The 107,039-nt window shown below is 45.3% G+C and carries 89 protein-coding genes, 2 tRNA genes, 1 other RNA gene and 3 pseudogenes; 28 read left to right on the forward strand and 67 right to left on the reverse strand.

From position 1 onward, the window contains the following. A partial coding sequence (locus DA100_RS12735) for an integrase core domain-containing protein (protein WP_138972487.1) occupies nucleotides 1-160 on the forward strand: 160 nt, incomplete at its 5' end. Between the two features lie 51 nt (nucleotides 161-211). On the opposite strand, the gene DA100_RS20995 is transcribed toward DA100_RS12735, so the two are convergent. From DA100_RS20995 to DA100_RS12765, 7 genes are all read right to left on the reverse strand, one after another. Then, nucleotides 212-349, reverse strand: a complete 138-nt coding sequence (locus DA100_RS20995; RefSeq protein ID WP_171052181.1) for a hypothetical protein — start codon at nucleotides 347-349, stop codon at nucleotides 212-214. Nucleotides 350-467: 118 nt separating this feature from the next. After that, nucleotides 468-1,184, reverse strand: coding sequence for a hypothetical protein (locus DA100_RS12740; protein WP_138972488.1), 717 nt, complete (start codon nucleotides 1,182-1,184; stop codon nucleotides 468-470). Further along, the gene (locus DA100_RS12745) at nucleotides 1,181-1,360 is read right to left on the reverse strand and encodes a hypothetical protein (RefSeq protein ID WP_138972489.1); all 180 of its coding nucleotides are present in this window, start codon (nucleotides 1,358-1,360) and stop codon (nucleotides 1,181-1,183) included. The genes DA100_RS12740 and DA100_RS12745 overlap by 4 nt, the downstream gene beginning before the upstream one ends. 30 nt (nucleotides 1,361-1,390) lie before the next feature. Further along, nucleotides 1,391-2,131 carry a hypothetical protein gene (locus DA100_RS12750; protein ID WP_138972490.1) on the reverse strand — a complete coding sequence of 247 codons (741 nt, stop codon included), beginning with the start codon at nucleotides 2,129-2,131 and terminating at the stop codon, nucleotides 1,391-1,393. Continuing rightward, entirely contained in the window at nucleotides 2,128-5,382 is a 3,255-nt protein-coding gene (locus tag DA100_RS12755; RefSeq protein WP_138972491.1) for a T6SS effector BTH_I2691 family protein, read from the reverse strand. The genes DA100_RS12750 and DA100_RS12755 overlap by 4 nt, the downstream gene beginning before the upstream one ends. A gap of 2 nt (nucleotides 5,383-5,384) precedes the next feature. Then, nucleotides 5,385-6,227, reverse strand: a complete 843-nt coding sequence (locus DA100_RS12760) for a DUF4123 domain-containing protein (protein WP_138972492.1) — start codon at nucleotides 6,225-6,227, stop codon at nucleotides 5,385-5,387. Nucleotides 6,228-6,570: 343 nt separating this feature from the next. Beyond that, nucleotides 6,571-7,395: a DUF2971 domain-containing protein gene (locus DA100_RS12765; RefSeq protein WP_102258145.1), complete on the reverse strand. Its 825-nt coding sequence runs from the start codon at nucleotides 7,393-7,395 to the stop codon at nucleotides 6,571-6,573. A 166-nt stretch (nucleotides 7,396-7,561) separates the two neighbouring features. Between DA100_RS12765 and DA100_RS12770 the strand changes: the two genes are divergently transcribed. Then, nucleotides 7,562-8,635 carry a hypothetical protein gene (locus DA100_RS12770; protein ID WP_138972493.1) on the forward strand — a complete coding sequence of 358 codons (1,074 nt, stop codon included), beginning with the start codon at nucleotides 7,562-7,564 and terminating at the stop codon, nucleotides 8,633-8,635. A gap of 323 nt (nucleotides 8,636-8,958) precedes the next feature. Here DA100_RS12770 and DA100_RS12775 read toward each other — a convergent pair. Beyond that, nucleotides 8,959-9,567: pseudogene (locus tag DA100_RS12775) on the reverse strand (RimK family alpha-L-glutamate ligase); the annotation flags it as partial. Nucleotides 9,568-9,627: 60 nt separating this feature from the next. On the opposite strand from DA100_RS12775, the gene DA100_RS12780 reads away from it, so the two are divergent. Then, entirely contained in the window at nucleotides 9,628-9,807 is a 180-nt protein-coding gene (locus DA100_RS12780) for a hypothetical protein (protein WP_138972495.1), read from the forward strand. Continuing rightward, nucleotides 9,785-10,176, forward strand: a pseudogene (locus tag DA100_RS12785) (peptidase C39 family protein); the annotation flags it as partial. The gene DA100_RS12780 and the pseudogene DA100_RS12785, both read left to right, overlap by 23 nt. 58 nt (nucleotides 10,177-10,234) lie before the next feature. Here DA100_RS12785 and DA100_RS12790 read toward each other — a convergent pair. Further along, entirely contained in the window at nucleotides 10,235-11,665 is a 1,431-nt protein-coding gene (locus tag DA100_RS12790; RefSeq protein WP_138972496.1) for a sodium:alanine symporter family protein, read from the reverse strand. Between the two features lie 697 nt (nucleotides 11,666-12,362). On the opposite strand from DA100_RS12790, the gene DA100_RS12795 reads away from it, so the two are divergent. Beyond that, nucleotides 12,363-12,545 (forward strand): DUF3545 family protein, encoded by a 183-nt coding sequence (locus DA100_RS12795; RefSeq protein ID WP_138972497.1) that lies wholly within the window; start codon nucleotides 12,363-12,365, stop codon nucleotides 12,543-12,545. A gap of 38 nt (nucleotides 12,546-12,583) precedes the next feature. Here the strand turns inward: DA100_RS12795 and DA100_RS12800 are convergent, their stop codons facing one another. The 3 genes from DA100_RS12800 to nfo form a co-directional block, all read right to left on the reverse strand. Further along, entirely contained in the window at nucleotides 12,584-13,135 is a 552-nt protein-coding gene (locus tag DA100_RS12800) for a hemerythrin domain-containing protein (RefSeq protein WP_138972498.1), read from the reverse strand. Between the two features lie 104 nt (nucleotides 13,136-13,239). Next, nucleotides 13,240-13,923 carry a uracil-DNA glycosylase gene (gene ung / locus DA100_RS12805; protein ID WP_138972499.1) on the reverse strand — a complete coding sequence of 228 codons (684 nt, stop codon included), beginning with the start codon at nucleotides 13,921-13,923 and terminating at the stop codon, nucleotides 13,240-13,242. 237 nt (nucleotides 13,924-14,160) lie between these two features. Then, complete coding sequence (gene nfo / locus DA100_RS12810; RefSeq protein WP_138972500.1) at nucleotides 14,161-15,051, reverse strand: deoxyribonuclease IV; 891 nt, start codon at nucleotides 15,049-15,051, stop codon at nucleotides 14,161-14,163. Nucleotides 15,052-15,373: 322 nt separating this feature from the next. Between nfo and grcA the strand changes: the two genes are divergently transcribed. Together grcA and DA100_RS12820 are read left to right on the forward strand one after the other, a co-directional pair. Next, entirely contained in the window at nucleotides 15,374-15,751 is a 378-nt protein-coding gene (grcA, locus tag DA100_RS12815) for an autonomous glycyl radical cofactor GrcA (protein WP_138972501.1), read from the forward strand. Between the two features lie 116 nt (nucleotides 15,752-15,867). Beyond that, nucleotides 15,868-16,728 carry a LysR family transcriptional regulator gene (locus tag DA100_RS12820; RefSeq protein ID WP_138972502.1) on the forward strand — a complete coding sequence of 287 codons (861 nt, stop codon included), beginning with the start codon at nucleotides 15,868-15,870 and terminating at the stop codon, nucleotides 16,726-16,728. Here the strand turns inward: DA100_RS12820 and DA100_RS12825 are convergent. The 6 genes from DA100_RS12825 to secA all read right to left on the reverse strand — a co-directional run bounded on the left by DA100_RS12825 (nucleotide 16,664) and on the right by secA (nucleotide 26,769). Further along, nucleotides 16,664-17,443 (reverse strand): TSUP family transporter, encoded by a 780-nt coding sequence (locus tag DA100_RS12825; protein WP_138972503.1) that lies wholly within the window; start codon nucleotides 17,441-17,443, stop codon nucleotides 16,664-16,666. The two genes, DA100_RS12820 and DA100_RS12825, sit on opposite strands and share 65 nt — an antisense overlap. Before the next feature lie 180 nt (nucleotides 17,444-17,623). Beyond that, on the reverse strand, nucleotides 17,624-20,857 hold the full coding sequence (carB, locus tag DA100_RS12830) for a carbamoyl-phosphate synthase large subunit (protein ID WP_138972504.1): 3,234 nt from the start codon (nucleotides 20,855-20,857) through the stop codon (nucleotides 17,624-17,626). A gap of 16 nt (nucleotides 20,858-20,873) precedes the next feature. Continuing rightward, on the reverse strand, nucleotides 20,874-22,013 hold the full coding sequence (gene carA / locus DA100_RS12835) for a glutamine-hydrolyzing carbamoyl-phosphate synthase small subunit (protein WP_138972505.1): 1,140 nt from the start codon (nucleotides 22,011-22,013) through the stop codon (nucleotides 20,874-20,876). Between the two features lie 525 nt (nucleotides 22,014-22,538). After that, nucleotides 22,539-23,348: a 4-hydroxy-tetrahydrodipicolinate reductase gene (gene dapB / locus DA100_RS12840; protein WP_138972506.1), complete on the reverse strand. Its 810-nt coding sequence runs from the start codon at nucleotides 23,346-23,348 to the stop codon at nucleotides 22,539-22,541. Between the two features lie 96 nt (nucleotides 23,349-23,444). Then, nucleotides 23,445-23,843: an 8-oxo-dGTP diphosphatase MutT gene (gene mutT, locus DA100_RS12845; protein ID WP_138972507.1), complete on the reverse strand. Its 399-nt coding sequence runs from the start codon at nucleotides 23,841-23,843 to the stop codon at nucleotides 23,445-23,447. Between the two features lie 199 nt (nucleotides 23,844-24,042). After that, nucleotides 24,043-26,769, reverse strand: a complete 2,727-nt coding sequence (gene secA, locus DA100_RS12850; RefSeq protein WP_138972508.1) for a preprotein translocase subunit SecA — start codon at nucleotides 26,767-26,769, stop codon at nucleotides 24,043-24,045. A 319-nt stretch (nucleotides 26,770-27,088) separates the two neighbouring features. Here secA and DA100_RS12855 point away from each other — a divergent pair, with 319 nt between their 5' ends. After that, complete coding sequence (locus tag DA100_RS12855; protein ID WP_138972509.1) at nucleotides 27,089-27,541, forward strand: DciA family protein; 453 nt, start codon at nucleotides 27,089-27,091, stop codon at nucleotides 27,539-27,541. 57 nt (nucleotides 27,542-27,598) lie between these two features. Here DA100_RS12855 and lpxC read toward each other — a convergent pair whose 3' ends face one another. The 16 genes from lpxC to rsmI form a co-directional block, all read right to left on the reverse strand. Then, nucleotides 27,599-28,516, reverse strand: a complete 918-nt coding sequence (gene lpxC / locus DA100_RS12860; protein ID WP_138972510.1) for a UDP-3-O-acyl-N-acetylglucosamine deacetylase — start codon at nucleotides 28,514-28,516, stop codon at nucleotides 27,599-27,601. A gap of 97 nt (nucleotides 28,517-28,613) precedes the next feature. Then, on the reverse strand, nucleotides 28,614-29,849 hold the full coding sequence (gene ftsZ / locus DA100_RS12865) for a cell division protein FtsZ (protein ID WP_138972511.1): 1,236 nt from the start codon (nucleotides 29,847-29,849) through the stop codon (nucleotides 28,614-28,616). 30 nt (nucleotides 29,850-29,879) lie between these two features. Then, nucleotides 29,880-31,142, reverse strand: a complete 1,263-nt coding sequence (gene ftsA / locus DA100_RS12870) for a cell division protein FtsA (RefSeq protein WP_138972512.1) — start codon at nucleotides 31,140-31,142, stop codon at nucleotides 29,880-29,882. Continuing rightward, nucleotides 31,135-31,917, reverse strand: a complete 783-nt coding sequence (locus tag DA100_RS12875; RefSeq protein WP_138972513.1) for a cell division protein FtsQ/DivIB — start codon at nucleotides 31,915-31,917, stop codon at nucleotides 31,135-31,137. Before DA100_RS12875 ends, ftsA begins: the two co-directional genes overlap by 8 nt. A 183-nt stretch (nucleotides 31,918-32,100) precedes the next feature. Next, on the reverse strand, nucleotides 32,101-33,561 hold the full coding sequence (gene murC, locus DA100_RS12880) for a UDP-N-acetylmuramate--L-alanine ligase (RefSeq protein WP_138972514.1): 1,461 nt from the start codon (nucleotides 33,559-33,561) through the stop codon (nucleotides 32,101-32,103). Between the two features lie 12 nt (nucleotides 33,562-33,573). After that, complete coding sequence (murG, locus tag DA100_RS12885; RefSeq protein WP_138972515.1) at nucleotides 33,574-34,635, reverse strand: undecaprenyldiphospho-muramoylpentapeptide beta-N-acetylglucosaminyltransferase; 1,062 nt, start codon at nucleotides 34,633-34,635, stop codon at nucleotides 33,574-33,576. Beyond that, nucleotides 34,622-35,821 carry a cell division protein FtsW gene (gene ftsW, locus DA100_RS12890; RefSeq protein WP_138972516.1) on the reverse strand — a complete coding sequence of 400 codons (1,200 nt, stop codon included), beginning with the start codon at nucleotides 35,819-35,821 and terminating at the stop codon, nucleotides 34,622-34,624. The genes murG and ftsW overlap by 14 nt, the downstream gene beginning before the upstream one ends. Before the next feature lie 15 nt (nucleotides 35,822-35,836). Further along, a complete protein-coding gene (gene murD / locus DA100_RS12895; RefSeq protein ID WP_138972517.1) occupies nucleotides 35,837-37,162 on the reverse strand; it encodes a UDP-N-acetylmuramoyl-L-alanine--D-glutamate ligase in 1,326 nt (441 codons plus the stop codon). 13 nt (nucleotides 37,163-37,175) lie between these two features. Next, a complete protein-coding gene (gene mraY, locus DA100_RS12900; RefSeq protein WP_138972518.1) occupies nucleotides 37,176-38,258 on the reverse strand; it encodes a phospho-N-acetylmuramoyl-pentapeptide-transferase in 1,083 nt (360 codons plus the stop codon). Further along, entirely contained in the window at nucleotides 38,255-39,613 is a 1,359-nt protein-coding gene (gene murF, locus DA100_RS12905) for a UDP-N-acetylmuramoyl-tripeptide--D-alanyl-D-alanine ligase (RefSeq protein WP_138972519.1), read from the reverse strand. Before murF ends, mraY begins: the two co-directional genes overlap by 4 nt. Continuing rightward, nucleotides 39,610-41,094 (reverse strand): UDP-N-acetylmuramoyl-L-alanyl-D-glutamate--2,6-diaminopimelate ligase, encoded by a 1,485-nt coding sequence (gene murE / locus DA100_RS12910; protein WP_138972520.1) that lies wholly within the window; start codon nucleotides 41,092-41,094, stop codon nucleotides 39,610-39,612. Before murE ends, murF begins: the two co-directional genes overlap by 4 nt. An 11-nt stretch (nucleotides 41,095-41,105) precedes the next feature. Then, nucleotides 41,106-42,830: a penicillin-binding transpeptidase domain-containing protein gene (locus DA100_RS12915; RefSeq protein WP_138972521.1), complete on the reverse strand. Its 1,725-nt coding sequence runs from the start codon at nucleotides 42,828-42,830 to the stop codon at nucleotides 41,106-41,108. Beyond that, nucleotides 42,827-43,144, reverse strand: coding sequence for a cell division protein FtsL (gene ftsL / locus DA100_RS12920; RefSeq protein WP_138972522.1), 318 nt, complete (start codon nucleotides 43,142-43,144; stop codon nucleotides 42,827-42,829). The genes DA100_RS12915 and ftsL overlap by 4 nt, the downstream gene beginning before the upstream one ends. Nucleotides 43,145-43,150: 6 nt before the next feature. Next, nucleotides 43,151-44,101, reverse strand: coding sequence for a 16S rRNA (cytosine(1402)-N(4))-methyltransferase RsmH (gene rsmH / locus DA100_RS12925; RefSeq protein WP_138972523.1), 951 nt, complete (start codon nucleotides 44,099-44,101; stop codon nucleotides 43,151-43,153). A 186-nt stretch (nucleotides 44,102-44,287) separates the two neighbouring features. Continuing rightward, nucleotides 44,288-44,740, reverse strand: an RNA gene (gene rnpB / locus DA100_RS12930) — RNase P RNA component class A. 197 nt (nucleotides 44,741-44,937) lie between these two features. After that, nucleotides 44,938-45,801 carry a 16S rRNA (cytidine(1402)-2'-O)-methyltransferase gene (gene rsmI, locus DA100_RS12935; RefSeq protein ID WP_138972524.1) on the reverse strand — a complete coding sequence of 288 codons (864 nt, stop codon included), beginning with the start codon at nucleotides 45,799-45,801 and terminating at the stop codon, nucleotides 44,938-44,940. A 63-nt stretch (nucleotides 45,802-45,864) separates the two neighbouring features. Between rsmI and DA100_RS12940 the strand changes: the two genes are divergently transcribed. The 4 genes from DA100_RS12940 to DA100_RS12955 are packed head-to-tail and all read left to right on the forward strand — an operon-like array spanning nucleotide 45,865 to nucleotide 49,189. Continuing rightward, nucleotides 45,865-47,676 (forward strand): penicillin-binding protein activator, encoded by a 1,812-nt coding sequence (locus tag DA100_RS12940; protein WP_138972525.1) that lies wholly within the window; start codon nucleotides 45,865-45,867, stop codon nucleotides 47,674-47,676. Then, complete coding sequence (locus tag DA100_RS12945) at nucleotides 47,663-48,031, forward strand: YraN family protein (RefSeq protein WP_171052219.1); 369 nt, start codon at nucleotides 47,663-47,665, stop codon at nucleotides 48,029-48,031. The genes DA100_RS12940 and DA100_RS12945 overlap by 14 nt, the downstream gene beginning before the upstream one ends. Before the next feature lie 3 nt (nucleotides 48,032-48,034). Further along, entirely contained in the window at nucleotides 48,035-48,625 is a 591-nt protein-coding gene (locus DA100_RS12950; RefSeq protein ID WP_138972527.1) for a phosphoheptose isomerase, read from the forward strand. A 3-nt stretch (nucleotides 48,626-48,628) separates the two neighbouring features. Continuing rightward, nucleotides 48,629-49,189, forward strand: coding sequence for a BON domain-containing protein (locus DA100_RS12955; protein ID WP_138972570.1), 561 nt, complete (start codon nucleotides 48,629-48,631; stop codon nucleotides 49,187-49,189). Between the two features lie 54 nt (nucleotides 49,190-49,243). On the opposite strand, the gene sspB is transcribed toward DA100_RS12955, so the two are convergent. From sspB to zapE, 8 genes are all read right to left on the reverse strand, one after another. Further along, a complete protein-coding gene (gene sspB / locus DA100_RS12960) occupies nucleotides 49,244-49,729 on the reverse strand; it encodes a ClpXP protease specificity-enhancing factor (RefSeq protein ID WP_138972528.1) in 486 nt (161 codons plus the stop codon). Between the two features lie 11 nt (nucleotides 49,730-49,740). Further along, nucleotides 49,741-50,376 (reverse strand): stringent starvation protein SspA, encoded by a 636-nt coding sequence (gene sspA, locus DA100_RS12965; protein WP_138972529.1) that lies wholly within the window; start codon nucleotides 50,374-50,376, stop codon nucleotides 49,741-49,743. Nucleotides 50,377-50,472: 96 nt separating this feature from the next. Further along, entirely contained in the window at nucleotides 50,473-51,210 is a 738-nt protein-coding gene (locus DA100_RS12970) for a cytochrome c1 (RefSeq protein WP_138972530.1), read from the reverse strand. After that, on the reverse strand, nucleotides 51,207-52,472 hold the full coding sequence (locus tag DA100_RS12975; protein WP_006877361.1) for a cytochrome bc complex cytochrome b subunit: 1,266 nt from the start codon (nucleotides 52,470-52,472) through the stop codon (nucleotides 51,207-51,209). The genes DA100_RS12970 and DA100_RS12975 overlap by 4 nt, the downstream gene beginning before the upstream one ends. Then, on the reverse strand, nucleotides 52,472-53,065 hold the full coding sequence (petA, locus tag DA100_RS12980; protein WP_138972531.1) for a ubiquinol-cytochrome c reductase iron-sulfur subunit: 594 nt from the start codon (nucleotides 53,063-53,065) through the stop codon (nucleotides 52,472-52,474). Before petA ends, DA100_RS12975 begins: the two co-directional genes overlap by 1 nt. A gap of 329 nt (nucleotides 53,066-53,394) precedes the next feature. Next, the gene (gene rpsI / locus DA100_RS12985) at nucleotides 53,395-53,787 is read right to left on the reverse strand and encodes a 30S ribosomal protein S9 (protein ID WP_005436094.1); all 393 of its coding nucleotides are present in this window, start codon (nucleotides 53,785-53,787) and stop codon (nucleotides 53,395-53,397) included. A 15-nt stretch (nucleotides 53,788-53,802) separates the two neighbouring features. After that, a complete protein-coding gene (gene rplM, locus DA100_RS12990) occupies nucleotides 53,803-54,231 on the reverse strand; it encodes a 50S ribosomal protein L13 (protein ID WP_138972532.1) in 429 nt (142 codons plus the stop codon). 249 nt (nucleotides 54,232-54,480) lie between these two features. Then, a complete protein-coding gene (zapE, locus tag DA100_RS13000) occupies nucleotides 54,481-55,587 on the reverse strand; it encodes a cell division protein ZapE (RefSeq protein WP_138972533.1) in 1,107 nt (368 codons plus the stop codon). Between the two features lie 152 nt (nucleotides 55,588-55,739). On the opposite strand from zapE, the gene zapG reads away from it, so the two are divergent. The 3 genes from zapG to degS all read left to right on the forward strand — a co-directional run bounded on the left by zapG (nucleotide 55,740) and on the right by degS (nucleotide 58,892). Then, the gene (gene zapG, locus DA100_RS13005) at nucleotides 55,740-56,201 is read left to right on the forward strand and encodes a Z-ring associated protein ZapG (protein ID WP_138972534.1); all 462 of its coding nucleotides are present in this window, start codon (nucleotides 55,740-55,742) and stop codon (nucleotides 56,199-56,201) included. 128 nt (nucleotides 56,202-56,329) lie between these two features. Further along, nucleotides 56,330-57,697: a DegQ family serine endoprotease gene (locus DA100_RS13010; RefSeq protein ID WP_138972535.1), complete on the forward strand. Its 1,368-nt coding sequence runs from the start codon at nucleotides 56,330-56,332 to the stop codon at nucleotides 57,695-57,697. A 130-nt stretch (nucleotides 57,698-57,827) separates the two neighbouring features. Next, a complete protein-coding gene (gene degS / locus DA100_RS13015) occupies nucleotides 57,828-58,892 on the forward strand; it encodes an outer membrane-stress sensor serine endopeptidase DegS (RefSeq protein ID WP_138972536.1) in 1,065 nt (354 codons plus the stop codon). A gap of 58 nt (nucleotides 58,893-58,950) precedes the next feature. On the opposite strand, the gene parC is transcribed toward degS, so the two are convergent. From parC to nudF, 6 genes are all read right to left on the reverse strand, one after another. Next, the gene (gene parC, locus DA100_RS13020; protein ID WP_138972537.1) at nucleotides 58,951-61,233 is read right to left on the reverse strand and encodes a DNA topoisomerase IV subunit A; all 2,283 of its coding nucleotides are present in this window, start codon (nucleotides 61,231-61,233) and stop codon (nucleotides 58,951-58,953) included. Nucleotides 61,234-61,236: 3 nt separating this feature from the next. Continuing rightward, nucleotides 61,237-63,117, reverse strand: coding sequence for a DNA topoisomerase IV subunit B (gene parE, locus DA100_RS13025; protein ID WP_138972538.1), 1,881 nt, complete (start codon nucleotides 63,115-63,117; stop codon nucleotides 61,237-61,239). A gap of 272 nt (nucleotides 63,118-63,389) precedes the next feature. Beyond that, complete coding sequence (yqiA, locus tag DA100_RS13030) at nucleotides 63,390-63,971, reverse strand: esterase YqiA (RefSeq protein ID WP_138972539.1); 582 nt, start codon at nucleotides 63,969-63,971, stop codon at nucleotides 63,390-63,392. A gap of 9 nt (nucleotides 63,972-63,980) precedes the next feature. Further along, the gene (gene cpdA, locus DA100_RS13035; protein WP_138972540.1) at nucleotides 63,981-64,802 is read right to left on the reverse strand and encodes a 3',5'-cyclic-AMP phosphodiesterase; all 822 of its coding nucleotides are present in this window, start codon (nucleotides 64,800-64,802) and stop codon (nucleotides 63,981-63,983) included. A 9-nt stretch (nucleotides 64,803-64,811) separates the two neighbouring features. Next, on the reverse strand, nucleotides 64,812-65,252 hold the full coding sequence (locus tag DA100_RS13040) for a DUF1249 family protein (RefSeq protein ID WP_138972541.1): 441 nt from the start codon (nucleotides 65,250-65,252) through the stop codon (nucleotides 64,812-64,814). Continuing rightward, nucleotides 65,240-65,869 (reverse strand): ADP-ribose diphosphatase, encoded by a 630-nt coding sequence (gene nudF / locus DA100_RS13045; protein WP_138972542.1) that lies wholly within the window; start codon nucleotides 65,867-65,869, stop codon nucleotides 65,240-65,242. The genes DA100_RS13040 and nudF overlap by 13 nt, the downstream gene beginning before the upstream one ends. 233 nt (nucleotides 65,870-66,102) lie before the next feature. Here nudF and tolC point away from each other — a divergent pair, with 233 nt between their 5' ends. After that, on the forward strand, nucleotides 66,103-67,431 hold the full coding sequence (gene tolC, locus DA100_RS13050) for an outer membrane channel protein TolC (RefSeq protein ID WP_138972543.1): 1,329 nt from the start codon (nucleotides 66,103-66,105) through the stop codon (nucleotides 67,429-67,431). Nucleotides 67,432-67,499: 68 nt separating this feature from the next. Here tolC and DA100_RS13055 read toward each other — a convergent pair whose 3' ends face one another. From DA100_RS13055 to DA100_RS13070, 4 genes and pseudogenes are all read right to left on the reverse strand, one after another. Then, nucleotides 67,500-67,946 (reverse strand): hypothetical protein, encoded by a 447-nt coding sequence (locus DA100_RS13055; protein ID WP_138972544.1) that lies wholly within the window; start codon nucleotides 67,944-67,946, stop codon nucleotides 67,500-67,502. 5 nt (nucleotides 67,947-67,951) lie between these two features. After that, nucleotides 67,952-70,309: an aerobic respiration two-component sensor histidine kinase ArcB gene (gene arcB, locus DA100_RS13060; RefSeq protein WP_138972545.1), complete on the reverse strand. Its 2,358-nt coding sequence runs from the start codon at nucleotides 70,307-70,309 to the stop codon at nucleotides 67,952-67,954. 82 nt (nucleotides 70,310-70,391) lie between these two features. Then, a pseudogene (locus tag DA100_RS13065) lies at nucleotides 70,392-70,622 on the reverse strand (diguanylate cyclase); the annotation flags it as partial. A gap of 169 nt (nucleotides 70,623-70,791) precedes the next feature. After that, entirely contained in the window at nucleotides 70,792-71,739 is a 948-nt protein-coding gene (locus DA100_RS13070; RefSeq protein WP_138972546.1) for a TIGR01212 family radical SAM protein, read from the reverse strand. 531 nt (nucleotides 71,740-72,270) lie between these two features. Between DA100_RS13070 and gltB (DA100_RS13075) the strand changes: the two genes are divergently transcribed. From gltB (DA100_RS13075) to DA100_RS13095, 5 genes are all read left to right on the forward strand, one after another. Continuing rightward, nucleotides 72,271-76,818: a glutamate synthase large subunit gene (gltB, locus tag DA100_RS13075; RefSeq protein WP_138972547.1), complete on the forward strand. Its 4,548-nt coding sequence runs from the start codon at nucleotides 72,271-72,273 to the stop codon at nucleotides 76,816-76,818. Then, nucleotides 76,818-78,287 carry a glutamate synthase subunit beta gene (locus tag DA100_RS13080; protein ID WP_138972548.1) on the forward strand — a complete coding sequence of 490 codons (1,470 nt, stop codon included), beginning with the start codon at nucleotides 76,818-76,820 and terminating at the stop codon, nucleotides 78,285-78,287. The genes gltB (DA100_RS13075) and DA100_RS13080 overlap by 1 nt, the downstream gene beginning before the upstream one ends. A 428-nt stretch (nucleotides 78,288-78,715) precedes the next feature. Next, on the forward strand, nucleotides 78,716-83,179 hold the full coding sequence (gene gltB / locus DA100_RS13085) for a glutamate synthase large subunit (RefSeq protein WP_138972549.1): 4,464 nt from the start codon (nucleotides 78,716-78,718) through the stop codon (nucleotides 83,177-83,179). Between the two features lie 20 nt (nucleotides 83,180-83,199). After that, complete coding sequence (locus tag DA100_RS13090; protein WP_138972550.1) at nucleotides 83,200-84,612, forward strand: FAD-dependent oxidoreductase; 1,413 nt, start codon at nucleotides 83,200-83,202, stop codon at nucleotides 84,610-84,612. 95 nt (nucleotides 84,613-84,707) lie between these two features. Further along, a complete protein-coding gene (locus DA100_RS13095; RefSeq protein WP_138972551.1) occupies nucleotides 84,708-85,136 on the forward strand; it encodes a DUF1499 domain-containing protein in 429 nt (142 codons plus the stop codon). Between the two features lie 61 nt (nucleotides 85,137-85,197). Here the strand turns inward: DA100_RS13095 and truB are convergent, their stop codons facing one another. The 10 genes from truB to DA100_RS13145 form a co-directional block, all read right to left on the reverse strand. Further along, nucleotides 85,198-86,148 carry a tRNA pseudouridine(55) synthase TruB gene (gene truB / locus DA100_RS13100; RefSeq protein ID WP_138972552.1) on the reverse strand — a complete coding sequence of 317 codons (951 nt, stop codon included), beginning with the start codon at nucleotides 86,146-86,148 and terminating at the stop codon, nucleotides 85,198-85,200. Further along, on the reverse strand, nucleotides 86,148-86,558 hold the full coding sequence (rbfA, locus tag DA100_RS13105; RefSeq protein WP_138972553.1) for a 30S ribosome-binding factor RbfA: 411 nt from the start codon (nucleotides 86,556-86,558) through the stop codon (nucleotides 86,148-86,150). The genes truB and rbfA overlap by 1 nt, the downstream gene beginning before the upstream one ends. Nucleotides 86,559-86,671: 113 nt before the next feature. After that, nucleotides 86,672-89,329, reverse strand: coding sequence for a translation initiation factor IF-2 (infB, locus tag DA100_RS13110; protein ID WP_138972554.1), 2,658 nt, complete (start codon nucleotides 89,327-89,329; stop codon nucleotides 86,672-86,674). Between the two features lie 22 nt (nucleotides 89,330-89,351). Continuing rightward, nucleotides 89,352-90,839: a transcription termination factor NusA gene (gene nusA, locus DA100_RS13115; RefSeq protein WP_138972555.1), complete on the reverse strand. Its 1,488-nt coding sequence runs from the start codon at nucleotides 90,837-90,839 to the stop codon at nucleotides 89,352-89,354. Nucleotides 90,840-90,863: 24 nt separating this feature from the next. Next, complete coding sequence (rimP, locus tag DA100_RS13120; protein WP_138972556.1) at nucleotides 90,864-91,319, reverse strand: ribosome maturation factor RimP; 456 nt, start codon at nucleotides 91,317-91,319, stop codon at nucleotides 90,864-90,866. A gap of 206 nt (nucleotides 91,320-91,525) precedes the next feature. After that, a tRNA-Met gene (locus DA100_RS13125) sits at nucleotides 91,526-91,602 on the reverse strand. Between the two features lie 56 nt (nucleotides 91,603-91,658). Continuing rightward, nucleotides 91,659-91,742: transfer RNA gene (locus tag DA100_RS13130), tRNA-Leu, on the reverse strand. Nucleotides 91,743-91,773: 31 nt separating this feature from the next. Then, a complete protein-coding gene (gene secG, locus DA100_RS13135; protein WP_138972557.1) occupies nucleotides 91,774-92,106 on the reverse strand; it encodes a preprotein translocase subunit SecG in 333 nt (110 codons plus the stop codon). Nucleotides 92,107-92,333: 227 nt separating this feature from the next. Next, a complete protein-coding gene (locus DA100_RS13140; RefSeq protein WP_138972558.1) occupies nucleotides 92,334-92,837 on the reverse strand; it encodes an N-acetyltransferase in 504 nt (167 codons plus the stop codon). After that, nucleotides 92,821-93,348: an SCP2 domain-containing protein gene (locus DA100_RS13145; RefSeq protein WP_138972559.1), complete on the reverse strand. Its 528-nt coding sequence runs from the start codon at nucleotides 93,346-93,348 to the stop codon at nucleotides 92,821-92,823. The genes DA100_RS13140 and DA100_RS13145 overlap by 17 nt, the downstream gene beginning before the upstream one ends. A 198-nt stretch (nucleotides 93,349-93,546) precedes the next feature. On the opposite strand from DA100_RS13145, the gene DA100_RS13150 reads away from it, so the two are divergent. From DA100_RS13150 to DA100_RS13160, 3 genes are all read left to right on the forward strand, one after another. Further along, nucleotides 93,547-95,586, forward strand: a complete 2,040-nt coding sequence (locus tag DA100_RS13150; protein WP_138972560.1) for a bifunctional diguanylate cyclase/phosphodiesterase — start codon at nucleotides 93,547-93,549, stop codon at nucleotides 95,584-95,586. A gap of 114 nt (nucleotides 95,587-95,700) precedes the next feature. Beyond that, entirely contained in the window at nucleotides 95,701-96,714 is a 1,014-nt protein-coding gene (locus tag DA100_RS13155; protein ID WP_138972561.1) for a peptidase U32 family protein, read from the forward strand. A 20-nt stretch (nucleotides 96,715-96,734) separates the two neighbouring features. Beyond that, nucleotides 96,735-97,613, forward strand: a complete 879-nt coding sequence (locus DA100_RS13160) for a U32 family peptidase (RefSeq protein ID WP_171052218.1) — start codon at nucleotides 96,735-96,737, stop codon at nucleotides 97,611-97,613. A 45-nt stretch (nucleotides 97,614-97,658) separates the two neighbouring features. Here DA100_RS13160 and DA100_RS13165 read toward each other — a convergent pair whose 3' ends face one another. From DA100_RS13165 to rpsO, 5 genes are all read right to left on the reverse strand, one after another. Next, entirely contained in the window at nucleotides 97,659-98,996 is a 1,338-nt protein-coding gene (locus tag DA100_RS13165) for an MATE family efflux transporter (RefSeq protein WP_138972563.1), read from the reverse strand. Nucleotides 98,997-99,054: 58 nt separating this feature from the next. Further along, the gene (locus DA100_RS13170) at nucleotides 99,055-99,465 is read right to left on the reverse strand and encodes a MarR family transcriptional regulator (RefSeq protein ID WP_138972571.1); all 411 of its coding nucleotides are present in this window, start codon (nucleotides 99,463-99,465) and stop codon (nucleotides 99,055-99,057) included. A gap of 103 nt (nucleotides 99,466-99,568) precedes the next feature. Beyond that, the gene (gene nlpI, locus DA100_RS13175; RefSeq protein WP_138972564.1) at nucleotides 99,569-100,492 is read right to left on the reverse strand and encodes a lipoprotein NlpI; all 924 of its coding nucleotides are present in this window, start codon (nucleotides 100,490-100,492) and stop codon (nucleotides 99,569-99,571) included. A gap of 120 nt (nucleotides 100,493-100,612) precedes the next feature. Next, nucleotides 100,613-102,745, reverse strand: a complete 2,133-nt coding sequence (gene pnp, locus DA100_RS13180) for a polyribonucleotide nucleotidyltransferase (RefSeq protein WP_138972565.1) — start codon at nucleotides 102,743-102,745, stop codon at nucleotides 100,613-100,615. A gap of 288 nt (nucleotides 102,746-103,033) precedes the next feature. Then, nucleotides 103,034-103,303, reverse strand: coding sequence for a 30S ribosomal protein S15 (gene rpsO / locus DA100_RS13185; RefSeq protein ID WP_005472830.1), 270 nt, complete (start codon nucleotides 103,301-103,303; stop codon nucleotides 103,034-103,036). 348 nt (nucleotides 103,304-103,651) lie between these two features. On the opposite strand from rpsO, the gene mtnN reads away from it, so the two are divergent. The 4 genes from mtnN to DA100_RS13205 all read left to right on the forward strand — a co-directional run bounded on the left by mtnN (nucleotide 103,652) and on the right by DA100_RS13205 (nucleotide 106,831). Then, complete coding sequence (gene mtnN / locus DA100_RS13190; protein ID WP_138972566.1) at nucleotides 103,652-104,347, forward strand: 5'-methylthioadenosine/S-adenosylhomocysteine nucleosidase; 696 nt, start codon at nucleotides 103,652-103,654, stop codon at nucleotides 104,345-104,347. A gap of 14 nt (nucleotides 104,348-104,361) precedes the next feature. Then, the gene (locus tag DA100_RS13195; RefSeq protein ID WP_138972567.1) at nucleotides 104,362-105,315 is read left to right on the forward strand and encodes a cobalamin biosynthesis family protein; all 954 of its coding nucleotides are present in this window, start codon (nucleotides 104,362-104,364) and stop codon (nucleotides 105,313-105,315) included. Further along, nucleotides 105,316-106,137: a vitamin B12 ABC transporter substrate-binding protein BtuF gene (gene btuF / locus DA100_RS13200; RefSeq protein ID WP_138972568.1), complete on the forward strand. Its 822-nt coding sequence runs from the start codon at nucleotides 105,316-105,318 to the stop codon at nucleotides 106,135-106,137. A gap of 73 nt (nucleotides 106,138-106,210) precedes the next feature. After that, nucleotides 106,211-106,831, forward strand: a complete 621-nt coding sequence (locus DA100_RS13205) for a TRIC cation channel family protein (RefSeq protein ID WP_138972569.1) — start codon at nucleotides 106,211-106,213, stop codon at nucleotides 106,829-106,831. Nucleotides 106,832-107,039: the final 208 nt, after the last annotated feature.

Here is a 107,039-nt window from a genome sequence, read left to right on the forward strand (position 1 = left end):
GTATGTGTTCAGAACCTTGAATGAAGTGCGTGAGCTAACAGAAAACTGGATACGAGAATACAACGAAGAACGTCCCCATGATGCCCTCAACGATATGACACCATGGGAATATTTAATGAAGAATGAACAAACCGAAACCTCTAATTATGGGCGCAACTAATTAGGGGAGGTTTACATTGTTCCTTAAGGGACTCGATGTCTTGTTTACTATTCATTCGTCGATTCTCACTTCAATAAGACGAGTGCCAAATTCTTTTGGCGCAGGCTCTATGGTTAAATCACCTTGTTTTTTACCTGACGCTATATAGCCCAGTTGTTGATGCTTTGAGGCTTGCCAGTTAAACGGCATGCTAACTAACACTGTGATGGTATCATCCGTGGTGCCGCCGGTAGTCTGGCAATCGATATGAGAAAAGTAAAACTGATTTAACCTACAAACCTGTTAATAGAGTTCAACTTGCATTCTTCTAGTCTTGAGTAAAAATAGGGTGTTTAAACATATCGTTCAATTTTGCTAGTTCCACATACTCGATATCTTTTTGACTCTCTAGGATTAGGGTGATGATTTTTTGTTTTTCTTCTATAGACGAACAGTAAAAATCTCTACGGCAGCAATACTCGGTGGCGGTATGACTGTCAATTCTAAACATAGTATCTTTCACTACGTTAAATAGAATTGGACTATCAGAGAAGAAGATTTCGTGTTTTAGTACCGTTGGCTGAAAATTGGTCATCCCAAATGACATCAGTGCAAATGCCCCTGCACCCACTAAGGCTAACGGGCCAAGTAGCAAAACCGCAATAACACACACCACAATTCCCACCCAAGCAAAACCGCGCACGATTTTATACGCCACCTCTGGGATCATATCTTGCTCCGTGTAATGAATACCCCGTGAGGTTAAGTGATAACAACGGTGCTTATCCGGGGAAAAAAGGTATCTTGAGACCAATACCATCATAGTCATAAATGCCAAAAGTCCCCAAAAAGCAATTGAGTCCATAGTTAGCTTATCGAAAACAAACCAAAAAAAACCAAATAATAAACAACCCACAAACATCGGTATCAACCAATTCACTAGATTCTCGTGTTTTAAACCAGCACCTTTACACTCCCAAGAATACGTTACCTCAGCGTTATAAAGTTGCTCTTTAAGGGACTCGATATCTTGTTTACTATTCATTTGTCGATTCTCACTTCAATAAGACGAGTGCCAAATTCTTTTGGCGCAGGCTCTACGGTTAAATCACCTTGTTTTTTACCTGACGCTACATAGCCCAGTTGTTGACGTTTTGAGGCTTGCCAGCTAAACGGCATGCTAACCAGTACCGTGATGGTATCATCCGTGGTGCCGCCCAAATTTAATCACTCTGTGAGAAAGCGAGAAAGTTACTCTGTAGCACTCTCTTCATCTTGCTGATAAATCGGGTGCTTATACTTATCATTCAGCTTTTTTATTTCGACTATTTCAATTTCAGGGAAAGCCGACTGTAGATGAGAAAGTAACGCTGTTTTTTGATCAAGCGTCGAAATAAAAACAGTCCCTATATAGTCTAATGTTTCTCGATTAGGGCTTCCAAATGACACCACTGAGTCATGAGTTAGATTAAACACGACACTGCGATCATCTATAAGCACATAAGACTTATCAACGGTTGGTTTAAAATTGGTCATCCCAAATGACATCAGTGCAAAGGCCCCCGCACCCACTAAGGCTAACGGGCCAAGTAACAAAACCGCAATAACACACACCGCAATCCCCACCCAAGCAAAACCGCGCACGATTTTATACGCCACCTCTGGGATCATATCTTGCTCTGTGTAATGAATACCCCGTGAGGTTAAGTGATAACAGCGGAGCTTATCGGGTAAATACAAATATCTTGAGGCCAGCATCATCATTGTTGTGAGGGCAAAAAGCCCCCAAAAAGCGAGTGAGTCCACTGTTAGCCCATCGAGAACAAACCAAAAAAAGCCGAACAATGAATAACAGGTTAATATCGACGTTCCCCAATTTATTAAATGGCCGTGTTTGCCAATTATCGATGACCCTTTGTGTTCCCAAGAATACGCTACCTCAGCGTTGTAAAGTTGTTCCTTAAGGGACTCGATATCTTGTTTACTATTCATTTGTCGATTCTCACTTCAATAAGACGAGTGCCAAATTCTTTTGGCGCAGGCTCTACGGTTAAATCACCTTGTTTTTTACCTGACGCTATATAGCCCAGTTGTTGATGTTTTGAGGCTTGCCAGTTAAACGGCATGCTAACCAGTACCGTGATGGTATCATCCGTACTACCACCCAAATCTAATCGATAGGTGACGGGGCTACCTTCTTCTTTTTTTTGGCTCCATGTGCCGTTCTGCTCATTAAGCATAACAGCTGGCTTCGCCTCAGTAGGGCCATAGCTATAAACTTGTTTGGGCTTACGCGTTATTTGTAAGCCAATTCGTTGGCCTATGGTAAATGCAGGCAAGGTCAACTCCAATTGCCATTGGTTGGTGCCAGTGTCCATCCATTGGGAAGGTTTTCGGTTAGGGACTGAGTTAAGCTGAACCTGAGGCTTATGAATAATGTGTTCTAAGTGAGTTAACTCCTCGATAGGCTTCCATTGCTTCGTTTGTTTGCCCCATATGGAGTGAAGCAGCCATTTCTCAAGTTCAGAGCGTTTAAAGACATTAATGATGACAACACCAATCAGATAAACAATACCAGCAACCGTCAACGTGATCAGCATCCAAGGGGCGATAATAGCTCCAATACTGGTAGTGCCGAATCGACTCAGTATATTGGCTCTAAATTGGAGTAGAAAGACTAAAGATTGAGCAAAGGTGGATACCCCTTTTAACCCATAGCCCAACCGTTCCATTGGAGAGTTACTAGAATCCCAAGCTTTTTCACCACTTTCCCATGTTTCGAACCCTGTGGCAATCAAGCCAAACAAAGAGACCGCCGCCGTCGTTTTCGCAAAGGTTTTGAGCATTGCCAATTTTGAAGCATTGCTATTTTTTATTGCTTCATTTAAGGTTTCACCAAGTAGCTTAGAATCCTTAGCAAGAATTTCCCATTTCGCATCTCGCCACACAGCGGCAACAGCAGAGACCGCATAACCTGTCGCATAGGTCGCTTCTCTAATTGCAGGGTTAGTCCACAAGCTACTACTTGGGTGTTGCGCAGCTTTATGGCGGATGTCTTGCAGAACAACCGACACGTTCCAAAGGTTTAGGATGGCGACGACGCCCCCCATTTTACCCAATTTGTCCCATGATGCTTGAGTGAGCTGCTTACCTTGTTGCCAACTGCGTTCTACTGCATCGTTAAGCATTTGCTTGGCGGTGTTATTGACCGCTTCATGCTTAAGCATCACCATCATTGGCAACTCACTACTCAACAACTTCTGCATTTTCTTCTGAGCGCTTTGCATGTTCTTTAACTGGTTGTTTGCTGGCGTTACCTCACCCGATTCCAGCAGGCTAACACGACGAACAATTTCTGATTCTGTACGGAGTTTTTGTTGCCATGCCGCAATTTGTGCTGGATAGTCAGGATTATGAACCACGATAGCTTCTGGGTTCACGATGGCCTCTAAGATAACTAGCCGCAAGTTGCTGACTAAACCTTCCGGTGTTGCGGTGGTATTCATCTGGCTAGGGAACAGCAAGTTCGAAGTGGCTCGCCAACTCTCTTGGGCCACCCCTGAGACGGCTTTTTGAAGTGCAATAAAACTAAGCTGAACTGGCTCTGCTAATGCCTTAAACCACGCTTTATCATGCATGCGCACATCACCAGTGAACGCGCCCCAGTTAGCAATCGCACTAGAAAAGGCAACCATATCGCTAGCATTCTCGATGGAGAGTAGGCCTGGCTTAAGTTCATCAACGTAAGCGTTCAGCGCTTGCCAGTTTTCTAACTTAAAACCGAGAGAAGCTAGAGCGAAAAGCGTTTTGGGCGAATCCAGTGAAAGCGCCTGTTTCAACTGCTCATTCGCTTGTTCGGTATTTACCGCTTGTTTTACCACCGCTAAGTACTGGCTGGTTAAGCTAAGGAGATAAGTAAGGTGAGTCTCGTCTTGATTATCGAGACCAAAAACCAGTGGGTCAGTCCCCAATTGCTCAAATACGGTCATAAAATCTTGATAAAGCACATCGATACGCTCATCTAGACCTTTAATCTGAGTGTAATACTGAGTAAGGAAAGCATCGAGTTCACTCCAGTTGACTTCGTCACTAAACACCGTATTGCGCTGCCAACTTTCTCGTTGCGCGGCAGTCGGAGTGAAGCGATACGTCTGTTTTAGCTCAGCAAGCTTCTCAATCGCTTGTTCTTGAAGTGGAGTAAACGGGGCGTTGCCGACATTCGGGTTAGCTTCAAGGGCGGTACGCTCTTTATCTGCCAGAGATTGAGTGGCGACATATTCAGTAAGTTGACGTTCAAACTCCATCACCTTGATTGGGTCATCTCTAACCTGCACCGGTAACTCATCATGTTCTACTCTTATCCGCCCCAGTGTTCGAGTCAGTTCGGCCATTTGTAGCTTGTGAAGATTGTCTTCATCTTGGTGGGCTGTGCTGCGCGCCGCAACCTGTTTGGAAAGAGGTAAGAACAAGTCGCTCACATCCGCTAGAGGGTCATCGAGGGCAATAAACATCCCGCAATCTTGGGCGGGCAAGTCAGCTCGATAATCTAAGTCCCAACACCCAGCCTTGTCTGCCACATGTTTGAAGTCATCAACTCCGCCTTCAATGGGTGTTAATGGTGTACAGGTCGTATCAAACACACCTGTCGGTGCTCCATCGGTGCCAACATCCGCCACATACTTGCCAAGCTGAGACGAAAGGCCCGCATGGGGGTGACTCTGTGTTGAATGGAACTGTTGCAAATTTACCTTACGCATCCATGTCGAACGATGGGATAGGTTAGAACGCATATGCTCACACAGTCGCCATGTCCAGCGTTGATGGGCAAATGTCATATAGAGTGTATTTTTCGCCGGGTAGACCAAGCAGCTTTTCGTTTCGCCTTTGCTGCCACGCTCATTCGCAGGTTTATCCGCTTCATCGTTTGACCAGTCAATTTTGGTAAACTTATACCCTTTCACCTGATACTCATCAAAAGTCTTATCCGTCTCGTCATAGACATACAACCAACCATCACGTAATTGCCTCAACGTATATTGACGCTGCTTTGGGGCAAATCGACCTTGCCACTGGGTATCGGTGGTAGGCAGTGGGTGAAGTGGTTGGCCTTGTTCATTCATATCATCCAAGGCGTAACGGACAGGGATGATACCTACATCATTACGCCGAAAAGGGCATAAGCCAACCCCACTTTTTGCATTGCGGGTGGACGCGCATTTAGCGGCTTTATTGGGGGTGCTCATGGTTAGTTCTCCCTTGATTGGTTGGCAATTTGCTCAGCTAAACTCGCCGCTTGTACAATACGTTGTGATGAGGTGTGTGATGACGGTTGTTCAATAAGTTGAGTGAGATTTGGGTAGGTATTCTTTAGCAACGCCTGTTCGCCTACATAACCGAGAATATTGAAGTAATAGAGTAAGTCTTGCTCTGTCTCAAAACCTTTGGCGTAAGCGGTATCCATTTGGCTACAAACCCAGTTTCTTAAGTCGTGAATCTGCTGACAACGCTCAGGAAACCAACGCTGCATGTGAGCAATCAATGTATTGGGCAGTGAATTTTGCCATGGGATGAGCGAGAGTCTTCGCCACTGCTCGTCAGTAATTTTTAGAGGTTGATGATGTATTTCAGGGGGGATAACAAAAGGATTTTCCAGCCTTTGCCACTGCCCTGCTTGGTGAATCCAAGCTTTGTTCATCGGTTGCCATAACATGGCACATTGAGTATCCAATAAAACATAGGCTGCATGGCTGTCAGCAAAACGAAAAAATCCGGGATTACCACTTGGCATTTCAACCATAATTAGTCGCCGTAAAGCTTTCGCTGCATCACTTAATGATAAATCTGAAGAGAAAAAGTATCCCCATTGAAACTGGTTGAGGTCAAAAAACCAGTGTTGAACCTCTGGGGTCGCTTTCACTAGCCTCGGAGAAACACTCAATAGCTGATTATAAGGGGGATACAAAAAAATCGGTTCTTGTTCCATTACCCCAGGTAGCTGATAAAGCTGCCTTTCTAGGTCAGGAATGCAAGCACCTTCCACCAAAAGAAATAGTTGCTCTGATTTTGACAATTCAAATGATGGATTCATTGCGTATTACTCTGGCTGACGTAGATAATATCTTCTGTATTAAACCGAGAATAACGACCGCTCAATAAGCAAGCAATGGCACAATGAAAAATTACTCATTTTCTGACTTAAAAAGAAAAACTAGGCAAAAAATGTCGAAGTAAGATCACTTTTTCTCTATCTATGCGAGCGAGAGAAGATTTGAGCCGTTCTTGAACCATTTCCAATGCCACTTTTTCAGGAGGTCGAGAAATTGCTTTTCTTAATTGGCAATGAATCGTATTTGGACACAAATTAGTTAGTGCAATAGCACTAAAGTTATCCGAATAGATAAGAAAAAGTATCTTGAAACCTTACAAGCTCGCTAACTGTACTGTTCCAAACGCTGAGCCTCAAGTTTCCAAGACCTAACATCTGTACGACAGCCGTTTACCTCAATGCCTAGGTTAGCCCAACCTTGCAACGTGGCTTGGAACTCTTCATGTGAGAAGTTTTTAAAGTGCGAAACTTGTTTATAAGCGTGGCGACCAATATAAACTTTAACGAACGATTCTTGCGGAACACTTAAACAAGGAATTGTACGCCCTTCACCCTCGATTAAAATTTGATTCCAATTTCCTGAATGGTTTGAAAACTCAGCGGGTCTTCGCTTACTTACAAAATTTCCGTTTGAGTCAGTGATGTCTTTTACAACCCTAACCTCCTCTTCGTAACCCCATTCTAAGGATTTATGCAAAAACGCACGAGACAACAAATTATACGAATGAGGCTCAAAATGGGATAAAGCTAAATTTTCAGCCAAAATGTCCATATTCACAGGATGGAACGGCTTTGTTGCTGAGTATATTACATCCCCAAAACTCACTGGAATTGAGGATGTATCAGGATCGGTTAAACCCGCTTTTTCACAGTCAATACCAATCACAACTCCCGTATGCGATTGACCATAATGCGCCCACATTAAAGAGTTTAACGGCTGTCTTGTTAACGACAAGACACCAAATTTAGCTGACAAACGTTCTTTAATTGCATTCACAACCAAATTGTCTGTCATACCATGATTATCCAATGCGCAAATTGATGTACCCTCAAAGGGATCATTTAGGTCTAAAACACGGCTGAAACCTAAGGTTGACGACTCAATCATGGAGATTGCAGCCTGAAAGCCTACATATTTGTATAAGATCATTTACTACCTCTGAACTTCAATACAGTTAACGCTTATTAGCCGACTCACAGCTGTTTTCTTCCCTCTATGATGCAATCATTTTTATACCAGTTCAATTAACAATCCAATAAGTAATTGATAATGCGGTATAATACGCTACTTCTCTGCTTAGACGGATACAATACAAATGAAGAATGTTGTGTGGCTAATTACTCTAATCGTTGCTGTTATCTTTGGCTCGTCATTAGCTGCGGTTACAAATTACGGAGACTTAGCAACATGGGTTGCAGCTGCTGGCACTGTTGGAACATTAGTCTTCTTAGCGACGCAGCATATGCAACAAATGAATCACAATCTTGAGCGTTTTGACTTTGAGCGTCAGCAATGGCTAACTCAAGCAGAAAATAGTCACTTTGATAATTTTGATAAGCATCTTCAGGAGATAGTAGAAGCTGAAAATTTTGAGATTACTTTTCAGTTCAAAAGAAAGCTACATAAGTCGCTATTTACAGACTGTATTTCAAAAGAATTTAAGCCCACTATTGAGCCGCATAACCTACAAACTGGGTTCCCATTATTCGAAGTTGAGCACCATATACATGACTATCAAAAAACAATTATTGAGCACTCTGAAGTAAGCCCTGATATTTTAAACATTGATTATGGTATTAGTTCCGCTTTCAAATCACTGCACGTTACATGCTTTAGGCTGTATGGGGTAGGAGATATATCAAACACTACCGACCCTAGTTTCAAACCCGTAACTCTCAACATACTGCAACCAGTATCCTCTTTGTTCTTAATCGGTCGTGTCTCGTCTCGATTACATGAGTATTGCAAGTTGGAAAAGGTTCCAATTCAAAATCGAACAACTTTCTTCAGCGAAAAGGGGTTCATTGACGCTTTGTTTGACTACTGCTACTCAGATGAAAAGCCGAGCTATATCCATCTAAATACTGGTCCTTTGGATGTACTAACAGTCCTTTATAAGACAAACCAAGTCATAAAGTCTATTGACGTTAAAAACTGCACTTTAAATGAACTGACTGATAAATGTAGCTACTATCAATTTTTCAATGCTGGGAAATGCTACGTAGGCGACCCTAACAACCAATCGGATGTTAAGAAATATTTACAGCACATAAGTCATTTGTTCAATCAATTAGTCGTGTCTCAAGGACTATCATTAGACCATCTTGAAATCATAAATGGGCATCGTGATTACCTGTCTAATCATTTTTCTATACATGAGATAGATTAGCAGCATGTATGGGGGCAGGTCTTGATTGTTACCATACATTACTTTTTACATATCCAAGCTAGTGAACTTTCTGGAACAACAATTCGTACTGAAGCTCATTTTGGGGCAAAACTGTTTCAACCAGCACTGGCTGAAACGAAGATGGACACTTCCAATTTAGTACTTTACTAATTTAGTTGATAACGGATAACTCCAAATAAAGTTCCTAGCCGAGCTTACCTCTTTTGCAAGCTCGATTTCGGACGGTCTATCTAACTCTTACTAAGACATCGACCATTTGTAACAAAGTGGCATATTTCATTCGCTTGGACATTTCTTCAGCATCAGAGACCACGCATTTGAATTCGTCGTAAAAATTCGGTGACAATTCTGTCGTAAAGTAAATCCCCCAAAAAGGCATCTTCAACATGATGATCAATACTTGGGTTATCATTGACTTCAATGACATATGCCTTGTCACCGATCTCTTTTACGTCCACCCCATAGATTCCACAGCCAATTAAGTTGGCAGCTTTAGTACCAGCATCAATTACATGCTTAGGGACATGTTTAATATCGAGTGTTTCAAATCCACCAGAGGTAACCCGACCTGAATCATGATGTTGATAAATCTGCCAATGGCCACGGCTCATTAAATACTTGCACGCATAAATGGGTTGGCGATTCATGATACCGATTCGCCAATCGAAATCCGTTGGTAGATATTCTTGCGCCAAAATCAACGCACTTTTCTCAAAAACCTTATCACACTGCTTCGTTAGTTCTTCTACATTTTTCACTTTCACTACGTCGATGGAGAAGGCGCCATCCGGCACTTTTAACACCATCGGGAAACCGATTTTATTCACCGCTTCTTCCAACTGCTCACTGGCACCAACACGCAAAACCATACTGTTTGGTAGCGGTACTTTATTTAAGGTCAGTAATTCCGTTTGCTTGAGGTTTAGCATGAATTGTTGGGTGAGATCATCAAAGCAAATAACGAGGCTGAAATGGAATACAGTAACGCTCAACTCGATGATTTAGATTCTCTTCTTTCCTTGGAAAATCAGGTATTCACCAGTGACAATATAAACCGTAGACAAATGAAGCGGTTTATTCAATCTCATCACTGTCTGTTATTTATCGCCAAAGAAAACGAACAACTCGCTGGATATGCACTCTGTTCGTGACCCACTGAAAAAATCCGTGATCGAACTGGTCCATGGCGACTTTATGGATCAAATCGAACAGACCGATATTAAAGTTGAACAAGCCCCCCCACACACATTCCGCAAATAGAAAACTGGATTCAACAGGGTGCCGCTGTGTTATTGCTCATTAGCACCTACCGATTTAATGGTTGCAAAGAACCTCATTGGATTGTACTCAGCGGGATGAGTGAACAGTTTTTTTACTTTCACGACCCTTTGATTGAAGAAACGCAAGATGCGGTATCAGCTGCCTATATTCCAATAGGTAAAAGTGCTTTAGACCAAATTGTAGGCTTTGGAAAACAAAAACATACGGCTTGTGTAGTTATATTCCCCAAAGAAGTCTAAACGAAGTCTCGCTCCCTTTAATCATGACAAGTCAAGCTACCTTGGTGAACGCTTACAATTAGTCTTTGTTGCTCTGATCCCAGATACCATCTTTAAGTTGAGACTTTAGCTCAGGGAAGTCGTTTGAATCAAACGTAGGAACTTTGCCTTCACCAAGTTGACGATTGTAATCTTTAGCAAGTTTGATCACGATGCCAGACAACAGAAGAATAGCAATCAAGTTGACTATCGCCATCAAGCCCATTGAAACATCAGCAAGCGACCACACAACAGGTAGAGAGGCGACTGCACCAAACATCACCATGCCAAGCACGATAATACGGAAAATGCCAAGACCTGCTTTATGGTTGTGCTCTAAGAAAATCAAGTTAGTTTCAGCGTAAGAGTAGTTAGCAATAATAGAGGTAAAGGCGAAGAAGAAAATCGCTACCGCAACAAAGATACTACCCCAGTCACCGACCTGAGAACTCAACGCCGTTTGAGTTAGCTCGATACCGGTAATTTCACCGTGAGGAACATACTCACCAGACATCAGGATAATGGCAACCGTAGCTGAACAGATAACGATCGTGTCCATAAATACGCCCAACATCTGTACATAACCTTGAGAGGCTGGGTGTGGCGGATATGGTGTCGCGGATGCTGCAGCGTTAGGTGCTGAACCCATACCAGCTTCATTTGAAAATAGACCGCGTTTAACACCGTTAATCATCGCCTGAGCAATAGCATAGCCTAAACCACCTGCAGCCGCTTCCTGTAAGCCAAACGCGCTCTTAAAGATCAACGTCAGAACAGCTGGAAGCTTTTCGATGTTAATCACCATGACAAACATAGCAAGAAGTAGGTAAGCCAACGCCATAACTGGAACAATCAGTTCTGCGACACGAGCGATACGCTTGATACCACCAAAAATAACAATCGAAGATAGCAGGACAACCACAATACCAACGTAAGTATCATCCCAACCGAATGCATTATGCATTGCATTGGCAATAGAGTTGGCTTGTACCGCGTTGAAAACCAAACCAAATGCAATGATCAAGAATACCGAGAAGAGAACCCCCATCCAGCGCATACCTAGGCCTTTTTCCATGTAGTATGCTGGGCCACCGCGGTAGTTACCGTCATCATCTTTGGTTTTGTATAGCTGAGCTAGGGTACTTTCTGCAAACGAAGTTGCCATACCCAGCATTGCGATTAGCCACATCCAGAAGATAGCGCCAGGGCCACCAGCGGTTAGAGCAACGGCAACCCCCGCCATGTTACCCGTGCCAACACGCGCCGCTAAACTCGTACAAAGTGCCTGGAAAGATGAGATACCTGCTTTATCAGCTTTACGGCTGTTTTTCAGTACCGAGAACATGTGACCGAAGTGGCGAAACTGGATGAAGCCCAAGCGGACTGTAAAATAAATTCCCACACCGACCAGAAGATAAACAAGAATTGAACCCCAAAGCAGGTCATTCATTAAATTAATTAAGTCTGTCATAACATCCTCATATTGAGATTTCGCTGATCTCCGCTTCCCAGCCATCCATCTAACTGCCCCACTAAGTGTCAATATTGCTTAGCGTTGATATAGTTGTTCTATGCAGTTTAGACCTGTAAAACTCGCTTCATGCTTCCATTTTACGTATCAGCGTATTTTTTGACGGGCGGATAATGCAGCGAAGAAGAACAAAAATCAATATACAAACAAGTGCATTTATTTGTTATTTTTCACCATATAGTTACCAACAATTAACGCATAACAATGCAATTACCCCACAAAAGCAAAACAATTACTCCAAAAAATTACAACAACCAGCATATTCCGAAACATATTATTTTGATGAGCATGTCATCATTAAGATTCCTTGCCACGCAAGGCATTGAGTTAATGTAATAAGGTATAAATCACCAAGACCTCTTCTGCTCATAGACACATAGCCAATTGACTCTCACCAAGATGAAGCGTTGTACAGCGAGTTAACAACCTAGCGATGGCAAATTAGCGCCAATTTGCCACCCAACCGAACAAAAAACAACCAATCACACCCTGTCAATTTGTGACTCGCTAGCACAATATCAGCAAAAACTTCATTGAAACGTAACAAATGAGAAACGAATCAAGGTTACGGTTGATTTAGATATGGTATTAAAAAATGACCCCATTTAGAGGGACAAAAATCATAACGAGGTAGCTTATGGAAGGCTTAAACTTTGAAGAAATTTTTGAACAGGATTTTCCAAAAGGACGAGCAGGCCGCTCGAAACCGGTAAAACGTAAATGGCGAGAAATCGAAGCGATCAAAGATCGCCAGCGATTACAAAAAGAGTTGATGGATATGGATATCGGCTTTGATGATTTAGAGAAAGTTGAATTGTAAAAAAAGAGGCGATTTCGCCTCTTTTTTACCTTTTTATATTAAATGCATTCGTGTTCGGTTTGATGAACACGTTCGGCCAACTCTTTGTACTGCTCAGCAATCGTAGTGCCAAAGACAGGATCATCTTCACACACACTCCATTGCTGTTCTACAGCCTGCCAATCCTGTACCGTAAACTTATCGATCAGATAAGGGAATATCGACTTCTCTTCTATTTCTAGATGCGCTTTCTGTGAATCAAGAAAACCCTCGAGTTGCTCGATAAACATATCTTGTGGAATCACGGCGTCCTGCAACACCATATCGACAACACCAAGAAAATCATGGGTCTTCTTGGACAAGGTCTCGTGCTCTAACTCCAAATTATCAATTTGGTGGTGATGACCATAATGCTCTGTGTAGTAGTGATACAGAATGTCTTCTTTAGGGTGGTGAACTTTTTCTGAATGGTTAGCGAGGTAATCAACTAACTCTCTTAATACACGATAATTCACCGGGCGCTCACTTTTCAACTGCGTTAACTTATGACGTAGCAGAGCAAGTAAACGAACCATATAGCCATGCTCTCGACGTATCCTTTCAATCATCATAGCGACTCTCCTTAACACCTATATTTAATAAGTGTATAAGAGGACCGCTCTTCCCGCTTTGATCATGACCAAAATTTAGACAAACATCGAACAATAGGAGACGTTCAGTCCACTTGTAACGGCAAGCGCCATTCAATCGGCGTCAATCCTTGCTGAATCAATATCTGGTTTGCTTGTGAAAAATGGCGACAGCCAAAAAAGCCTCGATGAGCAGAAAGCGGAGAGGGATGCGGACCTGCCAAGACAAAATGCTTATTGCGATCAATAAATCGACCTTTTTTCTGCGCATGCGCTCCCCAGAGAAGGAATACAACACCACTCTGATGTTGATTAACGGCTTCTATCACTCTGTCTGTGAACGTTTCCCATCCTGACTTAGCGTGAGAGTGTGCCTTTCCTTGCTCTACCGTTAATACAGTATTCAATAATAAGACACCTTGCTCAGCCCAGCTTTGCAAATAGCCATGGGCTGGCACTTCAAACCCTTCGATATCTTGTGCGAGTTCTTTATACATATTGACAAGTGAAGGCGGTGTTTTTACACCAGGAAGAACAGAAAAACATAATCCGTGAGCTTGATTGGGGCCATGGTAAGGATCTTGACCCAAAATCACCACTTTCACATCGCCAAATTCAGTCGATTTAAACGCGTTGAACACATCTTTTGCTGGAGGATAAACCACTTTGCCCAATGCCCTTTCACTTTCTACAAACGCTAAAGTCTGTTTAAAGTAATCTTGCTGTTTTTCAGCTCCGATAACATCGTGCCATGTGAGTTGAGACTTCATCCTCTATTCCTTCTACCTAAAACTTGCGCTTCAATTGTCGCAAAATAAGTAGAAGGAACAAAGATAAGATTACTGCTTCTGTGGTGTACGGTAGTGACCTTGTCCCGTAATGTGACGATTTGGCATAGGGTAACGAACAGGACGCGCAGCAGTATAAAAAGAAGAATAAGGCATAATGACCTCTCCATTGCATTGAACACAGAACAAGCCATGAAAAATTAATGCCAACATTTTCTTTTATTCAGTTTCACTTAATGCCTGATGATGAAACTCTCTTAATTTGGCGATTTCTTGCGACCAAATATCGGGGTCAATGGTCTCTAGAATCAGAGGTATGCCATCAAATCTTGCATCTTTGGCAATATATTCAAAACAGTGCCAGCCTATCTCCCCAACTCCTAAAGAGTGATGGCGGTCTACTTTGCCGCCTAACGCTATTTTTGAGTCATTAATGTGCATTGCCTTTAAATAGCGCATACCAACGATAGAATCGAACTCAGCAAACGTTGCGTCACAAGCAGCAAAACTGCTCAAATCGTAACCAGCCGCAAATGTATGACAGGTATCAATACAGACCCCCACACGTGATTTATCCTCCACCTGCTCAATAATCTCTGCGAGATGTTCAAATCGCCATCCCAAGTTGGTTCCTTGACCCGCTGTATTTTCGATAACGGCAACGACGTCTGGAACCGCTTGGTGAGCAAGATTAATAGACTCGGCAATACGAGATAAACACTCTTCTTCTGAAATTTTCTTTAAGTGACTCCCTGGGTGGAAGTTGAGCAGTGTTAGACCAAGCTGATGACAGCGCTCCATTTCATCAATAAACGCAGCCCGAGACTTAGCGAGTTTGTCCTCTTCAGGCGCGCCCAAATTAATCAGGTATGAATCATGTGGCAATATCTGCTGCGCAGAAAAACCCAACATTTTGCAGTTTGCTTTAAAGGCCGAGATGGTTTTCTGATCCAATGGCTTGGCCACCCACTGCCTCTGATTTTTCGTAAACAGAGCAAAGGCATTGGCCCCGATTTCACGAGCTCTGAGTGGAGCTTGATCAACACCACCCGCCGCAGAGACATGGGCACCAATAAATTTCTTTCCGTCGCTATTTTTTATCATTGTCATTTAATCACTTTACACTTTCAGAATGGCTACCAATTAACAGGTATTTAGTGCACTAGGTTCAATTCCTTAGCTAATTTTGTAGTAAATTTACAACAAAATGGTCACTTAAATATTTTTTATACATTCAAATTTATTGTGAACACATTGTTTTTAAAGATTTTATTGATTTAGAACAATAAAATAACCTTCATTTATTTAATGTTTTTAGTTGTTATTTGACATAAATCAATACTATCATAGTGGATATTGAATATATAATACGTAGCTCAACAAAATTCGAAAGTTAACACCAATTAACCACTAAGTGGACTAGGAGATAGTAATGATCCAAGGTATTCAAATCACTAAAGCAGCAAACGACGATCTACTTAACTCAATCTGGCTACTAGACAGCGAGAAAAACGAAGCACGCTGTGTTGCAGCAAACGCAGGCTTTGAAGCAGATCAAGTTGTTGCGATCAACGAACTTGGCGAGTACGAAAGCCGCGAAGTTGCTATCGAAACAGCACCACGCATCGAAGGTGGTCAACACCTAAACGTTAACGTTCTTAAGCGTGAAACTCTTGAAGATGCTGTTGCTCACCCAGAAAAGTACCCACAATTGACTATCCGCGTTTCTGGCTACGCAGTTCGTTTTAACTCACTAACAGTTGAACAGCAACGTGACGTAATCGCACGTACTTTCACTGAGTCTCTATAATCTCAGTTTATGAACTCGAAAAGGCGCTCATTGAGCGCCTTTTTTATGTTTGCTCTATCTTAGCCACACGAGTGTAAGATACATTAACCCTATTCTTCCGCGACAGAATTGACAAGATGCTATTAGAAGGTATCGAAACCTTACTCGTTTTAAGCAAAGCGAAAACCATGAGCCGCACTGGCAGTCTGCTCTACATTAGCCAATCGGCCGTCAGTAAACGTATTGCCAATTTAGAAAGCAAGCTCGGTAAAAAGCTGATCGTGCCAGATGGACGAAATGTTCAACTCACTCAGGATGCCCTCAATCTCATCAATAGTATTGGGCCCGCTTTTAACGAGCTACAGGGACTGATCAATGATCAACAGGTCATGGCGGATCAAAGCATTTTAAAACTCGATTGCTCGGAAACCTTGGTTGCAGGCTATTTATCGACGGTTATCGCGGACTACTTTCAAATTGATCCCTATCTGACTCTAACCACTAATCACACACCAAGAATCGTTGAACACGTTCAATCCGGTAAAGCACACATTGGAGTATGTGCCGGTCATCTTTCCAAGCAGAACAATCTTATGCAGTTTCACTTGATTGATGAAGCCTTCTATATCGTATCGGATCAAAAGCTTGCCGCCCTACCCAATACGATCATTACCAATGATCTGAATAATCCAGCGAACAGTTACCAACTCGATATTTTAACCCGTCTTAATATCAAGCCGATCATGCAGATGGACTCCTATTCAGCCGCAGCTCAACTAGCAATGCAAGGAATAGCGCCAGCTTTAGTACCAATCTCGGTGATCAAGGCGATGAAAATTGAGCCCAAATACTGTTCTCATTTCGAACAATTGAGCTCTCTATACCGCCCGATTCATATTTGTTGTCGAACGTCTTCTTATCAAAACCCCAGGATCAGAACATTGATAACAACCATTGCTGATGCTGTTCCCAAAGCAGCTTCAGTGCCATTAGCATAGACATGGTAATCACCAGAGGGCGGATCCACTTTTGCCCTTTAGTCACCACGACCTTTGCGCCTAGTTGTGCTCCGATAAATCCTCCTACTGCCATGACTAAACCGATCTCCCAAACAGGCAAGCCAGCGAGAACAAAAAATAGTAATGCGGCGATATTAGATGTGAAGTTAAGTACCTTGGTTCGAGCGGTCGCATCCACCAGCGAAAAGTGACCTAAAGCCACAAAACAAACGGTAAAGATAGAACCAGTTCCCGGACCAAAAAATCCATCATAGAATCCCACGCCTCCGCCAACGGAAAAGGCGAACATGGCTTCAGAGATCTTTGCCTGCCCTGAATACTGCTTGGTTTTTGGGGTAAGAAGAAAGTAGAGTGAGATAGCAACCAGCAAAATCGGTATTAGGCTTGTTAAGACGCCTGCGTCGATATATTGCACCGCCTCAGCACCAACGGCTGAACCGATAAACGTACATGCTATCGCCAAACGCATTTCTTTAATGCTCACTAAGCCATTACGCACGAAATACCAGCTTGCGGAAAAGCTGCCAAACGAACTTTGTAGTTTGTTGGTTGCCAGCGCTTGCGTAGGCGGAACACCAGCAGCAAGAAGTGCAGGCAGCGTAATTAAACCACCGCCTCCAGCCATTGCGTCAATAAAGCCAGCAGTGGTCGCTGCGATGAAAAGAATCGTCAGAATTTCGAGTGTTAGTTCCATTCTCAATCAATTGGTTATCAGCTATCTGTTAATCAAAATATCATCAAGTTAACAATTCACTTAGAGAAAGATTCGACTATAACCCATTCCATATTTTCAACAATATCGAGATAAAAAAGCCCGCTCAAATGAGCGGGCAATGAGGTTGTCATATAAGCTCTGTTGCGAGCCTACTGATTTTTATTTCGCTTCGTTCGCCGCGACTCTTGCGTGCAGCTCTTGAACTGAAGTTACCGACGTTTTCGCGTCTGCAGTGTGTGCCATACATACAGCAAAAGCTGCGTTTAGCGTCGTTGTGTAGTTTACTTTCTCTGCCAGTGCGCCACGACGTAGTACTTTAGAATCCTCAATCGCTTGACGACCAGAAGCCGTGTTGACGATATAGGTGTACTCATTGTTCTTGATACGGTCAAGAATGTGTGGACGACCTTCGTGTACCTTGTTCACTAGACGAGGGTTAATACCCGCTTCACCTAGAATTACCGCTGTACCATGCGTTGCATCTAGTTGGTAACCAAGCTTAGTTAGTTTAGAAGCAAGGTCCACTACACGCTGTTTATCGCCTTCACGAACAGACAGTAGCGCACGACCACCTTCTGGGTAAACCGCGCCACAACCAAGTTCTGCTTTAGCGTAAGCTTCAGCAAACGTTGCGCCGACACCCATCACTTCACCAGTAGAGCGCATTTCAGGGCCTAACAGTGGGTCAACACCTGGGAATTTGTTGAATGGTAGTACAACTTCTTTCACTGAGTAGTATGGTGGGATGATCTCTTTAGTGAAGCCCTGAGACTCTAGAGATTGACCCGCCATAACACGTGCAGCAATTTTCGCTAGTGGTGCACCTGTTGCTTTCGATACGAATGGAACCGTACGTGCAGCACGTGGGTTGACTTCAATTAGGTAAACTTCGTTATCTTTCACTGCGAACTGAGTGTTCATTAGACCACGTACACCAAGTTCGAAGGCTAGCTTCTCAACTTGCTCGCGCATCTTGTCTTGGATTTCTTGGCTTAGCGTGTAAGCAGGAAGTGAACATGCCGAGTCACCTGAGTGAACGCCCGCTTGCTCGATATGCTCCATGATACCGCCGATAACCACACGCTCACCGTCACAGATAGCATCGATATCAACTTCCGTTGCATCATCTAGGAAACGGTCAAGAAGAACTGGCGACTCGTTCGATACGCTAACCGCTTCATTGAAGTAACGACGTAGGTCTTGCTCATCGTATACGATTTCCATCGCACGGCCACCAAGTACATAGGAAGGACGTACAACAAGTGGGAAGCCAATTTCTTTCGACTTCTCAACCGCTTGTTCCATAGTGGTTACGGTCGCGTTTTCTGGCTGTAACAGGCCTAAACGCTCAACTGCTGCTTGGAAACGCTCACGATCTTCGGCACGGTCGATTGCATCTGGGCTAGTACCAATGATTGGTACACCCGCGGCTTCAAGCGCACGAGCCAGTTTAAGTGGAGTCTGACCACCGTACTGAACGATAACGCCTTTTGGCTTCTCAACACGCACGATTGAAAGTACATCTTCCAGTGTTACAGGTTCGAAGTACAGACGGTCAGACGTATCGTAATCGGTAGAAACGGTCTCTGGGTTACAGTTGACCATGATAGTTTCGTAACCATCTTCACGCAGAGCGAGTGATGCGTGAACACAACAGTAGTCAAATTCAATACCTTGGCCGATACGGTTTGGACCTCCGCCAAGAACCATGATCTTATCTCTATCTGTCGGTTGAGCTTCACATTCGTCATCGTAAGATGAGTACATGTAAGCCGTATCAGATGAAAATTCAGCCGCACACGTATCAACACGTTTGTATACCGGATGAATATCATACTGGTCACGCAGACGACGGATTTCGCTTTCCGATACACCTAGGATTGAAGATAGACGAGCATCAGAGAAACCTTTGCGCTTCATCTTACGCAGAACATCTTCAGTTAGACCAGCAAAGCCACCCGCTTTAACTTGGTTTTCTAGGCTAACAAGTTCTTCAATTTGAACAAGGAACCAGCGGTCAATTTGCGTTAGGTTGAATACGCCATCGACTGACATACCAGCACGGAATGCATCAGCGATGTACCAAATACGCTCGGCACCGGCTTCTTTCAGCTCATGGCGAATAGTTGTTAGTGCGTCTGGCGCATCTAGGTCAACCATCTCGTCAAAACCATTTGCACCAACTTCTAGACCACGAAGTGCTTTTTGTAGAGATTCTTGTTGGTTACGACCGATCGCCATAACCTCACCAACGGACTTCATCTGAGTTGTTAGACGATCGTTAGCACCTGCGAATTTCTCGAAGTTAAAACGAGGAATCTTTGTTACTACATAGTCGATAGTTGGTTCGAATGATGCTGGAGTTGCACCACCCGTGATGTCATTTTGTAGCTCATCAAGCGTAAAACCAACAGCCAGTTTCGCTGCAATCTTCGCGATTGGGAAACCTGTTGCTTTAGAAGCTAGAGCAGAAGAGCGAGATACACGAGGGTTCATCTCGATGATAACCATGCGGCCATCTTTCGGGTTGATACCAAACTGTACGTTAGAACCACCTGTTTCAACACCAATTTCGCGCAGTACCGCTAGAGATGCGTTACGCATCAGTTGGTATTCTTTGTCGGTCAACGTTTGAGCTGGAGCAACTGTAATTGAGTCACCCGTGTGAATACCCATTGGGTCGAAGTTCTCGATAGAACATACGATGATACAGTTGTCCGCTTTATCACGAACCACTTCCATCTCGTACTCTTTCCAACCGATTAGAGATTCATCGATTAGCAGTTCGTTTGTTGGAGAAAGGTCAAGACCACGACGACAGATCTCTTCGAACTCTTCTTTGTTATACGCGATACCACCACCGGTACCACCCATAGTGAATGAAGGACGAATAATACAAGGGAAGCCAACCATATCCAGAACAGCGTAAGCTTGTTCCATTGTTTTCGCCGTATCAGCACGTGGACACTCAAGGCCGATAGACTTCATCGCTTTATCGAAACGAGAACGGTCTTCTGCTTTATCGATAGCGTCAGCCGTTGCACCAATCATCTCTACACCGAATTCGGCAAGGACGCCGTGCTTCTCTAGGTCTAGTGCACAGTTAAGCGCTGTCTGACCACCCATCGTTGGGAGAACCGCATCTGGACGCTCTTTTTCGATGATCTTACGCACGACTTCCCATTGAATTGGTTCAATGTAAGTGGCATCCGCCATGTCTGGGTCAGTCATGATGGTTGCTGGGTTCGAGTTAACAAGAATTACTCGGTACCCCTCTTCACGCAGTGCTTTACATGCTTGAGCACCAGAGTAGTCAAACTCACATGCCTGACCGATAACAATCGGGCCTGCACCTAGAATTAGAATACTTTTTATGTCAGTACGTTTTGGCATTCTCTACTACTCCGAATTAAGCGCTGTGTTGTTTGATTAGTTCGATAAAGTGGTCAAATAGCGGAGCCGCGTCATGTGGACCTGGGCTTGCTTCAGGGTGACCTTGAAAGCTAAATGCTGGCTTATCCGTACGGTGGATACCTTGAAGAGAGCCATCAAATAGTGACACGTGAGTTGCACGCAAGTTCTCAGGTAGCGTTGCTTCATCCGCCGCAAAACCGTGGTTCTGAGAAGTAATCATCACAACATTGCGGTCTAGGTCTTTAACTGGGTGGTTAGCACCATGGTGACCGAACTTCATCTTCACAGTCTTCGCACCAGAAGCTAGTGCTAGGATTTGGTGGCCAAGACAGATACCAAAGACTGGCAAACCTTTTTCTAGGAATACTTTTGTCGCTTCAATTGCGTAAGTACATGGTTCTGGATCGCCAGGGCCGTTCGATAAGAATACGCCATCTGGATTCAGAGCTAAGACTTCTTCCGCTGAAGTTTCAGCAGGCACAACGGTTAGGCGGCAGCCTCGGTCAACAAGCATACGCAGGATGTTGCGTTTTGCACCGAAGTCGTAGGCAACAACATGATATGGCAGCTCGCTATCGTCTTGCGCTTCAGGAAGTCCACCCTCAAGCGTCCACGAGCCCTGTTTCCATTGGTACGCTTCTTTTGTTGTAACTTCTTTCGCAAGGTCCATACCTTTTAGGCCAGGGAATTCTTTCGCTTTAGCAAGAGCTAGAGCCTCGTCTAAGTTGTTACCAGCGACGATACAACCGTTCTGTGCACCTTTTTCACGCAAAATACGAGTAAGTTTACGCGTATCGATATCAGCAATGCCGACGATATTTTGCGATTTAAGGTAGTCAGAAAGGGATTGTTGGTTACGGAAGTTAGAAGCGATAAGAGGAAGATCGCGAATCACAAGGCCTTGTGCGTGGATTGAAGAAGATTCTTCGTCTTCGGTATTAGTACCGGTATTGCCAATGTGAGGATAAGTAAGGGTGACGATCTGTTGGGAATAGGAAGGATCAGTGAGGATTTCTTGGTACCCCGTCATCGAGGTATTAAAAACAACTTCACCAACGGATAAACCATCTGCTCCAATGGAAACACCGCGGAACACTGTCCCATCTTCTAGGACTAACAGTGCTGATTTACTCAAGACAACCTCCAGAATAAAAATGCAAAAATAATAAATTTAACTGCAAATTTGCCTTCCTTGGCGCAATAAAAAAGCGCAAATAGGTATTTTAGACAAATTGGCGGTATTCTAAAGACGCTTGCGGTTCGTGTCAACATAGACATGAAAATAAATTTACTATTTAAAGCAGTTAAAACAAAAAATGGTTTTAGACCCCCAAAAAAACAAGTTTAGTCGCGATTAGCAATCGTGTTCATGAAAATACGGTGAATCTCACTAACCATAACAGATTTAAGATCACATTTTTTTAGCCATGATTTACGCAAACGTTGCACCACCAAAGTTAACTCTCACTTTTAAGCATTTAATGCCAATAAGCGACCATAATCGCCAAAAACACAACTAAACTTAACTAGTCACTGCACTTTAATAAAGGGTATGACAACCCATAACTATAGGCAGATACAAAAAGCGCCGGGATAACCCAGCGCATAATTATTTAATATTGCTTTAATGATTTGATCGTGTTGACCCATTCACCTCAAATTAGAGTTCATTGAGTCCAAGTACATCTGTCATTGTATAAAAACCGGCTGGCTTCTCTTTTAGCCACACCGCGGCTTTCACAGCACCGTTGGCAAACGTCATTCTATCGGTCGCCTTGTGTGTAATCTCAACACGCTCACCAATATCAGCAAACATAGCGGTATGTTCGCCAATGATGTCGCCTGCACGAATGGTTGCGAAGCCGATTTCATCTTTTGTACGTTCACCCGTAATACCCTCACGTGCGTATACGGCGACGTCATTGAGCTTATTGCCCATAGCTTCAGCAATCGCTTCGCCCATACCAATAGCAGTCCCTGAAGGAGCATCAACTTTATGTCTGTGGTGAGCTTCTACAATTTCGATATCGCAGTAATCACCCATTACTTTGGCGGCTTTCTCTAGAAGTTTAAATACTAGGTTAACGCCAACCGAGTAATTTGGCGCCATCACAACAGGGATCGCTTTAGCATGCTGATCAATCATTTCACGTTCTTGATCTGAAAATCCGGTTGTCCCGATCACAATGCACTTTCCGTGTTGCTTACAAAGCTCAATATTCGCCAACGTGCTCGCGGGGGCGGTAAAGTCAATGATCACATCAAAGTTATCAACCTCTTTTGCTAGGTCATCAGTCAGAAAAACATCGAGCTTCCCTTCACCGCATAATTCGCCGATATCCACACCCACTAATGATGATTCAGGGCGCTCTGAGCCAGCTGCCACTTGAGCTTGCTGGTTTAAGTAAGTCGCTTTAACTAGATTGCGGCCCATACGACCCGCTGCTCCTGCAATTGCAATACGTACCATTGCATTTTCTCCATTCTTCGAATAGTTGTTCTTATAGCCAATTGGATAAAACTAACAGTATTAATAGGCGATGGCTAGTCGGCTATAGAGTGCAAGTTAGCAAAACTCTTTTACTACTCGCTCTAGAATCGGCACATTGGCTTCAGGAAAGGTGTAATTAACAAGTTCATCTAGCGCAACCCACAAACCCTGTTGCCCTTCTTTACCGTAGGGTTCACCTTCAAATTGAGTCACTGTCATGAAATCAAATTTGAGTGACTTATCTGGATAATCAAACTCCAAGTGTTCAAAAGGTTGCTGCTCGGTAGTCGTAATACCAATTTCTTCTTCAAGCTCTCGAATCATGGCCTGTTCAATGGTTTCACCCTGCTCAACTTTACCGCCAGGAAACTCCCAGAAGCCCCCTTTATGCTTGTCATCTGGACGTTTTGTAATGAATACCTGTGATTTATCGAGGTTAAAAATAATACCTGCGACAATATGGATTCTTTTCATCTGACTTCCTAATTACTTTGGTTGCCATACCCTGCAACGGGGCAGACTGTTCTAATTACAAACATTAGATACAAAAAGAGCCGCAAACGCGACTCTTTATATTATCAATTTTCCATAGCAGCACGCGTTAAGGACAACCAGGCAATGCGGAGTTTACGTGAGTAAATAGGCACTGCCGACGCTGTCCTCAGCCAAGACATTAGTTTATTTGTCCGTGGCACTGCTTGTATTTTTTACCACTACCACATGGGCATGGTTCGTTACGTCCCACTTTACGTTCATCACGAACGACCGGTTGGTGAGCACCTTGCGATTCATCATTATCAGACAACTGATTATCAGCAGACGCATGTTGAGCTTGCGCACGTCGAGCCGCTTCTTCAGCTTGAGCAAGACGCTGAGCTTCCATACGTTCTACTTCTTCCTGCTGTTGAACACGGACCTTAGAAAGAATCGTGATCACGTCAGCTTTTAGAGAATCAAGAAGACCTTCAAACAGTTCAAATGACTCACGTTTGTATTCTTGCTTAGGGTTCTTCTGTGCATAACCACGTAAGTGAATACCTTGACGAAGGTGATCCATCGCAGCTAGGTGTTCTTTCCACAATGTATCTAGCGTTTGTAGCATGACAGATTTTTCAAAGTTACGGAGTACTTGCGCACCGACCACTTCTTCTTTCTGTTTGTAAACGGCTACCGCGGTATCTAGGATCTTCTCGCGCAATGCTTCTTCGTATAGCTTGTCGTCTTCCTCAAGCCACTGTTTGATTGGGGCATTGAGGTCAAAGTCATTTTTAAGACGCTCTTGAAGGCCTTCAATATCCCACATATCTTCCAGAGATTGTGGTGGGATGTACTCATCAATCGTTGCAGACAGAACATCAACGCGGTTTTGTTCGATCATTTCGCTGATGTCTTCAACATTCATCAGTTCATCGCGAAGTTCGTAAACAACCTTACGCTGGTCATTCGCCACGTCATCGTATTCGAGCAACTGCTTACGAATATCGAAGTTGCGACCTTCTACTTTACGCTGAGCTTTCTCGATCGAACGAGATAACATCTTAGATTCAATCGCTTCGCCCTCATCCATACCACTTTGGATCAGGCTTGCCATACGATCAGAGGTAAAGATACGCAGCAGTGAGTCTTCCATCGATAGGTAGAAACGAGAAGAACCTGCATCACCTTGACGACCAGAACGACCACGTAACTGGTTGTCGATACGGCGAGATTCATGACGCTCTGTACCAATAATATGCAAACCACCCGCTTGCAGAACTTGGTCGTGAACCACTTTCCATTCAGCTTTAATTGCATCAATCTGCTCTTGTGAAGGATTTTGCAATGCCTCTACTTTCGCTTGCCAGCTACCACCCAACACGATGTCGGTACCACGACCAGCCATGTTAGTAGCGATAGTGACCGCGCCAGGAATACCTGCTTCTGCAACGATCTCAGCTTCTCGCTCGTGGAACTTGGCGTTAAGAACATTGTGCTTGATTTTGGCTTTCTTCAATGCATTAGAAAGAAGCTCAGATTTTTCAATCGAAACCGTACCCACTAGAGATGGCTGACCTTTCTCAACACGTTCTTTAATGTCTTCGATGATCGCGTTGAATTTTTCAGCTTCGGTACGATAAACCACATCTGGCATATCGTTACGAATCATTGGCTTGTTGGTTGGAATAACAACCGTTTCAAGACCATAGATAGACTGGAATTCGAACGCTTCTGTATCTGCGGTACCTGTCATACCTGACAGTTTTTCGTATAGACGGAAATAGTTCTGGAAAGTGATCGATGCCAGAGTCTGGTTTTCATTCTGGATCTTCACGCCTTCTTTTGCTTCTACCGCTTGGTGTAGCCCTTCTGACCAACGACGTCCCGGCATTGTACGGCCAGTGTGTTCGTCAACAATAACCACTTCACCATCTTCGGTAACGATGTAATCGACGTTTTTCTCAAACAATACGTGAGCGCGCAGAGCGGCATTCACGTGATGTAGTAGACTGATATTGGTTGGTGAATAAAGTGTGTCACCCTCTTCCATCAGTCCATTTTTAATCATTAGCTCTTCCACAAATTCTTGACCCGTTTCAGTCAAGTGAACTTGCTTAGACTTCTCATCTACAGTGTAGTGACCGTCACCGCGGTACTCTTCTGAATCTTCTTTATCTTGTTTTTGTAGATGTGGGATCAGGGTATTAATGCGAGTGTAGAGCTCTGAGCTATCTTCAGCAGGGCCTGAAATGATCAGCGGCGTACGCGCTTCATCAATCAGAATCGAGTCCACCTCATCGACAACAGCAAAGAAGCGTTCACGCTGTACGCGGTCTTCGGCACGGAAAGCCATATTATCGCGTAAGTAGTCGAAACCAAATTCGTTGTTTGTGCCGTACAGAATATCGGCTAGATAAGCTTGCTTCTTCTCTGGTGGCGCCATGTTAGGCACGTTCACACCAACAGTCATACCTAGGAATTCAAATAAAGGACGGTTTGTTTCTGCATCACGTTTGGCTAGATAGTCATTCACCGTAACAACGTGGACACCTTTACCAGGAAGGGCATTTAAGTAGGCAGGCAAGGTTGCTGTTAATGTTTTACCTTCACCTGTACGCATTTCTGCGATTTGGCCTGCGTTCAGTACCATACCACCGATAAGCTGAACGTCGAAATGGCGCATGCCATAAACACGCTTAGATGCTTCACGTACCGTTGCAAAAGCTTCTGGTAGTAATTTATCTAACGTTTCACCCTGTTCTAAACGCTGACGGAACTCAACCGTTTTAGCTTTTAACTCTTCGTCAGATAGAGCTTCAAACGTTGGTTCGTAGTTATTAATCTCTTTTACAATTTTTCTCAGGCGTCGCAGTGTTCTGTCATTGCGACTGCCAATTACCTTTGTCAGTAGCTTAGTTATCATTTGCTATGAATCTCTCTTTATTTAGATCGGGCCCGATCTATTTCAATGCCTTCAGTCTCTAACAGTTTTTTACTAAGAATACTGAGATAAATCACGTAACTCAGATATTGAGATGAGAACTCTAGATTTCAAGGCTTATATCACTATAAGTGGCGCATAGTTTATGAAATTTTGCCTCCGACAACCAATAACAAGGTGATTTGTTTGAAGCATTCTTTATTTTTTGACGTTATATGATGGAAGTTTATTCGTTATCTGCCCTATCTTCGGACCAATCCTTTGACTAAAATAGGGCTGACTATGGAACTTGAGGCTCATTATGAGAGACCATCGCCCGACGTTAGGTGACGAGATCATTGCCGATTCACGACTTTCGCAACTCCAACAGCACGCAAAAGAGATCATGACGATCAACAAAGAATTAAAGGCAATTCTGCCCAGAGGCGCGGAAGATCATTGCCGGGTGGCAAACATTCGCGATAATCAACTGATCCTCGAAGTGGCCAGTGCAGGGATCAAAATGAAGATCGACTATGAGCGTTTGCATATCCTTAATCAATTACGAGCAAAAGGTTTTGCCCGCCTCATTGGCGTAACGGTGCAGATCAACCCAGATCTTTATCGAAGTCGTGAAGAGAAAAAAGAGAGATCTAAGCCTCGTGACCCTATTTCTGAAACAGCCGCTCAGTACTTAGAAATGATTGCCAGTGGTGCATCACCTAAAGTTAAGGCTCGTTTGGAAAGCTTAGCGAAGCTTGCTAACAAAGATTAGTTTTATTGTAGGCATAAAAAAGCCAGACTCTCGTCTGGCTTTTTTAATTCAATCTACTTATGCCAATACTACATTTGGCTCGGCAAATGCTACCGGAGACGTTGATTCTTCTTCGAAAGTCACCCACTCCCACGCTTCTTGATCAGCAAGTACTGAACGAAGTAGCTGGTTGTTTAGGCCATGGCCTGATTTGAACGCACGGAACTCACCAATAATTGGATGACCACACATGTAAAGATCACCAATTGCATCAAGAACTTTATGCGTCACAAATTCATTTTCGAAACGAAGGCCTTCTTCATTCAAGATACGGTACTCATCAAGCACGATAGCGTTATCGAAGCTACCACCTAGAACTAGGTTCTGTGATTGAAGGTATTCAATATCGCGCATGAAACCAAACGTACGTGCACGAGAGATTTCTTTCACGAAGCCTTGAGAAGAGAAGTCAAACAACAAGTGTTGCTCATCTGCATCAATCGCTGGGTGATTAAACTCGATTTCGAAATCCATGCGGAAGCCATTGAAAGGAACAAACTCAGCCCACTTATCGCCATCTTCAAAGCGTACTGGCTTTTTAATGCGAATAAAGCGTTTCGCCGCGTTTTGCTCTTCAATACCAGCCTGTTGCAACAAGAATACGAACGGGCTCGCACTGCCATCCATAATTGGAATTTCTGGCGCATCGACTTCAACAACGATGTTGTCAATGCCCATACCAGCAAGAGCCGCATTTAAGTGCTCTACTGTAGAGATACGTACACCTTGATCATTCACCAGCGCTGTACATAGCATTGTATCGCGAACAGATTCTGGATCCGCAGGAAAATCAACCGGTGGATTTACATCGGTACGGCGGTAAATAATGCCTGTATTTGCAGCTGCTGGGCGAAGAGTAAGTGTGACTTTACGACCAGAGTGGAGACCCACACCAGTTGTTTTCACTATTTCTTTCAGAGTACGTTGTCTGATCATCTACTTTGCCTCAGTAAAAATGCTACAAATCACGGTCAATGGTGATATTGACCGTGCATGCTACCACAAAATTGAACAGTGTCAAATTGCGATTGTATTAGTCAGCTTGACGACGTAAGAAGGCTGGAATATCTAAGTAGCCGCTTTCTTTGTCCGCTTTCGGCGCTGCACTTTGGTTTGCACTCGAACCAGACGACGCAGATGTCGTTGGCTGAGGAGTTACCTGTGGCTTATCTTGCAAAGTTGATGCCGTTTTCTCTTCCACTTTATTGACGGTTGCATGCTGAGATGTCACCGCTTGTGGTTGAGTCTGTGGCTGAGCAACTGGCGCAACTTTCGCCTTACCGCCCGCAACTAGCGTGATGTCAGGTTTCTTCTCGTTACCAATACCCGTAGCAACAACTGTTACACGAATTTCATCTGCCATATCAGGATCAAGTGAAGTACCAATAACAACTGTAGCGTTATCTGATGCGAAAGCTTTTACTGTATTACCTACAGTTTCAAACTCGTCTAGACGCATATCTAGACCCGCAGTGATGTTCACAAGTACACCACGTGCGCCAGCAAGATCGATATCTTCAAGCAGCGGGCTTGAAATCGCCATTTCAGCCGCTTCTTCTGCACGGTCTTCACCTTTTGCAACACCGCTACCCATCATCGCATGACCCATTTCCGACATAACTGTACGTACGTCAGCAAAGTCGACGTTAATCATGCCAGGACGAGTAATCAGCTCTGCAATACCCTGTACTGCATTCTTCAATACATCGTTAGCACTCGCAAAGGCTTCAAGTAGTGTAATACCACGACCAAGTACTTTGAGAAGCTTTTCATTAGGAATCGTGATTAATGAATCCACATGTTTAGAAAGCTCTTCAATACCTTGTTCAGCAAACGCTAGGCGTTTCTTGCCTTCAAAGCTAAATGGCTTAGTCACTACAGCAACAGTCAAGATATTGAGCTCTCTTGCTACTTCTGCAATTACTGGGGCTGCACCTGTACCAGTACCACCACCCATACCAGCTGCGATAAATACCATATCGGCACCACTCAGCTCTTCTTTAATTCGATCACGATCTTCGAGAGCTGCGTCACGCCCAACTTGTGGGTTTGCACCTGCGCCAAGTCCTTTTGTGATATCACCACCAATCTGAATAACGCTATTCACGCTGGTTTTACGAAGTGCCTGAGCATCAGTATTAATACTAATAAACTCAACACCTTCGATGGATTCACGTACCATGTGTTCAACGGCGTTACCGCCACCGCCACCAACCCCAACGACTTTAATTACTGCATCGTCAGACATTTCCATCATCGGTTCAAACATGTGTTATCTCCGTTTTTCCTGCTGCTCAGGTTAAAACTCTTTTTGTATCCAATTACGCAAACGACCAAATAAACCCGTTACAGAGGCACGAGAGGGCTCGTTATACTCAGTATCATCATTTACTCGTGCATCTCTTGCGTAATGAAGTAAACCAACTGCCGTAGAATGATACGGCTCTTTAACGTAATCAGTTAAGCCACTCACCTCTAAGGGTTTGCCGACTCTAACTTGGTTGCGGAATACACGTTCCGCACATTCTACCAAACCTTCAATCTGTGACGCTCCTCCTGTGAGCACCACTCCTGCGGCTAGGTGATGTTTAATCCCTTCTTCGCGCAGTTTTTCTTGTACGGTATCGATAGTTTGGTTAACCAGTCCCATCAACTCAGTATAACGAGGCTCAATCACTTCAGACAAAGTCTGTCTTTGTAAACTGCGTGATGGGCGTCCGCCTACACTTGGAACGTTAACTGTATCATCTTTACTGACTAACTCACTTAGAGCACAGCCATATTTCACTTTAATTTCTTCAGCATCACTAACTGGGGTACCGAAGGCAAAAGCGATATCACTTGTCACTGCATTGCCAGCGTATGAAAACACTTCGGTATGACGCAATGCGCCGCCAGTCCAAATGGATACATCCATCGTACCAGCACCGATGTCTACAACACAAACACCAAGCTCTCGTTCATCTTCAGTGATCACAGCATTACTCGCTGCTAACCCTGAATAAACCAGATGCTCAACTTTGAGTCCACAACGCTCGACTGCTTTTATGATATTTCTCGCCATATCATTGTGACAAGAGATCAGGTGCACGCTAACTTCCATGCGCACTCCTGATAAACCTAGCGGATTTTTTATCCCTTCTTGATAGTCAATCGTAAATTCTTGAGGGATAACGTGCAGAATGCGCTGTTCGTCACCAATCTTAATTGATTTGGCAGTATGAATCGCACGATCCATATCTTCTTGAGAGACCTCTTCATCCGAAATGGTTCCCATGCCTTTCTCAATTCGGCTAGCAATGTGACGCCCTGAAAGGGAGATAAACACATTCGTGATATCGCATTCTGCCATCAGCTCTGCTTGATCGACCGCTCGCTGAACCGATTTTACAACCGATTCAAGGTCATTCACGCCACCTTTATCCATCCCGCGGGAAGGACTGCTGCCTGCGCCAATAATATTGATTTGACCGTCAGGCAATACTTCACCCACGAGAGCCGATACGGTTGCAGTGCCTATATCAAGACCAACAATAATGCTGTCATCAGCGGTCTTAGTCATCTGTATTCTCTTGCTCTAACTCTTGTTCTGGGAACCATCCAATTGAGGCTCCCGTATCATACCTGAGGTCGATGTAGCTGACTCGCTGAGCATCGCTACCCAAATTCTGATAAAGCGAAACAAAGCGCTCTATCCGTTCCTGTAGTGACTCTTTGCCTAGCTCGAGGCGAATTCCGTTATCTAGGATAATCTGCCAAGCTCGGCGTTCATTCAACACCAAGGAAGTAATCGTTAAGTTAAGTGACTGAAACTTTGGACTGATCTCACGCCACACTCGCAACACTTCTTCGCTACTGTTTTGCGGTCCATAAAGTTTTACTCGCTCTTCATCCAATTTGGCTATGTCACCGTCGAAAACTTGCCCATCTTCATTGAGTAGTGCATTGCCATTCCAGATAGCCTCTGCATGAAACTCAGTAAGAAAGACTTTAACCGTGTCAGGCCATTGTTTACGAATTGAGGCATGTGATACCCAGGGGATAGACTCGGCTACATTTTGTAGCACGTTAATATCCTGCGACATAAACGTTCCAACATGATCAAGCTGAGCAAATGCTCGCTGTACATCAGCTGCTGAAACGTAATGTAATTCACCCTGGAGCACGATTTTAGATAGCGGAAGACGCTGGTCATCCCACATCCAAGAGATCGTAGAGTAAAGGAGAGAGCCTATTAACAACAATACCACCAGCAAGAATGCGCCACCTAGAGCGTGTTCTTTAACTAGTGGTTTAGAGGTTAAACGACGGCCTTCATTAAAAGCACTTTTAATCAAAGTCCATAGTCCTTGCCAATTAGCTCGCTTATTTTCCCTATCTCAATTCGTATATAGAGGCAAAAGCACTTACTTTAACCTTCGGATTATACTGGCGTCATAGAAAGTATCAAACACTGATGTTAAGAAATCGCCACTTAAAACCGAATAAGTGACGCAATTAGTCAAAATTCAATGTTTAAATCAAGCTTGAGACATCTTATCGATATTTAACTCAAGAGCTTCGAGCTGTTTCGCTACCTTACCAACATCACCCGCACCTTGAGTTAGTACTAAGTCACCATCTTGTAAAACATTAGCGAGAACTGAAGGTAACGCCTTGCTATCTGGAACAAAAATCGGATCAATCTTACCGCGACTACGAATAGTCCTACATAAAGAGCGTCCATCGGCTCCCGAGATAGGTTTCTCACCTGCAGAATAAACATCCAACATGATCAGAACATCAACTTGTTCGAGTACATTGGCGAAATCATCGTAAAGATCTCGTGTTCGGCTATAACGGTGAGGCTGAAAAATCATAACGAGACGTTTATCCTGCCAACCATTGCGTGCAGCTTGAATGGTCACATCAACTTCCGTTGGATGATGTCCATAATCATCGACCAGCATGGCCTGACCATTACCGGTATTGAACTCACCAAGGTGTTCAAATCGGCGTCCTGTACCTTGAGTTCCGGCCATGGCTTTTAGAATGGCCTCATCACTGATGTCATCCTCAGTAGCAACCGCGATTGCCGCAGACGCATTCAGTGCGTTGTGCCTACCAGGAATATTGAGAGTAATATCTAAATCCGGTTTGCCATGGCGAATAACGGTGAATTTGCCTTGTTGCCCTTCTTGTCGGTAATGAGTAATGCGTACATCCGCATCCTCAGAGAAACCATAGGTGATCACCTGACGGCTAATGATTGGAACCAATTCTCGTACCACAGGATCATCAATGCATACGATCGCTTGACCGTAAAATGGAAGGTTGTGAAGAAAATCGATAAATGTCTGCTTTAGAGTCTCAAAATCACCACCATAGGTATCCATATGATCAGCTTCGATATTGGTGACGATGCTGACCATTGGCTGAAGGTGTAGGAATGAAGCATCACTTTCATCCGCTTCTGCAATTAAGATACGGCTCGAACCGAGACGAGCGTTAGTTCCGACACTCTTAACAAGACCGCCATTAACGAACGTTGGATCTAAGCCAGCTTCTGAGTAAATTTGTGTGACAAGTGCAGTGGTTGTGGTTTTACCATGTGTACCAGCAACCGCAATGCCGTGGCGGAAGCGCATTAACTCAGCAAGCATTTCAGCACGACGAACGACCGGAATACGTGCTGCGCGCGCCGCTATTATCTCTGGGTTTTCTTCATTGATGGCAGTTGAAACAACGACAACACTCGCCTCTGAAACATTTTCTTTTGCATGACCAATAAATACTGTCGCGCCTTTCTTAATCAGACGTTCTGTCGTCACATTAGCCGCAATATCTGATCCAGAAATTTGATATCCTTCATTCAGTAATACTTCGGCAATACCGCTCATACCTGCACCACCAATACCGATGAAGTGAATGCATTTTACGCGGCGCATCTCTGGCACCATAGCTCTAATCTGAGCCAAATCTTGAGTATGTTTAACTGTCATGATTCTTTCTCGTTATTTCGTCAGTGCAATAATGGCTTCAGAGACCACACTATCTGCATCTAACTTAGCAGCGTGTCGTGCTTTCTTTGCCATATCAAGCAAAGCCGCGCGATCTAGCTGTTGAATTTCGTTCGCAAGTTTCTCTACGGTGAGGTCACGCTGCTCAATCATTTTTGCTGCGCCACACTCTACCAAATGGTCAGCATTCAAGGCCTGCTGTCTATCTTTATGCATAAACGGGATAAAGATAGCCCCGACACCCGCAGCGCATACTTCAGATACGGTCAGCGCACCTGAGCGACACACAAGTAGATCGGCCCATTGATAAGCCGCGGCTACATCATCGATAAACTCGACCACTTCCGCGCTCTCGACTTGATGCTCGGCGTATGCTTGCGCTACTTCCTGCTGGTTGTTTTTACCAGCCTGGTGGCGAATCTGATAGCCACTGCCAAGCTTAGCCATCACTTCAGGTAACGTTCGGTTAAGGATCTGAGCACCTTGGCTGCCTCCCATAACCAAAATTCTGATATCACCATCACGCTGACCCATCCGGCTAGTTGGCGGGTCAATGGCCACCACATCTTCACGCACAGGGTTACCAACAACTGGAGCCGCTGGGAAAGCCCCTGGAAAAGCCTGAAAAACCTGACGAGCTATCTTAGATAGCCATTGATTTGTCAGGCCCGCGACTGCGTTTTGTTCATGCAAAACAACAGGGATACCAAGTGACCATGCGGCGATTCCGCCCGGTCCACTTACGTAGCCACCCATACCAAGAACTGCATCTGGCTTCCAACGCTTCATATGAGCTCTCGCCTGAAACACAGCATTGATAATCTGCAATGGTGCGGCAATTAATCGGCCAATGCCTTGACCGCGTAGACCTTTTACTTTGATAAAATCGATCTCGATACCGTGTTTCGGCACCAAATCCGCTTCCATACGATCAGCAGTACCCAACCAGCGAATACCCCAACCTTGCGACTGAAGCTTTTTCGCTACGGCAAGTCCCGGGAAAACATGGCCACCTGTCCCGCCAGCCATAACCATTAATCTTTTATTCGTTTTCATCTGTATTTAACTTTTGTTCTTGTGTTTCTGCACTACCCAATCGGCACTCATGATCGATACGCAGTAAAATGGAAACGGCAACAGCCATGACGATCAAACTCGAACCACCATAACTGATCAGAGGTAACGTCAAACCTTTGGTGGGTACCATACCCGCAGCAGCACCGACGTTAACTAGAGTTTGGAAAGCAAACCAAATCCCGATACCAAATGCTAAATAGCCACCAAAGAGTTGGTTGTTTTCAAATGCCTTACGACCAATATAAATCGCTTTTAACACCAAACTAAAAATCAGCATCAATACCAGTACAACCCCCACATAACCTAACTCTTCGGCTAGCACGGCGAAGACAAAGTCAGTATGCGCTTCTGGTAGATATTCCAATTTTTGAATTGAGTTGCCTAACCCTTGGCCGAACCACTCGCCACGGCCAAATGCCATCAAAGATTGAGTTAACTGATATCCACTACCAAATGGGTCATCCCACGGGTCCATGAAAGAGGTAACACGGCGCATGCGGTAAGGTTCGATATAGATAAGCGTTGCAACCGCAACCAAGCCTACGACCATTAAAGCGAGAAACTGAGTCAGCTTGGCTCCAGCAATAAACAACATACCAAACAGAGTAACCAACATCACGATGACGGTCCCTAAGTCAGGCTGGAGCAACAGTAAACTCGCCAGCGTTGCGAAGACAATAATCGGCTTGATAAAACCGCCGAAAAAGCTGGACCGAACTTCTTCACTCTTTCGCACTAAATAACCAGACATGAAGATGAACAACGACAGTTTGGCGACTTCTGCTGGCTGTAAGTTAAACAAGCCTAATGGAATCCATCGCGAAGCACCGTTCACCGATTTACCCGCAACGAGCACGACGATGAGTAGTCCGATTGAAAGCAACAAAAGCCAAGTACTGAACTCTAACCAACGCTTGATCGGGACTTGAAGGATAACGGCCGAGGTGGAGATGGCCAGCACCAAAAAAATAGCGTGGCGAAACATAAAGTGAAAAGGTTGGTCAGTTAACCGAGAACTGATTGGAAACGAAGCAGAGGTCACCATCACCAGCCCAGTCAGCATCAACCCCAAAGAGATCCATACTAACTGTCGGTCATACAGGGCTTCGGGTGACGATGTAGTCACCCAACGTTTGATGCTGCCAAAAACGTTTCGAATTTGCATAGTTCCCTACGTTATTTATGCGTAAGCTTTCGCTAGCTCGGTGAATGCATCTCCACGAGCCATAAAATTACTGAACTGGTCAAAGCTGGCACAGGCTGGAGAAAGTAATACCATATCTCCGGCAATCACATTGGGCGCTAACCACTGAATGATCTCTTCCATATCGTCAAAACGCTGAGCGCTTGGGTGAAGCGGCATAAACTGGTCACCGTCCTCACCAAAACAGCACAATTGCAGCTTCAAAGGCTTGAGTATCGGTTCTAACTGAGAGAAATCAGCACCTTTACCGACACCACCCACTAAAAGATACAGGGTGCCTTCCAGCTCAAGACCCGCCAAGGCTGCCATAGTGCTGGCGACATTCGTCGCTTTCGAATCATTGACCCACTTAACACCACGATTATCGGCAACCACTTGGCAGCGATGTGTCAAACCGCGGTAAGATTTCAACGCAGCTAAGCCTTTTTCGATATCAACGCCGACTTGCGCTAACAAGGCTAATACCACTAATGCGTTGGCAACATTATGACGACCAACAAGTGAGAGTTCCGATGTAGGACAAATAAGCGTGCCATTGACTGAAATATACTCGATACCATGCTGCGCAGTAACGGCAAACTGGGTTGGCTCAACCAGACTAAACTCGATCAGGTTATGCCCATCATGGTCTGGGTAGGTTTGTTTATCGTCAGCGTTGACCACACAAGCTTCAGCATGCTCAAAGATGCGCAACTTCGCTTGGCGATAATCTTCCATACCTTGGTAACGATCCATATGGTCTTCAGATAGATTCAAAAGCGCCGCCGCTTTTGGCGCTAATGAGCGCGTCGTTTCTAACTGGAAGCTGGACAGTTCTAGAACATATAAGTCCGCATCCAACGCAAGAAGATCTAACGCAGGCACACCAATGTTGCCGCCAACACCGACTGTAAGACCGGCCGCTTTAGCAACCTGCCCCGTCCAATCTGTGACGGTACTCTTACCATTTGAGCCAGTAATGGCGATCACTGGTTTATCGACTTGCCACGCAAACAGCTCAATATCGCCAACAACAGGGATACTCTTGGCGAGCACCTGCTGAATTTCGGGCGTCGCTAAAGCAATTCCGGGATTAGTCACAACCAGATCAGCTTCAAGTAACCAGTTCAGATTCCAACTTCCACTATGTAGCGCAATCCCCTGTGGTAAGGCTTCACTGCCCGGTGGGTTTTCACGCGTATCGATAACGCGAACATCTAGCGTTTTCTGTAATGAGGTTAAGTACTTAACGACAGAGAGCCCGGTGATACCGAGCCCTACAACAACGACTTTCTCAATACCTTGCCAACGATCCGTGGTCATGGTGTGAACTTCCTTATCGAACTTTAAGCGTCGCTAAACCGACAAGAACAAGCACAATAGAGATGATCCAGAAACGAACGATCACTCGTGGTTCAGGCCAACCTTTTAGCTCGTAATGATGGTGAATTGGTGCCATACGGAAAATACGTTGACCACGCAACTTATAGGAACCGACCTGTAAGATTACAGAAAGCGTTTCCATTACAAAAACACCCCCCATAATCACTAAAACAAACTCCTGACGAACCAACACGGCAATGGTACCAAGCGCACCACCTAAGGCGAGTGATCCCACATCACCCATAAACACTTGTGCTGGGTAAGTGTTGAACCATAGGAAACCAAGTCCTGCGCCCACTATTGCGGTACAAACGACCACTAGCTCCGACGCTTGCGGAATGTATGGAATATGTAGGTAATTAGCAAAGTTGACGTTGCCCGTCGCCCAAGCAATAGCCGCAAAACCAGCTGAAACTAATACCGTTGGCATAATCGCTAGGCCATCCAGGCCATCGGTCAAGTTCACCGCATTACTGGTGCCGACAATAACGAAGTAAGTCAGTACAATGTACATCAAGCCAAGTTGAGGCATGACCTCTTTGAAAAACGGTACCACTAGCTGAGTGGCCGCGGTGTCTTTACCATGAGCGTATAGCGCGAAAGCGACAACCAGCGCAATAGCAGACTGCCAAAAGTACTTCCAGCGAGCAATCAAACCATCGGTGTTTTTACGTACCACCTTGCGGTAGTCATCAACAAACCCGACTGCACCGTAACCAATAAGAACGGCCAGAACTGACCATACATAAGGGTTTGAGAGATCCGTCCATAACAGAACCGTCGTTACAATGGCCGTCAGAATCATTATCCCACCCATTGTAGGCGTACCGCGTTTACTGAAGTGAGACTCAGGACCTTCATTTCGAACCACCTGACCGATCTGCAATAACTGCAAACGGCGGATCATGATTGGTCCCATCCACAATGAAATACCTAACGCGGTAAGTACACTCACAATCGCACGAAACGACAGGTACTCAAATAATCGGAAGAATGAAAAATATGGCTGTAGTAGCTCCGCGAGCCAAATAATCATGTATACATCTCCTTGACAGCAGTAGCGACTTTACTCATTCCAGCACTATTTGCCCCTTTGACTAGCAGTGTTTGTGGTTCTTGATGCTGTACTATCTGCTGTTTAATATAATCAATCATGCTCTGATGGCTATCAAAATGAAGACCATCACACTCATTGCTGATCGCTTTTGCATCAGCGCCATATGTGAGCACGTGTTCGAATTCGAATGGGGCTGCATGTTCTCCGACTTGACGGTGAAGTGCAAGACTTTCATCGCCTAACTCAGCCATATTACCCAAAATTAACCAACGAATTCCCTTGAAGCTCGCCAACAGATCCGCCGCGGCTTTCATCGCGGGTACGCTGGCATTATAACTATCGTCAATAAGCTTGATCTTGTCGTTGAGTTCAATCACCTCAACTCGACCTTTAACTTTGCTTAAATGAGCCAAGCCGGTTTGTACCATTTCTAGATTGGCGCCCAGTTCTAACGCCAATGCTGTCGCCGCCAATGCGTTAGCAACGTTGTGTTGACCAACAATGCCAAGTTTGACTGCAATCTCGCCAAACGGTGAAACCAGAGTAAAGCTGGCTTCACCACACGTATTGAGACCGATCTCTTTGGCAAAGTAGTCGGCATCGGAATCAACAACTGAAAAACTTTTTACCTGTTTGTCAGCGAGAACATCTTGCCAGTAATCTCCACCATGACTGTCTAAATTGATAATCGCGACCGAGCCAGGTTTTAATCCCTGATAGATTTCACCTTTCGCTTGTTTTACGCCATCAAGAGAGCCAAAACCTTCTAAGTGCGCCGCAGCAACATTATTGACTAACGCAACGTCTGCTTTGACCAGATTGGTCGTGTAAGCAATTTCTCCGATGTGGTTCGCACCCATCTCAATAACGGCATAGTCATCTTCAGGCGTTGAACGCAGCAATGTTAGTGGAACACCGATGTCGTTATTGAAATTCCCAGCGGTAAACAAAACTCGTCCTTGCTGCGCCATAATGCTCGCAACCATCTCTTTGACGGTTGTTTTACCAGCACTGCCCGTGATCGCAACAGTAGGGGTCTGACAAGTATGATGAACCAGTGAACCAAGCTGACCCAAAGCCAGTTTAGTATCTTTGACCAACAGTTGCGGGACATCACTGTTCACGACTCTACTGACCAACAAAGCACCAGCACCTGACTCAACCGCTTGTGCAACGAAGTCATGGGCATCAAAACATTCGCCAACCAGTGCAACAAAAAGAGCACCAGTTTCAATCACTCGTGTATCCGTTGATACAGATTCTATTGCCGTGTCATTACCAATTAGCTCAGCGTCTAATGCTTGCGCGATTTGGCTTAACATCAAGGTAATCATAACGACACCTCCAAAAGTTGTAGCGCAGACTCTCGGTCTGAATATTGGATAGTTTTGTCCGCCATCACTTGATAATCTTCATGCCCTTTGCCAGCAAGTAAGATAATGTCCAACTCACTGCTATGAGCGAGGGCATGCTTGAGCGCATTAAATCGATTGTGCTCAATAATGGCTTGTTGGGGATTCTGCATTCCTTCCAGCATGTCCTCTACGATTGCTGCCGGAGATTCACTACGTGGGTTATCATCGGTCAATATCACTTTGTCAGCCAGACTTTCACCAATCGCAGCCATCATTGGACGCTTACCCTTATCACGATCACCACCACAACCAAAGATTGCCCATAGCTTGCCATGGCAATGAACACGAAGCGCTTGCAATGCTTTTTCTAATGCATCTGGGGTATGCGCATAATCGACCACAACTTTCGCTTTGCCATTTGCTGTAAATAGCTCCATTCGACCGAGTACTGGTTTTAAGGAACCAGCCACATCAAACAACGCTTGTTTGTCGATACCAAGTGCGAGTAGTGCGGTTAATGCCACTAAGACATTACTTGCATTGAACTCACCGATAAGTGCGACCGTAAATTCTCCACGCCCAAACACCCCATCAATGGATAACGTTATTCCTGCTTCGCTATAACTTACACTTTGAGCCCATACTGCATTCGGGTAATCCGTTGGCTGAAGAGAAACCGCAATGGCCGAATCTAGGCGTTGAATCCAACAAGCCCCGACTTCATCATCAACGTTAATCACCGCCGCTTTGCACTGATGTTGGCTAAATAGCGAAAACTTTGCCTCGGCATACTCTTCCATCGTGCCATGATAATCGAGGTGATCACGACTAAGATTGGAGAACACGCCGACTTCAAACGGTAGAGTTTTAACGCGCCCTTGAACCAAGCCATGTGAAGAAACTTCCAACGCGGAGTATCGCGCCCCCTGCCCTTCTAATCGATACAGAGTTTGCTGAATTTCTATCGCATTGCCTGTCGTGTTAGCTACGGGTTGCAGGTCAGAGAGAAAACCATTGCCCGTAGTACCCATAACGGCTGCTTTCTGGCCAACAAGATCAAGCCACTGCGCCATAATCTGGGTAATCGTGGTTTTACCATTCGTTCCCGTTACGCCAATGAGCTTGTTCTTGGCCAGCGGATAAAGTTGGCTAGCGAGAGCGGATAGATGCTGATTGAGTTGGTTGATATAGACAACACTCACTCCAGAGACATTCGTTACCTCACCATGAGGATGCAAGTCACACGCCTCAGCAATCACCGCGTTTGCGCCCAGCTCTATTGCTGAAGGGATAAAACGTCGACCATCAACGGCATGACCTTTAATCGCAACAAACGTCGTGCCTTGAGTGACTTTGCGGCTATCGAGTTCTAGTCGTTGCACGACCATACTGGCACTATCTTCAGCAGAAATATCCAACCACGGGGAAAGTAAGGCGGCTAAGGTCAGTTCCTTGGACATATCAAACTCACTTAATCTTGTTTAAATTTGTTTTCGTCAGGCGCTACATTCAATATCTGTAACGTCCCTTTTAATATTTCAGCAAAGACGGGGCCCGCTACAGAACCACCGTAGTAGTTATCACCTTGTGGTTCATTGACCACCACAACCAAAGCGACTCTTGGATCGCTGGCTGGCGCTACGCCCGCGGTATAGGCAAAATATTCATCACCATAACCGCCCGCTATCGCTTTACGTGAAGTACCTGTTTTTGCGGCAACTCGGTAACCAGGTACGGCTGCTTTCGTCGCAGTACCGCCAGGCTGTGTGACCGTTTCTAGCATCGCCAGTACTTTTCGAGCATTTTCTCTATCGATAACTTGTTTTGACAGATCTTGCTGATTGTTCTCGATGATATGAATGGGCTGATACTGACCTAAATTACCCAACGTGGCATAAGCATGGGCTAATTGAAGAGGCGTGATAGTGAGACCATAACCGAATGATAAAGTCGCGATTTCAAATTTTGACCAGCGACGACGATTAGGGAAAATCCCCTGTGTTTCACCAACTAGGTTGAGCCCTGACACTTCACCAAAACCCACCGAACTATACATACCTAACAAGGCTTCGAGTGGCATTTCTAACGCCAGTTTAGCCACCCCAATATTACTCGACTTTTTAAGAATGGTGGTTAAGTCAGCCTTACCGACTTTTGAGGTATCACGGACACGGCTTCCGCCAATTTGCATGATGCCGTCACCGGTATCAATCACCGTTTTGTCATCGGCAACACCGTTCTCTAAAGCCGCCAAAACAACAAAAGGTTTCACCGTTGAACCAGGTTCAAACGCATCGGTAATCACTCGGTTACGCATTTTGGCAGACTGAAGGTCTGAGCGATTATTTGGGTTGTAAGACGGCGCATTCACCATCGCCAAGACGGCTCCCGTTTTCACATCAAGGATAACGGCAGAACCCGAGGTTGCACGATAGTCAGCAACTGCCTGCTTAATGGCTCGGAACGCGATCGCTTGAATACGTTGATCAATCGTCAGCTCTAACGGCTTACCTTCTTCACGTTCTTCCAAAGAGATGTTTTCTACCACGCGTCCATAACGGTCTTTACGAATAATCCGTTTGCCGGCTTCACCAGTCAGCCATTTGTCATAGCTGCGCTCAACACCTTCAAGACCATGACCATCAATCCCAGTCACCCCCACTAAGTGGGCACTTACCTCACCTGCTGGATAGTAACGTCTTGACTCAGCCTTTAGTCCGATGCCTGAAAGTTTCAATTCGCGAATGTAGTGCGCCATTGCAGGACTAACCTGACGCTGAAGATAGATAAAGCGACGGTCTTTGTTGTCATTAATCTTATCGATCAGGCTTTGACGCTTAACGCCTAACACGTCAGCGAGTGCATACCAACGGTTTATATCATCTAGACCACCGGCTTTGAAAATGGCCACTGGATCAGCCCAAACCGCCTCAACAGGAACACTTACCGCTAAAGGTTCGCCATTGCGATCAGAAATGATGCCGCGAGCTGAATGCAGCGTTTTGGCTCGAACCGAACGTAAATCCCCCTGCTTGATCAAGTTATCAGGTTCAATAATTTGGATATAAGCGATACGACCAGCAAGTGCTGCAAAGGCACAAAAAACAAAAAATAGCACTACATAGAATCGCCAATGGATAAGATGAGTTGGCTGCGGCTCGGCTTTCGGCTCAGCGTGTTTTTCTTTCTTGCTCATGGGAGGTTAATAATGACTTCTTTATCGGAATCTGGACGCTTCATTTCCAGCTCTTGTTTTGCCACGGCTTGTACGCGACTGTGCTCGGCTAATGCAGTTTCTTCAAGTAACAAATTACGCCATTCATTATCAAGCCTCTCACGTTCAACTAAGGCCTGATCTTTTTCGGTAATGGCTTGGCGTGTGTGGTGAGTCGTAAATACCACCCCCATCGCACTAGCAAAAATCATCAAGAGGAAGATTAGCGGTACACGACCAACACTCAAAAGATCGAGTGCAATCAGCTTAGCGAGATTGGGCGTTGACTTACTCATTGTTTGTTATAGCTTTTCTGCAATACGTAGCACTGAACTGCGTGAACGTGCATTGTGTTCAACTTCTTGTTTTGACGGCTTGATTGCCTTACCAACCGCTTTTAAGTTCGCACTGCCTAAAGCTTTGATCTGCTCTTCAGTCATTGGAATACCGTGAGGCACTTCTGGTCCTTTACTCTCTTTACGAATAAAGCGTTTTACCATGCGGTCTTCCAGAGAGTGGAAGCTAATCACTGATAGGCGACCTTGTGGCGCAAGAATCTTTGCTGCACCTTTTAGCGCCGTATCGATTTCTTCTAACTCACTGTTGATGTAAATACGGAAGGCTTGGAAAGCACGTGTGGCTGGATGCTTTTTCTCTTTAAAGCTCTTTGGTGCTGCATCAGAAATCAGCTTAGCTAACTGACTGGTGCGCGTCAGAGGCTCGTTCTCTTCGTTCTCACGGTAAGCAACGATCGCTTTAGCAATGCGACGCGCATGCTTATCTTCACCAAACTCGCGGATAACCCAAGTAATATCATCCAAATCAGCTTCCAGCAGCCATTGTGAAACCGGGATACCAGACGTTGGATCCATTCGCATATCCAGCGGACCATCTTTCATAAAGCTGAAACCACGCTCAGCGTCATCAAGTTGAGGAGAAGAAACACCCAGATCCAGTAGAACACCATCCACTTTACCAACCAATCCATACTCTTCGGCATAGTCCGCCATACCAGAGAAAGGACCATGAATAATGGTAAAGCGAGGATCGTCAATTTTGTTTGCTTCAGCGATAGCTTGTGGGTCACGGTCGATACTGTAAAGGCGACCATTTTCGCCCAACTTAGACAATATCGTACGGCTATGACCGCCACGACCGAATGTACCATCGATATAGATACCGTCAGGCTTTATTGCTAAGCCATCAATCGATTCATGCAGGAGTACGGATATGTGTTTAAATGCTTCGGTCATAGTTATCTCATGTGGCTGTCGCATTGACGGATTCAGATTCTCCAGTGTACTGATTTAGCGGCGTATCGCCACTATTAGCACATGAGAACTCGTGATTTAGCGCCAAGTTTAATGGTTCGGAAATAAATTTGGTCAATTAAAAGCAAAAAACCCATCATAACAACAAAGTTACGATGGGTCTCGAATAGGTGGAGCCGACACATAAGCCGGGTTCTGTTCCGCTTGCGCGGCGGTAGCCATTCGTCTAGGCCAGCAATCGCTCACTGGCTCGAGCAACCTACCCGCCTCCTTACGCGAGCAACGCAATGTGGAGGCCTATTTGGTCTTGCTTCAGGTGGAGTTTACCCTGCTACGAACTATTACTAGTCGTCCGGTGCGCTCTTACCGCACCCTTTCACCCTTACCTGTGCCCTAGGGCCATCGGCGGTCTTCTCTCTGCTGCACTTGTCGTAGGCTTGCGCCCCCCAGGCGTTACCTGGCACCTTGCTCTATGAAGCCCGGACTTTCCTCCCCTCTGTCAGTCTCCCGAAGGACATCAACGTCAGTCTCCCGAAGGACGTCAACGTCAGTCTCCCAAAGGGACCTCAACGTCAGTCTCCCGAAGGACATCAACAAAGCAGCGACTACCCAGTCAGCTCCGAGGGCGGATTGTATAGACTAATCCACTAAGTGTCTAGCGAGATCACAAATATGATGCAAACGAGGCGTTAAGTGGTCAAGGAACAGACAGAATACGTTACTTCGCGAGGTAAGAACGCTGCCCTTCGAGAGTCGAGCAATGGAAAGCTAGAGCTAAAGCGGCTTCTTCTTGATTCTCGACTCCAATGTCTCAACTCTTAACTCAAGTTCTCCAACCCCCACTTATACAGCGCATTTTTCTTCAGGTTGTATATTTCTGCGGCCAATGCGGCGGCTTTTTTAAGGGGTAACTCTTTGGTCAAAATCGCCAGTGTGCGAGTCGCTTCCTCTGGCAAGGTCTCTTCTTCACTCGAACGGTAACCATGAATCAACAGCGCCATTTCACCACGCTGCTGATTCTCATCAGCTTTAACCCATTCCACCAATTCACCCAGTGGCATACCTTGAATAGTCTCAAAGGTTTTGGTCAGTTCACGGGCAAGAACAACTTCTCGCTCAGGCCCCAAAATGTCTAGCATATCCGCAAGTGAATCTAGGATGCGGTGAGGGGATTCGTAGAATACACATGTACGTTCTACTTTGGCGATTTCTAGGAACTTATCTTTTCGTCCCTTGCTTTTCGCAGGTAAGAACCCTTCAAAGCTGAATCTGTCAGAAGGTAATCCCGATGCGCTGAGCGCGGTAATCACTGCGCAAGCCCCTGGCAGTGGGACAACTTTAACGCCCGCCTGACGACATTGCGTGACAAGATGGTATCCTGGATCACTAATTAATGGGGTGCCGGCATCAGAAACGAGTGCAATTGAGTGCCCAGCTAACAATTTGTCGACTAAGACTTGCGCTTTTTGCTGTTCATTATGATCATGGAGAGCATAAGTTTTAGTTTGAATATTGAAGTGAGAAAGCAACTTACCTGTATGACGTGTATCTTCTGCGGCAATAAGATCGACATTAGATAGCACTTCAATCGCTCGCTGAGTAATATCGCCCAGATTGCCAATTGGTGTAGGTACGATATAAAGGGTAGGAACCTCAGTTAGTAAGGTTTTGTTATCTGTCATTTGTTTACCATCACTTCAACGATTAATATAGACACAATTTTATACGGAATTAACAAAGAGCTCATGGCCATGAAAAACCACAAGCGTCTCAGTGTAACACGCTTACTGACTCCTGTAGCACTTGCTGTCACATTGGCAGCGTGTTCTTCTGCTCCAAAGGCGCCAACAAGTGTCGATATTACCCTCGACCCAAATCAGCCAATCCAGACCTATCTGATGCGTGCTGATAGCAGCCAAGGAAGCCTACAAAATGATTGGCTAATCATGGCACTGAAAGCCTCTATCGATGCTGGAGACGCAACTCAAGCGGAGCTATTGATGAAGCGTTTAGCTCGTCAATCCTTAACCGATATGCAGCAAGCCGAATGGCAACTCGCTCGTGCAGAACTACTTGTTGCTCAAAATCAGCACCAAGAAGCGCTCTCACAACTTAATTTCAGACCATCGTGGCAACTTGCCGATGAGCAGTGGCTAAACTACCACCAACTTCGCGCCTCCCTATTCACAAAACAAGGTGATTTTTTCAATGCCACTCGTGAACTATCGTTAAGCAGCGGTTACTTACCGGAAAGTGAGCAAGCTTTTGTGGCACAAAGTATCTGGAACAATTTAGGCCAATACACCGGAACTCAACTTGACACCTTCAAGCAACAAGAGACAGACCCTGTTATCGCTGGCTGGCTTGAAGTGACTGGCTTCACCAAGAACTATGCGAGCAACCTACCGCAGTTGAAAAGCAGCTTAGAACAATGGTTAGCGGCTAATCCAACTCACCCTGCATCGCTATACACTCCGCAGGCAATTAATGAAATTTTGTCTCTTGAACTCATTAAACCCGTCAACACAGCGCTACTGCTACCACTTAGTAGCAAGTTTGCTCAACAAGCTAAGCTAATTCGCGACGGCTTCATCCTAGAGATGATGAATGATAAGGAACGAGATCCTAACGCAACGCTCACCGTGATCGATACCAATGCAACAAGCGTAGCTGAATTAGAGTCAACCTTAGTTGAAAAGCAAATTGATTCAGTTGTAGGCCCGTTACTTAAAGAGAACATTGAGAAACTGCAACAAGCTCAAGCAAGCTTTACTTCAAGTTTACCGATGCTTGCGCTTAACATCCCTGATAATGTTGAAGCGGGAAACAACACTTGCTATCTCGCCCTTTCGCCTGAGCAAGAAGTTGCTCAAGCTGCAAAACATTTAGCTAAACAAGGCTACCAATACCCGCTCATCCTTGCTCCTAATGGCCGTTTAGGCTCACGTGTCGTGGATGCGTTTAAGCAAGAGTGGAGCAAATACAGTGATAACAAGGTGGCGGTAAACCTCTTTGGTGATAAACGCCAACTACAACGTGACATCAATAAAGTATTCGGTTTGCAAGATAGCCAGCAGCACATTGCTCAGATGGAATCTTTACTTAGTATCCCGCTGGAGAGCCAACCACGCAGTCGCCGCGATGTCGATGCAGTCTACATCGTTGCAAGCAGTGCTGAGTTAACATTAATCAAACCATTTATTGAAGTAGCGATTAACCCAGATACGCTCCCACCGAAGCTCTATTCTAACTCACGCAGCAATAGTGGCCGTCAGCAGTATGAAGATCTAACCGGTGTGATGTACAGTGATATTCCACTATTAATTCAACCAGATGCAAGCCTGAAAGCTCAAATGGATAAATTGTGGCCGAAAGATTCTAACGCAGAGAAGCGCCTGCAAGCCCTAGGTATGGATGCTTACCGTTTGATGGAACATCTCCCTCAAATGAAAGTCATTCAAGGCTACTCTATCGAGGGAAATACTGGCTTGCTAAGTATCGACGATAATTGCGTCGTACAGCGCGAGATCAGTTGGGCGGAGCATAGTGCCAACTAATAAAAGAGAGCACGGACAACACTACGAAGCCGCAGCACAAAAGTATCTTACTGGTTGCGGCCTCTCATTAATTGAGCGAAACTTCCTAGCCAAAGCTGGCGAGATAGACCTCATTATGCGCGATGGTACAACTATCGTCTTCGTTGAGGTACGCTATCGTAAAAGCCAATCGTTCGGACATGCTGCGGAGACCGTCACGCCTAGCAAAATACGCAAGCTAATAAAAACCGCAAATGTATGGCTAATGAAGAACGGCTTATCCGTTTACTCGACAGATTTTCGCTTTGACTTGGTGGCGATTCATAACCATGGTCACCAAATCGAATGGCTCAAAAACGTAATAACTCAAGGATAATCGATGCTAGACAGCATTAAAGACAGTTTTACTGAAAGTATTCAAATTCAAATTGCCGCAGCAGAAGCATTGCCTGATGCCATTACACATGCCGCACAAGCTATGGTTGCTAGTCTTCTTAATGGCAACAAGATCCTGTGTTGTGGCAACGGTGGCTCATCCTCGAACGCACAACAGTTTGTTTCTTGCCTTTTAAACCGTTTTGAAACTGAGCGCCCTAGCCTACCTGCAATGGCCTTAACCGCCGATAACACGACTCTTACCGCGGTCGCAAACGACTATCACTACGAAGAGATTTTCTCTAAGCAAGTTCGCGCCTTTGGTCAGACTGGTGACATTCTGCTGGCTATTTCCACCAGCGGGAATAGCAAAAATATCATCAAGGCGATGGAAGCTGCGGTGACAAGAGACATGACTATCATCGCCTTAACAGGCAAAGATGGCGGTGAAATGGCAGGGTTATTGGGTGAGAACGATGTGGAGATTCGGATCCCATCTCACAGAACAGCAAGAATTCACGAAGTTCATATGGTGACGCTACACTGCTTATGCGATCTTATCGACCAAGTATTGTTTCCTGCACACGAAGACTAAATGATGAATTGGTTTAAACCTCTACTGTTATCTCTATTGCTACTCAATCTCACCGGATGCGCTGGTCTATTTGTTGCTGGCGCAGCGACGACAGCCGCAATCGTTATTGACCCTCGAACAACGCAAGAGATCTGGAACGATAATAATATTGAGTTTGAAGTCGCGGGTATTGGTAACAAGCCCCCATTCAGAGGCAATGCCCGTATTACTGCCAGTTCATACAACGGCACCGTAGTTTTGATGGGACAGGCAAACAGCGATCAACTCAAGCAAGAGTTTGAATCGCAAGCACGTAAAATCAAAGGCGTTAAAAACATTCACAATCAGCTGCGTGTTAAAGCACCGTTGTCTGTGAGCGAGATTAGCCACGATAGTTGGATAACGACGAAAGTGAAATCCGCTTTACTGGCGAACTCGGAGCTTAACGGCGTAAAAATTAAAGTGATCACCGAAGACAAAGAAGTCTTCCTACTCGGTTATGTTTCTCAACAACATGCTGACATTGCAACCGAGTTGGCGCGCAACATATCTGGTGTCAAACAGGTGGTACGTGCCTTTCATTAACAGGGCTAAGCACAACAAATTGAGATAAAAAAGCAGCGCATTAGCGCTGCTTTTTTATTTGACTACTCTTAGGCTTGGACGCCCTTTGGTCGGTCTTGGAGGCTCATCATCAGAGTTGAGGGACTCTCGTTCCGCACTCTCGTCAGCAACAGACAAAGAGTTCTCTTCATCTTGTTCCTCATAAATCCCTTCTTCTTCATATTCGCCCATGTAAGCTTCTTCGGGTTCAAACATGGTACCTGCGCCATTTTCACGGGCATAAATAGCTTGAACAGCATACAAAGGGACGATAACAGAATGAGGACGACCACTAAAACGAGCATTAAAGGTGATCGCTTCGTTTCCTAGTTCCAAGTTACCCACCGCTCTAGGAGCAATATTTAGGATGATTTGTCCATCTTGAACAAACTCCATCGGCACTCGGACACCAGGCAGTTCTGCTGCCACTACGACATGCGGCGTTAAATCGTTATCCACCAACCAATCATAAAACGCACGAAGCATATATGGTCGGCGTGGTGTCATATTGACAATATCCATCTTCTCGCCAATTAACGAGTTAGACGCATTTCACGTTCAGCTTCCGTTAGAGAAGCTAGGAATGAATCACGCTCAAATACACGATTCATGTAAACTTTAAGCTCTTTCGACCCTGGACCAACTAGTTCAATACCAAGTTGAGGCAGACGCCATAGCAATGGTGCTAGGTAGCAGTCGATTAGGCTGAATTCTTCGCTCATGAAGTACTCATACTCAGCGAAAACAGGGCCTAGAGTTAGCAGATCGTTGCGCAGTTTGTTGCGGGCAGCTTCTGCTTCATCAGCAGTGCCTTTTACAATCTTTTCAGCAAGCGTGTACCAGTTTTTCTCGATACGGAAGATCATTAGACGGCTGTTACCACGAGCGACTGGGTATACAGGCATCAATGGTGGATGAGGGAAACGCTCATCTAAGTATTCCATGATGATCTTTGAGTCGTAAAGCGCTAGTTCACGGTCAACAAGTGTTGGTACTGTCTTATATGGATTAAGTTCGATAAGTTCAGCAGGTAGATTTGCTTCATCAACAAGCTCTACTTCTACACTTACACCTTTCTCTGCTAGAACAATACGAACCTGATGGCTATACATATCAGATGCACTTGAAAATAGAGTCATCACAGAACGTTTATTGGCAGCTACAGCCATGGAGCCCTCCAGCACACTTACAAAATAAAAACAATGGAGGCTAAGCCTCCATTGTTAAGTTAAAAATTTGGGAATTAGCACGGTATCGTAGCACAATTAGTGCACATCACGCCAATACTCTTTCTTCAGCAATACAACAACGATTGTAAAGATGATTAAGAAGCCCATAACCCACCAGCCAAGAGCGTGACGCTCAAGCTTCACTGGGTCACCTGAGTACTCAAGGAAGTTCACCAAATCGCGAACTGCATTGTCGTACTCTTCACGGTTAAGCTCACCGCTGCCATCAGCTTCTACGCCAACAACTTTCGTCACTTCTTTACCATCAACTACGTGCGTTTCATACACTGGCTTAGGAATACCTTGTAGCTCTTCAAGAACGTGAGGCATACCAACGCTTGGGAAAACAATGTTGTTCACGCCAAACGGACGGCTTGGATCCTCGTAGAAAGCACGTAGGTAAGTGTATAGCCAATCTGTACCACGAACACGAGCAACAAGTGTTAGATCTGGCGGTGGAGCACCGAACCATTTCGCCGCTGACTTATCTGGAATTGCGTTCTCCATCAAGTCACCCACTTTTGCTTCTGAGTCGAAGATTAAATTGTCTTTTAGCAAATCTAGAGGAATACCGATGTCACGACCAACTCGCTCGTAACGTTGGTATTGAGCTGAGTGACAGCCAAAACAGTAGTTCATAAACAGCTTTGCACCGTTTTGCAATGAAGCTTGGTCACTCAGATCGTTGTTTGCTTTATCTAGTGGTACGTTCGCACCCGCTGCCATTGCCAATGAAGGCAGCATTGCAAATAAAATTACAATCCATTTTTTCATTTGAATGTCACCCTTTCTGGTAGTGGCTTAGTCGCTTCGTTCTTACTGTAGAAGTACAGCAGTACGAAGAACATGAAGTAAGCTAAGCTGAAGATCTGAGCTAGTAGCGTGTACGTTGGTGTTGCTGGAAGCGCACCAAGAATACCCAACGCGATAAAGCTGATCGTGAACTGGATGATGTTGAATAAATGGAACTTACTGCGGTAGCGGTAAGAACGCACGCGACAACGGTCTAGCCAAGGTAGTACAAATAGAACCGCAATCGACGCACCCATTGCAATAACACCTAATAGCTTGTCTGGAACCGCACGCAGAATCGCGTAGAACGGAGTGAAGTACCATACAGGAGCAATGTGCTCAGGTGTTTTCAGTGGGTTCGCTGCTTCAAAGTTAGGTGGCTCAAGGAAGTAACCGCCCATTTCTGGGTTGAAGAACAACACGTAACAGAATAGGAACAAGAATCCTGCTACACCGACCATATCCTTAACCGTACCGTATGGGTGGAAAGGAATAGAGTCGATGATATCGTACTTCTTAGTGTAGTAGTCGTGGAACTTAAACTGTGTCTGGTAATCGTCGCCCATCGTGCCTTTTGGCAGCTTAGTTTCAATACCATCAGGGTTGTTTGAACCCACTTCGTGCAGAGCTAGAACATGTAGAACGATCAACAGCAATAGTACGATTGGTAGTGCGATAACGTGTAGAGCGAAGAAACGGTTAAGCGTCGCACCAGAGATTACGTAGTCACCACGAATCCAAAGTGTTAGATCATCACCGATAACAGGAATGGCACCAAACAGAGAAATGATTACCTGTGCACCCCAGTAAGACATCTGACCCCATGGTAGTAGGTAGCCCATGAATGCTTCTGCCATCAACACGAGGAAGATTAGCATACCGAAGATCCATAGTAGCTCACGAGGCTTCTGGTAAGAACCGTAGATTAAGCCACGGAACATGTGTAGGTAAACAACAACGAAGAATGCCGAAGCACCCGTTGAGTGCATGTAACGTAACAACCAACCGTACTCAACATCACGCATGATGTATTCGATTGACGCAAACGCGCCATCACCAGACGGTACGTAGTTCATTGTTAACCAAATACCCGTTAGGATTTGGTTGACCAATACAAGCATCGCTAGCGAACCAAATAGATACCAAAAGTTAAAGTTCTTTGGCATCGGGTACTCAGAAAGGTGCTTCTTGTACGCATTCATTGCGGGTATGCGTTTTTCTACCCAATCAAGTAGAGCTTGCATTATGCCTCCCCTTCTTCGTCAACACCGATAAGGATTCTGGTATCACTTAGGTACATGTGTTTTGGAACAACTAGGTTAAGTGGTGCAGGTACACCTTGGAATACACGACCAGCCATGTCGAACTTAGAGCCGTGACATGGACAGAAGAAACCAGACTTAACACCCTGAACTTGTTCAGCAAAACTGTCAGGTAAATAGGTTGGAGAACAACCAAGGTGCGTACAGATACCAACAGCGACAAAATACTCAGGCTTAATTGAGCGGTAAGCGTTTTGAGCATAAGTTGGCTGCTGTTCTTCTCCAGATGCAGGGTCACGTAGTTGACCATCAATTGCTTTCAGTCCATCGACTACGGTTTGTGCACGACGTACAACCCATACAGGTTTACCACGCCACTCGACACGTACCATCTGCCCTTCTTCAAGTTTACCGATATCAACTTCAACAGGGGCACCCGCAGCTTTGGCTTTTTCACTTGGGTTCCAAGATTTAATAAAAGGAACGGCGACAGCAGCTGCTCCTAAACCACCAACAACAGCTGTTGTAGCAGTTAAGAAACGTCTGCGACCGTTATTTAAAGGCGCATTGCTCATCCAAACATTCTCCCATTTGCTCCTTGTGGATTATTGTTATTCCGCTTAAAGAGCATGGCTAACAAAATACGAATTTAGTTGTATTTATTTGATGGCAAATGATAAATAAAACCCTACTTTTTGACAAGATAAAGCTACCTTTTTGTAACATTTGTGAGGCGAATCGCCAGTGACGTCACAAAAGCTGCGTAAGTACGACAAATCAAACAGTAAGTACGGGTGACAAAGGATTTTTTTGGAGCGGAAAAACAAAAAAGCCTGACATAATGCCAGGCTTTTTGGTGCCACATCCAATGCAAGCATTGGAAGCGAATCTTTTCGAAAAAAGATTAACGCTTAGAGAACTGTGGACGACGACGTGCTTTACGTAGACCAACTTTCTTACGTTCAACGCAACGAGCGTCACGAGTAACGTAACCAGCTGCACGTAGAGTAGGACGTAGAGACTCATCGTATTCCATTAGAGCGCGAGTGATACCGTGACGGATAGCACCAGCTTGACCAGAAATACCGCCACCTTTAACAGTAACGTATAGGTCTAGTTTCTCAGTTAGTTCAACTAGCTCAAGAGGTTGTTTAACAACCATGCGAGAAGTTGGACGACCGAAGTACTCATCAAGACTACGCTTGTTGATTACGATGTTGCCGCTGCCTGGTTTGATGAAAACACGCGCAGCTGAGCTTTTGCGACGGCCAGTGCCGTAGTATTGATTCTCTGCCATTTCCGAAATCCCCGATTAGATGTCTAGTACTTGTGGTTGTTGAGCAACATGGTTGTGCTCAGCGCCAGCGTAAACTTTAAGCTTACGGTACATAGCACGGCCAAGAGGACCACGTGGTAGCATACCTTTAACCGCTAGCTCAAGAGCCATCTCTGGCTTACGATCAATTAGCTTCTCGAAGCTGATTGATTTTAGGCCGCCTGGGAATTCAGAGTGACGGTAGTAAATCTTACCTTTAGCCTTGTTACCAGTTACAGTAACTTTCTCCGCGTTTACAACGATGATATAATCACCAGTGTCAACGTGTGGAGTGTATTCAGCTTTATGTTTGCCACGTAGGCGAGATGCAATTTCACTTGCTAGACGACCAAGAGTTTTACCTTCAGCGTCTACAACGTACCAGTCGCGTTTTACAGTTTCTGGTTTAGCAACGAAAGTTTTCATGCTAATAATAACCCGTTCAATATTTAAATTTACACTTAAGGAGCAAGCTTGCTCCCACTGACTAAGAGTCCAGTCAACACCCCTTCGAGTGGTTGGCACTCTCGACCCGTTATGTCGAAATACCTTCGATAATCAAGGTCTGCAGTAACGGTGGGTCGCAGGATTATAGAGAAGTCAGTTGAAAAAATCACCTTTTTTTGGATAAAAATTTCATTTTTTTTCAAGCTCAACCCTTTAACCACAAGCTCGCTAAGCTAAATGCTCTTTCGCCAAATAATCATGGCTTTGCATTTCAATCAATCTCGACTGACAACGTTTGAACTCAAACTCAAGTAAGCCACCCGCATAAAGAGCCTCCAACTCTACTTCAGCCGAGATGATAAGCTTAACGTTACGCTCGTAGAACTCATCGACTAAGGCGATAAAGCGGCGAGCTGCATCATCAATGCTCGCGTTCATCTGCTGAACATCAGCCAATAGCACGGTGTGGTAAATACGCGATAGCTCTATATAGTCATTCTGGCTACGCGCAGATTTACATAACTGAGCAAAGGTAGCGTGAAGCACACCTTCCGACGCTTGCACCACCTCAATCTGACGGTGGTTTATGTCTATGACACTCACTCCCTTTTTACCTTCACCAACCAGTTGCTCATAGTAGTGACAAAGGTTCTTACTGGCTTGCTCATCAAGGGGGGAGTGATAGATTTCTGCTTGTTCTAGCGTTCTCAAGCGATAATCAATACCACTATCTACATTGAGTACTACGCAATTGGCCTGAATCAGTGCAATCGCAGGGAGAAATCGAGCTCTCTGTAATCCGTTTCGGTAAAGGTCTTGTGGCGGAATGTTTGATGTCGCAACCAGAATGACACCACGCTTAAACAGCGCCTGAAACAGAGTCCCCAGAATCATGGCATCGGTAATATCTGAAACAAAAAACTCATCAAAACAGATGATCTCGGTTTCTGCCTTGAATTTATCAGCAACCAACTCAAGTGGATCATTGACATCCCCAAGTGCGTTCAACTCATCATGTACGCGGTACATAAAACGGTGAAAGTGAACTCGCATTTTTTTTTCGGTTGGAAGTGCATCGAAAAAGGTATCAACTAGATAGGTTTTACCACGCCCAACCCCACCCCAGAAATAAAGACCTTTAGGCGATTCTGGAAGCTTAGGCTGTTTATTACTGAACCAAGTTTTCCACCCTGATGGTTTTTCTATCGGGGTTTCTAGGTATTCAATGAATTCATGATAGAGCTTATCTAAGGCGGTTACCGCTTGTAACTGAGCAGCATCTTTCTGAAAACCGTGTTCTTTTATATCTTTATTATAGATTTCTAGTGGCGTCATCGCTTCGATACCTAATGAAGAAGACTGTTAAACTGCTATGTAGAGCACATGCATTTTTCTTTATTGGCTTAAGCACTCATAGTACCATGTGATTTGAACATGTGTAACTAACCAGTAAAAAACATGTTAAATAACAATGATAAGGAGCAATTATGCCTTGGATTTACGCCCTTGTAGGCTTGCTTGTTGGGATGCTTTTAGGCGCTGTCATTTCACGTCTTACGACGCCCGGATATAAGAAGCAGAAGAACGTTCAGAAAGATTTGGATAAGGCCAAATTTGAATTAGAGCAGCAAAAACAAGATCTTGCTGATCATTTTGCACAGTCTGCTGAAATGCTCGACTCACTAGGTAAAGAGTACACTAAGCTTTATCAACACATGGCTAAAACCTCTGCGGAGTTACTGCCTAATCTTCCTGAACAAGACAATCCGTTTATCAAGAAGATTAGTCAACAATCAGAGGTCGATTCTCACGTTTTCGATTCTGATTCTACGGTTCAACCTCTTAGCGAAGCTCCAAAAGACTACGCAGCAGGTTCAACTGGATTACTAAAAGACCAGAAAAAAGAAATTCTAGACTCACAAGACGTGGTCTCCGCTAAAGCGTCATAACCCAATCTTTCTTTTGTGATGAACTTTACATCGTTTTTTGAGTCTTAAATTCCGATAAGTGCCCCTTTAATTCTTCTTCAACGTATAAACGTTTGAATTTTTGGGGCTTAACTATATAGGAGTATCCGATGAAAAAACCTTTGCTTGCCTTAACCGTTCTCTCTCTAAGCCTAAGTTCAATCATCACGCCAATGCAAGCGACTGCTGCTTTACCGTTTACGGTTGATGGTGAACAACTGCCAAGCCTCGCTCCAATGCTTGAGAAAGTCACTCCCGCGGTAGTCAGTATCTCAGTTGAAGGCACTCAAGTGTCTCGCCAACAAATTCCTGAACAGTTTCGCTTTTTCTTCGGTCCTGATTTTCCAACTGAACAACTGCAAGAAAGGCCATTCCGTGGTTTAGGTTCTGGTGTGATTATCGATGCCAAGCAAGGTCATGTAGTGACTAACTACCACGTGATTAATGGTGCAGAAAAAATTCGCGTCAAACTTCACGATGGCAGAGAATATGACGCAGAGTTGGTCGGTGGCGACCAGATGTCTGATGTTGCCCTGTTAAAGCTCGAAAAAGCGAAAAATCTTACCGAAATCAAGATTGCAGATTCAGACAAGTTGCGAGTCGGCGATTTCACTGTTGCGATTGGTAATCCATTTGGTCTTGGTCAAACCGTGACGTCTGGTATTGTCTCTGCTCTGGGTCGCAGTGGTCTAAACATTGAGAACTTCGAAAACTTTATCCAAACCGATGCAGCGATCAATAGTGGTAACTCTGGTGGTGCTTTGGTCAACCTGAAGGGTGAGTTGATTGGTATCAACACCGCAATTCTTGGACCAAATGGTGGTAACGTCGGGATAGGTTTCGCGATTCCTTCCAATATGATGAATAACCTCACTGACCAAATCTTAGAATTTGGTGAAGTGAAGCGCGGTATGCTTGGTGTGCAAGGCGGTGAGATTACCTCGGAACTTGCAGAAGCCTTAGGCTATGAATCAAGTAAAGGTGCGTTTGTTAGCCAAGTGGCACCAGACAGTGCAGCCGATAAAGCCGGCATTGAGGCTGGCGATGTGATCGTTTCGGTAAATGACAAGGCAATTAACTCATTTAGTGAACTTCGAGCTAAAGTCGCCACCCTGGGTGCTGGTAAAAAGGTAACGCTAGGTGTCGTCAGAGATGGTAAGCAGAAGTCTTTTGATGTCACCCTTGGTGCGCAAACCAATGTTAAAACCACAGCCGACAAACTTCATGAAGGTTTGGCAGGGGCAGAGCTCACCAACACAACGGCCAGTGATAAAGTGCAGGGTGTTAAGGTGTCAACCGTCGAAAAAGGCTCCAACGCGGAAGCTTATCAGCTGCAAAAGGATGACATTATCATCGGTGTAAACCGTCAAAGAGTGAAGAACTTAGCGGAGTTTAGAAAAATAGTTGAGAAACAGTCAGGTGTTCTTGCACTCAACATTCAGCGTGGTGAACGAAGCATTTACCTTGTTATTCGTTAAATAACATTTCACTCAAAACGCGATATCGCTTTGAAAGGACAGCTGCTCAACCCGCTGTCCTTTTATTATTTTCTCATCTAATGCTATTCTTCACCGACTAAAACACTTTATGACTATTGATGAGGAAAGCATGCTGCAATTCGTATTGCGATCTGTAGGTTTGGGACTCGCTACCGCTGTCCTGCTATTGCTCGCGGTTCCATCCTTGCGTTCCAACCTTGTTCCTGCCACGGTACAAACCAGCAATATTGATAGCACTCAGGTACAGATTTCATTCAATCAAGCCGTCCGTAAAGCGGCTCCTGCCGTGGTCAATATCTATAGCCGTAAGTACACCGAAGAAGACCGTTCGAAATTACTCACACAGGGACTTGGATCGGGAGTCATTGTTAGTGAAAAAGGCTACATCATTACTAACTATCATGTTGTTGCTCAAGCAGACCAAATCATTGTGGCTTTACAAGACGGTCGGATAGCCGCGGCACAGCTGGTTGGTAAAGACAGACGTACAGACATTGCCGTACTTCGTGTCGAAGGCGAAAACCTACCCGTCATTCCTTTGAATCCAGACTACTCGCCAAAAGTCGGTGATGTTGTTTTAGCTATTGGAAATCCATATAACCTCGGCCAAACAACCACATTCGGCATTATTTCAGCGACAGGTCGTTCTTCAATTAGTGCAGACGGACATCAAGCCTTTATTCAAACAGATGCCGCGATCAACGAGGGTAACTCTGGGGGAGCCTTGGTCAATACTCAAGGTGAATTGGTCGGTATCAATACTGCTTCATTCCAGCAGGCAACGGAGTTGGAAACCTACGGTATCTCTTTTGCGATTCCTTTTGCACTCGCCAATAAAATAATGCAGAAAATTATTGCTGACGGTCGCGTTATTCGCGGATATATCGGCATTGACGGGCAAGATATTAACTCGGTGACCTCTCGCTTGTTAGGTAGCGAACATCTCGGTGGAATTGTGGTTCTTGGGGTTGATCCTAACGGCCCAGCAGCGGAAGCTGGTTTTGAAGAACAAGACATCATTCTCAAGATTGACGGACAAAAAATTAATGGCCGCCAGAGCGTCTTGGACATAGTCACCGAACTTCGTCCTGGTACTGTCGTTGATGTGCTGATCCTGCATAAAGGACAAGAGAAGACACTTAAAGTGACGATAAAAGAAGATACCCGCGAATAACCTTGATAGTCATTCTAATTGGATAAGAAAAAACCCATGCAATGCATGGGTTTTTTTATCACTCTTGAACATCAGGCTCTATGTCGCTAGAGCCAGCGGTTTCAATTTCAATCCGCGTCACTCTTTGTAACCCACGAGGTAGTAAACCACCACGTCGTCCTCTTTCACCACGGAAGTTTTCAAGATCCGATGGTCGAAGACCGAGCTTGCGTTTACCTGCATAAAGCGTAACGGTGCTCTGTTGTGGTAGAGCAATCAAGTGAGAAACAAACTCTTCACGATCTTTGGCTTTTGCCGCCGGTATGTTGATGATCTTGTTACCTTTACCTTTGCCAAGCTGAGGAAGATCTTTGATTGGGAACAGCAGCATACGCCCTTGGTTCGTGATGGCTAAGATCTCATCACTATCCAGATCTCCAATCGCTTTTGGTAACAGTACCTCTGAGTTTTGAGGTAAGCTCACTAATGCTTTACCACTGCGGTTCTTCGACAATAGGTCACTGCCTTTACACACAAAGCCATATCCGGCATCCGAACCAACTAACCACAGTTGATCTTCTTCACCCATCACAACGTGACGAATACTCGTCCCTGCGTTGACGTTCAAGCGTCCTGTAATTGGCTCGCCTTGAGTTCGTGCAGATGGTAGCGAGTGTGACTCTAGTGAGTAGCTACGTCCATCACTGCCTAAGAATACCGCTTGCTGGTTACTCTTACCGCGCGCATGGGCAAGGTAATTATCACCAGACTTGTAGTTCAGTGTGCCCGCATCAACATCGTGACCTTTCGCGTGACGAATCCAGCCTTTTTCAGAAAGAACCACCGTGATTAGTTCACTAGGCACAAGATCTCTTTCAGTCAACGCTTTCGCTTCAGCGCGTTCAACCATAGGTGAACGACGGTCATCACCGTATTTTTCAGCGTCAGCTTGAATCTCTTTCTTAAGTAGCGTGTTAAGACGACGCTCAGAACCTAGCAGTAACTCTAGCTTGTCACGCTCTTTTTCGAGCTCTTCTTGTTCACCACGGATTTTCATTTCTTCTAGCTTGGCTAGGTGACGAAGTTTGGTATCTAGAATCGCATCAGCTTGAATATCAGTGATGCCAAAACGTGCCATCAGCACGGCTTTTGGATCATCTTCAGTACGGATAATCTCAATCACTTCATCAAGGTTTAGATAGGCAATCAACAAACCTTCTAAGATGTGTAGTCGAGCAAGAATTTTATCTAATCGATACTGTAGACGGCGACGAACAGTTGTACGGCGGAACTCGATCCACTCAGAGAGAATCTGAACTAATCCTTTAACCTGAGGACGGTTATCAAGACCAATCATGTTTAGGTTAACACGGAAGTTCTTTTCTAGATCCGTCGATGCAAACAAGTGATTCATCAACTGATCGCTATCCACTCGGTTGGAACGCGGTACAACAACAATTCGTGTCGGGTTTTCATGATCAGATTCATCACGAAGATCATCAACCATCGGCAGTTTTTTCGCACGCATCTGGCCAGCGATTTGCTCTAGAAGCTTGGCACCTGACACTTGGTGAGGAAGAGAGGTAATGACAATCTCATTGCCCTCTTTGTGCCAGACCGAACGCATCTTAATGCTGCCTCGTCCAGTACGATAAATCTTATCTAGATCTGCCTTTGGAGAAATGATCTCTGCTTCAGTCGGATAGTCAGGACCTTTAACAAAGTTCATGATATCGGCAAGTTCTGACTTTGGATTATCGATCAAATGAATCGTTGCATCCGCCACTTCACGTACGTTGTGAGGTGGAATATCCGTTGCCATACCAACAGCAATACCTGTTACGCCATTGAGTAGAATGTGAGGCAAACGTGCTGGCAACATTTGCGGCTCTTTCATTGTGCCGTCAAAGTTAGGCTGCCACTCAACCGTACCCTGCCCTAGTTCTCCTAGCAATACCTCAGCAAACTTAGATAGTTTAGCTTCGGTATAACGCATCGCAGCGAACGATTTAGGATCGTCTGGCGCACCCCAGTTACCTTGACCATCCACTAATGGGTAGCGGTAAGAGAATGGCTGAGCCATAAGAACCATAGCTTCATAACATGCTGAATCACCATGTGGGTGATATTTACCTAACACGTCACCAACGGTACGGGCTGACTTTTTGTACTTAGCAGAGGCTGAGAGACCCAACTCTGACATTGCGTAAATGATACGTCTCTGAACCGGCTTTAAACCATCACCAATGTATGGCAAAGCACGATCCATGATTACGTACATTGAGTAATTTAGATAAGCGTCTTCAGTGAACTTGCGCATTGGCAACTGTTCAACGCCATCATATGTAATTTCTGTCGACATTCGTTAAACCTCTGCCATATCGCCGTTGCTTTGCAACCAAGAGCGACGGTCATCCGCTCGCTTCTTACCTAGCAGCATATCCATCATTTCCATCGTTGCTTCACTATCGTCAATCGTTAACTGAACCAAACGACGAGTGTTGGGATCCATGGTCGTTTCACGTAGCTGAAGTGGATTCATTTCACCCAGACCTTTGAATCGCTGCACGTTGATTTTGGCTTTCTTCTTCGACAAACGCTCTAAAATGCCTTCTTTTTCATCATCATCAAGCGCATAGAAAACCTCTTTTCCACAGTCGATACGATACAGTGGAGGCATCGCGACATAGATGTGCCCCGCTTCAACTAGCGAACGGAAATGGCGTGTAAACAATGCACATAGCAAAGTGGCGATATGAAGACCATCCGAGTCTGCATCGGCAAGGATACAAACTTTACCGTAGCGAAGACCGTCTAAGTTCTCGGTATCAGGATCGATACCTAATGCCACAGAGATGTCATGAACTTCCTGAGACGCGAGAACCTGATCAGGCGAGACTTCCCAAGTATTCAGGATCTTACCTCGTAGCGGCATCACAGCTTGAAACTCACGATCACGCGCCTGTTTAGCAGAACCACCAGCCGAGTCACCTTCGACAAAGAAGATTTCAGTGCGGTTTAAGTCCTGAACTGAACAGTCGGTTAACTTACCTGGCAAAGCAGGGCCAGAAGCGACTTTTTTACGCACAACCTTTTTACTCGCACGCATACGACGATGTGCGTTGGCGATACAGACTTCTGCCAGTTGCTCAGCTAACTGAGGCTTTTCATTCAACCACAGGCTAAATGAATCTTTAACGACGCCAGAAACGAATGCCGCCGTCTGACGTGAAGAGAGTCGTTCTTTAGTTTGACCAGCAAACTGCGGATCTTGCATTTTCACCGACAACACGTAAGAACAACGATCGAAAACGTCATCCCCCGTCAGTTTCACGCCACGCGGTAACAGATTACGGAACTCGCAAAATTCACGCATTGCATCGAGCAAGCCTTGGCGTAGGCCGTTAACGTGAGTACCGCCTTGTGCCGTTGGAATCAAGTTAACGTAACTTTCGGTGATCAGCTCACCACCTTCTGGTTGCCAGATCACGGCCCAGTTAGCAGCCTCTGTTTCAGCAGAAAACTCACCGGTATAAGGTTCTTCTGGTAGAACCGTGTACCCTTTGACTCCTTCAGCTAGGTAGTCTTTCAGGCCATCTTCATATAACCAACTGTAATCTTTGCCATTTACCTTATCGCTAAAGGTAATTTCTAAGCCAGGACAAAGAACCGCTTTTGCTCGTAGGTTATTGACTAGACGTGTAACAGAAAAATTTGCTGAATCGAAATACTTCGTGTCCGGCCAGAAGTGAACGCTGGTACCTTTGTTGCGACGACCACAAGTGCCAGTCACCGTTAAGTCAGATACTTTCTCGCCATGTTCAAATGCAATTTCATACACTTGCCCATCACGACGAACGGTCACTTCAACACGCTTAGACAGCGCGTTTACTACCGAGATACCAACACCGTGTAAGCCACCTGAAAATTGGTAGTTTTTATTGGAAAACTTACCACCAGCGTGCAGCTTACATAGTATCAGTTCAACCCCTGAAACTTTTTCTTCAGGGTGGATATCTACAGGCATGCCACGACCATCATCGATCACTTCAAGTGATTGGTCGGCATGTAAAATTACTTGAACCTTTGAAGCGTGTCCGGCTAGCGCTTCATCGACACTGTTGTCGATGACTTCTTGGCCCAAGTGGTTTGGGCGCGCTGTATCCGTATACATCCCTGGTCGGCGACGTACTGGCTCCAAACCATTAAGAACCTCAATGGCCCCAGCATTATATTGTTCAGTCATAATACGGAATTTCGTCTTAGGTAATAAAAGGTTTACTTGGCAGGCGATTTAAATGTGTCGGCTTAAATGGCAACCTTGTCGGGTATCCACAAGGTTAACGACGAAAATCCAAACACTTCAAATCCACACAAGTACTGGTGAGACATAGTCTGGAACAGACCCAATTATGTCAAGAGAGATAAGTAAGTAACAAGTAAAATTATGACTCTTCCCTCAATGAATATGTCATTGAGAGCGAAAGACGTTAGGTTCATCAACACTAACCAGGCAGATTAAAGCGCCAAGAATTCGATGATCTTAGCCGGATAACGCTCGAAGTTGACGAAGCTGTGATCACCACCTTGCTCGACAGTCTGCTTAGCTCCACAAAAATGTTGCACTGCTTGACGATAGTCGAGAACTTCATCCTCGGTTTGCTGTAGCAACCAAAAGTCCGACGGCGTGTTAATAACCGGAGTGTCGAGTTGCTTGAGTTCAACAATATGGTGATGCTCTAAAACATAACGCTCTTGAGTGTACGGGTTTTCTTGCTCACCAAGAAAATCCGCAAGCAGCTCATAAGGCTTGACCGCAGGGTTAACCACTACCGCTTTAAAGGCAAACTGCGCATTGAGCCACATCGAAAAATAACCACCAAGCGAACTTCCGACCAAGCCAATCTGATAATCATCTTTATATTGATTGACAATATCCAACAGATGCTGTGCAGCTTGCTCAGGAAAACAAGGTAAACGCGGTATCACTACCTTAATATCTGGACGATACTGTTCACAGTACTCTCGCATTAGATTTGCTTTGAGTGACAATGGTGAACTGTTAAAACCATGAATATAAAGTAGTAAAGACGGTTTCATTTTCTTTCCTCAATAGCCAGCAGAAGTGAAATCAGGCTGGAAACTGCCAGCTGGTAAGCGTTTTACTTCTGTCGACACACTACCATCGGCATGTAACTCTAGTTCACGCCAGCCAGGGGAAAGCGTATCCAACGCAAAGTCATCGCTATTAGGTTTAAACTGAACACAAGTCGATGGCGTGGCCATCACTCTCGCACCTTTATACACAACGTTCATATCTTGATGCACATGCCCACATAACACCGCTTTAACGCTGCTGTGTTTGTCTACCACTTGCCAAAAATCTTCAGCATCTTTCAGTGCATGCTGATCTAACCAACGGCTACCAACCAACAGGGGATGATGGTGCATTAAAACAAGCGTATAACGCTCTGGATATTCGCTGAGCTTTTCATCAAGCAGTGTCAGTTGTTGATCGCTCAAGCGACCATGAGGTACACCGACAACCTGAGAATCAAGCAATATCATTTGCCACTTTTCACCGAGCAAGACATGTTCAACCTGTTGAATCTGAGGTGAAGGTAAGACCGAACCCATGGCCGGTTTAAAGTCATGATTGCCCGGTAACCAGAAACATGTTTTCTCAAGTGGTGCAATGCCTTGCTCGAATCTTTGATAGGAGCCAGCAGAGTGATCCTGAGAGATATCACCCGTTGAGAGAATCGCATCGAACGATCGCTTCTCCTGCACAATAGCGGCAATAACTGCACTAAAACTATCGAGAGTTTTAACACTGAGCAGACTACCATCCGCTGGCTCAAATAAATGAGTATCAGTAATCTGGAGTAGCTTTATACTGCCGCTATCTAAGGAACTTGACGTTACTTTCAAAACTAAAACCTAAATATTCAATGGAGTGCGACTGATACCCTGTTTCAAACAAAATGACAGCCAATCACCGAGAAAACGATTGAGTTGTACCTTTTCATCTTGTTGCAGCATCTTATCATTCGGGTAGTCGTATCGAGCATTCACACGTTTAAGATGTTCACAGCTACAAACTTCTGCTACGCGAGCATCGTGGTAGAGCCTGACAGACATTGTTGGCAATGGAAATACTGGAACGTCATCACTTTGACAAATGTCGACCAAAGTTGTGTACTTTGTGACTTCGACCACTTGAATCTGATACGTCATATAAGCAGCTTGATAGCAGCGTACATCACCGACACTCGGCTGATAAGGCAGCAAAGCGTTCAGTTTTGCGTAATTTGTCTCATATGTGCGCATCAGGTCAGATAAATCAACATGATACGGTTTCTTTAGTGCTACGTGCGCCATTGTCTCTTCAAACGTTGCTGGTTAAGCTCCAACCATTGCAATGCAATAATGGAGGCACCATTTTCAAATTTCCCATCAATAACCCATTGGTAGGCTTGCTGGCGGGATACCACATGAACTCGAATATCCTCACCTTCATAGTCTAAACCATGAATCCCATTCGCTGTACTCGCATCAACTTGACCGACATACACATCAAGTTTTTCGGAACAACCGCCTGATGAAGGGTAATACGAGGTTACTTTCTCTAACTGACCTACTTCAATACCGGCTTCTTCTACTGCTTCACGTCGAACAACACTTTCAGCGTCTTCTTCACGATCTATCATGCCTGCGACGATTTCCAGCTGCCAAGGGCTGTCATGTTCAAGAGCGCCAACGCGGATCTGTTCAATCAATACCACCTCGTCTCTAATCGGATCGTAAGGTAGCATAGCCGCTGCGTGTCCACGCTCGAACATTTCGCGTTCGATAGTTTCACTCCACCCACCTTCAAACAACTTATGTTTGAAGCGGTACTTAATCATTTTAAAAAATCCCTGAAACAGTGTTTCTTTTGAGATTATTTCCACATCTTGGCGAGTAAACTGCTTATGTTGCTGGTCAGACTGTTGCATTTGGCACCTCTCTGAGTGAATCTTATAGTTTACTCAGACCTAAGCGTAACTTCCAAGGACGTGGCTCAACTTTTCATACAATTTTTGCAGTTTAATTTAAATTGATGAATTATATTTATTGCACAGCTGGATAGTTAAGTGTAAAACTTTGCAAAGTTTTCGAGTGAATTGCCATCAATTGAGTTAAACTCTTGATGACTAATATTTTTCGTTTTTTGGCAGGAATTGAACCTATGAAGAAACTGCTTCCACTAGTTATCAGTGCAGCACTAGGCAGCCTAAGTACTCACGCTTTCGCTGATACTCTGGCAGACATTTACAATCAAGCAAAAGAGAATGACCCAACGCTACTTAGTGCCGCAGCCCAGCGTGATGCTGCCTTTGAAGCCGTGACCTCTAGCCGTGCAACACTTCTACCACAAATTAATTTGACTGCTGGTTACAACCTAACACGTGGCGACACGGATTTGGACGCGGGTAGTACTATTGACAACGATAAGAATGCGCTAACAGCTGGCATCAACTTCTCGCAAGAACTTTACCAACGTTCTAGCTGGGTTGCTCTGGATGTATCTGAAAAATCGGCACGCCAAGCAGATGCGTCTTATGCCGCAGCACAACAAGCTTTGATTCTGCGTGTTTCGACCGCGTACTTTGATGTATTGCGTGCACAAGACAACCTAGAGTTTGTTCAGGCAGAGAAAGCAGCGGTTGGCCGTCAGTTAGAGCAAACGAAGCAACGTTTTGAGGTTGGGCTTTCAGCAATCACTGACGTACATGACGCTCAAGCACAGTACGACGCAGTACTCGCTGATGAAGTATTGGCACAAAACAGCCTAGTCAACAGCTACGAAGGTCTGCGTGAAATTACCGGTCAAGAGCACTCGAATCTTGATGTTCTTGATACTAAGCGTTTCTCAGCAAGTAAGACATCTACGGCAATTGATGCACTAGTAAACGAAGCCCAAGAGAAAAACTTAAGCTTGCTATCTGCACGTATCGCGCAAGACGTAGCCAAAGACAACATTTCGCTAGCCAGTTCAGGACACCTACCATCGCTAACACTTGATGGTGGATACAACTACGGCGATATTTCAGACAGCATCAACTCAAACGGCACAACCAATAACTTCAACATTGGCGTCAATCTGAATGTTCCACTATACACAGGTGGCAACATTAGCTCGCAAACTAAACAGGCTGAATACAGCTATGTTGCAGCAAGCCAAGATCTTGAAGCTGCTTACCGCAGTGTTGTGAAAGATGTTCGTGCATTCAACAACAATATCAGCGCATCAATTGGAGCGCTGCGTGCTTACGAGCAGACCGTTGTCTCGGCACAATCAGCCCTTGAAGCAACAGAAGCGGGGTTTGATGTTGGTACACGTACCATTGTTGACGTTCTAGATTCTACTCGTCGTCTATACGATGCCAATAAGAGCCTATCTAACGCTCGTTACGATTACATTCTAAGTGTGCTTCAGCTACGTCAAGCCGTTGGTACACTGAGTGAGCAAGACATCCTCGATGTTAATGCTGGTCTCAAAACGGCGAGCAAATAACGCACTAATCATTCGATAAAAAAGGCTTGCTCGATTGGAGCAAGCCTTTTTATTTCTATCTGTCTGCGTTAGTAGACGGTATCTATCTTGACGTTTTTCTCGACTAACCAATCCACTTTTTCTTCGCGTTTGATATGCAATGCCACGTCAACTGGTTGGTCCAAATCGAGGGGAATTTGCCATACAAACACAACTTCCCACTGGTTCTGATTATGGGTGCGAAGTTCGAGTAAGTCCCCGTCGATAATCCAGCTCTGATCACCTTGCTGAATAGACACGCTTTCAACATCTAGCTCCGCTGGTAAGGGTTTGTCAGATTCTAAATAGAGCGCACCATGTAGAGTACTGTCTTGCACTTCGCCAATGGTGGGCATCTTATTGATCCAAAGATTACTTTTGAGTACTACAGTGGTATCGGCGAATTCCAACTGGTTGCCTTGCTCCCAGCCTACAGGTTGTGAAGTACAGCCCACCATTAACGCCACACCAAGTGAGAGTGCTGCTAACTTTTTCATTTGATTCACCTTTGTCGTTCCGAGTGGTGTTGTAACCATTCTTTCAAGATATGAATATCATTGTCATACTCATTCTTTATTTCTTCAACCCAATCGTCGATGTTTTCCCACCAAGTTGGAAAATCTGGCGACTGCGCTTTCTGCGCCACGCTCTGAATATGCTTTAATCCAATAGAGCCTGCGGCTCCTTTAATTTTGTGAGCCTCTGAAACTATACCTTCCTGATGCTTGGCAACCATATTTGAGTCCAACACTTGCAAGTACTCTGGCATCATCTCTTCAAACATCTCTATGCTGCTAAGTACAGGCTCTGGCCCAACAATACTGACATAGGACTCAAGCATATCTAGGTCAAGTATACGAGAATAGATCTCCCCACCTTCGGCGATCACTTCGGGCTCGACGGTTTGATACTTGGTTTGCTCCACCTCTCCTTGAGTAAACTTAGCCAGAACCTCTTGCACCGCAGTCACTGAAAGAGGTTTACTGATCGCATCATCCATCCCTTTATCAAGGTACTCTTGTTTGTTCTTGATGACATTGGCCGTCAAGGCTACCAATGGCGGCAGATCCGAGTATGTGCGTCTAAAGTATTCTGCAACATCAAACCCGGTCATGTCTGGTAGCTGGATGTCTAGGAACACCAAGTCGTAAATTTCAGGATCAAACATTTCCATCGCTTCCATACCTGTCATGGCAACAGAAACTTCATGTCCCATACTCTCTAGCAGTGAGCGAGCAACCGTAATATTGAGCTCAATATCCTCAACCATAAAGATATTGAGTTCTTGCGATGGTGCAGCCACTGATGATAAAGACTCTTCAACTTCTGCCAATGGCACACTGATAGTGACGGTGAAAGTACTGCCAAATCCCTCTTCACTCGAGACGGTAATATCGCCGTTCATCATATTGATTAGCTGCTTTGACACAGCAAGACCGATACCTGTTCCGACTGCATGCAGGTTGTCTTTCCCAGACTTGACCTGATAGTACATGGCAAAGATTTTTTCGAGCTCAGCTTCTGGGATACCGATACCGCTATCCTCTATCTCCATCGTAATATGAGCGTGTTGGTCTTCTATCTCAGAGCTGACCGTCATCACCACCCCTCCCTCTTTGGTAAACTTCATCGCATTGCTGACGAGGTTCCAAAGTACCTGACGGAGACGAGTCGCATCGACTTCAATCGCACTAGGCAGTTCGCTCAGACGTTCCAGATCAAAGCGCAGCCCTTTCTGCGACGCCATCAATGCAGAGATGCTCTCCATCTCTGCGACAAATTCTTCAAAATTAAGTGTCGATGGATAAAGTTCGAGTTTGCGGCGGTCAAACTTGTCCATATCAATAATGTCGTTGAAGATGTTACCCAAGGTAATTGCACTGACATTAATGGTCTGCATATGGTTACGCTGCTCTTCGGTAAGCTGAGTATCAAGCAGCATTCGACTCAAACCAACGATACCGTTAAGGGGGGTGCGTAGCTCATGACTGATCGTCGATATAAATGTTGTTTTATCTCGGCTGGCTTTTTCTAGCGATTCTTCATGGCGCTTACGCTCTGTGATATCACGGCCAAAGCCCACCAGACCTAAGTGACAGCCCTCTTTGCTGTAGAAAGGGACTTTACGCAATTCGAAATAGTTTTTACGTCCATCAGGATACTCAAGCCACTGCTCATAAGTTAGCGCTTGATTATCAGAGAAAACTTTCTGGTCTGTATCAACAATTTGTTGAGCGACTTCCTTGCTGTAAACATCCCAAGGTGTCAGACCGACCAGTTGACTCTCTTTCTTACCCGTCAGCTCTTCCATTGCTCGGTTACAGCCGGAGAAAACGCCCTCTGCGTTGCGGTAGTAAATAAGGTCAGGAGAAGCATCAATAAACGAACGTAGCAGTGCGGTTCTCTCCGCCAATTCGACCTGTGTTTTCTCACGCTGATAGACCTCATTCTCAAGGTCTTTCATCGCTTCTTCACGCGCTTCTTCAGCTTTAATACGCTCTTCAATTTCTTGATTAAGCTTGGCAATGTTTTGTTGAAGCTTGTGGTTGAGTTCCTGATCTCGTGAACGCATATCTTTCAATTTCGAGACAAGCTTGGAGAGACGTTGGCGCGATTCTTCCAATTGATCGACAACCACCGATAGAAAATACACCGCCCAAGGAGTAATTAATAAGCCAAAGAAAACTGAGCGTACGATGTCGATGTCATCGACGTGCCCACTTAAAACAAGAGTAATTCCGACTTGGACAACAACAGCAAGTGCCACCAAGGCCAAAGCAAGAAGAATAGAAAAACGCAGAATGCCCAGTTTGACTAACAAATCGACATAATACTGCGCAAGATTTTTAATCGGCTTCATCGAGAACTCCGCACGGTAACAGTCGTTAAATATTACCTGTTTTCACTACCGACAGCTAAAGGAATCCTTACAACAAAAAGTGCTAATTCTCTGATGTGTGATGCACACAGGTCTGATTGCGACCGTTGGCTTTTGCTTGGTACAAAGCACTGTCAGCCAAAGCGATAATCGTTTCGCTGCTGGTCATCGGTTTAGGCACAATCGAAACAAGACCAATACTGGTCGTGATCTGGTTGGATACCTCAGATTTCTGATGCTCTAGAGCAAGTTCAGCCACACCTTCATGAATACGCTGAGCCACTAAGAGTGCGCCTGATTTTTCGCATAAATAGCTATTGCTGCAAAAATAGCAAGTAGGATGACAACAAAGTCAAAACCGTGCCCGCGGGTAGAGTCCCACAACCAAACTAATACTTGCTCCATTTATAACTCTGACTCAATGAATAATCTTTATAAGGGTACAAAAGATATCAGCTTATTGCTTAATTATCAGCCTTTAATATCGGCCTTGTATATTCAAATGGTTGATTTATCAAAGAGCCTTGCGCCCCTAACTGGTGTAGAGAACGACCGATTTGAGTCATGGCTAACCAACGGTTTTCACACCATAAAGGTGCCAATAACGTAGGTCTACGTGCTGCTGAAGAGACACGGTGATACACCACTTCGGGAGGTGTCATACGTATTAGCTCACTGGCAATCGACACGTATTCTTGGAGCTCTGGAGCTGCCAACTTGCCCGCTTTCCATGCTTTGGCCATGGTGCTGCCTTCGACAATATGAAGACCATGAAGTTTAATGCCGTCCGTGCCAACCGCCAATACTTGCTTCATTGTCGCGATATTGTCTTCACGTGTTTCTCTGGGTAAGCCCACAATCAGGTGCGTACAAACTTTGATGCCAAGTGCGCGTGCACGTCGAGTAATCTCAGCATAACATTCGAAATCATGGCCTCGGTTGATGCGCTTTAGCGTCTGATTGTTTGCCGTTTGTAAACCGAGCTCCAGCCAGATTTCGTACCCTTGTTCGACGTAATTTGCCAACAGTTCTAGGACGGCATCAGGAACACAGTCAGGACGAGTCCCTACGCACAATCCCACAATGTCAGCCGCTTTCAATGCTTGCTCGTACATGTTTTTAAGTACCTGTACTTCGGCATAAGTACTTGTATAAGCCTGAAAATAGGCAAGGTAGCGCTTGGCTCGAGAAATCTCTCCAGCTCGATCGATTAACTGCTCATGGATAGTTTTTATTTGCGCGGCTTCATCAGCGAACGAAGCGACATTGCAAAATGTGCATCCACCACGGCCAATCGTGCCGTCTCGATTTGGGCAGCTGAACCCACCATGCAGTGTCAGTTTATGAACTTTTTCCCCGTACCTTCTCTGTAAGTCTTGTCCAATAGTGTTGACCAGCTCGTGAAGTTGCATTTTTACCCTTGCCTAAAACGAAATAAATATCATTAAGATCTGTGTAATTTAATTACAATATTGAAAGCAATTTGGGAATAAATGTAACGTTTTCAAACGGGGTTGTTGTTATGCAAAGTCAATAAACATGCAGAAATAATGTGCCTCAAGCCAATTGTTAAGCAAAAGTTAAACATAATATCAATTTATAACGCAAAAAATCTGGGCAACAAGCACGACTTTTGATTGCATTTTGTGCTGAGTAAATTGTAGGATACTTACAGATTTTGCTGCATTTTGTGTTTTTTATTACATTAAAATTTGGCAAAACATCGGTGAACTCCTACTCCTACCTATATAAATCACTAGATTGTGATACAAAAAAACTGGATTTCACCAAGGATTGTTTTTCTCGCCATATTTTTCAGCGAGAGACGGAATGGAATCAAAGTCGCCAGCTAGGCTGACTTCGAATCATAAAAATAAAGGACAGGACGTAGAACTAGTTTCGACTAGCCCAATTGCGCCTATTTGAACTGGAAGGATGTATCCATGGTAGATAGAGAGCAAACTTCACAAGGTCTGTACACTCCTGAATTGGAGCATGACGCTTGTGGTATCGGTTTTGTTGCTCACTTAAAAAACCGTAAATCGCACGAAGTAGTTACGCAAGCTCTTGATATGCTTGCAAGGATGGAGCACCGTGGTGGTCAAGGATGTGATCCTTGCTCAGGTGATGGCGCTGGTATCTTGCTACAAAAACCACACGAATTTCTGTTAGAAGAAGCCGTTAAGCTTGGTATCAAGCTGCCTTCTTTCGAGAAATACGGCGTTGGTGTGGTGCTTTTCCCAAAAGACGAACACAAACGCGCGCAATGTCGCGATATCCTAGAACGTAATGCTAAACGTCTAGAGCTCGATGTTATCGGCTATCGTGTCTTGCCGACAGACAACTCAATGATCGGTGCTGACCCTTTAAGCACTGAACCGCAATTCGAACACGTATTCATCTCTGGTGGTCCTGGCATCACGCCTGAAGAGCTAGAGCGTAAGTTGTACGTACTACGTAACTACACAGTTCGAGTCTGTCTAGAAAGTGTCTCTAACATTGGTGATGATTTCTACATCAACTCAATGTCATACAAAACACTTGTCTACAAAGGTCAGTTGACAACAGAGCAAGTACCACAGTACTTCCTCGATCTACAGAATCCAACGATGGTGACAGCACTTGCGCTGGTTCACTCTCGTTTCTCAACCAACACTTTCCCGAAATGGCGCTTAGCTCAACCTTTCCGTTACATCGCTCACAATGGTGAAATCAACACCGTTCGCGGTAACCTGAACTGGATGAAAGCACGCGAGGCGATCATCGAATCAGACCTGTTTACTCAAGCTGAAATCGATATGTTATTGCCTATCTGTCAGGAAGGTGCTTCCGACTCATCTAACTTCGACATGGCGCTAGAACTTCTGGTTCTTTCGGGTCGTAGCCTGCCACACGCATTGATGATGATGATTCCAGAAGCGTGGCAAGAAAACAAAAACATGGATCCAACTCGTCGTGCGTTTTACCAATACCACGCCAACGTCATGGAACCATGGGACGGCCCTGCATCGGTGTGTTTCACTGACGGTGTTCAGGTAGGTGCAACTCTTGACCGTAACGGCCTTCGCCCTTCTCGCTACACAGTGACAAAAGATGATTTCTTAGTCATGGCGTCTGAGTCTGGTGTTGTGGATATTGCACCAGAAAACGTCGAATTCCGTGGTCGCCTACAACCGGGTCGTATCTTCGTTGCTGACCTAGAGCAAGGGCGTATTATTTCTGATGAAGAAGTAAAAGACGGCATTGCATCAGCACAGCCTTACGAGAAATGGGTAGCAGAGAATCTGCTCAGCCTGAAGAAACTGCCGGATGCGAGCAACGAATTCAGCCAACCGTCACCGGAGAAGCTTCTGCACAAGCAGCAAGCATTTGGCGTGAGCTCAGAAGAAGTGAACGAGATTATCGTTCCTATGGCTCGTGATGGTAAAGAGCCGCTTTCGGCTATGGGTGCCGACTGGCCACTTGCGATCCTTTCGCACCAGTCGCAACACCTCTCAAACTACTTTAAACAGTTATTTGCTCAGGTAACTAACCCGCCTATCGACCCGATTCGTGAGCGTATGGTTATGTCTCTGAATACTTACCTAGGTAAGGATCAGAACCTTCTTGCCGAGTCACCACTGCACTGTCAAAAAGTTGAGCTTGAATCGCCAGTACTTTCAAACTCTGAGCTTGAAAAACTGCGTGCTATCGATAACGAGCACTTACAGGCTAAGACGTTAGATATCGTATTCCAAGCAAGTGAAGATGAAGGCAAGCTAGAGCGTGCACTGAAGCGTATCTGTCAATATGCAGAAGATGCCGTGATCGATGGTTACTCAATCATCTTGCTAACAGACCGCGCAGTAAACTCTAACCACGCAGCTATTCCAGCAATGCTCGCCGTTGGCGCTGTACACCATCACCTGATCCGTAAAGGTCTCCGTGCTAAGTGTGACATAGTTATCGAGACAGGTGATGCTCGTGAGACGCACCACTTTGCGACTCTGATTGGCTACGGTGCAAACGCAATCAACCCATACCTAGTTATTGAGACTATGGTTGAACTGCAACGCATCAAAAAACTGGATCCTGAAACCAATATTCGAGAACTGTTCGAGAACTACCGCAAATCTATCAACGGCGGTCTATTGAAGATCTTCTCGAAAATGGGTATTTCAACCTTGCAGTCGTACCACGGTGCACAAATTTTTGAAGCTCTGGGTATCAGCAAGTCTGTTGTCGACAAGTACTTCACTGGTACGGTTTCGCGTATCCAAGGTCTTACTATTGATGACATCGCCAAAGAAGTGCTTGTACGTCATCGTATTGGCTTCCCAACACGTGAAATCCCTGTTCAAGTACTGGATGTTGGTGGTGTTTATCAGTGGAAACAGCGTGGTGAAAAACACCTGTTTAACCCTGAAACTATTTCACTGCTTCAACAATCAACTCGTAACAAAGACTATGTTCAGTTTAAGCAATATGCGAAAGCGGTTGATGATCAAGGCGATAACGCAGCAACGCTACGTAGCCAGCTCGATTTCGTTAAGAATCCAGCAGGTTCTATCCCGCTAGAAGAAGTGGAGCCGATTGAAAACATCCTTAAACGTTTTGCTACCGGTGCAATGTCATTTGGTTCGATCTCTTACGAGGCACACTCTACTCTCGCAGTCGCGATGAACCGCATTGGTGCTAAATCGAACTCAGGTGAAGGTGGTGAAGACCCTTCTCGTTTCGAGCGTAAAGAGAATGGTGATTGGGAGCGTTCAGCAATCAAACAGGTTGCTTCAGGTCGTTTCGGTGTGACGTCTTACTACCTAACTAACGCCGATGAGCTACAAATCAAGATGGCTCAAGGTGCGAAGCCGGGTGAAGGTGGTCAGCTACCAGGTGATAAGGTTGATGACTGGATTGGTGCGACTCGTCACTCCACACCAGGTGTTGGTCTAATCTCGCCACCTCCTCACCACGACATCTACTCAATTGAGGATTTGGCTCAGCTAATCTTTGATTTGAAAAACGCCAACCGTGCTGGCCGAGTTAACGTCAAACTGGTATCAGAAGCCGGTGTAGGTACGATTGCCTCTGGTGTAGCGAAAGCGAAGGCGGATGTGGTTCTTATCGCTGGTTTTGACGGTGGTACAGGTGCATCACCAATGTCTTCGATTCGCCATACAGGTCTGCCTTGGGAACTGGGTCTAGCAGAAACACACCAGACACTACTGAAAAACGGCCTACGTAACCGTATCGTAGTTCAGTCAGATGGTCAGATGAAAACACCTCGTGACCTAGCGGTAGCAACACTGCTTGGTGCTGAAGAATGGGGTATCGCGACAGCGGCACTGGTTGTTGAAGGTTGTATCATGATGCGTAAGTGTCATAAAAACACCTGTCCTGTTGGTATCGCAACTCAGAACAAGACCCTACGTGAACGTTTTGATGGTCGTGTTGAAGACGTCGTAACCTTCTTCCAATACATGGCAGAAGGCCTACGTGAAATCATGGCAGAGCTCGGTTTCCGCACCATCGATGAGATGGTTGGTCAATCGCAGAAATTGAAAGTTCGCGAAGATATTGGTCACTGGAAATACAAGAACCTTGATCTATCTCCAGTACTGCACATTGAGCATGCCCGTGAAAACGATGGTGTCTTTAATCAGACTGAACAGAACCACAATTTAGAACAGGTTCTTGACCGCAAACTGATTCAAGCTGCAATCCCTGCGCTTGAGAAAGGCGAAGCCGTTAACGCTGAGTTCCCGATCATTAACACTGACCGTTCTGCTGGTAACATGCTATCGAATGAAATTTCGAAAGTGTACAAAGACCAAGGTTTACCAAAACCAATGAACGTTAAGTTCACCGGTTCTGCTGGCCAATCATTTGGTGCATTCCTAGCAAAAGGCGTGAAATTCGAGGTTGAAGGCGATGCGAACGACTACTGGGGCAAAGGTCTATCAGGCGGTACGCTGGTTCTTTACCCAGACTCGAAGTCAACCATCATCGCTGAAGACAACATTGTAGTAGGTAACGTATGTTTCTACGGTGCAACTTCAGGTGAGTCATACATTCGTGGTATGGCTGGTGAACGTTTCTGTGTTCGTAACTCAGGTGCAAAAGTCGTTGTTGAAGGTATCGGTGACCACGGTTGTGAATACATGACTGGCGGTGTTGCTGTCATCCTAGGTTCAACAGGTCGTAACTTTGCAGCGGGTATGAGTGGCGGTGTCGCTTATGTTTGGGATAAGTCTGGTGACTTTGAAACTAAGCTGAACCCTGAACTTGTCGACCTAGATCCAATCGAAGCTGAAGATCGTGAACTACTAAAAGAGATGCTCACTAAGCAGGTTCAATTCACAGGAAGTGAAGTAGCGAAGTCTTTCCTCGACAACTTTGAAGCAAGCCTAGAAACCATGGTTAAGGTTATGCCGCGCGACTACAAGGCGGTACTTCAAAAGCGTAAGGCAGCCGCTGAACAAGCACAAACGGAACAAGTGGAGGCAGTATAATGGGTAAGCCTACTGGATTTTTAGAACATGGTCGTGAGCTTCCAAAGAAGCTCGACCCATCAGTTCGTATTGAAAACAACAAAGAATTCGTTCTAAACGAAGAGTTTGGCGACAAAATCAATACTCAGGCTTCTCGTTGTATGGATTGTGGTGTGCCTTTCTGTCACAACGGTTGTCCGATTGGTAACATCATCCCTGAGTTCAACGATGCGGTATACCGTGATAGCTGGGAAGAAGCATGGAACATCCTAAGTTCAACCAACAACTTCCCAGAGTTCACAGGTCGAGTATGTCCTGCCCCGTGTGAAAGTGCTTGTGTACTAGGTATCAACCAAGATCCAATCACTATCTGTAACATTGAGAAAACCATCGTCGAAACTGCGTACCGTGAAGGGTACGCAAAACCTAAAACGCCTCGTTCTCGCACTGGTAAAACGATCGCCATCATCGGTTCAGGCCCCGCAGGTCTAGCCGCAGCCGAGCAGCTCAACAGCGCAGGTCACTCTGTTACTGTATTTGAGCGTGATGAGAAAGTTGGTGGACTACTGCGTTTTGGTATCCCAGACTTCAAGCTGGGTATGGATGTGATTGATCGCAAGATCAACCTAATGGCCGACGCTGGCGTTGAGTTCAAGGTCAATCAACATATCGGTGTTGACGTTAACGCTCAGCAACTACGTCAGGAGTTTGATGTTGTTCTGCTTACTGGCGGTTCAACGGTTCCTCGTGATTTGCCAGTACCAGGCCGTGAACTAAAAGGCGTTCACTTCGCGATGGAGTTCCTAGCTCAGAATAACCGCCGTGCTAACGACATGGATCTGAAAGGTGAAGAGATTCACGCTAAAGACAAGCATGTTGTCGTCATCGGTGGGGGTGATACCGGTTCTGACTGCGTGGGTACCTCAAACCGTCACAAAGCCGCGAGCGTAACTCAGGTAGAAATCATGCCGCTCCCACCAGAAAAGCGCCCTGTAAATATGCCTTGGCCACAATACCCAATGATCATGAAAACAACCACTTCGCACGAAGAGGGCTGTCAACGTCATTGGAACATTTTGACCAAGGAATTTATTGGCAACGATAAAGGTGAAGTGACGGGTCTGCGTATTGCTGACATCGTGTGGCAAGATGCACAACCGGGTCAACGCCCAGAGTTTAAAGAAATTGCTAACTCAGAGCGTATCATCCCATGCGACATGGCATTCTTGGCTATGGGCTTCTTACATCCAGAGCCAAACGGTGTTTTGGCGCAGCTAGGTGTTAAGCTAGATGAACGTGGTAACGTGGCGACCGATGGTTTTGCAACGAACCAAAAAGGTGTGTTTGCTGCCGGTGATATGCGTACAGGCCAATCTCTGGTTGTTCGCTGTATCAATGAAGGTCGTGAGTGTGCAATCGCTATTGATAGTTATCTAATGGGTAACTCAAATCTTGAAGCGAAAGCCGACTCACTAATGCTTTCCGCATAAAGTGAGCCACCTAGATGAAGAATTTTATTAGATTCTAGGTGGTTTAGAATAACCAATCATTCCTTCCAAACTTTTCCATTTGACCAGTACATTGTGCTGGTCTTTTTTATTTCCCTGACATTCAAATGTTGCAAACTTGTAACAATCAAAATTCTAACCAACTGAATTCTATAGATAATTACAGCGTATTCCGTGGTAAATTGTATATTAGCGTGATTTTCCACCAAGAACTTGACCTTTTTCATAATAACCTATACGTTGTGAAGTCGATGAAAATGAATTCGTCAAATTTTGTTAAATGTTTTAAGAACATTTACTGCATATCTATACGATATATAACAATTAAAATGAATAGTTAGTCATAAATACCAACCCTTTAAATGTTGGTAGTTCTGTCGGGATGACAGAGAAGCAAAGGGAGAATTGCAATGGCTCTATACGATCCTAGTCTCGAGAAAGACAACTGTGGATTTGGCTTAATTGCACATATGGAAGGTGAGCCAAGCCATAAACTGGTACGTACCGCAATTTCAGCACTTGATCGCATGACCCACCGTGGCGGCATCGCGGCTGATGGAAAAACGGGTGACGGATGTGGTCTATTACTGCAAAAGCCCGATTCATATCTACGTCTTATTGCCGAAGAAAATGGCTTTAAGCTTGGTAAACAATATGCCGTTGGCATGATTTTCTTTAACCAAGACCCAGCCAAAGCACAGCAAGCAAAAGACATTATCAATCAAGAACTTGCCCAAGAAACTCTGACTGTATCTGGCTGGCGTGACGTGCCAACCAACCCAACAGTACTCGGACCAATTGCCGCAGATTCTTTACCAAACATTCAGCAAGTTTTTGTTTCAGCGCCTGCTGGCTGGCGTGAACGCGATATTGAACGTCGCCTATATATCGCCCGCCGCCGTATTGAAAAACGCATTGTTGATGATAGTGAGTTCTACGTCTGTAGCCTGTCGACACAAGTCATAGTGTACAAAGGTCTATGCATGCCAGCCGACCTACCAAGGTTTTATCTCGACTTGGCAGACCTGCGTATGGAATCTGCTATCTGTTTGTTCCACCAGCGTTTCTCGACGAACACTCAGCCTCGTTGGCCACTCGCTCAGCCATTCAGATATCTGGCTCACAATGGTGAAATCAATACGATTCAAGGCAACCGACAATGGGCTCGAGCACGAGCGTACAAATTCGCGTCACCACTGCTACCTGACCTGCAAACAGCTGCACCCTTCGTTAACGAGACAGGTTCAGACTCATCAAGCTTAGACAACATGCTCGATCTGTTTTTAGCTGGGGGTATGGATATCTTCCGTGCGATGCGAATGCTCGTTCCGCCAGCGTGGCAAAACCACCCTGATATGGATCCTGACTTACGTGCCTTCTATGATTTCAACTCCAAACACATGGAACCGTGGGATGGCCCTGCTGGTATCGTCTTATCAGATGGTCGTTACGCCGCATGTAACCTTGACCGTAATGGCTTACGTCCTGCTCGTTATGTCATAACAAAAGATAAGTTAATTACGTTAGCGTCTGAGGTTGGTATCTGGGACTACGCTCCCGATGAAGTCGCAGAAAAAGGACGAGTGGGTCCAGGCGAGCTTTTAGTTATTGATACTCGCCGTGGAAAACTTTGGCAATCAAGTGAGATCGATAATGACCTCAAAGATCGCCACCCATACCGTGAATGGATGGAAAATAATGTCCATAAACTGACACCATTCTCTAAGTTGCCAGAAGACCAAGTGGGCGAACGTAGCTTCGATGAAGATGAACTAAAGACCTATCAAAAGCAGTTTGCGATGAGCAACGAAGAGGTTGATCAGGAATTGCGTGTTCTTGGCGATATGGGACAAGAAGCAGTCGGCTCAATGGGTGACGATACGCCAATGGCAGTGTTGTCGTCTAAAGAGAGATTGATTACTGATTATTTCCGTCAGAAATTCGCTCAGGTAACCAATCCACCGATCGATCCACTTCGTGAAAAACACGTCATGTCATTGGCGACCAGTGTCGGCCAAGAGATGAACGTATTCTGCGAGACCGACGGTCACGCTCATCGTGTAACCTTTGATTCACCGGTTCTGCTTTACTCAGACATGCAGCAACTACTTGAGTTAAGTGATGAGCACTACCGTAGTACGGTACTAGACATCAACTACAATCCCGACGACAAAGACCTTGAGCAAGCGATTCTTGATCTTTGTGATCAGGCAGAGCAAGCGGTTCGCGAAGGAACCGTTCTCGTGGTTCTCTCAGATAAAGCAATACAAAAAGGCCGATTGCCGATCCCAGCAGCCATGGCTGTAGGGGCAGTACAAAGCCGATTGATCGATGCAAACCTTCGCTGTGACGCCAACATCATCGCCGAAACAGGCACTGTGCGAGACCCTCACCAATTTGCAGTACTGCTTGGTTTCGGTGCAACAGCGGTTTATCCATATCTGGCTTATGAAACCTTAGCAAAAGTCATTGATGATGGCGCTATCGCCAAGAGCTATAGACAGGTGATGCAAAACTACCAGAGCGGCATCAACAAAGGTCTATACAAGATCATGTCGAAAATGGGCATATCAACCGTTGCCTCATATCGTTGCTCTCAACTATTTGAAGCAGTAGGTCTAAGCCAAGATGTCGTCGATCTCTGCTTCAAGGGAGTCACAACCCGAATTCAAGGGGCGAACTTCGAAGACTTCGAGCAAGATCTTTACAATCTATCTCGCAAAGCATGGACGAAACGTAAGCCAATTGAACATGGTGGATTGTTGAAATACGTTCACGGCGGCGAATACCACGCCTACAACCCAGATGTCGTAGGTACGCTACAACAAGCAGTAAAATCTGGTGACACTTCTGATTACCGAAGCTTTGCTAAGCAGGTAAACGAACGTCCCGTTGCTATGCTGCGCGACTTAATGCACCTGAAGACATCGTCAACGCCGCTGCCATTAGAAAAAATTGAACCGAGTACAGAACTCTTCAAACGTTTTGACTCGGCGGCGATGTCAATCGGTGCATTGAGCCCAGAAGCTCATGAAGCCCTAGCAACCGCAATGAACCGTTTAGGCGGTTACTCAAACTCAGGCGAAGGTGGTGAAGATCCAAGACGTTTTGGTACAGAGCGCAACTCACGCATTAAGCAGATTGCTTCTGGTCGTTTTGGTGTGACACCACACTATCTGACCAACGCAGATGTACTGCAAATCAAAGTAGCGCAAGGAGCAAAACCGGGTGAAGGTGGACAGTTACCGGGACATAAAGTCACCGCTGAGATCGCGAAACTACGTTACTCAGTACAAGGGGTAACACTGATTTCTCCGCCACCACACCACGATATTTACTCTATCGAGGATCTCGCTCAGCTGATTTTCGACCTAAAACAGGTCAACCCAGAAGCACTGATTTCGGTCAAACTGGTTTCTGAGCCGGGCGTTGGCACCATTGCGACGGGTGTTGCCAAGGCATACGCCGATTTAATTACCATCTCAGGTTATGACGGTGGTACTGCGGCTAGCCCATTAACGTCGGTCAAATATGCTGGCAGCCCTTGGGAACTGGGTCTTGCAGAAACTCAGCAAGCTTTAGTCGCCAATGGTCTACGCCATAAGATTCGTCTTCAAGTCGATGGTGGCTTGAAAACTGGACTTGATGTCGTTAAAGCTGCGATTCTTGGTGCAGAAAGCTTCGGTTTCGGTACGGCGCCTATGGTTGCTATGGGTTGTAAGTTCTTACGTATCTGCCACTTAAATAACTGCGCGACTGGCGTTGCGACTCAAGATGACACCTTACGCAAAGAGTTCTTCAAAGGCCTGCCGGAAATGGTGATGAACTACTTTATCGGCCTCGCTGATGAAGTGCGTGAGTTACTTTCACAACTTGGGGTTGAGAAACTGACTGACTTAATCGGTCGCACCGATCTCTTAGAAGCCGTTGAGGGGCTAACAGCGAAACAGAGCAAGCTAGATCTTTCGGGTATTCTTGAATCACCAATATCGCCACAAGGCCACCCTCTTTACTGGACGGAATCAAATGCTCCATTTGATAAAGCTGAATTGAACCAAAAGATTGTCTCGGATGCGCTTGAATCTATTGAGGCATGTCAGTCTAAAGACTTGTTCTACAAAGTAATTAACACTGACCGTTCTATTGGCGCTCGTTTATCTGGTGAAATCGCGAAACGCTATGGCAATCAAGGTATGGCAGCAAGCCCGATTAGGCTTCACCTAGATGGTACTGCTGGTCAGTCATTTGGTGTCTGGAATGCTGGCGGTGTTGAACTTTACCTAACAGGCGATGCGAACGACTACGTGGGTAAAGGTATGGCTGGAGGCAAAATTAGCATCAAGCCTCACCAAGGCACTGCCTTCCAGTGTAATGAAGCAACGATTATTGGTAATACCTGTTTGTATGGCGCGACTGGCGGAAAACTTTTCGCAGCAGGTACGGCAGGAGAGCGATTTGGTGTCCGTAACTCAGGTACGATTGCCGTGATTGAAGGTGCAGGTGACAACGCTTGTGAATACATGACGGGTGGTATTGTCGCTATCCTTGGTGCGACCGGGGTTAACTTTGGTGCGGGTATGACAGGCGGTTTCGCTTACGTGCTTGATGAGAACGAAGAGTTCCAAGGACGAGTAAACCAAGAATCTGTCGAAGCGATTGCGCTATCGGATCTTTATATCCACCAAGAACACCTGCGCGGTTTGATCGCTGAGCACCTTGAAGAAACAGGCTCAGTCCACGCAGAAAACATCCTAGCGAACTTTGATGAATGGATTCCGAAGTTCTACTTGGTTAAACCGCAGGCAGCAGATTTAAGTACTCTGCTTGGTCATCAAAGTCGCAGTGCCGCAGAACTTCGCGTTCAAGCGCAGTAATCATGGAGGATGTTTGAATCATGAGTCAGAACGTATACCAATTTATCGATGTTCAGCGCGTCGATCCTGCGAAAAAACCGATTAAAATTCGTAAGATCGAGTTCGTTGAAATTTATGAACCCTTTACTAATCAGCAAGCTACCGCTCAGGCAGATCGCTGTTTAGACTGTGGTAACCCTTACTGTGAATGGAAGTGTCCGGTTCACAACTACATTCCTCAGTGGCTAAAGTTAGCGAATGAGGGGCGAATTCTGGAAGCGGTAGAACTCTCTCACCAGACCAACAGTCTTCCAGAAGTTTGTGGACGCGTCTGTCCGCAAGATCGTCTTTGTGAAGGTTCTTGTACCCTAAACGAAGACTTTGGTGCGGTCACTATCGGTAATATCGAAAAGTACATCACCGACAAAGCCTTTGAAATGGGCTGGAAACCGGACATGTCTAAAGTGGTTTGGACAGATAAAAAAGTCGCGATTATCGGTGCAGGTCCTGCTGGCCTTGCCGCTGCGGATATCTTGGTCCGAAACGGTGTGAAGCCGGTTGTCTTCGACCGCTACCCTGAAATTGGCGGCCTACTCACGTTTGGTATTCCATCGTTTAAACTTGAAAAAGGGGTGATGGAAAACCGCCGCAAAGTCTTTAGCGAAATGGGTGTTGAGTTCCGTCTTAATACTGAAGTCGGCCAAGACATCCAAATGCAGCAACTGATTGATGACTACGATGCAGTATTTCTTGGCGTTGGTACCTACAAGAATATGCGTGCAGGTCTTGAGAACGAAGATGCACCCGGCGTTTACAATGCCCTTCCTTTCCTCATTTCCAATACCTATAAAGTAATGGGTTTAGAGGACGACAAGCCATTCATTGATATGAAAGGTAAGAAAGTCGTGGTACTTGGTGGTGGTGATACCGCGATGGACTGTGTTCGAACTTCGATTCGTCAAGGCGCCTCCAACGTTATCTGTGCGTATCGTCGTGATGAAGAAAACATGCCTGGCTCACGTCGAGAAGTGAAAAACGCTAAAGAGGAAGGCGTCGACTTCATGTTTAACTTACAGCCTCTCGGTGTCGAAGTTGATGCCAGTGGTAAAGTCTCTGGTGTTAAAGTCGTTAAAACCGCGCTGGGTGAACCCGATGATGCTGGACGACGTCGTCCTCAACCCGTAAAAGGCAGTGAACACGTGCTTGCTGCTGACGCTGTCATCATGGCGTTTGGCTTCCAGCCTCATCAAATGTCATGGCTAACACCTTTTGGCGTCGAGCTCGATGAGTGGGGGCGTATTAAAGCGCCGTCGGATCAGGAGTTTATGTTCCAAACCAGCAATAAGAAAATCTTTGCTGGTGGTGACGCGGTTCGTGGATCTGACTTGGTTGTAACAGCCATCGATGAAGGACGTAAAGCGGCTGAAGGTATTCTCGACTTCCTAGAAGTTTAACCTCTCATAACCACGAAAAAGGATCCTATTTTTGGATCCTTTTTTTATTTAAAACATATAATTATCTGACCAGTTCCAATACTAAGGAATCCAAGATGAAAAAAGGGGCTCTCCTTTCTCTGACCCTACTCACCTTAACGGCATGTAGCCAAGGAGTCACAACCATGACAGATCGCACTTCTCTCCCTTGTGGTGACAAACCTAACTGTGTCTCGACTCAAGATGCACGAGAGAAGCATCAGCTTGCACCCTTTACTTTGGCGACCAGCACCAGTATTGATGCCATCGAAGCTGCCGCGCTGCAATTACCCGGAGCTAAAACAGCCGTGAAGGAGCAGGATTATCTTCGTATTGAATGCACCTCAAAGATCATGCGATTTGTTGATGACCTCGAATTACGCATTGAAGGTGAACAGCTGTTGGTACGTTCTGAGTCTAGAATGGGTTACTCCGACTTTGGCGTTAACCGTAAACGCGCGGATCAACTTCGTACCCTTCTGAGTGAGAAAGGGCTCATCCAATAGCATTTAGAATGTGGTGTAATATAAAGCCGAAGCAAGTGCTTCGGCTTTTCTCTAGATGGTATTACTGCTGAGTCTCATCTCGGAAGACAACCAGTCGTTTCGGAGCGACTTTGCCATCTGCGTTGACTTCAGCCACACCGATGAAGAGTTTCTCTTCTCCAGATGTCATGCGAAGTGGGGTACCTTCTGGCGCACCAAACACTTGGACTGGCATACCGTGCTGAACAAGATCGGTAAGCTCTGCGTTAAGGTTAACTTCCGGCAGATCTTCTACTGCGGTATCCATTGGTAATAGCAGTGGATCAAGTAGATCTTTCGGTGCAATTTCCTCACGTTGAGCTTGCTCAAGCAACTCATTCAGTTGCTCTAACGTCACCATCTTCTCGTAAGGGTAATTTGCAACCGCGGTACGACGCAGCATAGTGACATGAGCGCCACAACCAAGCATTTCACCTAGGTCATCAACGATTGTGCGAATGTAAGTACCTTTCGAACAGTGTACTTCCATTTCCACTTCATCGCCTTCAAAGCGATGCAAGATGATTTCATAAACCGTGATCTTGCGTGATTCTCTCGGTACTTCAACACCTTGACGCGCATACTCGTACAAAGGCTTACCTTGGTACTTGAGCGCAGAGAACATTGAAGGCACTTGATCAGATTCACCGCGAAACTTATCGATACAAGCGAGCAGCTTATCCATATCAACATTGATAGGACGCGTCTCTACCACTTCACCATCAGAATCAGAGGTATCGGTTCTCTCACCAAGCTTAGCAATCACACGGTAGCGCTTGTCGGAATCAAGCAAAAACTGCGAGAACTTGGTTGCTTCACCGAGGCAGATCGGCAGCATACCTGTCGCTAGGGGATCCAGTGCACCCGTATGACCTGCTTTCTCAGCAAAATAGATTCGCTTTACTTTCTGCAGTGCATCGTTCGATGAAATTCCCGTTGGTTTATCCAACAGAATCACACCGTTAATTGGACGACCTTTACGACGACGAGCCATTAGCTGTCTTCCCCAGTCTGTTCTTCTTCACGACCAGAGTCTCTTTGCTTACGCTTATCTTCGCTAACGACTTCAGAAACAAGGTTCGACATACGCATACCTTCAACCAAGGTGTTGTCATAGTAGAAACGAACTTCTGGCGTTAAACGCAGACGGATACGCTTGCCTAGCATCATGCGGATATGAACTTCATGCTCACGTAATGCTTCAAGGCATGACTCTGGTGTTTGCTCACCAACACAAAGGAAGGTAACAAATACTTTTGCATACGCTAGATCACGTGACACTTCTACATCAGAAATCGTCACCATGCCTAGGCGTGAATCACGAACTTCGCGCTGAAGGATCAGAGCGAGCTCTTTTTGCAGCTGTTGTGACACTCGCTGCGTGCGGCTAAATTCTTTTGACATATCTTTTCTCTTATTAGAAAGAATGGGGGGATGGTCGTAACCAGCCCCCCATGGCGTATTCAACAACCAATTACAGCTTATCTTAAGAAGATCTTGCTCGTAATTTTAGTCAATTAATCAAGAGTACGTTTAATCTCTACGATTTCGAATACTTCGATCTGGTCACCAACGCGAACATCATTGTAGTTCTTAACGCCGATACCACACTCGTAGCCATTCTTAACTTCTTGAACGTCATCTTTAAAGCGACGTAGTGATTCTAGCTCACCTTCGTAGATAACAACGTTATCACGTAGTACACGGATAGGGTTGCTACGCTTAATTAGACCTTCAGTAACCATACAACCAGCGATTGCACCCAGTTTCGGTGACTTAAACACGTCACGTACTTCAGCAAGACCAATGATCTCTTGCTTGAATTCTGGAGCAAGCATACCGCCCATTGCTTGTTTCACTTCATCAATTAATTGGTAAATGATTGAGTAGTAACGTAGGTCAACACTTGCCGCTTCAACCGCACGACGCGCAGAAGCGTCAGCACGAACGTTAAAGCCAAGGATGATAGCGTTTGAAGCTTCAGCTAGAACTGCGTCAGTTTCTGTAATACCACCAACACCAGAACCCACGATGTTTACTTTTACTTCGTCAGTCGATAGTTTCAGTAGTGAGTCTGCAATTGCTTCAACAGAACCTTGTACGTCAGCCTTCAGTACTACGTTCAGTTCAGCAACTTCACCAGCCGTCATGTTCGAGAACATGTTCTCTAGTTTAGATTTCTGCTGACGTGCAAGTTTCACTTCACGGAACTTACCAGCACGGTAGTTAGCAACTTCACGTGCTTTACGCTCATCACGTACTACAGTCGCTTCGTCACCTGAAGAAGGCACGCCTGAAAGACCTAAGATCTCTACAGGGATAGAAGGACCCGCTTCTGTGATTTCTTTACCAAGCTCATCACGCATCGCACGAACACGGCCGTACTCTTGACCACAAAGAACGATATCGCCTTTGTTTAGTGTGCCTGACTGAACAAGTACTGTAGCAACTGGACCACGACCTTTATCTAGTCGAGATTCAACAACTACACCAGACGCCATACCTTCTTTCACAGCTTTAAGTTCAAGAACTTCAGACTGAAGAAGGATTGCTTCTAGAAGACCGTCAATGTTAGTACCCTGTTTCGCAGAGATGTGAACGAACATGTTCTCACCACCCCACTCCTCAGGAATTACGTCGTACTGAGCTAGCTCATTCTTAACGTTGTCTGGGTTTGCGTCTTCTTTATCGATCTTGTTAACCGCAACAATCAGTGGAACGCCTGCCGCTTTCGCGTGCTGAATCGCTTCAACTGTTTGTGGCATAACGCCATCGTCCGCAGCAACAACAAGAACAACGATATCCGTCGCTTGAGCACCACGAGCACGCATAGCGGTAAACGCCGCGTGTCCAGGAGTATCAAGGAAGGTGATCATGCCGTTGTCTGTTTCTACGTGGTATGCACCGATGTGCTGTGTAATACCACCTGCTTCACCAGACGCAACGTGTGTGCGACGAATGTAGTCAAGCGTAGACGTTTTACCATGGTCAACGTGACCCATGATAGTAACAACAGGTGCGCGAGGAACGGCTTCAGCGTTGTTGTCACGATCTGACAGTACCGCTTCTTCCAGCTCATTCTCTTTACGCAGAATAACTTTGTGGCCCATTTCTTCAGCAACTAGCTGAGCCGTCTCTTGGTCGATAACTTGGTTGATAGTCGCCATAGCGCCCATCTTCATCATCACCTTGATAACTTCTGTGCCTTTAACCGACATCTTGCTTGCAAGTTCAGATACAACGATTGTTTCGCCGATCACAACGTCTGCTTTAGCAACAGTAGCGGTCTTATCGAAGCCTTGCTGCATTGAAGCTGGCTTAGAAAGTCTGCCTTGCTTACGGCCTTTACCACCACGTTGGTTGCGGCTAGGGCGAGGTGGCTCTTCATCTAGAGAAGATTTCTTTTTCTTCCTGCGACGAGCGCCTTCTTCTTTGCGGTCAGCAGCATCTTCTGCTTCACGTGCATACGAAGAAGTAGTCACGTGGTAGTCAGAGTTTTCAAGCTCTTTCTTCTTCTGTTCTTCTTCATTCCAACGAGCTTCATTTTCTTCAGCTAGTTTACGAGCTTCTTCAACAAGCTTTGCAGCTTCTTGTTCAGCTTTACGTTGGGCTTCTTCTTCCTGACGACGTTTTAGTTCGTCAGCTTCTTTTTTCGCTTGCGCGTCCGCATTTTTTGCATTCATGTCTTTCTTAGCCTTATCAGCTTGTACGCGCTTTGCCTTTTCTTCTGCGTCACGTTTTGCATCCGCTTCTCGCTTCGCTTTCTCATCGGCCTCGCGTTGTGCTTTCTCTGCAGCTTCACGTTTTGCTAGCTCTTCAGCCTCACGCTTTGCTGCTTCCTCAGCCTCACGTTTTGCGTCGTCTTCGATAATGCTGCGCTTAACATAAGTTCGCTTCTTGCGTACTTCTACTTGAACATCCTTACTCTTGCCGCCACCAGCATTTACGCTAAGTGTGCTGCGAGTTTTACGCTGTAGAGTTAAACGAGTTGGCTCAGATTCACCCGTAGTGTCACCGTGCTCTTTCTTTAAGTGAGTCAAAAGTTTCTGCTTTTCTTCATCAGAAACCTGATCACTGCTCGCTTTGTTCATACCAGCATCAGCAAGTTGTTCAATTAAGCGGTCCACTGGAGTTCCAATTTCTTCACTCAGTGCCTTAACAGTAATTTGTGTCATGCCGCTTTCTCCTTGCTGAAAATTATGCTTCGTCGCCGAACCAACAGATGTTACGAGCTGCCATAATTAGCTCACCCGCACGCTCTTCGGTCAGGCCTTCAATACCTTCAAGATCATCGATGCCCTGATCAGCTAGGTCTTCTAGTGTTGATACACCTTTAGCTGCCAGTTTAAATGCCATCTCACGCTCAAGACCTTCAAGGCCTAGTAGGTCTTCTGCTGGCTCAACGCCTTCGAAAGACTCTTCTTGTGCTAGCGCAAGAGTCGTTAGTGCATTCTTAGCACGATTACGTAGTTCTTCGACTAGATCTTCATCTAGACCATCAACTTCAAGTAGTTCGTTAACTGGAACGTAAGCAACTTCTTCTAGAGTTGAGAAGCCTTCTTCAACAAGCAGTTGAGCAAAGTCTTCTTCGATATCTAGGTGCTTCATGAAGCTATCAATAGCAGCTTGAGACTCTTCAGCATGTTTCTTGTGAAGATCTTCTACTGTCATTACGTTAAGTTCCCAACCAGTCAGTTGAGATGCAAGACGTACGTTCTGACCGTTACGGCCGATAGCTTGTGCTAGGTTGTCCGCTTCAACTGCGATATCCATAGCATTCGCATCTTCATCTACGATGATAGAAGCAACGTCTGCAGGCGCCATTGCGTTAATTACAAATTGCGCTGGGTTATCGTCCCAAAGAACGATATCGATACGCTCACCACCAAGCTCACCAGAAACGGCTTGTACACGTGCACCACGCATGCCAACACACGCACCCACTGGGTCAATACGTTTGTCGTTTGTTTTTACTGCGATTTTTGCACGAGAGCCTGGATCGCGAGCTGCACCTTTAAGCTCAATGATCTCTTCCGCAATTTCAGGAACTTCAACACGGAATAGCTCAGCAAGCATTTCAGGCTTAGAGCGAGTAACAAATAGCTGGAAGCCACGCGCTTCTGGAGCCACTTTGTATAGTAGACCACGCACACGGTCACCTGGGCGGAAGTTTTCACGAGGAAGTTGGTCATCACGTAGGATTACCGCTTCCGCGTTGTTACCTAAGTCAAGAACAACCGTTTCACGGTTTACTTTCTTAACTACGCCAGTAACAAGTTCACCTTCATTGTCGATGAACTGTTCAACGATTTGTGCACGCTCTGCTTCACGTACTTTTTGTACGATAACTTGTTTAGCAGTTTGAGTCGTAATACGGTCAAATGTTACAGACTCAATATCATCTTCAACGTAATCACCTAGTTGAACTTCTGCATCATCGTACTGAGCAGCTTCTAGAGAGATTTCCTTCGTTGGATGTTCAACGTTTTCTACTACTAACCAACGACGGAAAGTTTCGAACTCGCCCGTTTTACGGTCAATTTGAACACGAACGTCAATTTCGATTTCGTGTTTTTTCTTAGTAGAAGTTGCTAGAGCAATTTCAAGGGCTTCAAAGATACGCTCACGAGGTACCGCTTTCTCATTCGATACCGCTTCTACTACCGCTAAAATTTCTTTACTCATTTTAAATAGCCTCTAAGACTTTAATTAAAATTTAGGGATCAGGTTAGCTTTTGAGATATTGCTTAGTGCAAACTCTTCTTCATTACCATCAACAGTAACAGAGATAGTTTCACCATCCACTGAGTGGATTATACCTTTCCACTTGCGACGGTTGCCTACAGCCATCTTCAAAACGATGCTTACCTCGTGACCAATAAATTGTTCATAGTGTGCAGCTTTGAAAAGTGGTCTTTCTAAACCTGGTGAAGACACTTCAAGGTTGTAAGCCACTGTGATTGGATCTTCAACGTCCATAACCGCACTTACTTGACGGCTAACTTCCGCACAATCTTCGACAGTAATGCCGTTTTCGTGGTCGATAAAAATACGCAACGTTGAATGCTCGCCTGCGCGAATAAATTCTAATCCAACTAACTCATAACCTGATGCAGCTACAGGAGCTTCAAGCATTTCAGTAAGTTGTCTTTCTAAACCAGTCATTTTAACCACTCCAGAAACAAAAAAAGGGCTCACAGCCCAATTTAAATTCCAAGCAAAGCTCTAAATTTCTCTTCAGAAATTTAGATAACAAAAAACCCCGAAAAGTCGGGGTTTTTTGTTGCTGGACCCTGATACGTTAAGCAAAATCATTGTCGCTTAACTCGCAGTATCGCTACTGCGCAAACTTGTCCAAATCCTAACAGGATTGGTTGCGGGGGCCGGATTTGAACCGACGACCTTCGGGTTATGAGCCCGACGAGCTACCAAGCTGCTCCACCCCGCGTCCGACTTGTCGAGCATTATACGCTCTCCAAGGTATTTTACAAGTTTGTAAATCAATGGTGCCGAGAGAGGGACTCGAACCCTCACACCTAAGGCACTAGCACCTCATGCTAGCGTGTCTACCAATTTCACCATCTCGGCAGCTAATTCTATTTCTCAGCTAGAAAATAGCTTATTGAGGAATTTCACTACCTTGAGGGGCAGGAATTTCACTCGCATCGTCAGCTTGCTGGATAACTTGACCTTGTGTTGGGTCAACCCACTGAGATTCAGTTTTGTGTGTAGACATATTGCCTAGCACCAAGCTGAGGACGAAAAATACTGTTGCAAAAATTGCAGTCATTCGGGTTAGGAAATTACCTGAGCCGCTTGCGCCAAACACTGTGTTTGATGCGCCTGCACCGAATGAGGCTCCCATATCTGCGCCTTTACCTTGTTGAATCAACACTAGGCCGATTACACCAACCGCTGCCAACAGGTAAATCACAAGTAGAACTGTAAACATTATTTCCACCTATGTTCCAAATTGTTGAGCCAGCGCCGCTCGAAAACATTACTTTTCAATAGGTTTTTGAACAAGGCTAGCGACCTCCTTATCGAAGGCCGAGCAATACTAGCGAAACACGCTATTGCTGACAAGTAGATTTTTGCAAAAAATTAGCTACTGGCCGCCAAGCGGTCAAAAAAAGGACAAAACGATAATTTTTCATCCTTTTCTGCGGAGAACAAAGCTTAAAGTTCTGAAAATTCTCTGCTGTATTCGATCAAACCTGTGCGATGATTTAGCTCTCCTTCCACTAAACCTAGCACCTGAAATGCACCTTGAGGGACATCCCACTGACAACGCATATTATGCTTTTCGCTTGCTTCAAAGCCAAATCGAGCATAATAAGCAGGATCACCAAGTACCACGCAAGCTGGGTAGTCAAACTCCAGTAAAGAAGCTAATCCTTCTTTAACGAGATCGGCGGCAATTCCCTTGTTTCGGTAATCGTGACGAACAGCTAGTGGCGCTAATCCCTGCCAGTTTAGGTCTTCACCGTCTAATGTGACCGGACTAAACAGTACATAACCCACGACTTCACCTTCATCGTTGCAAGCAACAAGCGACAATGTACGGCGACCATTTTCTCTTAGTGCCATCACTAAGTTCGCTTCTGCTTCAGTGTCGAAGGCTCCTTTTAGAAGTCTATCGACCGCCAGAATATCTGCTGGTGCTTCAGTTCGAATAAGCATTTACAACCTCTTTGTGTGTTGAAGGCGATTGTAAGCCTTTTTGCACAAATTCGGCTAGCTGATTTAACAAGGTCTGAACAGCTTTCGGCAATGAATCAAGATCGACACTGTCCATCAAGTTTTTGACTTCCAAACCCAATTCCGTATCACCTTCTATGGTTAGGCGACGTTGGAAAAACAGGGTATCAGGATCTTCTTTGCGTCCGGCAATCAAAACTAAGTCATTCAGATTCCCTCCAAACAACACATCTTCCTTCACACTTTTATCACCAACGACAAGCTGTTCGTCTTGATAGCTAATCAGCCAACTCAGCTGCATATCTTTTACTTCAACTTTTAACCACTTATCTTCAAGGAATTCGAAATCCCCATCTTCAAGAGCCTCTTTAAACACCGTTTTTAGCCCTTCAAGCAAGGCTTTTTTTTGTACAGATTGAGGCAATAAGTGGACTGGAGATCGCAAAATTGATGCAGCGTTTTGAACTAGTTGAGTGCGAATCTTGTTAATCACGCGAATTATCCGTTACTTTGTGGGTTGGAATTGCTCATCATAAAGTATGTTTAACTAACGATTCCTGTTATTTGTCAAAGAATCTGCGTGATGCCTGAAACTCTTTAAACTACAGGCAATGACAGTTATAGTTATTACATCATTCATATTCACAACCGATGTGAATCACAAGCTCTGTTGGAGAGTTGGAAAAACTTGATGCTATCGCAACAATTACAGCACTGGTTTAAAGAAATAACGGCTAACAGCCCGTTTTTTTTCGCTATCTTAGATAACCAGCATAATTATGCCGTGGTTAACGGGCGCTATTGTGATATCGCAGGTCTTACTCCTCCTGAACTGGTTGGTATGAGTGACAGCCAGATCATGGGGCAGCAGTTTTATAATCATCTCAAGCCTTATTATGATCGCGCTTTTAAAGGCGAATCGATCGAAGCTGAGATGACGATGGGTGATCTCGACTTAGAGACCAGCCTGCATTTCAATATCTCGCCACTGAATACCGATGGTAAGATTGAGCACATCATCTTTCATGCTCTCGACACCTCTGAAAAACAGATCCTCATTCGCTCTTTGGAAGAGTCAGAAGGTAAGTTTTCGACTTTGACCTCTCTCGTTCCTGAGGGAATCATGTTAGTGGAAGACGATTGCATCATTTCAGCAAATCCTGCTGCGTTAAGATTACTTGGTTTTGAGTCGGTACAAGATCTACTCGGAGAAAACCTTTCACGGCTATTTGTCGATGAAAAAACAAAAACGGTTTTTTCTAGCTCATTAGTCAACTCACTCGGTGAAGCGCCATTAACGTGTCTGACTGGTCCTCGCTGTGGATTTGAACGCAAAGTCCAGCTGTTGGCTGACGCGACAATGATTCTCGGTAGTGATTCTCAGCTGGTTTTGATCCAAGATGCAGATTCGACACCTAAGAAGCTCTCTCCAACACAGCATGAAGATGCGCATGTTGACTCACTCACTGGCTTGTATAACCGTTTCGGATTCACCAAACGTTTAGAGCAACTGATCCATAACGACACACCGTTGATCATGCTCTATCTTGATATCGATAACTTCAAAAATATCAACGACTCACTTGGCCACCATATTGGGGACAAAGTGATCAAGGAAGTCTCTTCTCGTCTTAAGCGCCTTTTACCTCCACATGCGGTTTTAGGGCATTTAGGAGGAGATGAGTTCGGCATCATACTGCCTGAACCTGATAATAATCGCATGGCAGAAATGCTGTCAGAACGCATTTTCTCTCTCGTGAATCAACCGTTTGATCTACACCACTTCAGCAAGCGACTTGCGTGCTCTATTGGTAGTGTTGCCTACCCTGGCGATGGCAACGATGCTCGTATCTTGCTACAAAACGCTGACACAGCAATGTATGAGGCCAAGGATCGTGGTCGCAACCGACTGATCAAATTCAACGATCAGATGAACAAAGAAGCTCGTATGCGCTTATGGCTGGAAATCGAATTACAGAAAGCGCTGCAACAAAATGGACTTGAGGTGTGGTATCAACCTAAAGTCAATGCGCGAGACTTCAGTATCAATGGCGCTGAAGCACTGATTCGTTGGAAACATCCCGTAGAAGGCTATATCAGCCCTGGTGCATTTATTCCTGTTGCGGAACGAGCTGGCTTGATCGAACATCTAGGTCGAGTGGTCATGCGCGAGGTCTTTGCCACAGTCAAACGCTGGAAGCTGCAAGGTCTTTTACCGGGTCGAGTGGCGATCAACCTCTCCCCTGAACAATTTGGCAACCCTAAGTTAATCGACTACATGGAGAAGTTGCTGCGCACAACAGAATTAGATCCAAGCTGTATTACTTTTGAGCTGACAGAAAGTGCGGTGATGAGTGATAGTGAGCACACTCTTCAAATGTTGAATGCGATTAAGCGACTAGGTTTTGCTCTATCAATCGATGACTTCGGAACGGGCTATTCATCGCTCTCCTACTTAGCGAGATTTCCAATCGATGAACTCAAAATTGACCGAGCATTTATCTCTGATATTGATGCGCTGCCTAAACAAATCACAGTCATAGAAAATATCATCAATCTAGGTAAATCACTCAATTTGACTGTCGTCGCCGAAGGTGTAGAGACACAGCAACAAGCGACTCTGCTGTCTAATCTAAACTGTAACTCAATTCAAGGCTTCCACTTCCATCGCCCTCAGCCAAGACAAGAGGTTGAAGAGCTATTTGCACAAAATCGTCGCCACAAAAACTAACCCTAAGTAATTATTTCACTTAGAAACTCACTCAAACCTGCCTTACATCAAATTCGCCATTCATAATTCTTCATAAAATGCTCAACAATTTTATGAGACAGTCTGGTAAGAGCAATGGAACTCCTATGCCCTGCAGGTAACTTGCCTGCACTAAAAACTGCAATTGATTGTGGTGCTGATGCGGTTTACATCGGTTTTAAAGATGATACCAATGCCCGTCACTTTGCGGGTTTAAACTTTACAGGTAAGAAACTGGAAAAAGCCGTTCAGTACGTTCATGACCATAAGAAGAAGATTCATGTCGCTCTCAACACTTTCGCTCATCCAGACGGCTTTAGCCGTTGGACCGATGCGGTCGACCGTGCAGCGGATAATGGCGTAGATGCTCTGATTGTGGCAGATATCGCGGTACTTGATTACGCATCGCAAAAGTACCCTGACTTAGAACTTCACTTATCAGTACAGGCCTCGGCAACAAACGTCGCGGCTATCGATTTCTACAAGAACAACTTTAACGTCAAGCGCGTTGTTCTGCCTCGTGTTCTTTCGATTCATCAGGTGAAACAGCTATCACGTAATATCACCAGCGATGTCGAACTTGAAGTGTTTGCGTTTGGCAGCCTATGCATCATGTCTGAAGGACGCTGCTATCTCTCCTCATACATGACTGGAGAATCACCAAACACAGTGGGGGCATGCTCGCCTGCCAAATATGTTCGTTGGCAAGAAACCGATAAAGGGCTTGAGTCTCGCCTCAACAACATTCTTATTGACCGTTACAGCGAAGGTGAAAATGCAGGTTATCCGACCTTATGTAAAGGCCGTTTCACTGCCGATCTAGAAGAGCAAACCAAGGCTTATCATGCTTTGGAAGAGCCAACCAGTTTGAACACCCTCTCTATGCTCCCTGAGCTGTTTGCCGCGAACGTAGCCTCGGTAAAAATCGAAGGACGCCAACGCAGCCCTGCCTACGTGGAGCAGGTAACACGTACTTGGCGAGCCGCTATTGATCGCTATCTCGCAAACCCTGAAGGCTACCAAGTCGAAGCGGCTTGGGATGCGACTCTAGCAAACGTGTCAGAAGGTAAGCAAACAACACTCGGTGCATACCACCGCAAGTGGCAGTAGAGGTCAATATGGAAAAAAACATGAAATACGCGCTTGGCCCACTACTCTATTTCTGGCCAAAGCAGGATGTCGAAGCTTTTTATAATCAGGCTAAAAGCAGTTCAGCAGATATCATTTATTTGGGTGAAAGTGTTTGCTCTAAACGACGTGAAATGAAACCAAATCATTGGTTTGATATTGCCAAAGAGCTTAATTCTGCTGGCAAACAAGTTGTCCTTTCGACCATGGCTCTTCTTGAAGCGCCGAGCGAAGTCAACATCATGAAGAAGTACATCGATAATGGTGACTTCGCGATTGAAGCCAATGACGTTTCTGCAATCCAGCTAGCCTCTGAGCGTAAGGTACCGTTTGTGGTTGGCCCTGCGGTCAATACTTACAATGCCCACACGCTCAACCTGTTTCTTAAACAGGGCATGATCCGTTGGTGCATGCCTGTCGAGCTGTCTCGTGAGTGGCTGAGCAAAGTATTAACCCAATGTGATGAGATTGGTATTAAGGATAAGTTCGAGGTCGAAGTCTTCAGTCATGGCTACCTACCTTTGGCTTACTCAGCTCGATGCTTTACCGCAAGAGCAGAGAATCGTGCCAAAGACGATTGTGAGACCTGCTGTATTAAATACCCAACAGGTATTCAAGTAAGCAGCCAAGAAGGCCAGCAAGTGTTCAACCTGAACGGCATCCAGACTCAATCAGGCTATTGCTATAACCTGATCAACGATCTGCCAAGTATGCAAGGATTGGTCGATGCCGTACGCCTGAGTCCACTTGGCCTTGATACCTTCTCGCAAGTTGAAAAATTCCGCGCGAACGAGAGTGGTCATAGCCCAGATCAAATCGATAACCGTCAGTGCAACGGTTACTGGCATCAACTGGCCGGTCTAGAAGTGAAGAACGTCTAGTTAAATTTATGACACATGATAAAGGGCTCAAATGAGCCCTTTTCTCTATGCGATGACCTGTTCGGTCGATGTCACTTTTAAGCGCTTGATATCTTTCCACAACATGGTCATAACCACCACACTCAGGGCTATATTAGATAACGGATACGCAATCCAAATCCCCGGCACACCAAACAACTTAGGCATGATGTATAGGAATGGTAGCTGAATTAACATATTTCCGACCGTTACAAACATCGCTTTACTACCCTTGTTAATTGCCTGGTAGTAGGCACCCGCTACCACTAGGAAACCATCCAGTGCCAAAGCAAACATATGTAGGCGAATACCCAGTACCGTATACTCCACCAGTTGTGCATCTTCCTTATTGAAGACAGAGACAAACTGAGTTGGGAACAGGTTCAATAGTACGACAAACACCACGCCAACCAGCACCGAGCTGTACATCGCAACCTTAAGTAACTTACGAATGTTATGTTGATTTCTTGCCCCATGGTTGTAACTCACTAAAGGCTGCATACCGTTGGCGATACCTTCTGCTGTCAGGTAATAAACCGTCACGATATAACCAAGAATTGCATAGGCGCCAATCATCAATTGATCGCCATATTGAGAAAACAGCGCGTTATGCAGCGCGACCATCATTGAGCCATAGGCGTACATAAAGAAGCTTGATGCGCCAATGGCAAAGATGTTTGGGATCGTCGCTAGCTTTAAGCGTAGATCTTTCCACTGTAGGCGAAGTTTCGCGTGAGAAGAAAAGAAATATGCAAATCCCAGTAAGGTCACACCCCCCTGAGCGATTGCTGTCGCCAGAGCCGCACCAGTCAGTTCCCAGCCCCACAATGCAATCAACAGGTAATCCAGCACGATATTGACCACTGCACCCACAACCATCAAAAATGTCGCGATGTTTGGGCTTTCATCGTTACGCAGCAAAAATGGCATCGCAATCGAGCCCAAAGTAAAAATACAGGCCCCAATCAAGATATGTAAATATTGTAACCCCAGCTCAAATACTCGGCCTTCAGCTCCCTGCCAACGAAGAAAATCATCTGCGAACAGATAGAGAACAACCGAGACCACAGGCACCAAAGCGATAAGTAGCAGTAATCCCGTCGCGAGGATCTGTTTTGCACCTTGGTTGTCTTTTTTTCCTTGTTGTATCGAAACGAGTGCTCCGGTTCCGACACCAACCAACATACCTAGCCCAAGAATCGAACCAATCATAGGCCAAGCGACATTAATGCCAGCCAGTCCATCGGCACCGACATAACGGCCAATAAAGATACCATCAACAACCTGATACAGGCCGTTCACCAGCATCGCAGCTACGGTTGGAATTGTGTATTTCCAAAATTGTTTATAAATGGATGTTTGCATTTTTCTCACCACTAGTTAGCAAGGCTAACTAAATAGACAAAATTTTTCTGATATTTGGTTACTTAAGTGATTTTTCTAGCAAGCTAATCAGTAGACGGCTCTCCGCCTCAGTCAGCTTGTTATTCATTGACTCGGCAATGCTACGATAAACCACTTGCTCTAACGACAGGTCCTTAATCACCTGCTCAGTCAGAATGACCCGTTTTGAACGTCCATCTTCGGCACATGAGATGCGCGAGACTAAACCTTTCTTCTCTAATCTTGCGACCATATTCGACGCTGAAGGCTTACTCACCTGCATCTCTTGAGCTAAATCCGTAATACGAATTCCCTGCTCATGCTCTTCAATTACCCGTAAGTAATCATATTCATTAAAACTAAGGTTAGATAACGAATCCTCTTTGGCATGGACTCGCCACGCTTTTGAGCAAAATCGCTCTAACTCCATCAAGCTATTTTCTAGTGTCATCATTTACAGATTTAGTTAGCAAGGCTAACTATTTTAGCCTTCATTTTCTCATCAGGCAATAAAAAAGCCGCTGTTGAACAGCGGCTTTTCAAGTTTCAGACTATCAGTGGCTATTTTTCGCCTGTATAGCTTTCTCTTTGTTCTTAGCTAAATGCTCAGCCTTAACCTGGTTGTAGATACGGTTGAGCTCAAGGAAAGAGTATCTATGCTCAACATATTCAAAGACGTTAAACGAGATTGCGAGTTTATAAAGTGAAATAGCGCTCGCGTAGTCACCTTCCGTTTGATAACGCTTACCAAGGTAGAAGTAGGCTTCCGTTAAACGCTGAGCCAATACGGTATTGTCCCGCGTACCGGCTAAGATAGCTTTAAATGCCTGATCTTCAGTGACGTCGCCCAGGGTGATCGCAACCAGTACCCACCCCCACTGCTCATCACGAACCTGGTAGCTGTCAATCAGCTCTTGGCGAGCAATCTGTGGCTCTTTTTCCATCTTAATGATGTAACGCCATAGCGCTCTAAATGGGTCACTCGGATCTTCAAGATAGTGCTTCTGCATATCTTCCAAAGCTAAGTCGATACGATCGCCATAGTAAAGGGCAATAGCACGATTTCGTGCGGCATATGAGTTATCTGGCGCGAGTTCAAGAGTCGAGTCGAACGCATCATAAGCGGCATCAAACTCACCGACTTGGGTGAAATAAACACCAAGTAGGTTAAACAGATCTGGCTGAGCAGGGTTAAGCGCTAGCGACTGGTTGTAATCGAGTCTTGCAAGATCTCTCAGACCAACACTGTCGTAGTAATTACCGCGCTCAAAAAGCATCTTGGCACGAATGTCATTAGAAAGATCTGGTCTCTGCAGGAGTTGCGACAAACGCGCAATCTGCACTTCTTGTTGAACACTTGCTTGTAAAGGAACCGCCATTGGTGGATATAACCACTGAGCGTCGTTGCTTGAGGTAGATGCACAGCCCGCTGTAATCAACAGAGCAAGGCTAAGGCTAGCGGTTTGAAACCATTTCACAGATCAGTACTCCTGTTACTGGGTTTTCACCCAGAGTCATCCGCATTAAAAAAGGGAGCTTAATGCTCCCTTTATAACATGCTTTTAGCGTATTAGGCTAATTCGCCTGGTCCGCTCGCATTATGCGTCTGAAGCAGGTTTCTCTTCAGCTGCAGCTTCTTCAGTCTTTTCAACCGCTTCTTTCATGCTTAGACGAACGCGGCCCTGACGGTCGATTTCAAGAACTTTAACTTGAACTTCTTGACCTTCAGCCAGGTAGTCAGACACTTTCTCTACACGCTTGTCAGCGATTTGAGAAATGTGTACCAGACCATCTTTACCTGGAAGAATCGTTACAAATGCACCGAAGTCAGCAAGACGAGCAACTTTACCTGTATAGATACGACCTACTTCAACTTCAGCAGTGATCTCTTCGATACGACGGATAGCTTCTTTAGCTGCAGTACCTTCAGTTGCTGCAATCTTGATTGTACCATCATCTTCGATTTCGATAGTAGTACCAGTCTCTTCAGTTAGAGCACGGATAACTGCACCACCTTTACCGATAACGTCTTTGATCTTCTCAGCACTGATCTTCATTGTGTGAATACGCGGAGCGAACTCAGAGATATCTTCACGAGCACCAGAAATCGCTTCATCCATTACAGATAGGATGTGCTTACGTGCACCTTGCGCTTGGTTAAGAGCAATCTGCATGATCTCTTTAGTGATACCTTCGATCTTGATATCCATCTGTAGCGCAGTGATACCTTCGTTAGTACCAGCGACTTTAAAGTCCATGTCACCTAGGTGGTCTTCGTCACCAAGGATGTCAGAAAGAACAACGAAATCGTCGCCTTCTTTAACCAGACCCATTGCGATACCAGCAACAGACGCTTTAATTGGAACACCAGCATCCATAAGAGCCAGAGAAGTACCACATACAGAAGCCATTGAAGAAGAACCGTTAGATTCTGTGATTTCTGATACAACACGTACAGTGTATGGGAACTCGTCTACAGATGGCATTACTGCAGCAATACCACGCTTAGCCAGTTTACCGTGGCCGATTTCACGACGCTTAGGAGAACCTACAAAACCCGTTTCGCCTACACAGTATGGAGGGAAGTTGTAGTGTAGTAGGAAGTGATCTTTACGCTCACCAGTTAGCTCGTCGATGATTTGAGCATCACGCTGCGTACCTAGAGTCGCAGTTACAAGCGCCTGAGTCTCACCACGAGTGAATAGTGAAGAACCGTGAGTACGTGGAAGAACGCCAGTACGAACGTCCAGAGCACGAACCATGTCTTTCTCACGACCGTCGATACGTGGGTTACCAGCGATGATGCTGCGACGTACAACTGTCTTCTCTAGATCGTGGAAGATAGTGTGGATTTCTTTAGTGTTCGCTTCTGGATCTTCAGCTAGTAGCACTTCGTTAACTTCTGCCGCGATCTCGTGGATACGACCGTAACGAGCCATCTTCTCAGTGATTTGGTACGCTTCAACAAGCTTAGCTTCTGCAAGTTCTGCAATCTTAGCTACAAGTGCTGTGTTCTCTTCTGGAGCAACCCAATCCCAAGCTGGAGTAGCAACTTCTGCTGCGAACTCGTTGATTGCGTTGATAACAGCTTGCTGTTGATCGTGGCCGTAAACAACTGCTGCAAGCATCTCTTCTTCAGTTAGGTTGTCAGCTTCTGATTCAACCATTAGAACTGCAGATTCCGTACCCGCAACAACAAGGTCAAGCTTAGATGTTTCTAGCTCAGTGTTGCTTGGGTTTAGTACTAGTTGACCGTCAATGTGACCAACACGTGCAGCACCAATAGGACCGTTGAATGGGATACCAGAGATAGCTAGCGCTGCTGAAGTACCGATCATAGTTACGATATCAGGTTGAACGTCTGGGTTTACAGACATAACCGTAGCGATTACTTGAACTTCGTTTTTAAACGCATCTGGGAATAGAGGGCGAATTGGACGGTCGATTAGACGAGCAGTCAGAGTTTCACCTTCAGATGGACGACCTTCACGCTTGAAGAAACCGCCAGGGATTTTACCTGCAGCGTAAGTACGCTCTTGGTAGTTAACTGTCAGAGGGAAGAAGTCTTGACCTTCAACCGCTTCTTTTTTACCTACAACAGAAACGAATACTGCTGTGTCATCCATAGTTACCATAACGGCAGCTGTAGCTTGACGAGCGATAACGCCAGTTTCTAGAGTAACTGTGTGGTTACCGTACTGGAACGTTTTAACAACTGGTTTTTCGAACATTGTTATTCCTTTCTCTAAGCACGTGCTTAGATTGAGTTAATTAAATTACTCAAGGCATTACGAATCGCGACTAGTAAAAGAATACTGCGGAGCAATAGCCTTTTAATAGTCGCGACCTTTTGGCCGACATCGGTGACTGTAATGCAAAAAGTAATGTGGAGATAAAACCACTAAGGTGGTTATAGCCGGACGTAGTATAAACTACTTAGCAGAGGTTTGGCACAATTTAGGCAACAAAAAAGGGGCATATAGCCCCTTTTTCGACAAACTGTTCTATGCAGCCGCTGATTAGCGACGTAGGCCTAGACGCTTGATTAGATCTTGGTAACGAGAAAGGTTTTTGCCTTTCAGGTAGTCAAGAAGCTTACGACGGCGAGAAACCATACGTAGAAGACCACGACGGCTGTGGTGATCGCCTTTGTGCGCTTTGAAGTGACCTTGTAGGTGGTTGATAGAAGCTGTAAGTAGAGCTACTTGAACTTCTGGTGAACCTGTATCGCCTTCAGTTTGAGCGTATTCTGCAACGATTGCTGCTTTAGTTTCTGCATTCAGAGACATAATTCTCTCCTAATAAGAGTAAGTTTAAATTTGTAGCAGCCAATCTCTGATTCAGCCGCTACGCGAAGCGCGGATTATATGAGATGTATATGGGTTAAGCAATAGGTAATTGTTCGAGAACATGATGTCTTATTAAGGAGTAGTTCTGTCAATACCTTTCACACTATAGGTTTTATCAACTTACTGCCCACCCCCACCTCCAGCAGGGCAAAGTCCGATCTCGATTCTCGGAGCGAAGCGTTCTCGCCCTCTCTAAACTCTCGCAGGGCGCAACCCGTTCCCATCTAGCCCTTTTCTGTTACACTTAGCACAATTCAATTAGACCCATGTCAATTAACAGGATTCATTATGAAAATCGGCATCATCGGTGCAATGGAACAAGAAGTTTCCATCCTTAAACAAGCAATTGAAAACCGCCAAGAAGTAAGCAAAGCAGGCTGTACTTACTTCTCTGGACAGATCAACGGTGTGGATGTCGTTTTGCTTCAATCCGGCATTGGCAAAGTGTCAGCAGCGGTTGGCACCACAATTTTACTGGACGAGTACCAACCTGACGTGATCATTAACACTGGCTCTGCGGGTGGTTTTGATTCTAGCCTCAACGTTGGTGATGTTGTGATTTCAACTGAAGTTCGCCACCACGATGCCGATGTGACGGCATTTGGCTACGAAATGGGGCAAATGGCACAACAACCAGCGGCATTCATTGCAGATGAAAAACTGATGGATGTAGCAGAGAAAGCGCTGTCACAAATGGAAGATAAGCACGCAGTTCGCGGCCTAATATGTACTGGTGACGCTTTTGTATGTAGTGCGGAACGCCAGGCTTTTATCCGCAAACACTTCCCATCGGTTGTCGCGGTAGAAATGGAAGCCGCAGCGATCGCTCAAACTTGTCACCAGTTCAAAGTTCCTTTCGTTGTAGTGCGTGCAATCTCTGATGTGGCTGACAAAGAAGCAGGTATGAGCTTTGATGAGTTTCTTCCGCTAGCCGCTCAAAGCTCATCTGAAATGGTTATCAAGATGGTTGAACTTCTAAAGTAAGTTAAAGAGACATCATGGAAGATCTGTTTCAGCAACTCTACTCAAATGGTGCGCTCCTCGTGTTGTGGGGCGCTTTATTATGCCATCTGATATTGCCCTTTCCCCGCGAAGCTCATCCAGCCATTTTGTGGCATAAATTCGCCGAGCAATTGGCCGATAAAGTCAACGTAAACAACAGCTACCAGCAAAGTATCATTTCAGGCAGCTTAGCTTGGCTACTAATGATTCTGCCTATGCTCGCCGTTTTAATCGCGTTAAAGCCATTGGTTTGGCAGCCGCAACTTTTTGAGCTGGCCTTTCTCCTTCTTGCCATTGATTGGCGCAATACAGATAAATTTACCGCTCAATTCGTTGCCGCTCTCGCCCGCGAGGACAAAGAGCAAGCAAAGATGCTAATTAAGCCGCTGATAAATCGCTCCACCGATCCGTTATCGCTACTCGGACTTGGCAAAGCCGGCTCTGAAACCTTGATTATGTCTTACGGGCGTAATGTCGTTGGAGTACTGTTTTGGTATGCCATTGCTGGCGGTATTGGGGCTTTTGGCTATCGAATGTCGGTAGAACTGGCTCGTGCTTGGTCCCCTTCAAGACAAAAGTTCTCGCCGTTTGGATTGACTGCTGTGCGTGCTGTCGCCGTCCTCGATTTTATCCCTTTGCGCCTGTTTGCGCTCATGATCGCCGTCGGTCACCGAGCAAAAGCCTCTGTCCAACTCATTCAACAGCAAGCAAGTTCTTGGCCTCTTCCTGGACCGGCTTGGCTGATCGTCGCTGTGGGCGGTAAGTTGGAGCTATCTTTGGGTGGCCCTGCCATCTACGACGGTAAAAAATCCGTACGCGCTAAGCTCGGCGGTCGTATTGCACCATCTGCCATACATGTGGCTCAAGTTCAGAAGATGTTGGCTTGGCGCATGTTCATTTGGATCATTATTCAAAGCCTGCTTATGGGCCTATTCTATCAAGGTATTTAGATGCGCCTTATCGTTGCCAGTTTAGCTGCACTGGTTATTCCCAGCCTTTTCGCAGCCCCCGTCGAGCGAATCATTAGTTTAGCGCCACATGCGACAGAGATTGCTTTCGCTGCGGGACTGGGTGACAAGCTTGTTGCGGTCAGTGAGCGTAGCGACTATCCAGAACAGGCAAAAACGCTGGAAAAAGTGTCCAATTATCAGGGCATAAAAATCGAGCGAATCATTGCACTTCAACCAGACCTAGTCATCGCTTGGCCCGCAGGTAACCCAAACGGTGAGCTGGAGAAGCTAAAGCAGTTTGGCATCAATATTTATTACTCACAAACCTCGTCTCTTAGCGATATCGCTAATAATCTCGAACAGTTAAGTGAATACTCAGACGATCCCAATATAGGCAAACGAGCCGCAGCCGACTTTAGACAACAGTTAGAAAAGCTTAAAAACGAGTACCACACAGAAACACCTGTTCGCTACTTCTATCAATTAAGCGCCCAACCCATCATCACCCTCGCCCAAGAGAAATGGCCAAGTGAGGTATTTACATTCTGCGGGGGCGTCAACGTCTTCGCCGACAGTGTCGCGCCTTATCCTCAAGTTGGGCTGGAACAAGTTATCATCAGTAACCCAGATGTCATCTTCTCTTCTGAACATGCTATTGCCGATGGCAATATGTGGCACAAATGGGCAAACCAACTTGATGCTGTTCAAAATAAACATGTCTGGTCATTAAACTCAGACTGGCTAAACCGACCGACGCCAAGAACACTCTTAGCGGTCAAACAAGTTTGCGAGTATTTTGATAACGTTAGGCGAAAACACTAACGGTCAATGGTGATATCTCGTACAATCCAGTCTCACTTTTATTCGCAACTTTTTAGTAAGAGATTTTAGTAACATGGACTCCATGCTGCTTTATTTGATCGACTTGTTCGGTACAGCTATTTTTGCCATTTCAGGCGTTCTACTTGCAGGCCGCTTAAAGATGGATCCATTTGGTGTCACCGTTTTGGGCAGTGTCACTGCTATCGGTGGCGGTACGATTCGTGATATGGCTCTTGGAGCAACCCCGGTATTCTGGATCACTGACACCAACTACTTATGGACTATCCTAATTACCTGTTTGATCACTATGCTCATCGTTCGACGACCAAAACGCCTAGCGTGGTGGGTTTTACCAGTGTGTGATGCGATTGGATTAGCCGTCTTTGTCGGTATTGGTGTAGACAAAGCGATGCATTATCAAGATTCAGCGTTGGTCGCTATCATCATGGGTGTAATAACGGGTTGTGGCGGCGGCATCATTCGCGATGTATTAGCGCGTGAAGTCCCAATGGTACTACGAAGTGAAGTCTATGCGACTGCGTGTTTGATTGGTGGGGTATTCCATACCACAGCCTTAGCGATTGGCTATGATAACGATACAGCTTTCCTCGCAGGTGTCGCTTCTACACTGATTATTCGCTTAGGCGCTATTCGCTGGCACCTTTCGTTACCGACATTTGCTTTGAACAAATAAGAGAAACGAGAAGCGAGAAGCGAGAAGCGAGAAGCGAGAAGCGAGAAGCGAGAAGCGAGAAGCGAGAAGCGAGAAGCGAGAAGCGAGAGATTTTTGGAAGGTTGACGTGAAAGCGTCAACCTTTTTTTCTGGATTTTAGACGTAAGTCCCTAACAAAAAACTCTGTATCAGATACCTACTCAGCATCTATAGCGTGCACCTCTCGAAG

The sequence above is a fragment of the Vibrio sp. Hep-1b-8 genome (genome assembly GCF_006124995.1).
GTDB lineage: Bacteria > Pseudomonadota > Gammaproteobacteria > Enterobacterales > Vibrionaceae > Vibrio.

What these genes read in the sequence shown, in the direction of transcription:
- DA100_RS20995 (WP_171052181.1), bottom strand. Translation starts at nt 349, where the DNA reads ATGCCGTTTAACTGGCAAGCCTCAAAGCATCAACAACTGGGCTATATA.
- DA100_RS12740 (WP_138972488.1), bottom strand. Translation starts at nt 1,184, where the DNA reads ATGAATAGTAAACAAGATATCGAGTCCCTTAAAGAGCAACTTTATAAC.
- DA100_RS12750 (WP_138972490.1), bottom strand. Translation starts at nt 2,131, where the DNA reads ATGAATAGTAAACAAGATATCGAGTCCCTTAAGGAACAACTTTACAAC.
- DA100_RS12755 (WP_138972491.1), bottom strand. Translation starts at nt 5,382, where the DNA reads ATGAGCACCCCCAATAAAGCCGCTAAATGCGCGTCCACCCGCAATGCA.
- DA100_RS12760 (WP_138972492.1), bottom strand. Translation starts at nt 6,227, where the DNA reads ATGAATCCATCATTTGAATTGTCAAAATCAGAGCAACTATTTCTTTTG.
- DA100_RS12765 (WP_102258145.1), bottom strand. Translation starts at nt 7,395, where the DNA reads ATGATCTTATACAAATATGTAGGCTTTCAGGCTGCAATCTCCATGATT.
- DA100_RS12770 (WP_138972493.1), top strand. Translation starts at nt 7,562, where the DNA reads ATGAAGAATGTTGTGTGGCTAATTACTCTAATCGTTGCTGTTATCTTT.
- DA100_RS12780 (WP_138972495.1), top strand. Translation starts at nt 9,628, where the DNA reads ATGGAATACAGTAACGCTCAACTCGATGATTTAGATTCTCTTCTTTCC.
- DA100_RS12790 (WP_138972496.1), bottom strand. Translation starts at nt 11,665, where the DNA reads ATGACAGACTTAATTAATTTAATGAATGACCTGCTTTGGGGTTCAATT.
- DA100_RS12795 (WP_138972497.1), top strand. Translation starts at nt 12,363, where the DNA reads ATGGAAGGCTTAAACTTTGAAGAAATTTTTGAACAGGATTTTCCAAAA.
- DA100_RS12800 (WP_138972498.1), bottom strand. Translation starts at nt 13,135, where the DNA reads ATGATGATTGAAAGGATACGTCGAGAGCATGGCTATATGGTTCGTTTA.
- ung (WP_138972499.1), bottom strand. Translation starts at nt 13,923, where the DNA reads ATGAAGTCTCAACTCACATGGCACGATGTTATCGGAGCTGAAAAACAG.
- nfo (WP_138972500.1), bottom strand. Translation starts at nt 15,051, where the DNA reads ATGACAATGATAAAAAATAGCGACGGAAAGAAATTTATTGGTGCCCAT.
- grcA (WP_138972501.1), top strand. Translation starts at nt 15,374, where the DNA reads ATGATCCAAGGTATTCAAATCACTAAAGCAGCAAACGACGATCTACTT.
- DA100_RS12820 (WP_138972502.1), top strand. Translation starts at nt 15,868, where the DNA reads ATGCTATTAGAAGGTATCGAAACCTTACTCGTTTTAAGCAAAGCGAAA.
- DA100_RS12825 (WP_138972503.1), bottom strand. Translation starts at nt 17,443, where the DNA reads ATGGAACTAACACTCGAAATTCTGACGATTCTTTTCATCGCAGCGACC.
- carB (WP_138972504.1), bottom strand. Translation starts at nt 20,857, where the DNA reads ATGCCAAAACGTACTGACATAAAAAGTATTCTAATTCTAGGTGCAGGC.
- dapB (WP_138972506.1), bottom strand. Translation starts at nt 23,348, where the DNA reads ATGGTACGTATTGCAATTGCAGGAGCAGCGGGTCGTATGGGCCGCAAT.
- mutT (WP_138972507.1), bottom strand. Translation starts at nt 23,843, where the DNA reads ATGAAAAGAATCCATATTGTCGCAGGTATTATTTTTAACCTCGATAAA.
- secA (WP_138972508.1), bottom strand. Translation starts at nt 26,769, where the DNA reads ATGATAACTAAGCTACTGACAAAGGTAATTGGCAGTCGCAATGACAGA.
- DA100_RS12855 (WP_138972509.1), top strand. Translation starts at nt 27,089, where the DNA reads ATGAGAGACCATCGCCCGACGTTAGGTGACGAGATCATTGCCGATTCA.
- lpxC (WP_138972510.1), bottom strand. Translation starts at nt 28,516, where the DNA reads ATGATCAGACAACGTACTCTGAAAGAAATAGTGAAAACAACTGGTGTG.
- ftsZ (WP_138972511.1), bottom strand. Translation starts at nt 29,849, where the DNA reads ATGTTTGAACCGATGATGGAAATGTCTGACGATGCAGTAATTAAAGTC.
- ftsA (WP_138972512.1), bottom strand. Translation starts at nt 31,142, where the DNA reads ATGACTAAGACCGCTGATGACAGCATTATTGTTGGTCTTGATATAGGC.
- murC (WP_138972514.1), bottom strand. Translation starts at nt 33,561, where the DNA reads ATGACAGTTAAACATACTCAAGATTTGGCTCAGATTAGAGCTATGGTG.
- murG (WP_138972515.1), bottom strand. Translation starts at nt 34,635, where the DNA reads ATGAAAACGAATAAAAGATTAATGGTTATGGCTGGCGGGACAGGTGGC.
- ftsW (WP_138972516.1), bottom strand. Translation starts at nt 35,821, where the DNA reads ATGCAAATTCGAAACGTTTTTGGCAGCATCAAACGTTGGGTGACTACA.
- murD (WP_138972517.1), bottom strand. Translation starts at nt 37,162, where the DNA reads ATGACCACGGATCGTTGGCAAGGTATTGAGAAAGTCGTTGTTGTAGGG.
- mraY (WP_138972518.1), bottom strand. Translation starts at nt 38,258, where the DNA reads ATGATTATTTGGCTCGCGGAGCTACTACAGCCATATTTTTCATTCTTC.
- murF (WP_138972519.1), bottom strand. Translation starts at nt 39,613, where the DNA reads ATGATTACCTTGATGTTAAGCCAAATCGCGCAAGCATTAGACGCTGAG.
- murE (WP_138972520.1), bottom strand. Translation starts at nt 41,094, where the DNA reads ATGTCCAAGGAACTGACCTTAGCCGCCTTACTTTCCCCGTGGTTGGAT.
- DA100_RS12915 (WP_138972521.1), bottom strand. Translation starts at nt 42,830, where the DNA reads ATGAGCAAGAAAGAAAAACACGCTGAGCCGAAAGCCGAGCCGCAGCCA.
- ftsL (WP_138972522.1), bottom strand. Translation starts at nt 43,144, where the DNA reads ATGAGTAAGTCAACGCCCAATCTCGCTAAGCTGATTGCACTCGATCTT.
- rsmH (WP_138972523.1), bottom strand. Translation starts at nt 44,101, where the DNA reads ATGACCGAAGCATTTAAACACATATCCGTACTCCTGCATGAATCGATT.
- rsmI (WP_138972524.1), bottom strand. Translation starts at nt 45,801, where the DNA reads ATGACAGATAACAAAACCTTACTAACTGAGGTTCCTACCCTTTATATC.
- DA100_RS12940 (WP_138972525.1), top strand. Translation starts at nt 45,865, where the DNA reads ATGGCCATGAAAAACCACAAGCGTCTCAGTGTAACACGCTTACTGACT.
- DA100_RS12950 (WP_138972527.1), top strand. Translation starts at nt 48,035, where the DNA reads ATGCTAGACAGCATTAAAGACAGTTTTACTGAAAGTATTCAAATTCAA.
- DA100_RS12955 (WP_138972570.1), top strand. Translation starts at nt 48,629, where the DNA reads ATGAATTGGTTTAAACCTCTACTGTTATCTCTATTGCTACTCAATCTC.
- sspB (WP_138972528.1), bottom strand. Translation starts at nt 49,729, where the DNA reads ATGGATATTGTCAATATGACACCACGCCGACCATATATGCTTCGTGCG.
- sspA (WP_138972529.1), bottom strand. Translation starts at nt 50,376, where the DNA reads ATGGCTGTAGCTGCCAATAAACGTTCTGTGATGACTCTATTTTCAAGT.
- DA100_RS12970 (WP_138972530.1), bottom strand. Translation starts at nt 51,210, where the DNA reads ATGAAAAAATGGATTGTAATTTTATTTGCAATGCTGCCTTCATTGGCA.
- DA100_RS12975 (WP_006877361.1), bottom strand. Translation starts at nt 52,472, where the DNA reads ATGCAAGCTCTACTTGATTGGGTAGAAAAACGCATACCCGCAATGAAT.
- petA (WP_138972531.1), bottom strand. Translation starts at nt 53,065, where the DNA reads ATGAGCAATGCGCCTTTAAATAACGGTCGCAGACGTTTCTTAACTGCT.
- rpsI (WP_005436094.1), bottom strand. Translation starts at nt 53,787, where the DNA reads ATGGCAGAGAATCAATACTACGGCACTGGCCGTCGCAAAAGCTCAGCT.
- rplM (WP_138972532.1), bottom strand. Translation starts at nt 54,231, where the DNA reads ATGAAAACTTTCGTTGCTAAACCAGAAACTGTAAAACGCGACTGGTAC.
- zapE (WP_138972533.1), bottom strand. Translation starts at nt 55,587, where the DNA reads ATGACGCCACTAGAAATCTATAATAAAGATATAAAAGAACACGGTTTT.
- zapG (WP_138972534.1), top strand. Translation starts at nt 55,740, where the DNA reads ATGCCTTGGATTTACGCCCTTGTAGGCTTGCTTGTTGGGATGCTTTTA.
- DA100_RS13010 (WP_138972535.1), top strand. Translation starts at nt 56,330, where the DNA reads ATGAAAAAACCTTTGCTTGCCTTAACCGTTCTCTCTCTAAGCCTAAGT.
- degS (WP_138972536.1), top strand. Translation starts at nt 57,828, where the DNA reads ATGCTGCAATTCGTATTGCGATCTGTAGGTTTGGGACTCGCTACCGCT.
- parC (WP_138972537.1), bottom strand. Translation starts at nt 61,233, where the DNA reads ATGTCGACAGAAATTACATATGATGGCGTTGAACAGTTGCCAATGCGC.
- parE (WP_138972538.1), bottom strand. Translation starts at nt 63,117, where the DNA reads ATGACTGAACAATATAATGCTGGGGCCATTGAGGTTCTTAATGGTTTG.
- yqiA (WP_138972539.1), bottom strand. Translation starts at nt 63,971, where the DNA reads ATGAAACCGTCTTTACTACTTTATATTCATGGTTTTAACAGTTCACCA.
- DA100_RS13040 (WP_138972541.1), bottom strand. Translation starts at nt 65,252, where the DNA reads ATGGCGCACGTAGCACTAAAGAAACCGTATCATGTTGATTTATCTGAC.
- nudF (WP_138972542.1), bottom strand. Translation starts at nt 65,869, where the DNA reads ATGCAACAGTCTGACCAGCAACATAAGCAGTTTACTCGCCAAGATGTG.
- tolC (WP_138972543.1), top strand. Translation starts at nt 66,103, where the DNA reads ATGAAGAAACTGCTTCCACTAGTTATCAGTGCAGCACTAGGCAGCCTA.
- DA100_RS13055 (WP_138972544.1), bottom strand. Translation starts at nt 67,946, where the DNA reads ATGAAAAAGTTAGCAGCACTCTCACTTGGTGTGGCGTTAATGGTGGGC.
- arcB (WP_138972545.1), bottom strand. Translation starts at nt 70,309, where the DNA reads ATGAAGCCGATTAAAAATCTTGCGCAGTATTATGTCGATTTGTTAGTC.
- DA100_RS13070 (WP_138972546.1), bottom strand. Translation starts at nt 71,739, where the DNA reads ATGCAACTTCACGAGCTGGTCAACACTATTGGACAAGACTTACAGAGA.
- gltB (WP_138972547.1), top strand. Translation starts at nt 72,271, where the DNA reads ATGGTAGATAGAGAGCAAACTTCACAAGGTCTGTACACTCCTGAATTG.
- DA100_RS13080 (WP_138972548.1), top strand. Translation starts at nt 76,818, where the DNA reads ATGGGTAAGCCTACTGGATTTTTAGAACATGGTCGTGAGCTTCCAAAG.
- gltB (WP_138972549.1), top strand. Translation starts at nt 78,716, where the DNA reads ATGGCTCTATACGATCCTAGTCTCGAGAAAGACAACTGTGGATTTGGC.
- DA100_RS13090 (WP_138972550.1), top strand. Translation starts at nt 83,200, where the DNA reads ATGAGTCAGAACGTATACCAATTTATCGATGTTCAGCGCGTCGATCCT.
- DA100_RS13095 (WP_138972551.1), top strand. Translation starts at nt 84,708, where the DNA reads ATGAAAAAAGGGGCTCTCCTTTCTCTGACCCTACTCACCTTAACGGCA.
- truB (WP_138972552.1), bottom strand. Translation starts at nt 86,148, where the DNA reads ATGGCTCGTCGTCGTAAAGGTCGTCCAATTAACGGTGTGATTCTGTTG.
- rbfA (WP_138972553.1), bottom strand. Translation starts at nt 86,558, where the DNA reads ATGTCAAAAGAATTTAGCCGCACGCAGCGAGTGTCACAACAGCTGCAA.
- infB (WP_138972554.1), bottom strand. Translation starts at nt 89,329, where the DNA reads ATGACACAAATTACTGTTAAGGCACTGAGTGAAGAAATTGGAACTCCA.
- nusA (WP_138972555.1), bottom strand. Translation starts at nt 90,839, where the DNA reads ATGAGTAAAGAAATTTTAGCGGTAGTAGAAGCGGTATCGAATGAGAAA.
- rimP (WP_138972556.1), bottom strand. Translation starts at nt 91,319, where the DNA reads ATGACTGGTTTAGAAAGACAACTTACTGAAATGCTTGAAGCTCCTGTA.
- secG (WP_138972557.1), bottom strand. Translation starts at nt 92,106, where the DNA reads ATGTTTACAGTTCTACTTGTGATTTACCTGTTGGCAGCGGTTGGTGTA.
- DA100_RS13140 (WP_138972558.1), bottom strand. Translation starts at nt 92,837, where the DNA reads ATGCTTATTCGAACTGAAGCACCAGCAGATATTCTGGCGGTCGATAGA.
- DA100_RS13150 (WP_138972560.1), top strand. Translation starts at nt 93,547, where the DNA reads ATGCTATCGCAACAATTACAGCACTGGTTTAAAGAAATAACGGCTAAC.
- DA100_RS13155 (WP_138972561.1), top strand. Translation starts at nt 95,701, where the DNA reads ATGGAACTCCTATGCCCTGCAGGTAACTTGCCTGCACTAAAAACTGCA.
- DA100_RS13160 (WP_171052218.1), top strand. Translation starts at nt 96,735, where the DNA reads ATGAAATACGCGCTTGGCCCACTACTCTATTTCTGGCCAAAGCAGGAT.
- DA100_RS13165 (WP_138972563.1), bottom strand. Translation starts at nt 98,996, where the DNA reads ATGCAAACATCCATTTATAAACAATTTTGGAAATACACAATTCCAACC.
- DA100_RS13170 (WP_138972571.1), bottom strand. Translation starts at nt 99,465, where the DNA reads ATGACACTAGAAAATAGCTTGATGGAGTTAGAGCGATTTTGCTCAAAA.
- pnp (WP_138972565.1), bottom strand. Translation starts at nt 102,745, where the DNA reads ATGTTCGAAAAACCAGTTGTTAAAACGTTCCAGTACGGTAACCACACA.
- rpsO (WP_005472830.1), bottom strand. Translation starts at nt 103,303, where the DNA reads ATGTCTCTGAATGCAGAAACTAAAGCAGCAATCGTTGCAGAATACGCT.
- mtnN (WP_138972566.1), top strand. Translation starts at nt 103,652, where the DNA reads ATGAAAATCGGCATCATCGGTGCAATGGAACAAGAAGTTTCCATCCTT.
- DA100_RS13195 (WP_138972567.1), top strand. Translation starts at nt 104,362, where the DNA reads ATGGAAGATCTGTTTCAGCAACTCTACTCAAATGGTGCGCTCCTCGTG.
- btuF (WP_138972568.1), top strand. Translation starts at nt 105,316, where the DNA reads ATGCGCCTTATCGTTGCCAGTTTAGCTGCACTGGTTATTCCCAGCCTT.
- DA100_RS13205 (WP_138972569.1), top strand. Translation starts at nt 106,211, where the DNA reads ATGGACTCCATGCTGCTTTATTTGATCGACTTGTTCGGTACAGCTATT.